This is a genomic window from Variovorax sp. GW460-12-1-14-LB1, assembly GCF_059423605.1.
This window is the reverse complement of record NZ_JBWKYF010000019.1, coordinates 1-96,162: the sequence shown is the minus strand read 5'-3', so window position 1 is coordinate 96,162 and position 96,162 is coordinate 1. Positions and strand designations below refer to the sequence as shown.

Sequence of the window (96,162 nt, the reverse complement as noted above, 5' to 3'; positions counted from 1 at the left end):
CGCTTGCAAGGCTTCAGCCTTGCTGCGCACGGGCGCCTTGCATCCAGCCCCTTGGCCCGCCAACGCGACCCCGGAAATAGGGTGAACAGGCCCTCAGCGCCGACGGCCCGCAAGGGTTATCCCGCAGGCGTGTTTTCTCGGCATTCATTTAACATGTTAAATAATTCTGAGAGGCACAGCTTTTGAGCACCACCTTCACGCACCGCAATTTGCCGCGCCTGCTGCTGCAGGCCCGCGAAGCCGTGATGGCCCACACGCGGCCCAGCCTGCGCGAGCACGCGCTGTCCGACCAGCAATGGCGCGTGCTGCGCGTGCTCGGCGAGCACGGCGCGGTCGACACCGGCCGCGTCGCGCGCGAGGCTTTCATCCTCGGTCCCAGCCTCACCGGCGTGCTGGCGCGCATGGAGCGCGACAACCTCATCACCCGCGCCCGCGACCCGGCCGACCAGCGCCGCACCGTGGTCGAGGCCACGCCGCACGGCATGAAGCTCGTGAAGCGCCTGGGCACCAGCATCGAGGCGCACTACGACTGGATGGAGCAGTCGCTGGGCAAGGCCAAGCTGACGCAGCTCTACGGCCTGCTGGACGAACTGATCGCGCTGGAGCAACCCGAACCATGACCACTTCCTTTCTCCCCACCGGCACCGTGTACGGCACGCTGCTGAACTTCCGCGCCGAGGCCGCGGCGCTCGCGCCGCAGATGACCGAGGCGCCCTACAAGGCACCGCCGAAGGCGCCCGTGCTCTACGTGAAGACGGCCAACACCTGGAGCCCGCACGGCAGCACCGTCACCGTGCCCGCCGCGGTGTCCGACGTGGAAGTCGGCGCCAGCATCGGCATGGTGATCGGCGCCGAGGGCGACATCGAAGGCTTCGTGCTGCTGAACGACCTGTCGATCCCGCATGCGAGCTTTTTCCGCCCGCCGGTGAAGTTCAAGTGCGTCGACGGCTTCCTGGGCATCGGCCCGGCGCTGCGCGACGCGCAGGAGGTGGCCGACCCGGCGCAGTTCCGCGTCGAGGTGCGCATCAACGGCGAGCTGAAGCAATCGATCGACTTCTCGCAGCTCGTGCGCCCCGCGCCGCAACTGCTCGCCGACGTGGGCGAGTTCATGACGCTGGCGCACGGCGACGTGCTGATGCTCGGCTGCGACCTGGGCCGTCCGCTGGCCCGCGCGGGCGACCGCATCGACATTTCTGCGCCGGGGTTCGAAACCCTGACCAACACGCTGGTGAAGGAAGCAGCATGAAGCACGCACGCGTCATCTTCGAAGGCCGCGAGCACACCGGCACCGCGCACGAATTCAACGGCCAGGCCGACGCCGCCGTGCGGCTGCAAGACGGCCGCGTCGTGCCGCAGGAGCAGCTCGTGTGGCTGCCGCCGCTCGCGCCCACGGCGCGCCCGCGCACCATCCTCGCGCTCGGCCTGAACTACGCCGACCACGCGAAAGAACTCGAGTTCAAGGCGCCCGAGGAACCCCTGGTGTTCGTCAAGGGCCAGAGCACGCTCATCGGCCACCGCCAGCTCACGCACCGCCCGACCGACGTGAAGTTCATGCACTACGAGTGCGAGCTCGCCATCGTGGTCGGCAAGACCGCGAAGCACGTGAAGCGCGACGACGCGTACGACTTCATCGGCGGCTACACGGTGGCCAACGACTACGCGATTCGCGACTACCTCGAGAACTGGTACCGCCCCAACCTGCGCGTGAAGAACCGCGACACCTGCACGCCGCTGGGCCCGTGGTTCGTCGATGCGGCCGACGTGGCCGACCCGATGGCGCTCGCGCTGCGCACCACGGTGAACGGCACCGTCACGCAGCAGGGCAACACGCGCGACATGATCTTCGACGCACCCTTCCTCATCGAGTACTTCAGCCGCTTCATGACGCTGTCGCCGGGCGACCTGATCCTCACCGGCACGCCCGACGGCGTGGTCGATTGCCAGCCGGGCGATGTGGTCGTGACCGAGATCGACGGCATCGGCGCGCTGGTCAACACCATCGCCGCGCGCTGACCGCACCCCTTTCAGAAAAACGGAGACACACCGCCATGACGACCGCCAGAACCCGGACCTTCCGCCTTGCTGCCGCCTTCGTGGCGGCCAGCGCCGCCACGCTGCTGCTCGCACCCGCAGCGACCGCACAGACCGCCTCGGCCTACCCGACCAAGCCCGTGCGATGGGTCGTGGGCTACCCGGCCGGCGGCGGCACCGACTACCTCGCGCGCACGGCCGGCGCGCAGCTCTCGCAGCAGCTCGCACAGCCCGTCACGGTGGACAACCGCCCCGGCGCGGGCGCGATCATCGCGTCGGAAAACGTGGCGCGTTCGGCGGGCGACGGCTACACCGTGTTCTCGGCCGACAACGGCGTGCTGGTCTACAACCCCGCGCTCTACAAGAAGCTGCCCTACGACGCCGAGAAAGACTTCGCGCTGCTCGGCATGATGGGCCGCTCGCCACTCATCATCACGGCCGCGCCGGGCGCGGGCTTCAGCGACGCCAAGGCGCTCATCGCCGCGCTCAAGGCCTCGCCGGGCAAGTACAGCATCGCCACGCCGGGCACCGGCAGCCCGCACCACCTGGCCTACGAGCTGTTCCAGCGCGAGGCCGGCGTGTCGCTGCTGCACATCCCCTACAAGGGCGGCGCGCCGGCCCTGCAGGACCTCATGGGCAACCAGGTGCCGCTGATGATGCTCGACCTGCCCAGCGGCATCAGCGCCGTGAAGGCCGGCAAGGTCATTCCGCTGCTGGCCATGTCCACCGAGCGCGTGCCGCAGCTGCCCCAGCTGCCCACGGCCAAGGAACTCGGCTACGCCGTCGAGGCCTACACCTGGCAGGGGCTGGTGGCACCGGCCGCCACGCCCAAGGACATCCAGGCGCGCCTGGGCGCCGACCTGCTGAAGAGCATGAACGACACCGGCGTGAAGCAGAAGCTCTACGACGCCGGCTGGGAAGCCCGCCCCACGGACGCCGCCGAGATGGCCCGCTTCGTGGACACCGAACGCAAGAAGTGGCACGCGCTGATCAAGGCGCGCGACATCAAGCTCGACTGACGACACACCGCCGCAAGGCCGCAACACCTTCACGCCCATGCAACAGATCCATCACCTCATCGACGGCAAGCCGGTCCAAGGCGCCGACTACTTCGAAACCGTCAACCCCGCCACGCAGGAAGTGCTGGCCGAAGTCGCCTCGGGCGGCGAGGCCGAAGTGAACACCGCCGTGGCGGCCGCCAAGGCCGCCTTCCCCAAGTGGGCCGGCCTGCCCGCGCCCGAGCGCGCCAAGCTCATCCGCAAGCTCGGCGACCTCATCGCCAAGCACGTGCCCGAGATCGCGCAGACCGAGACCAACGACTGCGGCCAGGTGATCGCGCAGACCGGCAAGCAGCTCATTCCGCGCGCGGCCGACAACTTCTACTACTTCGCCGAGATGTGCACGCGCGTCGACGGCCACACCTACCCCACGCCCACGCACCTGAACTACACGCTGTTCCATCCGGTGGGCGTGTGCGCGCTCATCAGCCCGTGGAACGTGCCCTTCATGACCGCCACCTGGAAGGTCGCGCCCTGCCTGGCCTTCGGCAACACGGCCGTGCTGAAGATGAGCGAGCTCTCGCCGCTCACGGCCGCGCGCCTGGGCGAGCTGGCGCTCGAAGCGGGCATTCCGGCCGGCGTGCTGAACCTGGTGCACGGCTACGGCAAGGAAGCCGGCGAGCCGCTGGTGGCGCACCCCGACGTGCGCGCGATTTCGTTCACCGGCTCCACCGCCACCGGCAACCGCATCGTGAAGAGCGCGGGCCTGAAGAAGTTCAGCATGGAACTGGGCGGCAAGAGCCCCTTCGTGATCTTCGAAGACGCCGACCTCGACCGCGCACTCGACGCGGCCGTGTTCATGATCTTCAGCAACAACGGCGAGCGTTGCACGGCCGGCTCGCGCATCCTGGTGCAGCAGTCGATCTACGCCGACTTCGCCGCGAAGTTCGCCGAGCGCGCCAAACGCATCACCGTGGGCGACCCGCTGGACGAAAAGACCATCGTCGGCCCGATGATTTCGCAGGCCCACCTGGCCAAGGTGCGCAGCTACATCGAGCTGGGTCCGAAGGAAGGCGCGACGCTGCTGTGCGGCGGCCTCGAGGCACCGTCGAACCTGCCCGACCGCGTGAAGAAGGGCAACTACGTGATGCCCACCGTGTTCGCCGACGTCGACAACCGCATGAAGATCGCGCAGGACGAGATCTTCGGCCCGGTCGCCTGCCTGATCCCGTTCAAGGACGAGGCGCACGCCATCGAACTGGCCAACGACATCGCCTACGGCCTGAGCAGCTACGTGTGGACCGAGAACATCGGCAAGGCGCACCGCGTGGCCGCCGCCGTGGAAGCCGGCATGTGCTTCGTCAACAGCCAGAACGTGCGTGACCTGCGCCAGCCCTTCGGCGGCACCAAGGCCTCGGGCACGGGCCGCGAAGGCGGCACCTGGAGCTACGAAGTGTTCTGCGAGCCGAAGAACATCGCGGTGTCGATGGGCTCGCACCACATTCCGCACTGGGGCGTGGCGTGAACACGCAACGCCGCACGCTGCTGCAGGGCGCCGCCGCATTCGCGGCCCTGCCCTCGCTGGCGCGCGCGCAAGCAGCATGGCCGAACAAACCCGTGCGCATCGTCGTGCCCTTCACGCCCGGCGGCACCACCGACTTCGTCGCGCGTCTCGTCGGCCTCGAACTCGGCAAGGCGCTGGGCCAGCCTGTGATCGTCGAGAACAAGCCCGGCGCCGGCACGGTGATCGGCGTCGACGCGGTCGCCAAGTCGGCGCCCGACGGCTACAGCTTCGTGTGCGTGGCCAACAGCTTCACGGCCAACCAGACCCTGGTGCGCAAGCTGCCCTACGACACACTCAAGGACCTGCGCCCCGTGGCGCTCATGGGCATGTCGGAGCACGTGCTCGCCACGCACCCGGGCAGCGGCCTGAAGACGCTGGCCGACCTGCGCAACCAGGCCAGGGCCAAGCCCGGCACGCTGAGCTTCGCCTCCTTCGGCAACGGCACCTCGGCGCACCTGTCGGGCGAGATGCTCAAGCTGCAGATGGGCCTGGACATCGTGCACGTGCCCTACAAGGGCCAGGGCCCGGCGCTGGCCGACCTGCTCGGCGGCCAGGTCACCGTCATGTTCGGCAACTGGCCCGAGTTCCGCGGCCATGTGCAGGCCGGCAAGCTGGTGGCGCTGGGCATGGCGACCGCGCAGCGCTCGCAGTACGCGCCCGCGATACCCACACTGGCCGAACAGGGCGTGGCCATCGAGTCCAATTCGTGGAACGGCCTGCTGGCCCCGACCGGCACGCCTGACGCCATCGTGCAACGCGTGAACGCCGAAGTGAACCGCGCGCTTGCGTCGCCAGCGGTGACCGAGGCTTTCCACAAGGGCGGCATCGCGTCGCTGTCGGGCACGCCCGAGCGCTTTGCCGAGTTCATCCGCAGCGAGATCGCGAAGTACGGCGACGTGATCCGCAAGGCCAACATCCAGATCGAGGGCTGACCATGAGCCTCTATGCGATGCAGAAATTCCTGTTCGCGCTGAACCGCGACGCCGACGTGCAGCGCCGCTTCGGCGAAGGCGGCGACACGCGCGCCACGCTGCTGGCGGGCTACGACCTGAACGACGAAGAGCGCGAAGCGATCGGCAGCGGCGACATCGGCAAGCTCTACGTGCTCGGGTGCAATGGCCAGCTGCTGATGCACTTCGCGCCCCTGCTCGGCGTGGCATGGGCGGACTACCTCGAAGCCATGCGCGAAGGCGTGCGCAAGTACGGCCCGGTGCGCGCCGGCATCTACGCAATGACAACCGGAACCGACGAGAAAGTGGCAGGCGTATGAGTCTCGTATTCGCAGGCGTGTGCAGCCACGCCCCCGGCATCACCGGCCGCGCGCACCTGGCCGACCCGGCGGTGAAGGACGAGTTTCACGCGCAGTTCCATCGCTTCGGCGAGGCGATGCGGGCCACGAAGCCCGACGCGGTGATCGTCATCGCGGCCGAGCACTTCGCGAACTTCTTCATGAACAACATGCCGGCCTATGCGATCGGCATGGCCGACAGCTACGAGGGCCCGATCGAAGACCCGAAATGGCTGGGCATCGAGAAGCACACCATCCCCGGCGACGCCGCGCTGTCGCAGCGCCTGATCCGCGAAGTGATGCAGACGGTGGACGTGGCCTACGCGGAAGAATGGAAGTTCGACCACGGCATCATGGTGCCGCTGAACTTCCTCACGCCGAACTTCGACACCAAGGTCATTCCCGTGAACATCAACTGCCAGGGCCCGCCGCTCACGCCGCTGCACCGCGCGTGGGCCTTCGGCGAAGCCCTGCGCCGCGCCTGTGACAAGGTGCCCGAGCGCATCGCGCTGGTGGGCACGGGCGGCATCTCGCACTGGCCGGCCACGCCCGACTCGGGCAAGGTCAATGCCGAATGGGACGCCGAGTTCATGCGCCGCTGGTGCGCCAACGACCGCGAGGCGCTGCTGTCGCAGGCCGACTACGGCGACGAGGCCACCTACCGCGAAGCGGGCCAGGGCGGCTTCGAGATCCGCACCTTCCTGAGCGTGGCCGCGGCCGCGCGCGGCAAAGGCGAGATCTTCCACATGAAGGCCATCCCGATCTTCGCGGTGACCTGCACGGCCGCGACGATGTCGGTGGTTTGAACGGAGCACGACCATGCCGCACCTGGTGATCCTGTACACGCCCAACATCGAGGCCGAGACCGACGTGTCGGCGCTGTGCCGCACGCTGGCCGACACCATGCTCGAACAGCGCGACGAGGCCGGCAAGCCGGTGTTCCCCACCGGCGGCACGCGCGTGCTGGCCTACCCCGCCGCGCACTATGCGGTGGCCGACGGCAAGGCGGACTACGCCTTCGTGTACCTGAACCTGCGCATGGCCTCGGGCCGCTCCGAGGCGGTGAAGAAGAAAGCCGGCGACGAGCTGCTGGCCGCCGTGCGCGCGCATTTCGAGCCCGTCTTCACGCAGCGCCACATCGGCATCACGCTGCAGATCGACGAAGCGCCGGGGCAGGTGTACGACGGCAAGCACAGCAACCTGCATCCCCTGTTCAACAAATCATAAAAAAGAAGCGAGCCCCCATGCTCTCCACCGCCACCATCGCCCAACTGGCCGCCGAACTGCACGAGAGCGAGAAGTCGCGCGTGCAGGTCGAGCACTTCTCCAAGCGCTTCCCCGAGATGACCATCGAGGACGGCTATGCCATCTCGCGCGAATGGGTGAAGCACAAGATCGCCGAAGGCCGCATCGTCAAGGGCCACAAGATCGGCCTCACCTCGCGCGCCATGCAGCAGGCCAGCCAGATCACCGAGCCCGACTACGGCACGCTGCTGGACGACATGTTCTTCGAGCAGGGCGGCGACATCCCGTTCACGCGCTTCATCGCGCCGCGCATCGAGGTCGAGCTGGCCTTCGTGCTCGGCAAGAAGCTGCAGGGGCCCAACGTGACCATCTTCGACGTGCTGGCCGCCACCGACTACGTGGTGCCCGCCATCGAGATCATCGACGCACGCATCGAGCAGTTCGACCGCCACACCAAGGCCATGCGCAAGGTGTTCGACACCATCGCCGACAACGCGGCCAATGCGGGCATCGTGCTCGGCGGCCGCCCGGTGAAACCCGACGCGGTCGACCTGCGCTGGGTGAGCGCACTGCTCTACAAGAACGGCGTGATCGAGGAGTCGGGCGTGGCCGCGGCCGTGCTCAACCACCCGGCCACCGGCGTGGCCTGGCTCGCGAACAAGCTCGCGCCGTGGGACGAATGCCTCGAGGCCGGCGAGATCGTGCTGGGCGGCTCGTTCACGCGCCCCACCAACGCGGTGCCGGGCGACACCTTCCACGCCGACTACGGCCCGCTCGGTTCCATCGCCTTCCGTTTCGTCTGACGAGTTTTTTCATGCACACCCCACTCAACACCTTCAAGCAGGCCCTGCAGGCCGGCCAACCCCAGATCGGCCTGTGGGTCGGCCTGGGCGACGGCTACGTGGCCGAGCTTCTGGCCGGCACCGGCTACGACTGGCTGCTGGTCGACGGCGAGCACGCGCCCAACGACGTGCGCTCGGTGCTCGCGCAGCTGCAGGGCATCTCCAGCGCCTGGTCGGCGCAGCCCGACGCGCAGCGCTCGCACCCCGTCGTGCGCATTCCGGTCGGCGACACCACGCTGATCAAGCAGTACCTGGACATCGGCGCGCAAACGCTGCTGGTGCCGATGGTCGACACCGCCGAGCAGGCCGCGCAACTGGTGCAGGGCATGCGCTACCCGCCCGAAGGCATCCGCGGCATGGGCAGTGCGCTGGCGCGCGCCTCGCGCTGGCAGGCCTACCCCAACTACCTGCACGAAGCCAACGCGCAGACCTGCCTGCTGGTGCAGGCCGAGACGGTCGAGGCGATGAAGAACATCGACGCCATCGCGGCCACGCCGGGCGTGGACGGCGTGTTCATCGGCCCGGCCGACCTGTCGGCCTCGATGGGCTTCGTGGGCCAGCCCAACCATCCCGAGGTGCAGGCCGTGATCGCCGACGCCATCGCGCGCATCCGCAAGGCCGGCAAGGCGGCCGGCATCCTGTCGACCACCGAGGAGCAGGCACGCAAGTGGCTCGCGGCCGGCGCGCTGTTCGTGGCCGTGGGCGTCGACACGATCCTGCTCGCGGCGGCGGCCAAGCAGCTGCTCGCGAAGTACAAGGCCGCGCCGGGCGCCACCGCGCCCAACGGCTACTGATCCACCGTCAAGGACATTTCGATGCGACGCACCACCCTCGCGGCTTTCGCCGCAGCTGCCGCCCTGTTCCTCGGCGCCTGCGCCCAGACGGGCCCGGCCTCGACCGCGCAGGCCCGGCAGGAAGCCAACCGCCAGACCGTGCTCGCCTTCTACGAGAAGGGCCTGAACCAGAAGGACGCCGACGCGGCGCTGCAGTACGTGGGCAACCGCTACGTGCAGCACAACCCCACGGCGGCCGATGGGCCCGAGGGCTTTCGCAAGTTCATCGCCTTCCTGCGCGAGAAGTTTCCGAACTCGAAGAGCGAGATCAAGCGCAGCTTCGTCGACGGCGACTACGTGATCCTGCATGTGAACGCGGTGCGCGAGCCGGGCACGCGCGGCAGCGCCATCGTCGACATCTTCAAGCTAGAGAACGGCAAGATCGTCGAGCACTGGGACGTGGTGCAGCCCGTGCCCGAAACCGCCGCGAACAAGAACGGCATGTTCTGACGCCCCGCCCTTCCACGAGCCAGCCTTCGCCAGCCGCATGACCACGCCCACCGACCCCACGAAACGCTTCCGCTCCGCGACCATCCGCGAGGGCACGATCCGCGCGACCACGCGCAGCTTCCTGCACGCGCTGGGCCAGGACGACGAGGACATCGCGCGCCCGCACGTCGGCGTGTTCCACACGGGCGGCGAGATGAGCCCGTGCAACCTCAACCTGCGCGAGCAGGCGCAGCACGCCAAGACCGGCATCTACGCTGGCGGCGGCACGCCGCACGAATGCCCGGTGGTGTCGGTGAGCGACGGCCTGACGATGGCGCACTCGGGCATGCGCTTCTCGCTGATCTCGCGCGAGCTCATCGCCGACAGCGTGGAAGCGTCCACGCGCGGCCACCAGTGGGACGGCATCTTCGCCATCGGCGCCTGCGACAAGAACCTGCCGGGCCTGATGATGGGCATGGTCCGCTGCAACGTGCCCAGCGTGTTCGTGCACGGCGGCTCTGCCCTGCCGGGCCAGATGCCCGGGCCCGACGGGCGCGACCTGAACGTGGTCGACACCTACGAGACCATCGGCAAGGTGCTGGCCGGCACCGCCACGCACGACGAACTCGACGCCATGAGCCGCGCCTGCCTGCCCACGGCCGGTGCCTGCGCAGGGCAGTTCACGGCCAACACCATGGGCATGGTGTCGGAGGCGCTGGGCCTGGCGCCCATCGGTTCGAGCATGGTGCCGGCGGTGTTCAGCGAACGCGCGCCGCTGATGCGCCGCGCCGCCAAACAGCTCATGAAGGCGGTGATGGGCGACGGCCCGCTGCCGCGCGACGTCGTGACGCGCAAGGCGCTCGAAAACGCCTGCGCCGTGGTCTCGGCCACGGGCGGCTCGACCAACGCCGCGCTGCATCTGCCGGCCATTGCGCACGAGGCCGGCATCAAGTTCCATCTGGACGACGTGGCCGAGATCTTCGCGCGCACGCCGCTCATTGCCGACCTGCGCCCCGGCGGCCAGTACCTGGCGCGCGACGTCTACTACATCGGCGGCGCGGGCGTCATCCTGCGCACGCTGCTGGAGCAGGGCTTCCTGCACGGCGACGCCCTCACCTTCACCGGCCGCACGCTGGCCGAGGAAGTGGCCGACGCCGCCGCGCCCGACGGCCGCGTGGTGCGCGCGGCGGGCAACCCGATCACGCGCGACGGCGGGCTGGCGGTGCTCAAGGGCAACCTCTGCCCCGACGGCGCGCTGCTCAAGACGGCGGGCCTGAAGACGCTGGTGCACCGCGGCCCGGCGCGCGTCTTCAATTCGGAAGAAGAAGCGCAGGCGGCGGTGCAGAACCGCCGCTACGAAGCGGGCGACGTGATCGTCATCCGCAATGAAGGCCCCAAGGGCAGCCCCGGCATGCGCGAGATGCTGGGCATCACCGCGCTGCTGTACGGCCAGGGCATGGGCGACAAGGTGGCGCTGCTCACCGACGGGCGTTTTTCGGGTGCCACGCGCGGCCTGTGCATCGGCTACGCGGGGCCCGAGGCGGCCGACGGCGGGCCGATCGCGGTGCTGCGCGACGGCGACATGGTGGCCATCGATGCACGCGCCGCGGCGCGCAGCATTTCGGTCGAACTGAGCGCCGAAGAAATCGCGTCGCGGCTGGCCGGACGTGAGGTAAACGCGGGGGCGGCGCACGGTGGTTTGTTGGAAAAATACGCGCTCACCGTGCGCCCTGCCCACCAGGGCGCCGTGACCCACTCGGGCGCGGTCACCTGGCTGCGCGACGAGTCGTGATCCTGTTGACTCCTCACCATCCCGAAAAGAGACAGACATGACCTTCACCCGCCGCCACATGCTGCAGTCCACCGGCGCTTCGGCGCTGCTCGCCAGCCTCGGCCAGCAGGCCTTTGCGCAGGCTGCCGCGCTCGAGAACGCCACCATCGTCACCGGCTTCGCGGCCGGCGGCACCTCGGACACCACCTGCCGGCGCCTGGCGCTGAAGCTGAGCCCCGACTACGCCAAGACCGCCGTGGTCGAGAACCGCACCGGCGCGGGCGGCCAGATCGCCGTGAGCTACGTGAAGGGCCGCCCGGCCGACGGCACCACCATCCTGCAGACGCCCACGTCGATCCTCACGATCTACCCGCACATCTACAAGAAGCTGCCCTACGACCCGATGGTCGACCTCACGCCCGTGAGCCTGGCCTGCATCTTCGACTTCGGCTTCGCGGTCGGCCCGGCCGTACCGGCCACCATCAAGACGGTGCCCGAGTTCCTCACCTGGGCCAAGGCCAACCCGGCCGGCGCCAACTACGGCTCGCCGGCCGCGGGCTCCACGCCGCACTTCATCGGCGCGCTGCTGGGCAAGCAGGCCGGCGTCGAGCTCAAGCACGCGGCCTACCGCGGCACGCAGCCGGCCATGCTCGACCTCCTGGGCGGCAACATCTCGGCGGTGTCGGGCCCCATCGGCGACATCACGCAGCACCTGCAGTCGGGCAAGGTGCGCATCCTGGGCGTGTCGGGTGCCAAGCGCAGCCGCTTCGCGCCCGATGTGCCGACCTTCGGCGAGCAGGGCATCAAGAACATGGCGCACAGCGAATGGTTCGCCTTCTTCCTGCCGGCCAAGGCCTCGCCCGAGCTGGTGACGAAGCTCAACACGGCGATGAAGAACGCGCTCGCGCAAAAGGACGTGATCGACGGCCTCGGCACCTTCGGCCTGGAAGCCATGTCTTCCACGCCGGCCGAGCTGGCCGATCTGTTGAAGAAGGACACCGCCAAGTGGGCGCCGATCGTGAAAGAGGTCGGCTTCACGGCTGAAGGTTGATCACATGAAGGAACTGCCATGAACACACTCGCCACCGCGCCGTCGGCGCTGGTCCATCCCTCGATCCATCCCGACGAGCGCGCCGCGCGCGAGGAGCTCGCGGCCTGCTACCGCGTGTTCGCGATGCTGGGCTGGACCGAGATGATCTACAACCACATCACGGTGCGGCTGCCCGACAGCGTGACGGGTGGCGAGAAGCAGTTCCTCATCAACCCCTTCGGCCTGCACTACAGCGAGGTGACGGCCAGCAACCTGGTGAAGATCGACCTGCAGGGCAAGGTGCTCGACGGCTCGACCTACCCGGTGAACCCGGCCGGCTTCGTGGTGCATGCGGCCATCCACGACGGCCTGCCCGGCGCGCACTGCGTGATGCACACGCACACCACGGCCGGCGTGGCCGTGGCCTGCCTGCAGGGCGGCCTGCAGCAGACCAATTTCTATACCGCCCAGCTGCACGGCATGGTGGCGTACCACGACTTCGAGGGCATCACGATCCATGCCGACGAGGGCCCGCGCCTCTTGAAGAGCATCGGCGATCGCAACGCGGTGATCCTGCGCAACCACGGCCTGCTGGCCTGGGGCCAGACGCTGCCGCAGACCTTCGCGATCCTGTGGACGCTGCAGCGCGCCTGCGAGATCCAGATGGCGACCTTCTCGATGGGCGCCGCGATTCCGGTGAGCGAAGAGATCGCGCAGCGCTGCACGCGCGACGCGCTGCAGTTCAGCCCCGCGCACGGCGCCGGGCAGGACGTGTTCAATGCGCTGGTGCGGCAGGTGGACCGCATCGACCCGAGCTACCGCAACTGAGGCGCCTGTTCCCATGAAGATTTGCATCTACGGCGCCGGCGCGATCGGCGGATGGATCGGCGTCGGCCTCGCACAAGCAGGCCAGCGCCTGAACGTGGTGGCGCGCGGCGCCACGCTCGACGCGCTGCAGAAGGACGGCCTCTCGCTCATGCGCGGCGACGTGCGCACGCGCGTGCCGGTGAACGCGGTGGCCGACCCCGAGGCACTGGGCGTTCAAGACCTGGTGGTGATCGCCGTGAAGGCGCCCGCGCTGGCCGGCGTGGCCGAACGCATCGGGCCGCTGATCGGGCCCGACACGATCGTGCTGGTGGCCATGAACGGCGTGCCGTGGTGGTTCCTCGAAGGCGGCTTCGGCGGCGAGATCACGGGGCACCGCCTCGCGGCCGTCGACCCCGAAGGCGCCATTGCCAAGGCCATTCCGTCGCGCAACGTGATCGGCTGCGTGGTGCACGCCAGCTGCTCGCTCGACGGGCCGGGCGTGGTGCGTCACCACTTCGGCAACGGGCTGATCGTGGGCGAGCCTTCGGGCCAGGCCACGCCGCGCGTGCAGAAGCTGGTCGAGCTGCTGAAAAGCACGGGCATCGACACCACGCTGTCGCCGCAGATCCAGAAGGACGTGTGGTTCAAGCTGTGGGGCAACATGACGGTGAACCCGATCAGCGCGCTCACCGGTGCCACCACCGACCTGATCATGGGCGACGACTATGTGCGCGGCTTCATCTCGGCGGTGATGCTCGAGGCCAAGGAGATCGGCCGGCGCATCGGCATCGAGATCACGCAAAGCCCCGAAGACCGGCATGCGGTGACGATGAAGCTCGGCGCGTTCAAGACCTCGATGCTGCAGGACGTGGAAGCGGGCCGCTCGGTCGAGCTCGACGCGCTCGTCACCGTGGTGCGCGAGCTGGGCGAGCTGACGGGCGTGGCCACGCCGTTCACGGATGCGCTGCTGGGGTTGGCGCGGCTGCGCACGCGGCAGCTCGGGTTGTACTGAGCGGCCTGCCGCTGACTACCAGCGGTTTTCGGGTGCAGCGCCGATGGCCTCGACGCAACGGGCCACGATCTTCGTGCGCTCCTCGCGCAGCCGCTGCCAGCCGTCGGCCTGCCACTGGGTCCAGGCCAGCGGCTCCGATTCGTAGCTGCAGCCGATCGGCGGACGCATGAAACCCGCGCGCCCCAGCGAGGCGCCGTACTTGAGCCGGAACAGTTCGTCCGAGCCCATCAGGTTTTCGTAGACGAGGTGCCACGACCCCGGGACCAGCGGCGAGTCGGCCTCTTTCGGCGTCTGGCGCGCGGCCTCGATCTCTTCGGGCGTGGAGCCGTCGGTCAGCGCGGTGGCGAGCGCGGTCTCGGTGCGGCGGCGGTAGATGTCGGTGGCGATCTTGCTCAGGGCCTCCTGCAGGTCGCTCATCGCCGGGTTGACGCTCACCGGGTCGTCGCGCAGCGCTTCGAGCGTGGTGCCGCCGAGGCCGTCTTTCGAGAAGCCCTGCACGGCCGCACCGGTGCCGAGCACGGCGAACGCGACGTTCAACGCGACCTGGCCGGCCACGCGGCCCACCGTGTCTTCGCGGCGCACCACGCGCAGGTGATCGGCGCCGCTCTGCTGGGGCATGCGCAGGTAGCGCACGCGGGTTTGGGGCGCGGCTGCGGCAGGTGCGGCTTCGGCGGGTGCCGCGGCCATGGGCTGTGCGGCCGCTTCGGTCTGGGCTTGTGCCGAGAAGCCGGCGATGGCCAGTGCCAGGCCGAGGGCCTGCCGTGTGGCACGCGACGGCGTTCGTTTCTTCGTCGAATGGGTCATTGAACTGTTTTCCTCCGGCGCGGATTGTCTCCGGCGTGGCGGCTCGGTTCTATCGACGATGTTCAGGGCGTGTGCACAGGCCACCGGGTACTTCCCTCCGCGAATGTCCCCCGGCCTGCGGCCTCCTCCTTGATTTCGCTGCGGGAAGCACCCAGTGTCCTGCGCACGGGACACGCTGCGGGTGCTCGCCGATCAACGACCACTGCTGATGACGCTCACGCCGATGCGGCGCCTTGCGCAGCGAAATCAAGGAGGAGGGGCGAAGCCCCGGGGGACATTCGCGGAGCAAGGTACCGCGTCGGCGGGAGCGTCGCCCCCGAACGTCAGGCGTTCAGCTCAACCCGCCAGCCCGACGTACACGTTCTGCACGTCGTCATTCGCATCGATGGCAGCAAGAAACGCCTCGACCTCTTCCAGGTCGGCAGCGCTCAGGCTCGCAGGATCAACGGGGTTCTTGGGCCGGTAGCCCAGCTTGGCCGACAGCACGGTGAAGCCCTGGGCCGGGAGCGCGCGGCTCACCAGGTCGAGGTCGGCGGGCTCGGTCAGGAACAGGGTGGTGCCGTCTTCGGCGCCCGGCTCGAAGTCCTGCGCGCCGGCTTCGATGGCGGCCACTTCGGCGTCGGCGTCCTTGCTGGCGGGCTCGGCTTCGATCATGCCGAGGTGGTCGAAGTCCCACGAGACCGAGCCGGAGGTGCCGAGCTGGCCCTTGCGGAACAGCACACGCATTTCAGGCGCGGTGCGGTTCACGTTGTCGGTCAGGCACTCGACCATCACGGCCACGCGGTGCGGGGCGAAGCCCTCGTACATGACGTGGTCGAAGTGCACCGCCTCGCCCGTGAGGCCGGCGCCCTTCTTGATGGCGCGGTCGAGCGTGTCCTTCGGCATCGAGACCTTGCGGGCCTGCTCGACGACCAGCCGCAGCCGCGCGTTCGAGGCCGGGTCGGGGCCGTTGCGCGCGGCCATCATGATTTCCTTGGCCAGCTTGCCGAACAGCCGGCCCTTGGCATTCGCGGCCACGTCCTTGTGCTTGGCTTTCCATTGCGCGCCCATGTCTGCATTCCTTGGTGTTGTGGGGGGCGGCGAAACGCCGCAGCCCCCGAGGATGCCACGAGCCGGGGGCCGCGCCCAGCCGGCCCCCTTCCGCCGTCAGGGGCGCCCCTGCGGCACGCCCTCCTCCGGCGCCAGGCTCACCCACAGGGCGGCGCCCACGATCAGCAGGCCGCCGGCCCAGCCCCAGGCGCCGATGCGCTCGCCCAGCCCGAGGGCCGCGATGGCCGCGCCGAACACCGGCTCGCTGCCCATGAGCAGCGACACGCGGCTCGGGCTGCTGCGCGAGGCCGCGTGGTTCTGCGCGAAAAAGGCGAACACGGTGCACAGCAGCACGAGGTACGCCATGCCCCACCAGAAGCCGGCCGTGGCGGGCGGCAGGTGCCAAGTGCCGCCGCCGGACACGGCCAGCAGCGACATCGCCGCCGCGCCCAGCGCCATCACGCCGGACTGCACGGCCGTCAGCGTGAGCGCCGGCAGGGTGTGGCGGCCCGCCAGGCGGCGGGTGAGGCACACCATGACGGCGCGCAGGCAGGCAGCGGCCAGCATGAGGGCATCGCCCCACCCCATCGACAGACTGGCGAGCGAGGGCGCCGACAGCAGGGCCGCGCCCACGGCCGAGAGCCCGGCCGCCCAGAACACGCGCCGCGCCGGCCGCCGGCCCAGCAGCCACCATTCGACAAAAGGCGTGATCGCCACGCACAGGCTGATGAGGAAGGCGGCGTTGCTCGCCAGGGTCAGCGAGACGCCGAAGGTCTCGCACAGGAAGATGGCGAGCAGGTTGGCGCCCAGCAGGCCGCCCACGGCGAGCCCCTGGCGCCACTGCGGGTCGCGCCACAGCGGCCGCAGCGCGGGCAGCAGCACGAGAAAGGTGAGGCCGAAGCGCAGCGCGACGAACTCAAGCACGGGCAGCTGCTGCGTCGCCTGCTTGGCCACCGCGTAGCTGCCGCCCCAGACCGCCGCCACGAGCAGCAGCATGAGTTCGGCGGGGCCGAAGCCGGCCGTCCACGACCCGCGCCCCGCCGGGACCGCACCTTGCAACGCCTTTGAATCCATACTGTCTGCCCGCGGCCCGGGGCGCCTGAAAGAAGAAGAGAAGGCGCATTGTTCCGGGCGGCACCAGGGCCGCACAGCCGTCGGCCGGAACAGGACTCTTGCGTGGTCGGAACGAATTCATTTCTCAAGGTGCTGCCCGAGATGGTGACCTTCGTGCGGGTCGCCGAACTGGGCAGCTTCTCGGCCGCCGCCGACCTGCTGGGCATCACGCCCTCGGCCGCGAGCCGACAGGTGAAGCGGCTCGAACAGGAGATCGGCGTGCAGCTGCTGCAGCGCACCACGCGCCAGCTGCGGCTCACGGAGCCCGGTGCCGAGGCTTTTGCGCGCTGTCGCGAGCTGGTGGCGGCGGCGCAGGGCGCGATGGACATCGGCGCGCAGTTCGCGCGCACGCCGGCCGGCCGGGTGCGCCTGAGCGCGCCGAAGGCCTTTGCGCGGCGCGTGCTGCATCCGCACCTGCTCGACTTTCTGCGCGCCTATCCGGAAGTGGACGTGCAGCTGATCGTGGCAGACCGCGACATCGACCCGATCCGCGAAGGCGTCGACCTCGTGGTGCGGCTGACCACGGCGCCGCCCGAGGGGCTGGTGGCGCGGCGGCTGATGGCGGTCGAGCACATCCTGTGCGCCACGCCGGCCTACCTGGCACGCCACGCCGCCATCGCGCACCCGCACGACCTGCGCGCGCACAGCTGCCTGTCGCTGGGCGAGCACGAGCGCGACAACCACTGGCGCTTTCGAAAAGACGGTGAAGACGAGGTCGAGGTGGTGGTGGACGGCCGCTACGTCTGCAACCACAGCGAGATGCGGCTCGACGGCGCGCTCGCGGACCTGGGCGTGGCCTGCGTGCCGGCCTTCACGGCGCGCGAGGCGCTGGACGACGGCCGCGTGGTGCGCGTGCTGCCCGACTGGGCGCTGCAGGGCAGCTACCAGGGGCACGCGTGGCTGATGTACCCGCCCAGCCGCTACCTGCCGCCCAAGTGCCGGGTGCTGGTCGAGCACCTGCTCAGCGCGGTGCCTTCCCCGTGAGCACGCGCACGGCCTCGGGCAGCGAGTGGACCTGCGGCATGAAGTGGTCGATGAGCGCGCCCAGCGCCACCGCGCAGACCACCGCGCCCAGCAGCGGCTTCCAGGTGAGCCGCACCGCCGCCATGAGCCAGCCTTCGCGCGCCACGCGCACCGCGGCGCGGGCCGACACGTAGGAGAAGGCGACCTCGATCGCCACGGCCAGCAGCGCGTCCCAGCTGAAGTACAGCAGCACGAGCGAGCCCGCGCCGAGCACGACGGCCACGCACAGCAGGAAGATGGCGAGCACCGGCACGACGATGATCGCGCCTTCGTCGGCGCTGCCCGCGGCGTCGAGCGCGCCGCTGGCCACGTCGGAGAGTGCGCTGCCGCCGTCGGCGGCGTCGGGCGCGCATCCATGATCGCTGGAGCCGTCGGCACCCAGGTCGACATCGGGCGCCTCGACCTCGGTGCGCCGCTCCACCAGCCGCTGCGCCCACCAGCGCAGCACGCACAGGTAGCCGACGTAGCCCACGCCCAGTGTGACGAGGTAGCGCACGGCCAGCGACTCGACATGCAGCAGGTGCATCTGCAGCGCCGACACGCCCCACATGAGGAGCAAGGTGAAGGTGCCGATCAGCAGACCGTGCGTGCGCAGGCTGTGATCGCGGTGCAGGTCGCGTTCGACCTGGGTTTCCCACAGGCGCACGGAACGCCAGTTGGAAAGAACCTTCACGTCATTCGTCGGCGGGTGCGAAGGGCACCCGCGGCGCAACCGCGCACATGAGTTCGTAGCCGACGGTGCCGGCGGCCTGCGCCACCTCGTCGATGGGCAGCACCGCGCCGGTCAGGGCCGAGCGGCCCCACAGCGTGACCTCGGCGCCGAAGGCGGCATCGGGCACGGGCGTGAGGTCGACGGTGATCATGTCCATGCTCACGCGGCCCACCATGCGGGTGCGCACGCCGTTCACCAGCACCGGGGTGCCGGTGTCGCAGTGGCGCGGGTAGCCGTCGGCATAGCCGACCGCCGCGATGCCGATGGTGAGCGGGCCCTCGGCCGCAAAGCGCGAGCCGTAGCCGATGGTGTCGCCGGCCTTCAGCGTCTGCACCGAGATGAGCCGGGTCGACAGCGTCATGGTCGGCTGCAGCTGCCAGTGCGCCGCGTCGTGTTCGGGGAAGTCGGGGGCGCTGCCGTACAACACGATGCCGGGGCGCACCCAGTCGCCGCGCGTGCGCGGCGCATGGCGCAGCGTGGCCGCGCTGTTGGCGATGGAACGCTCGCCGGGCAGGTCGCGCGTGGCGCGCTCGAACACCTCGAGCTGGTGCTCGATGCCGCGCGGGCCGTCGGCGTCGCTGAAGTGCGTCATGAGCGAGATCTCGTCGACCTGCGGGAGCGCATTGAGGCGCGTCCAGGCCGAGCCGAAACGCTCGGGCGAGAAGCCCAGGCGGTTCATGCCGGAGTTCATCTTCAGGAACACGCGCTGCGGCTTCAGGGTCTTGTGGGCCGCGAGCATGTCGATCTGCTCGTCGCAGTGCACCGAATGCCACAGGTCCAGGCGCGAGCACAGCTCCAGGTCGCGCGCGTCGAACACGCCTTCGAGCAGCAGCACCGGGCCGCGCCAGCCCAGCGCGCGAACGCGCTCGGCCTCGGCCAGGTCGAGCAGCGCGAAGCCGTCGGCGCCGCGCAGGCCTTCGAAGACACGCTCGATGCCGTGCCCGTAGGCGTTGGCCTTGACCACGGCCCAGACACGGGCGTCGACGGCCGAGCGGCGGGCGCGGTCGAGGTTGTGGCGCAGGGCGGCGGTGTGGACGGTGGCGAGAATGGGGCGCGGCATGGCGGGTGTTGGGGTGGTTTCAGACCACGTTTTAGCATCTTCGGGAATGGGGTCGAATCCCGTGGGGATGCCTGAATTCGCGTCGTACCCCCATGCTATAACCGCCCATTCGCGCCTGACGCGACACTTTTTCACTACCGCCAGCAGACCCTCTGGCCAGCCAGCCCATCGATGAAGCGCGGTTTTTACACGATCATGTCGGCCCAGTTCTTTTCGTCGCTGGCCGACCAAGCGCTTTTCGTCGTTGCCGTCGATCTCATGCGAAGTTCGGGCGCCCCCGAATGGCAGCGGGCCGCCCTGGTGCCGATCTTCGCGGTCTTCTATGTGGTGCTGGCCCCGCTGGTGGGCGCCTTTGCCGACGCACTGCCCAAGGGCAAGGTGATGTTCATCAGCAACGCGATCAAGGTCGTGGGCTGCCTGATGATGCTGTTCGGCTCGCACCCGCTGCTGTCGTATTCCATCGTGGGCCTGGGCGCCGCGGCCTACTCGCCGGCCAAGTACGGCATCCTCACCGAGCTGCTGCCGTCGTCGCAGCTGGTCAAGGCCAACGGCTGGATCGAAGGGCTGACCATCGCCTCGATCCTGCTGGGCATCGTGCTCGGCGGCATGCTGGTGGGCCATGCGGTGTCCAGCCAGCTGCTGCTGATCGACCTGCCGTTCATCGACACCGGCATCGACTCGCCGGCCGAAGCCGCCATTGCGGTGCTGATCTTCGTCTACGTGCTCGCGGCCTGGTTCAACACCCGCATCCCGCACACCGGCGTCGAGATGCGCCCGCTGCGCTCCAACCCCGAGCAGAGCATGGTGCGCAACCTGGCCGGCCTGCTGCCCGACTTCTGGCATTGCAACGCCCGCCTGTGGCGCGACCGGCTGGGCCAGATCTCGCTGGCGACCACCACGCTGTTCTGGGGCGCGGGCGGCAACCTCAAGTACATCGTGCTGGCCTGGGCCGCCGTGGCGCTCGAATACAACACCACCCAGGCCTCGGCGCTGACCGGCGTGGTCACCATCGGCACCGCGGTGGGCGCCATCGTGGCCTCGATGTACATGCGGCTGGACATGGCCACGCGCGTGATCCCCATGGGCATCGCGATGGGCCTGATGGTGATCTGCATGAACTTCATCGGCAACGTCTGGCTGGCGGTGCCGTTCCTCATCATCCTGGGCGGCCTGGGCGGCTTCCTGGTGGTGCCGATGAACGCGCTGCTGCAGCACCGCGGCCACAACCTGATGGGCGCGGGCCGCTCCATCGCCGTGCAGAACTTCAACGAGCAGGCCTGCATCCTTCTGCTGGGCGGCTTCTACAGCGTGTGCACGGGCCTGGGCCTGTCGGCCTACGGTGCGATCAGCGCCTTCGGCCTCGTGGTGGCGGGCTGCATGTGGATCATCAAGCGCTGGCACGAGAACAACCTCAAGAAGTATCCTGAGGAAGTCGAGCACCTGCTTGCCATCGCCCGCAGCGACAAGCACCACTGATTTCGCGCGACCGCGTTGGTGCAATGGCCGGCGCGCCGAGCGCCCCCACTCCAACGCCCCATGCCCGCCCTCGCCCTGATGTTCAACGCCTTCGTGTGGGGCGTGTCCTGGATTCCCTTCCGCCAGATCGCCAGTCACGGCCTGCATCCGCTGTGGACCACCTGCCTGATCTACCTCGTCATCGCCACGGCGATGGGCCTCGTGCGCCGGCACGCCTGGAAGGCCTTCGCCGCGTTCCCGATGCTGGTGGCGCTGGGTCTGGCGGCGGGCTTCACCAACGTGGGTTTCAACTGGGCCGTCACGCAGGGCGACGTGGTGCGCGTGGTGCTGTTGTTCTACCTGATGCCGCTGTGGAGCGTGCTGCTGGCCTGGCTGCTGCTGGGCGAGCGGCCCACGGGCGGCGCGCTGATGCGCGTGGCGCTGGCGCTCACCGGCGTGGTGGTGGTGCTGAAGGCGCCGGGCACCGACTGGCCGGTGCCCTCGAGCCTGCCCGACTGGCTGGGCGTGGCGGCGGGCTTCGGCTTTGCCGTGACCAACATCGTGCTGCGCCACCTGCGGCATGCGCCGGGCGAGTCGCGCGCGCTGGCCATGTTCTGGGGCTGCACCGTGGTGGCGGGCGTCGGCGCGGTGAGCGGCACCGCGTTCGGCGGCATCGATTCGCCGCTGCTCGCCTCGCCGGGCTGGCTGGGCTGGGCCGCGCTGCTGGGCACGGGCTTCATCGTCGCCAACGTGTGCCTGCAGTACGGCGCACCGAAGCTGGCGGCCAGCGCGACCTCGGTGATCATGCTGTCGGAAGTGCTGTTCGCCAGCGTCTCGTCGGTGGCGCTGGGCGCGTCCACCATGAACTCGCGCATCCTCGTCGGCGGCGCGCTGATCGTGCTGGGCGCGGTGTGGTCGGCGTTTGCGCGAACCCCGCCCGCGCGCGATGATGGCGTTTCCGCGTCCACCTGAGGAGCTCTCTCCATGACCAGCGTCTACGACTTCCAGGCCACCCGCATCGACGGCAAGCCGGTGAAGCTCTCGACCTTCCGCGGCAAGGTGCTGCTGATCGTCAACACGGCGAGCAATTGCGGCTTCACGCCGCAGTTCGAAGGCCTGGAAGCGCTGCACGAAAAGTACGCCGGCCAGGGCCTCGCGGTGCTGGGTTTTCCCTCCAACCAGTTCGGCGGGCAGGACCCGGGCACCAACGAGGAAATCGGCGCCTTCTGCATGACCAACTACGGCGTGAGCTTCCCGATGATGGAGAAGATCGACGTCAACGGCAGCAACGCGTTGCCGCTGTACCAGTGGCTCACCAAGGAAAAGCCGGGCCTGCTGGGCAGCACGGCGATCAAGTGGAACTTCACCAAGTTCCTGGTCGGGCGCGACGGCGCGGTGCTCAAGCGCTACGCGCCGCTGGACACGCCGGCTTCGCTCACGCGCGACATCGAGGCGGCGCTGGCCGCCAGCTGAGTTCAGAAGCGGAAATCGGCGCTCTTCGGCGCGCCGCCGACCGTCACGGTCTGGCTTTTTGTCTCGCCCGTCGACGTGCTCACGTCGATCACATAGCGCCCCGCCGGCACGTCGATGAGGCACACCGGGCCGGTGGCGGTGAAGGCCATGGCGGCGGACGAGTTCGCGTCGCCGCCCTTGATCGCGACGTTCAGGTTGGCCAGGTAGGCCCCGTCGGCGCGCGCGAACAGCAGCGACAGCGGGTGGTTCTTCATGGCGGCGCGCATGGCGTTCGACTCGTCGGAGCCGATGCCGCCGCACACATAGCGCGTGGTGCCGATGCCCTGCCAGGGCGGCAGGGCCGAGGGCGGCTGCTGCGCCTGCGCGGCGACGGTGCCTGCGATGCAGGCAGCGGCCAGCAACGCACGGCGCAGCGGAAAAGCAGAAACGAAAGACATGGCACGAACTCCTTGCAGCGTCTTCGGTTCGCCATGATGCGCCCCGAACGCGCGGTGCGCACGTCGGACGGCAACGTGCCCTGCCGTGCGCGTGCGCCCTACCCTGCGGGCGGCTGCAGCGCCGCGTCGAGCAGCTCGACCCAGTGCCGCACGGGCGTGTCGCCGCTGCCGCTTTGCAGGTGCGTGATGCAGCCGATGTTGGCCGAGGCGATGGTGGTGGGCTGCAGCTGCTTCAGGTGGCCGAGCTTGCGGTCGCGCAGCGGGTAGGCCAGCTCGGGCTGCAGCACCGAATACGTACCGGCCGAGCCGCAGCACAGGTGCGATTCATTCATCGCCACGCGCACGTCGAAGCCGAGCGCGCGCAGGTGCGTCTCGACGCCGCCGCGCAGCTTCTGGCCGTGCTGCAGCGTGCAAGGCGGGTGGTAGGCGACCACGCCTTCGGGCGCGCGCACGCGGCCCTGCAGCGCGGGCACGAGCTCGGGCAGCAGCTCGCTCAGGTCGCGCGTGAGGGCGCTGATGCGCGCGGCCTTGGCGGCATAGGCCGCGTCGTGCTGCAGCAGGTGGCCGTACTCACGCACGGTGACGCCGCAGCCCGAAGCGTTCATCACGATCGCCTCGACCTCGTTGCCTTCGACGAAGGGCCACCACGCATCGATGTTGGCGCGCATCTGCGCCTTGCCGCCGTCCTGGTCGTTGAGGTGGAACTTCACAGCGCCGCAGCAGCCCGCCTTGGGCGCGATCACGGCCTGGATGCCGGCCGCGTCGAGCACGCGCGCGGTGGCGCTGTTGATGTTGGGCGCCATCGACGGCTGCACGCAGCCTGCGAGCATCAGCACCTTGCGCGCGTGCGTGGCGGTGGGCCAGCGGCCGGCGTCCTGCTTGGCGGGCACCTTGGCCTTCAGTCCTTCGGGCAGCAGGCCGCGCACGGATTGGCCGAGCTTCATCGCGGGGCCGAACAGCGGCGACGGCAGCGCTTCCTTGAGCAGCCAGCGCGTGGCCGACTCCATGGCGGGGCGCGGCACTTTCTCGTCGACGATCTTGCGGCCGATGTCGACCAGGTTCCCGTACTGCACGCCGCTCGGGCAGGTGCTCTCGCAGTTGCGGCAGGTCAGGCAGCGGTCGAGGTGCAGCTGCGTGCTGCGCGTGGGCGCATGGCCTTCGAGCACCTGCTTGATGAGGTAGATGCGCCCGCGCGGCCCGTCGAGCTCGTCGCCGAGCAGCTGGTAGGTCGGGCAGGTGGCGGTGCAGAAGCCGCAGTGCACGCACTTGCGCAGGATGGCTTCGGCTTCGCGGCCCGCGTCGGTGTCGCGGAATTCGGGGGCTAGTTCGGTTTGCATCGCGGGGTGGGTGTTTCTTTTCTTATTGGTCGCCTGCGAAGAGCCGGCCGCGGTCGAAGACCCCGTGCGGATCGAACTCCTGCATCAGCGCGCGATGGATGCGCGCCACTGGCGCACTCAGCGCGTCGAAGCGCCGCACGTCGCAGTCGGCCGCTTGCGCCGCGGGCACACGGAACAGCGTGGCATGGCCACCCGCTGCGTGCGCGGCCTCGCGCAGGCGCGCCGCCTGCGCGGGCGGCGCGAGGTACCAGCGCTGCCCACCGTGCCACTCGACCAGCGGCGCAGCGCAGCCCTCGATGGCGATCACCGGCGCGGTCTGCGGCACCGACAGGCGCCACAGCGCCAGCGAACCGTCGGCATCGACCGCGAACCACGGCATGCGCTGGTCGCGCAGCGCGGCCCAGCCGGCGGCCGCGCGCACCGGGTCCTGGCGTTCGCCGCCGAGCTGCGCGCACGCCGCTTCGACGGCCGCCACGGCACCGCGCAGCCGCAGGCGCAGCACGCCCGCGCCGGGCGCGTGTTCGAACCAGCTGCTCGCGTTCAGCGGCAACGGGCGCCCGCCCCATTCATTGAGCAAGCGCAGCGCATCGGCCTGGCTGCAGGCGAAGGCAAGCGTGGCCTCGGCGGGCGCCACGGGCAGCACCTTGAGGCTCACTTCGGCGATCGCGCCCAGCGTGCCGAGCGAGCCGGCCAGCACGCGCGAGACGTCATAGCCGGCGACGTTCTTCATCACCTGGCCGCCGAAGCTCAGCACCTCGGCGCGGCCATTGATGAGCATGGTGCCGAGCACGTAGTCGCGCACCGCGCCCACGCTGGCACGCGACGGGCCGCTGAGGCCGGCGGCGACCATGCCGCCGACGGTTCCGCCGTCTGCAAAGCACGGTGGCTCGAACGGCAGGCACTGGCCTTGTTCGGCGAGCGCGGCCTCGAGCTCGGCCAGCGGCGTGCCGGCACGCACGGTGACGACCAGCTCACTGGGTTCGTAGCTCGTGATGCCGCTGAGCGCGCGCAGGTCGAGCAGCTCGCCGCGCGGTGGCTGGCCGTAGAAATCCTTGGTGCCGCCGCCGCGCAGGCGCAGCGGTGTGGCATCGGCCGCGGCGGCGCGCACGCGCTCGACGACCTGCTGGAGGGCGGTATCCGTGTTCATGAAGCTCTCAGAATCTCGGCAGGTCGGGATGCGCCAGCCGGCCGCCGCGCACCACTTCCTTGCCGTACTCGGCGCAGCGCTGCAGCGTGGGAATCACCTTGCCAGGGTTGAGCAGCCCGGCGGGGTCGAAGGCGCGCTTGATGCCGAACATCTGCTCGTTCTCGGCCGCGGTGAACTGCACGCACATGCTGTTGAGCTTTTCCACGCCCACGCCATGCTCGCCCGAGACGGTGCCGCCCATGGCGACGCTGGTCTCGAGGATGTCGGCGCCAAACAGCTCGCAGCGGTGCAGCTCGTCGGGGTCGTTGGCGTCGAACAGCACCAGCGGATGCAGGTTGCCGTCGCCCGCGTGGAACACGTTGCAGCAGCGCAGGTTGTACTTCTTCTCCATCTCCTGGATCGCCAGCAGGATGTCGGCGAGCCGCTTGCGCGGGATGGTCGAATCGAGGCACATGTAGTCGGGGCTGATGCGGCCCGACGCCGGGAAGGCGTTCTTGCGGCCGCTCCAGAATTTCATGCGCTCGTCTTCGCTGGTGCTCACGGCGATGGCGGTGGCGCCGCAGCCGCGCAGCACGTCGGTCATGCGGCCGATTTCTTCTTCGACCTCTTCGGGCGTGCCGTCCGACTCGCACAGCAGGATGGCGGCGGCGTCGAGGTCGTAGCCCGCGTGCACGAAGTCTTCGACGGCGGCGGTCATGGGCTTGTCCATCATCTCCAGGCCGGCCGGGATGATGCCCGCCGCGATCACCGCCGCGACCGCGTCGCCGGCTTTGCGCACGTCGTCGAAGCTGGCCATGATGCAGCGCGCCAGCTGCGGCTTGGGCACGAGCTTGACCGTGACCTCGGTGGTCACGGCCAGCATGCCTTCGCTGCCGATGGCCAGCGCGAGCAGGTCGAGCCCCGGCGCATCGAGCGCCTCGCCGCCAAATTCGATGGGTTCACCCTCGGCCGTGAAGCCGCGCACGCGCAGCACGTTGTGCAGCGTGAGGCCGTACTTCAGGCAATGCACGCCGCCCGAGTTCTCGGCCACGTTGCCGCCGATGGTGCAGGCGATCTGGCTCGACGGGTCGGGCGCGTAGTAGAGGTTGAAGGGCGCGGCGGCTTCGCTGATGGCGAGGTTGCGTACGCCGCACTGCACGACGGCCGTGCGGCTCACGGGGTCGACCTTCAGGATGCGGTTGAACTTGGCCAGCGACAGCGTCACGCCCAGCGCGTGCGGCATGGCGCCGCCCGAGAGCCCGGTGCCGGCGCCGCGCGCCACCACCGGCACGGCCAGCGCATGGCAGGCGCGCAGCACGGCAGCCACCTGCGCCTCGGTCTCGGGCAGGGCCACCACCAGCGGGCGCTGGCGGTAGGCCGTGAGGCCGTCGCATTCGTAGGGCGTGGTGTCTTCGGCGTGCCAGATGAGCGCATGCGCGGGCAGGTGCGCCTGCAGCGCCCGCACCACCTGCGCCTGGCGCTCCGCCTTCGACAGCTGCGTGTGCTGGTCGGTCGTGACGGGAGCATTCATGGCGGGAACAACTTTCAGCGGACGACCATCAGGGTGAATGGCCACACATAGGCCTGCAGCGTCACGTACAGGCCGACCAGCGAGGCCAGCGCGATCGAGTGGAAGAACACGTAGCGCAGGATGTCGCCTTCGTGATTGAACCACCGCGTGGCGGTGGAGGCCACCACGATCGACTGGGCGTCGATCATCTTACCCATCACGCCGCCCGAGCTGTTGGCCGCGCCCATGAGGTTGGGCGCCAGGCCGAGCTGCTCGGCCGCGACCTTCTGCATGCCGCCGAACAGCACGTTCGAGGCCGTGTCGGAGCCGGTCATGGCCACGCCGATCCAGCCCATGAGCGTGCCGAAGAAGGGATAGAACACGCCGGTGTTGGCGAAGGCCAGGCCCAGCGTGGTGTCGGTGCCCGAGTAGCGCGTGAGCGTGCCCAGCGCGAGCATCAGCACGATGGTCATGAGCGAGTAGCGCACCATCCAGAGCGTGCGCACGAAGGTGCGCACGATCTCGATCGGGTTGTACTTCATGAACAGCGCGCTCACGATCGCCGACAAGAGAATGCCGGTGCCCGTGGCCGACAGCAGGTTCAGCACGTACACCGCGCCTTCCTTGGTGGGCGCGGTGACCACCGGCGGCATCTTCTCGATCAGGTTGTGCAGCCCGCCCATCGGGAACGAGGGCGCGAAGACGCCATTGAGCGCGGTCTTCACCGAGGGCAGGCCCCAGATGAAGACGAACACCGAGAGGATCACCCAGGGCATCCACGCGCGCACCAGCGCTTCGCGGCTGTGCACGACGATGGCGGCAGGCGGCTTGGCCTCGTGCGCGCTCACGTCCTTGCCGCGCAGCGAGGGCGAGCGCCACACGTTCTTCGGCTGCCACACGCGCAGGAACAGCACCAGGCTGGCCATCGACACGATGGCCGCGATGATGTCGACCAGCTCGGGGCCGATGAAGTTCGACACCAGGTACTGCGGCACCGCGAACGACACGCCCGTGACCAGGATGGCGGGCCACACTTCCATCATCGCCTTGCGTCCGGCGAAGGCCCACACCAGCCAGAACGGCACCAGCAGCGAGAAGAACGGCAGCTGCCGGCCGATCATTGCGGTGACTTCCATCAGGTCGTAGCCGTGCACCTTGGCCAGCGTGATCACCGGCGTGCCGAGCGCACCGAAGGCCACCGGCGCCGTGTTGGCGATCAGCGAGAGGCCCGAGGCGGCCAGCGGCGAGAAGCCCAGCCCGATCAGGATGCCGGCCGTGACCGCCACCGGCGTGCCGAAGCCCGCCGCGCCCTCGAAGAACGCGCCGAAGCAGAAGGCGATCAGCAGCAGCTGGATGCGGCGGTCTTCGGTGATGCCCGAGAGCGAGTCCTGCAGCACCTTGAAGCTGCCGTTCTGTTCGGCCAGCTGCTGCAGGAAGATGATGTTCAGCACGATCCAGCCGATCGGCAGCAGGCCCGTGAAGCCGCCGAAGAGCGCGGCGCGCCCGGCCATCTCGGCCGGCATGCCGTAGGCGAACACGGCGACGGCCAGCGCCGCCAGCAGGCCGAGGCCGGCGGCGATGTGGGCCTTGATGTGGAAGAAGCCGAGGCACGCGAGCATCACCACCACCGGGATCGCGGCGAGCGCGGTGGAAATGATCATGTTGCCGAACGGGTCGTAGATCTGCTGCCAGGTCATGCGTTGTCTCCGGGGAGGCTGTTGTTGTGCCCCGCACTCTAGGGAGAAGCGCGCCGTCCGGATTGAAGGTTTTTTGCCCGGATCTTGATAAAAATTTGTCGGGCAGACCTGTCGGTCAGTGCAGCGTCTGAACGATCCAGTCGACGAAGGCCGCGCACTCCCAGCGCTCCAGCGTGCCCGGCTGCCAGCAGATGTAGTGGCGGTGCGGCGAGGGCACGGGCCGCTCCGACAGCGCCACCAGCCGGCCCGATTCGAACCAGGCGGCGCCCAGTTTCTGTCGCACCAGCGCCACGCCGAAGCCGCTGGCGGCCGCGTCGTAGACCAGGCCCAGGTCGTTGAACTGCGCGCCCAGGTGCGGCTCAGGCTGGTCGATGCCGCAGCTCGCGAACCAGGTGCCCCAGGGCTCGAGCGGGCTGCGGATCAGCCGCGCGCTGGCGATCTCGGCCGCGGTGCGAAAGCCGTCGAAGGGCCCGAACTCGTTGAGGTAGCTCGGGCTGCAGGCGGGCACCACGTCCTCGGCGATGAGCAGGCGGTGCTCGCAGTCGGCGTACGCGCCGATGCCGTAGCGCACCTGCAGGTCGGTCTGCTCGGCCGTGACGTCGAGCAGCGGGATCGACACATGCAGCGCCAGCTCGATGTCGGGGTAGATGTTGCGAAAGAGCTCCAGCCGCGGCATCAAAAACTGGCGGCTGAAGGTGGGCGTGACCGCCACGCTCAAGCGCGGCGCGCGCAGCGCCGCGTCACGGCTGCCGGGCGTGGCCTGCTGCAGCGCGGCCAGGCCGACGCGCACGTTCGCCAGGTAGGCCGCGCCGTCGGCCGTGAGGCTGAAGTCGCTGCGACCGAAGAGCTTGAAGCCCACGTGCGCCTCGAGCTGGCGGATGCGGTGGCTCACGGCGCTGGCCGTCACGCACAGCTCGTCGGCCGCGCGGCCCGCATGCCGCAGGCGCGCGACGGCCTCGAAGGTCAGCAGGCATTGGATCGGGGGGATGTGGTGCAGAGCCATCCTCGGCAGCGGACCGACTCAGTCTTCGAAGAAATTCACCGGCAGGCCCGGCGTGTCAACGCGCATCGAGAGCACGGTGCCCGAGGCCGGGCGCTGCACCAGCTCGTCGGCCGGGCGGCCCTTGCGCCCGCTGGTGACGAACAGCGTGCGCAGGTCGTCGCCGCCGAAGCAGGGCATGGTCGGGCACTGCACGGGCACCGCGATGGCGGCCACGCGCTCGCCCGTGGGCGCAAAGCGCAGCAGCTGCGCGCCTTCGAACATCGCGACCCAGTAGTGGCCGGCGGCGTCGACGGTGGCGCCGTCGGGTCGGCCGTCGTAGTGCGTGGGCGTGCTGGGTACCCAGCCCGCGGGCTTGGGGTCGAACTGCTGGAACACGCGCGCATGCGACAGCGTGTTGGCCTCGGCGTCCCAGTCCCAGGCGCGCACCACGTGCGCGGCTGTGTCGGCCCAGTACAGGGTGCGGTTGTCGGGCGAGAACGCCAGGCCGTTGGCGGTGGTGACGTGCTCCAGCATCGAGGTGATGGTGGGCGAGACGTCGCCCGGGCGTGCGTCGAAGCAGTAGAGCGCGGCGTTGGCGCGGTCCTTGGCTTCGTTGAGCGAACCGGCCCAGAAACGGCCGAGCGCGTCGCACTTGCCGTCGTTGAAGCGCATGGTGCGCACGTCGTGCTCCGCGCGCGCCATCGCGACGAGGCTGCCGCCCCACTCGCGGGCCCGGTAGATGCCGTCGCGCAGCGCGATCACGAGGCCGCCGCTGCGTGCCGGCGCCATGCAGCCGGGCTCGGTGGGCAAGGCCCATCGCTCGACCGTGGCCGTGGGCGAACCGATCTCGCCGCGCGTGCGCAGCACGGCGCGGCCCGGAATGTCGAGCCAGTAGAGCGCGCGTTCGTGCGGATGCCAGAACGGCGATTCACCCAGCTCGCAGAGGCTGTCTTCGATGGAGGTCCACATGGTGGGGCGATTGTGCCCCCGGCCACGCGGGCCGCGGGCAAAAAAAAGCCCGCTGACGCCGAAGCGCTCGCGGGCTGAACATCCAAAGGAGACTCGCCTGAAAAAACCGGGAGTGGTTGTTCTTCTTTGTATCGAAAAGGGGGGGTGGTGGTCTTGGAGGAGCGGGGGCCGGCGCCGTGCCGGACCACCCGCTGTCTGTGTGCGAATCAGCGGTTGTAAGCCGTTTCGCCGTGGGACGAGATGTCGAGGCCTTCGCGCTCTTCTTCTTCCGACACACGCAGGCCCAGGGTCAGATCGGCGATCTTGTAGGCGATGAACGCGACCACGCCGGACCACACGATGGTGAACAGCACGCTCTTGACCTGGATCCAGACCTGCGCGCCCATCGAGAAGGTGTCGGGGGTCAGGCCACCGGTGCCGCCCAGGCCCTTGGCGGCGAACACGCCGGTCAGGATGGCACCCAGGATGCCGCCCACGCCGTGCACGCCGAACACGTCGAACGCGTCGTCCGCGCCGAGCATGCGCTTGAGACCGCCCACGCCCCACAGGCAGACCAGGCCGGCCAGCAGGCCCATCACGATCGAGCCCATCGGGCCGACGAAACCGGCGGCGGGCGTGACGGCCACGAGGCCGGCCACGGCACCGGACGCGGCGCCCAGCATCGAGGCCTTGCCCTTGTGCAGGCTCTCACCCAGGATCCACGACAGGGCCGCGGCGGCGGTGGCGAGCACCGTGTTCACGAAGGCCAGGCCGGCGGCGGCGTTGGCCGCACCTGCCGAGCCGGCGTTGAAGCCGAACCAGCCGACCCACAGCAGCGAGGCGCCGACCATGGTGAGCGTGAGCGAATGCGGCGTGAAGGCTTCCTTGCCGTAGCCCACGCGCTTGCCGACCATGTAGGCACCGACCAGGCCGGCGATACCGGCGTTGATGTGCACCACGGTGCCGCCGGCGAAGTCCAGCGCGCCGTCCTTGCCCAGCAGGCCGCCGCCCCACACGATGTGGGCCATGGGCACGTAGCTGAAGGTGAACCAGATCACCGAGAACAGCAGCACGGCCGAGAACTTGGCGCGTTCCGCGAAGGCGCCGACGATCAGCGCCACGGTGATGGCCGCGAAGGTGCCCTGGAAGGCGAAGAACACGTATTCGGGGATCGTGGTCAGCGCGCCGAAGGTCTCCTGCGTGATGCCCTTCATGAAGATCTTGTCGAAGCTTCCGAAGAAGTTGCCGTCGCCCGTGAAGGCCAGGCTGTAGCCGTAGATGGCCCACAGCAGGCTGATGAGCGAGAAGATCACGAAGACCTGCATCAGCACCGACAGCATGTTCTTGGAACGGCCCAGGCCGCCGTAGAACAGCGCCAGGCCGGGGATGGTCATCAGGATCACGAGCAGGGTCGAGGTGAGCATCCAGGCGGTGTCGCCGGAGTCGACCTTGGGCGCGGGGGCGGCAGCCGGTGCGGCGGGCGCGGCCTCGGCGGCTGCGGGTGCTGCAGCCGCTGCAGGCGCGGGCGCAGCTGCGGCAGGTGCAGCAGGTGCCGATGCAGCCGGTGCCTCAGGGGTGGCGGCGGGTGCCTGGGCCAGCGCCGAAGTACCGGCGGCGAAGACGCTCAAGCCGAGCGCAAGAGAGACAAGAAGTTTTTTCATAGTCGTTGTTCTTTCGGGCCAGGACTCGATCAGAGGGCTTCGCGGCCCGTTTCGCCGGTGCGGATGCGCACGACCTGTTCGAGGTTGTAGACAAAGATCTTGCCGTCGCCGATCTTCCCGGTGCGCGCGGCGCCTTCCACGGCCTCGATCACGCGGTCGACCAGCTCGTCGGAGATGGCCGCCTCGATCTTCACCTTGGGCAGGAAGTCGACCACGTACTCGGCGCCGCGGTACAGCTCGGTGTGGCCCTTCTGGCGACCGAAGCCCTTCACTTCCGTGACGGTGATGCCCTGCACGCCGATGGCCGAGAGTGCTTCGCGCACCTCGTCGAGCTTGAACGGTTTGATGATGGCTGTGACCAGCTTCATGATGAGTTGCTCCTTCTGGATGGATGAAAGGCGGCGCGGCAACGTGGGCCGCGCCTGGTTGTTGTGTCGATTACAGCGTCTTCGTCAGCGTGAGGATGAAGCGTGCCTTGTTGGGCGAGTAGTAGGTGGTACCGAAGGTGCCGAAGTCGGGGATCTCGATGCCCGGGTAGGCCACGACCTGGTAGTTGGCCTTCTTGTTGGCGCCCTGCACCGAGCCCGTGAGCGTCAGGCCGCTGCCGAAGTCGTAGGTGGCGCCGATGTTGTAGTCCACGTAGCTCTTGTAGCCCAGGCTGCGGATGTCGCTGGACATGTTGGTGAAGCCGACGGCGGCCTTGAGCGTGACCTTGGGCACGATCTCCTTGCTGTAGGCCAGGTTCAGGTAGCCGGTGTTGCGGCCCTTCAGGCCCGAGCCCGTCTTGGCGCCGGCGTAGCCGAAGTAGTCCTTGGACACCGTGTGCGAGTACTTGGCCGTGAACGAGCCGAAGCTGTCGTTGGCGTAGGTGGCGCCCACGTACAGCTCGGTGGTGTTGCCCACCGAGTTGCCCGGGTAGATGTAGGTGAGCGCACCGACGTCCATGTCGACCGGGCCGGCCTTGAACTTGTAGCCGCCGTACAGGTCGCTCTCGATGCTGTTGCCCTTGAGCCAGTTGACGCTGGAGTTCCAGTTGCCGACGTAGAAGCCGCTGTCGCCGAAGGCGTAGTCGAAGCCGCCCTGGATGGCGGGCTTGAAGCCCTTGGTCTTGGCGTAGTCGTTCTTGCCGATCATGTCCTGGTCCTGGCCGCGGAACTTGTAGTTCGTGGTCAGCGAGACATTGCCCGTGAGCAGGGGCGCGGGCGCCGGTGCGGCGGCGTCGGCGGCCTGGGCCAGGGCGGCGCCCGAGGCGGTCAGTGCAGTGGCCAGAACGATCAACGCCTGGGCGGCGGTACGGTGCGTCATCAGGGAACTCCTCGCAAGTGTGTTGTTGGACCTGAGCACCCTCAAAGCAGGGAGCGTGCCAAACTGCACGAATACCGCCCCGGCCAGAGGGCGCAGGTGTCCGGCGATGAGCGCCAAATCGTTACAAGCCCTGTTTCCGGCAGTTGCACACGCTTGCACGCTGCACGGTCCTGGGCTTGCACGTCGCAGGCGCACCAACTTGGGGAGAGGGAGAAAAATGAGTCTGTCTTTGGTGCAAAGCCGCGCCTTGCTCGGCCTGGAGGCCGCCGCCGTCACGGTCGAGGTGCATCTGGCGAACGGCCTGCCGAGCTTCACGCTGGTCGGGCTGGCCGAGACCGAGGTCAAGGAAGCGCGCGAGCGCGTGCGCTCGGCGATCCAGAACGCCGGGCTCGAATTTCCGACCAACAAGAAGATCGTGGTCAATCTGGCGCCCGCCGATCTGCCGAAGGATTCGGGCCGCTTCGATCTGCCGATCGCCCTGGGCATCCTCGCGGCCAGCGGGCAGATCGAGAACGCCCGCCTCGCCGGCCACGAGTTCGCGGGGGAGCTGTCGCTGTCGGGCGAACTGCGCCCCGTGCGCGGCGCGCTCGCGATGGCCGTGGCCACCTACACGCAAGGCACGGCCGTGCGGCTGGTGCTGCCCCTGGACAGCGCCCAGGAGGCCGCGCTGGTGCCCGGTGCGCAGGTGTACGGCGCCCGGCACCTGCTCGACGTGGTGCGCCAGTTCGTCGCCAGCGGCGGCGGGCCCGTCGACGCGAGCGACGACGGCTGGACCCGCGTGCGCGCCGCGCCCGGCGACGGCGCCCCGCGCTACGCCGACCTGGCCGACGTCAAGGGCCACACGGGCGCCAAGCGCGCGCTCGAGATCGCCGCGGCCGGCGGCCACAGCCTGCTCATGGTGGGCGAGCCGGGCTCGGGCAAGTCGATGCTGGCGCACCGCTTCGCCGGCCTGCTGCCGCCGATGAACGTGGACGAGGCGCTGGAAAGCGCGGCCATCGCCAGCCTCGACGGCCGGCTGGCGCCCGAGCGCTGGATGAGCCGCCCGACGGCCACGCCGCACCACACGGCGAGCGCGGTGGCGCTGGTGGGCGGCGGCTCGCCGCCACGGCCGGGCGAGATCTCGCGCGCGCACCACGGCGTGCTGTTTCTCGACGAGTTCCCCGAGTTCACGCGCGCCGCGCTCGAAGCGCTGCGCGAGCCGCTGGAGACCGGCACCATCACGATCACCCGCGCCGCCCGTCGCGCGGAGTTCCCGGCCCGCTTCCAGCTCATCGCCGCGATGAACCCCTGCCCCTGCGGCTACCTCGGCTCCACGCTCAAGCCCTGCCGCTGCACGCCCGAGCGCGTCGCGCGCTACCAGGGCAAGCTCAGCGGCCCGCTGCTGGACCGCATCGACCTGCACATCGAGGTGGCGGCCGTGTCGGCGCCGCAGCTGCTCGATGCGCCGGCGGGCGAATCGACCGACAGCATCCGCGCGCGCGTGGTGGGCGCGCGCGACCGCGCGCTGCAACGCCAGGGCCATGCGAACCAGGGGCTGCAGGGCCGCGCGATCGACACGCACGCCGTGCTCGACAACGCCGCGCGCCAGCTGCTGCAGCAGGCGGCCGCGCGGCTGGGCTGGTCGGCGCGCAGCACGCACCGCGCGCTGAAGGTGGCGCGCACCATCGCCGACCTCGCGGGGCAGGACGCCGTGCAGGCCGCGCACGTGGCGGAGGCGGTGCAGTACCGCCGCGCATTGCGCACCGGCACGCCCTGACCTGCGCTCCCGCTACTTGAACTCGTGGCTCACGACCGGTGCGGACTTGCTGTCCTGCACCGTCACGCGCTGGCGGTAGGCCGTGAGGTCGCCGTTGCGCACCTCGATCGTGTAGATGCCCGGACGCAGCGGCAGCGACTTGAGCGGTGGGCTCACGCCGCGGTCGGCGCCGTCGATGAAGACCTGGCCCCAGGGCCGGATGTTGAACTGCACGCGGCCCATGCCGGGTGCCGCGGCCGGCGGCGGTGGCGGGACCGGTGGTGCGCCCGCGATCACGGTCGGCACGGGGTTCGTGCTGCCCGCGGCGGGTGGCGGCGGTGACTGCCGGTTGAGCTGGGCGATGGCGTTGCGCGCCTCGCGCGCATGCAGGCCGCGGCGGTGGCGCCGCAGGTAGGCCTCGTAGCCTTCGCGGGTGTTCTCGGCCTGGGCCAGGTTCCAGTCTTCCACCTCGGCGACCACGGCGGGGTCGGGGGGCGGCGGCGCTTCGGGTGGCGCCGGTTGCACAGGCGGTGCAGGCTGCGCGGGCTGTGCCTCGGGCTCGGCCGGCGGTGTGGCCGGTGGCGTGGGCGCGGCGGCGATGGGCACGTTGTCGAGCGGGCTCAGCGGGGCGCTGGCCGATGCGGCGGGCGCGGACGCAGGCGGGGCCTCTGAGGTCGCGCCGGCCGGCGGCATCGCGGCCGGGGGCGCGCCCGGATCGGACATCGGCGTGCCGGGCGGCGGCGCGGCCGCAATCATCGGATCGGACGGTGCCTTGGCCGTCAGCCGCCAGCCGATCCAGCCGCCGACCGCGAACAGCGCGAGCACCAGCGCGCCGACAAGGAACCACGGCGGGCGCTTCGACGGCTTCTTCGGGCGTGCGACAGGCGGCGGCGCAGGCGGCGGCGGTGCCTGCACGCGCGCGGTCGCCGCTTCCACAGGCACGGGCTGCACCTCGGGCGCGGGCGGTGGCGCTTCCTCCACCGGCTCCGGTGCCGGCGGCTCCTGCGCCACGGGCGCCGCGACGGGCACGGCAGCAGCAACCACCGCCGCCGGCGGCGCCGCCCGGTCCACCACGTACAGGTCACCCAGCTTCACCAGCCCCAACTCCGCCGCAAAGGCTGCCACCGTCTGCGTGCGGTCCTTGCTGTGCACGGCCAGCGTGTGGTCGACCGCGGCGCAGAAGGCCGGGCTCAGGTCGTCGCGGTCCATCGACGACAGCGGCACGTAGGCGTCCTGCACGCTGCGCACCACGGCCGAGGGCGGCGGGTGGCCGGTCACCGCGCGGTACAGCACGGCGCCCAGCGCATAGAGGTCGGTCCACGCGCCCTGCAGCAGCGTGTTGTCGTCGGCGTACTGCTCGATCGGCGAGTAGCCCGACTTCACCATCACCGCGACCTCGTCGACCAGGTCGGCGATCGACTTGCGCGCGGCGCCGAAGTCCAGCAGCACCGGGCGGTCGTCCTGCTGCTGGATGAAGATGTTGTCGGGCGCGATGTCGCGGTGGAAGCACTGGCTGTGGTGCAGCGTGTCGAGCGCGCCCAGCAGCGGCCCCAGCATGCCCAGCAGCCAGGGCTCGGTCAGCGTGGCCGGTTCGCTCTCAGCCAGCTGGCGCAGCGTGCGGCCCTTGTACAGCTGGATCGCCATGTAGGCGGTGGAGTTGGCCTCCCAGAAGCGATGCACCCGCACCAGCGCCGGGTGGCTGAACTGCGCCAGCGTGCGCGCCTCGTTGATGAAGCTGCGCAGGCCGGCCGCGAAGGTGGCGGTGAGGCGCTCGGAGCGCACGTGCACGCTGTTGTCGCCCACGCGGCGCGCGAGCATCGAAGGCATGTATTCCTTGACCGCCACCTCGCGCTGCAGCGAGTGGTCGTAGGCGCGGTAGACGATGCCGAAGCCGCCCTCGCCGATGACTTCGAGCAGCTCGAACTCGTCGAGCCGGTGGCCCGTGCCGAGGGGATGGGGGCGCTCCTCCTGCGGGTCGGGCGTCGCGCTAGGGCTGGCGGGCGTCGTCATGGGGTGTCTCTTCTTCCTGCGGGTGGGTCGGGCGCGTCATGCCCATGGCACGTGGCCTTGCGAAAACAACTGGGAAAACAGCGGCGTGTTGAGCCCGCCGCCGTGCGCCGCGGTGCGCAGCGGCGAGCCGTCGGCCTGGTTGGTCCACCAGTAGCTGGTGCCGCCGAAGGGGTCGAAGCACAGCGGCAGTTCGGGCCAGCCCAGGCGCTGCTGCGCGCTCGCGCCGCGCGCACCGTTGGCCGGGCCGGCGGCCGCGCCGAGGATCGAGAGGATGTCGTCCGAGCCGCCGCTGGCGGTGCGAAAGCCCGTGCGCCCCGCGGCCAGCACCTGGCCGTCGAAGAGGTCGGGCGCCACGCCGTGGCGGATGGCCTGCAGCAGCGCGCTGCCGCACTGCCAGTACCACGCGGCCGAGCCTTCGAGCAGCGCGGGGTGGTAGCGCGCCGCGTCCACCTGCAGCGCCACGCAGGCCGGGTAGTAGCGGCCCACGCGGTCGCAGCTGGGCGCGATGCAGCCCAGCTGCACCGCGTTCACGCCGTGCGTGGCGGGGATGGCGAAGTTCCAGACCGGGGCCACCGCGTAGTGGCGCGTCATGGCGTCGGGCCAGCGCTTGAAGCTGCCCAGGCCGTTCTGCATCCAGCGGTCCCACCAGGCCTGCAGTTCGCGCGGCATGCGGCGGTAGAGAAAGTCGCCGGCCGACGGCAGCTTGCCGTACCAGCCGATCTGCTCGTCGAGCGGCGACCAGGCGTGCGGGGGAGGCGTCATCCTAGGATTTCCCGGGGCAGGAGAAGCTGTTCATCTGCGACAGCCGCAGCGGGTTGTAGACGCTGTTGGCCGTCACCGCGAGCACCACCTTCTTGCCTTGCAGGTCGAAGGTCGCGTTGAACGACTCGGGCGTGCGCCCCGACGAGATCGAGGCCTTGTCGAACAGCCGGTGCAGCGCCCATGGCCCTTCGGTCACGATGCCGCCGGCCGGCGTGCCGTTGGCCACCGTGACCTGCAGCCGCACCTGGTTGCTGTTGCGCGGGCCGGGCCACTTGATGCTGCTGGGCGCCTGCGGGCCGTGCGCGTAGCGCACCGTCTGGCCGTCGATGTCCAGCGTGAACTGCGTGAGCGTGGCGTCCATGTCCTCGGGCCGGATGTCGAGCGTGAACGAGGGCGTGCGCCCGCCCGCCATGCCCGTGAAGAACACGTCGCGGATCGCCTGCGCCTTCTGGAACGCATCGAGGTAGGCCGAGCGCCCCGACGCGCTGCCGTCCACACCGCGCTTGAAGGTCCACGGGTTGACCGAGGTGTCGACCTGCGAGGCGAGGTTCTTTTGAAAGAAGTCGTCCATCATCCCGCCGGGCGCGAACAGCTGCGCGAAGTCGCCCGCCGCCACGTCGCGGTTGGAGCCGCGCGCGAACGGGTAGCGCCCCGCGATCGCCTGGCTGCAGAACTGCCCGATGGTCGCGGCCGCGTTCTGCCCGATGTTCTGCCGCGTCACCGCCGCGGCCTTCGACGACGCGGTGGCCGACAGGTCGTTCAGCATGCCCTGGAACGGCACCGGCAAACGCCCCGCTTCGGCCTGCAGCTTGGTCACGGCGTCGCCCGGTGGCGGGATGTTGCCGCTGCGCAGCGCGGTGTCGGTGGCGGTGAGGAAGGTGTACAGCTCGTTGATGAGCGCGGCCGTCTGGTCCAGCGGCGTCTGGCCGCCGGCCTTGGGCGCGGTCACCATGCGGCGCAGCGGCGCGAAGTGGTTGTCGACCAGCGACTCGGGCCGGTCGGGCGCGGTGTTGCGGCGCTGGCTGCCGTCGGGCTGGCCGATGAGCTGCTCGATGCGCTCGCGCGTGCTGGTCACGCGGTTCTGCGCCTGGTCGAGCAGGCTGCGCGTGGCCTCGTCGTGGTTGCGCAGCAGGTCGGTCTCGCGCGCCGCGCCGCGGATGAGGCGCGACATCGGCGACTCGCCGGTCGACAGCACGCGCGTCATCTGGATGCTCTGCAGCAGCGACTTGCTCTCGGCCAGCCGGATGTCGGCCAGGTACTCGTCCCAGGTGCGGATGTAGTCGCTGAGGTACAGGCGCCGCACTTCGCGCAGCAGCAGCTCGCGCGAAGTGATGTCGGCGATGCCCGGCGCGCGGATCTGCAGCACCCAGCGGTCTTCCTGCTCCAGCGCCAGCGTGGTCTCGGCCATGCGCTTGTCGAAGATGTCCCAGTAGCCGCGGTAGGTGAACAGCGTGGGAATGCCGTCGGTCAGCGGCTTGCCGCTGGCGCGCCGGACCACCAGCGCCGACTCCGCGCCGCCCGCCTCGGCGATGGTGAAGGCATTGGGCGCGCTGGTCTGCAGCAGGATGCGGCGCAGCCGCGCGTACGAGCGCTGCGCCAGCGGCACGCCGGCCAGGCGCTCGCGCGTCTGCGCGATGAGCTTGTCGTCCTTGGTGAAGGGCGAGCTCACGACGCGGTCGGCGAACAGCGTCTTCAGGTGCGCTTCGAGGTTCGTGCGCTGCTCGCGCGTGAGCGAGGCGCCGATCTTGCGGTCGACGTCGGTCAGCAGCCAGGCCTGCAGAAAGTCGGCGTCGTAGCGCTCGGGGTCGTACAGCATCAGGTAGGCCTTGAGCGCCTCGTAGCTGTATTCGGCGTCGGCCTTCGCGGCCTCGCGCAGCGACTGCTCCACGCGTTGCGCGGCCTGCGGCAGCAGCACGGTTTCCAATGCGCGCTGGTACACGCCGTCGGTCGCGGCCTGCAGCTTCTCGCCCTGGTAGAGCCCGAAGCGGTAGCCCACGGGCGGATCGCCGATGTCGAACTCGGCGGACTTCGGCAGGTCGCGCAGCCGGTCGAGGATGAGCAGCGAGCTCGCGATGTCGCCGCTCGAATCGACCACCGTCGGCAGCTCGCCGCGCGCGGCGGCCTTGTTGAAGGCCTTGGCGTTGCCGTCGACCTCGGCCACGTAGGCCTTGTTGTGGCGCCAGCTGTTGGCCCACGCGCCCAGCAGCACCACCGCGAGCACGCCGACCAGCGCGTAGCCCGCGAGGTCGATGGCGCGGCGCCGGCGGTACCAGCGCAGGTTGGTGCCGGCCACGCCCGCATCGCGGAAGATCACCTGCTGCAGCAGCTCTTTCAGGAAGTAGCTCTTGCCCGGGCCCGGCGGCGGCGCGGGCGGCGCGTTCACCTGCAGGTAGCGCTTGATGGCGCCCATCACGCGGTCGAAGGCCGTGCCCTCCTGCGTGCCGCTGGTGAAGTACACGCCGCGCAGCAACGGCGCCACCTCGAACTTCGACGGGTTGAACACGTCGGCCAGGAAGGTGCCCAGGATGTCCTCGAAGCTCGCGAACTGCTGCGGCAGCAGGTAGGCCTGCGCACGCCGCATCGGGTCGGGCTCGGTGGCCATCAGCTCGGGCAGGCGCTCGTCCAGGCGCTGGTGCAGCAGCTTGTATTCCTGGTGGAAGCGCTCGCGCAGGTCGGCCTTGGCCGGGTCGGCGGGGTTGCCCTCGATGGGGAAGGTGAAGCCCCACACCTGCTGGCGCTCGGCGCGGCCCAGCGAGCCGAAGTACTCGTTGAAGCCGGCCAGCAGGTCGGTCTTGGTGACCAGCACGTACACCGGGAAGTTGATGCCCAGGTCGTTGCGCAGCTCGAGCAGCCGCTTGCGCAAGGCCATGGCGTGACGCGCGCGCTGCGCGTCGTCGGCCAGCGGCAGGTCGGCGATGCTGATGGTGAGGATCGCGCCGTTGATCGGCTGGCGCGGCCGGAACTTCTTGAGCAGCTCGATGAAGCCCTTCCACTCGCCCTCGTCGGTCTCGCGGTGGCTCTCGTGCGTGGTGTAGCGCCCGGCCGTGTCGATGAGCACCGCCTCGTTGGTGAACCACCAGTCGCAGTTGCGCGTGCCGCCGATGCCGCGCACCGCGGCCTTGCCGAGCTGGTCGGCGAGCGGAAAGTCGAGGTCGGAGTTGACCAGCGCCGTGGTCTTGCCCGAGCCCGGCGCGCCGATGAAGATGTACCAGGGCAGCTGGTAGAGGTACTGCCGGTCGAACAGCGCGAAGCGCCCCGCCGCCTTGCCGCCGGGGCCCGGGCCGAAGCGCATGTTCTTCAGCACCGCGGTCGCGTCGGCAAAGCCGCTGTGCAGCTCCTTGATCTCGGGCGCCTCTTCGGGCTTGGCCTCCTTCGCCTTGGGCGACGGCGTGCGCAGCTGGTGCAGCAGCTGCGCGTTCAGGCGGCGCTCGCGCCACTTGCGGTAGGCCACGCGCACCAGCCACACGCCGAACATCAGCGCGATGACGACGATGCGCACGAACTCGCCTTCGAGCGGGCGGTAGCGGCCCACGGCGATCACCGGGCCGATGACCCAGATCAGGAACGCGAGCGCGACCAGCCCGAAGAAGACCCAGAGGTCGCGGCTGACGAGAAAACGGAAGAGCGCGCGCAGCATCAGCGGGTTCCTCCTTGTGGTGGTTGCTGCCGGGGTTGCGGCGCAGATCCCGGCACGGGCACGCCCGCCACCGGCGCCACCAGCAGCGTCACCTCGACACGCCGGTTGCGCGCGCGGTTGGCTGCCGAGTCGTTGGGCACCAGCGGATCGGCATCGCCGCGGCCTTCGGCGCGCAGGCGCTCGGGCCGGCTCAGGCGCGTGGCGATCATGGCCTTCACCGCATCGGCGCGCGCCTGCGAGAGCTGCCAGTTGGACGGGAAGCGCACGCTGCGGATCGGCTGGTCGTCGCTGAAGCCGCTGACCAGCACGTTGCCTTCCACCGCGTTGAGCGCGTCGGCCACGCGCGCGAGCACCGGCGCGTAGCGGTCGAGCACGCGGTCGGAGCCCGAGGCGAACAGGCCGTCGCCGCGCAGCACCACCACGCTGCGGTCGGCCTCGTCGCGCACCGTGAGCAGGCCGTCGCGGATCTCGGGCTCGAGAAAGCGCTGCAGGCGCGGCTGCGCCGCGGGCACCGCCACCGCGCGCTGCGTCTGCGGCAGGCGCACCGCGTTCACGGCCGAGAAGGCGCCGTCGGAATGGCCTGCGAGGTTGAAGGTGAGCACCGCGAACACCAGCACCAGCAGCACCGCCGCCACCGCGCCCACGGCCCACACCGGCAGCCAGTGGCGCGTGCGGCGCACGGGCGCGCTCGCGTCCTGCCAGTGCGGCGACAGCGGCGCCGCGATTTCGCCGCGCGCCTGCCGGATGATCTGCAGCAGCCGCTGCTTGAGCGTCTCGAGTTGCGAGCGGCCGTTGTCGATGACGCGAAAGCGCCCCTCGAAGCCCATCGCCAGGCAGAAGTAGATGAGCTCGATGAGGTGCAGGTGCTGCTGCGGGTTCTGCACCAGGCGCGACAGCAGCTGGAAGAACTTCTCGCCGCCCCAGGTCTCGTTGTGGAACATCACGAGCAGGCTCTGCGACGACCAGATGCTGCCGCCCCACGGCGTGAGCGCCGCGGCCTCGTCGACCGCGGTGCACAGGCAGTAGCGCGCGCCGATGATCACTTCGGGCGCGATGCCGGCCTGCTGCGCGCGCGTCTCGAAACGCCGCACCTCGTCGACCAGGTGTTCGCGCAGTTGCGCGGGCGACGGGTGGTGGCCGGTGGCGCGGATCTGCGGGATCAGGTCGAGCAGCGGATTGGCCGCCGCCACCAATGGGTTGTTGCCCGCCAGCGCCGTGTCGCCCGCATGCGGGCGCCGCGCGTCATGCCACGCGGTGAAGGCATCGGGCTGGGGTTGCTGCTGAGGTTGCGGCCCCGGGCCGCTGTGCGTGGTCGCGCCGCCGCCCGGATTGGGCGGCACGAAGCCACCCGGGCCGACGGCCATGTCATTGGCACCGTTCATAGGGTCCCTCACGGACGGATGGCCCAGAACTCCATGGCGAGCCCCGGAAAGTCGCCGGCCAGGTGCATGGCGACGCCGCCCGATTTCTCGAGCTGGCGCCACATGTCGCCGCCCTTGTCGAGTTCGAAGTAGTGGTAGCCCGCGTGGTACGGGATCTGGCGCGGCGCCACCGGCAGCGAGCGCACGACCACGCCGGGCAGCTGCAGCTGCACGAGGTCGCGGATGCGCTCGACCGAGCCGATCTTGACCTGCGTCGGAAAGCGCTGCTGCACGGCATCGGCCGGCAGGTCGGCATGCACCGCGAGCACGAAGGCCGCGTTGCGCACCAGCACCGGGTCGGGCATGCGGCCCACGCGCACGCCGTGGCTGCGCTCTTCGAGTTCGATGGCGATGGCGCTCTGCTCGAGCACCGCCGACAGCGAACGCCGCAGCTCTTCCATCAACGGGCGGATGCTCTCGTTGAGGTTGTCGTGGTCGTACACCGGCCACACCACCGGACGGCGCGTGGGCGAGGTGTGCGTGGCCAGGTCGCAGGCCAGCTTGAGCCAGTCGACGAACAGCGTCTCGGGATGCACCTGCACCGCCTGCTGCGCATGCCAGGTGAGCGCGAGGTAGCGGTTGACCAGCTCCAGCAGCAGGAAGTCGGAGACCTCGCTCACGCCGCCTCGCCCCGGCTGCGACAGCCGCGAGGCCAGTGCCTCGGAGCGCTGCGTGAGCAGGCCGTGCAGCTCGGCCGTCATGCTGCGCAGCATCGGGTGCGCCGAGGCGTCGAGCACCGGCGGGATGTAGTTGGCATCGACCACCAGCTTGTGGTCGGTGCGCCGCTCGATCACGCGCACCGCGCCGATGGCCTGCCATTCGGCCGTGAGCGACGACGCGCGCGCCAGCCGCAGGCGCGGCTTCGCCAGCTGCAGCACCGCGGGGCCGAGCGCCACCGCGTTGCCGTCGGCCACTTCGCGCTCGACCACGCCGAAGCGCGCGGCCGAGCCTTCGTCTTCCGAGAAGATCACCTCTTCGCTGCCGGGCCTGCGCAGCGGCAATGCGAGCACGATGAGTTCGTCGGTGAGGTCGGTGGGCACGTCGAAGGGCATCGGTGCGTCTTCGAGGCCGAACGAGAACGGCGTGCCGTCGGGCAGCACGCCCGCGCCGCCGAGCAGCGACACGCGCCCGAGCGCGAAGGCATCGCGGTCGATGTCCAGGTGCAGCCATCCCCAGTAGGCACCCTGCATGCCCGCGGTGCGGCGAGTGACGTACTGCTCGACATAGCGCTCCATCTGCTGGAAGTGCTGGGGCCGCAGGTACATGCCTTCGGACCACACCACGCGATTCGCCAATGCCTGAGATTGGGCGCCCTGACCGGCTGCGCCCGCGTTGCGAACTGTCACCAAAGAACCTCCTGGAGTGCTCACACGGAGGCGGGAAATGCGCTGTACAGCGGCTCCCCGCTCGATCTTCTTTCGCGTCTGATGCTACACGGCGCCTCTTGCGTTTTGCATGCCTTTTCAGAGGCGAATGCGCCGCACTTTCGTATTAGCGCGCGCTGAAACTTAACGACTTGGTAGCAGTTCGAGGCCGCTCTTGCGCACCGCGATGCGCACGCTCTGCTCGCTCGGCGAAAACTGCCACACCTTGTAAAGATTCGTTTGTTTCGGCTCCTTCAACGGCAACACGATGCGCCACCGCGCCGCTTCCAGCTTGCGATAGCCGGCGATGACGCCGATGGCGCGCGAGTCGAGGCCGGCCTCGCGCTTGAACACGCGTTCCTCGCCGCTGCGCAAGATGGCCTGGTCCGCGTTCACGAGCTCGGTCATGAGCGTCTCGCGGTCGCGGTCCTGCAGCGCGAAGTAGTCTGCCGTTTCAAAGTTGCCGGAAGATTTCAGTTCGAAGACCTTCACGAGAATCGGTGCGGCCTGGCCGCGACCATCGGGATTCACGCCGTCGTCGATGCGCACGGTGATGGCATACGGCGTGGGCATCGACTTCGCGGTCGATGCGCAACCAGCGAGGCCTGCGAGCAACGGCGATGTGGCCAATGCGCCTTGAATCAAGGTCCGTCGATGCATGAGATCTCCCTGAAAGCTTCGCGATCTATATTATCGAAACCATGCACGCGCACGGTGTGCATTGCGTGCTGTTGCATCGTGATGCAACAGCACGCCCTCTCTCACGCATTGCCTCTCGCGAAGTAGGAGAAAAGATTGAAGTCTTGCCTGCCTGTTCTGTCTTTTGCCTTCATGCTTGCGCTGTTGAGCGGCTGCCAGAGCACCCCGGATGCCTCACAGCAGCCCGAACGCCTGAGCCAGCAAGTGGCACGCACCACGCTCGAACGCGCGCAGCAGGCCTACGATGCGGGCGACTACGCCAAGGCCATCTCCACCTTGAAGAGCGGTGGCGTGTCGGTGTTCGACGGGGCCGAGCCCGCGACGCGGCTGGCCGCGCTGAAGCTCGAAGCCTTCAGCTACTGCGTGAACAACCAGATCGCGGAATGCCGCACGCAATTCCGCAAGCTCCTCGATGTGTTCCCGAGCTTCGACCTGAATGTCGCGGAACGCACCCACCCCGTGTGGGGCCCCGCGTTCGAGGCCGCGAAGAAGATGAAGCGCGGATGACACGCGGCCGGCCACGGCCGCGCAGTGCTCATGCCGCGACGAACATGGAGATGCCATGCGCTGGACAGTGATTGAACACGGCGGCATGCCCGTGGCCTCGGGGCCCTCGGCACTGCTCGCCGCCCCGGGCGGCACCATCGGCCGCAGCCCCGACAACCACCTCGTGCTGCCCGACGAACACCGGCAGATCTCGCGCCTGCAGGCCACCGTGCGCTTCGATGACGACGGCGCCGCCGTGGTGCGCAACATGAGCGCGGTGCTGCCCATCAGCGTGAACGGACGCACGCTGCGCCACGAAGAAGAATCGCGCGTCGCGCTGGGCGACCGCGTGACCATCGGCAGCTACGTGCTCGAAGCCGCGAGTGCAACCCAGGCCCCACCGCCGGCGATTGCCGAGGCGCCCATCACCGAGCCGCTCACGGAGCCACCGGCCGCACCGATCACCGAGCCGTCGCTGTCGCAGTTGGTGTCTGCCCCGCCTGCGGCATCGAACCTCGCGTCGGCCCCGTCGATCAGCGCGCTGCTGCCCACTGCAGCACCGGCCTCCGATGTCTTCGCGGACCTGTTCGGCGAAGGCGCGCTGCCTCTTGGCGATGCACCGCCCGAGAAGACGGTCGCGATGCCGACCTTCGCGCCGGCACCGGTGAATGCGCCGGCCCCTGCGCCGCTACCTGCACCACCACCACCGTTGTCTTCCCCTGCGGCAGCGACCTCCACGACCACGCAGGTGTCCGCGCAGATGCCGTCCGCCGCCGACTGGGACGCCATCCTCGCGAACGCACCGCGCCGTGCCGACGATGCCGCGGCGACGCCCATGCCCGACCCGCTGGCGCACGAGCCCTTCGCCCTGCCCTCGCAGGCGCAGCGCAACCCCGTCGATCCGCTCGCCGGTCTGGACCCGCAGGCGACGCAAGGCCTGTCGGACCTCGCGCTCAAGCGCAGCATGGACCCGCTCTCCTTCTTCGCCGAAGACCGCGGTGCGCCCTCGCCGCTGTCCGACCCGCGCCCCACGGCGCTGACGCAGGACAACCCGCTCGACGACGTGCACCCGGCCATGGATCTGATCGCACGGCCGCCGGCCGCGGCGTCGGGCCACAGCCTCGCGAACCATGCGCGCGAGATGACGTCGCAGTTCAATCCGCCGCAGCCGGTGGCGATCACGCCCTCGGTCGCCATGCCAGAGTCTGTGGAAGAGGCTGCACCTGTTGAAGAGGAGCCCGTTGTTGTCGCAGCGCCCGAAATTTCAGCCACGGTGGTGCAGCCCGCCGTGCTTGAAGAAGAAGCACCGCCTGCCTTGCCAATCGCGGCAGTCGCTGCGCCAGCGCCGACTTCACCACCCGCCCCCTCTTCCGGCGACGACCTGTTCAAGGCGTTCCTCGAAGGCGCCGGTGTGCCCGAGATCGCGGGCCAGCAGCCGCTCGATGCCGATGCGATGCGGCACCTCGGCCGGCTGATGCGCGCCTTCACCGACGGCACCATCGAGCTGCTGTCGTCGCGCGCCATGCTCAAGCGCGAGGTGCGCGCCGAGATCACCATGATCGTGGACGAAGAGAACAACCCCTTCAAGATCCTGCCCAACGGCCGTGCCGTGCTGATGCAGATGTTCGGCGCACGCATGCCCGGCTTTCTCACGCCCGAGGCCGCCGTGCACGATGCGCTCGGCGACCTGCAGTCGCACCAGCTCGGCATGGTCGCCGGCATGCGCGCTGCGCTGCTCACGCTGCTGCACCGCTTCGACCCGGGCGGTCTCGACAAGGCCACGCCGCACGACGGTGGGCTCGGCGAGAAGTTTCTGCCCGGCGGGCGCGAAGCTCGGCTGTGGCGCCAGTTGAAACAGCTGCACGCCCACACCACCGCCGCCGTCGAAGACGACTTCCAGGCCGTCTTCGGCCGCGCATTCCAGCAGGCCTACGACCGCGAGATGGAACGCTTGAAGGAGGCGCGCCGTGCTTGAAGCCACCCACGCCTTCGCGGTGCCCATCTCGACCTCGCAGTTCTCGTGCGTGGGCGAACGCAGCGGCAACCAGGACGCCATCGGCTACCACCTGGACGAACGCAACGCCTGCTTCGTCGTGAGCGACGGCGTCGGCGGCCACGCGGGCGGCGAGCTGGCCTCGCGCATCGTGGTCGACACCGCGCTCAACACTTTTGTCGACCACCCGTCCGTCGCGGCCGACGACATCCGCCATGCGGTGAAGGAGGCCAACGACGCCGTGCTCGCCAAGCAGCGCGAGCTGGCCGACCAGAGCCGCATGAGCGCGACCATCGTCTCGCTGTTCGTCGACCGCGCCACCGGCGAGGCCTGCTGGGCCCACGTCGGCGACAGCCGCCTCTACTGGTTCCGCCGCGGCGCGCTGATGCAGCGCACCGAGGACCACAGCCTGTCGGAACGCTCGGGCGAAGCCGCCGCGGGCCAGGGCGCCAACGGCGGCGAGCGCCTGGTGAAGAGCAACCTGCTGTACCGCGCGCTCGGTGCGCGTGCGACGGCGGAGACCTCGGTGTCGACACCGCAGCGGCTGGCCGATGGCGATGCGTTTCTTCTGTGCACCGACGGGCTCTGGCAGCTCATCTCGCAGCAGGTGATGGAACGATCGCTGCAGCTGGCCGACAGCGCGGAAGAGTGGCTCGCGCTGCTGCGCCGCGCGGCCGAGGCCAAGGCCGACAAGTCGCGCGACAACTACTCGGCGCTGGCGGTATGGGTGGGGTCGCCGCAGCAGGTGACGCTGGCGGGAGCGGCGGCCTGACCCTCCGTCAGGCCGCGGCCGAAGCGCTTCAGAACTTGAAGTTGAAGAACTTGAAGTGCAGGCCGGGGATGCACTCGAAGCCGATGATGTTCATGCGGTTCTGAATCGCCAGGCTGGTCAGCCGCGTGGCCGGCCCGCCGCGCAGCAGCAAGGTGAACGAGCCCGTGATGTGCCGCTGCACCTGCATGAACACCTGCGAGATGATGCCGCCCAGCACCCCCGGCTGGTCGAGCAGCGTGATGGGCGTCTTGGCGAAGAGGTTGTGCATCGGACCGCCGTACAGCAGGATGTGCCAGCACGCCGGAATGGTCATCGGCCGCAGGCCGAGGTTGAAGAACGGGAACGGGAACGGCATCTTGCAGACGTCCGGGAACGCCAGTGCGCCGCCCATCCATTGGTGTGTCGCCAACATCGTGTTTTCTCCTTGGGTTTGTTGTGGGGTGGGATGCGTCTGTTTCAGCCCATGTGGATCTGCCCGGCGTCGACCTTCATCAGTTCCTTGCCGGTGATCACCACGTGCTTGCCGTGGACGATGGCGGTCTCCTGCGCGCGCAGGTCGAGGTGGCCGACGCGCACCTGGTCGACGCCGTCGACGAAGCGCAGCGCGTTGCGCGCGATCTGCATCACGCGCTCGGCCACCGACTCGAACACCTGGCCGACCAGGCGCAGCCGGCCGACCGTGGCATCGAGCGCCTGCCCGGTGTAGCGCATCTCGCGCACGTCGCACTGCGCCTGTTGCGCATCGAGCGCCCATTGCGCGCCCTGCATCTGCAGCGTCGCCGCGCTGTGAAGGCGCAGGTCCGCGGCGCTTTCGATCGAGATCGCCCCCGCGGGCGCCGCCAGGCGCAGATCGCCGGGCGCCTCGATGCGGCTCACCGACGCGTCGGCCTGCTCGATGACGGCCAGGAGGTAGACGCGCCGGAAGTCCGGCCCCGACAGCAGCACGGTGTCGCCCGGCTGCGGCTGCAGCAGGCAGCTGGCGGCGCGGCGGCAGTGCCAGTTGGCGCCGTCTTCGGTGTGCACCTCGAACAGCCCGTCGGCATCGACGGACACCAGCTGGCCCAGGTGCTGGACCGGCCCGGACACTTCGACCGGTGTGCGCAGTGGAACGACTGTCATGGTGAATCTCCTTGTCTGATCTGCGGGAAGACCTGCGATGCGGCGCGTTGCTGCATTCGCCGTCACTGAACCTTGGACCACGTCTGCGCCTTGTGCAGCTCGGGATCGCTCTCGATGAGGCCCTTGCGCCTCGAATACCGCGCACCGTCCTCCACCGTGCGATGCACGCGCGTTCGCAGGAACTGCGCGTCGCGCAGGTCGGCATCGACGAGCTCGGCGTAGGAAAAATCGGCGTCGTGCAGGCTGGCCCCCCGAAAGCTGGCGCCCTTGCAGCGCGCCCGATGGAACACGCTCTCGTGGATGTGGGCCTCGCTGAGGTCCGCGCCTTCGAGCAGGGCTTCCACCCAGATGGCGCGATCGAAGCGTCCGCGCTGCAGGGTGGCGCCGCGCAGGTCCGCGGCCGGAAACAGCGCGTTGGGCGCATCCGCCTGCGCGAAGTTGGCCTGGCGCAGCGAGGCGCCCTTGAAGATGCACTGCACCAGGGCGGCGTTGCCGAAATCGACGTGGTCCATCCGGCTGTCGGTGAACACGCAGCGCAAGAACCGTTGCGCGGGAAAGCGCTGCTTCGTCAGGTCGCACTCGATGAACAGCGTGGTGTCGAAGCTCGCGCCCGCGAACACCGCCGTGGTCAGGTCCTGGCGATGGAAGGTGACCGAGTGCAGCGTGGAACCCGAGAAGTCGATCCCCTCCAGGCGGCACTCCGTGAAGGAAACCTGCTTGAAGTGGTCCGACCGCAGGCGGCTTTGCGTCAGCTCGCAGCGAAAGAACAGCGCGTTATCGACATGGGCTTCCAGGAAACTCGTCTGCGGCAGCGTCGATTCTGAGAAACGGGTGCCTTCGCACCGCGCACCGTCCAGCGTCGCCTGCGGCAGCCGGCAGCTGAAGAACTGCACGTTGTCGAGCGTGCTGCGCGACAGGTCCCCGCCGTCCAGGCGGCAGTGCGTCAGCACGCTGCCCTCCAGGTTGGCACCGGTGAAGCGGGCACCGCTGAAGTCGACGTGGTCGAGCATCGCGCCGGACAGGTCCAGCCCGCTCATGTCCCACCCCCGGCAGTCGGCGGTGCGGACCTGGACGCCATGGCGGATGTGGTCGAGCAGTTCATCGCGGGTCATGCGGTCGGCGCCTCGGGTCGACGCGCCGGCCATACCTTGGCATGCTTGGTGTAGGTGCCATCCATGCGCGTCGCGGGGTCGAACAGCACCTGGGACACGTCGGCGCGGAACAGGTTGGCGCGCGTGAGGTCGGCGCCGCGCAGGTCGGCCTTGGCAAGGTTCGCGTCGATCAGGTTGGCCTCGCGCAGCGACGCACCGGAAAAATTGGTGCGGATGAACAGGCTGTCGCCACCCACCATGCGGTCCAGCCGCGCATGGCTCAGGTCGCATTCCGACAGGTCGCTGTTGTCGATGCGCGCATCGCTCAGGTCGGCCTGCCGCATCGGCGTGGTCCGCAGGCCGCACTCCTTGAGAAGGGCCGAGTTGAAACGGGCCTGCGCCAGCGTGCAGCCGTGCGCGAAGCCGCTGCCTTCGAGGTGCGCGTTCGAAAAATCGACGCCGTTCGAACAGTCGGCGGTGACGAAGCCGCAGCGCTCCAGGCGCGCGCCCACGAAAGACACGTTCTGCAGGCGGCATTCGACCCAGGTCACCTGGTCGAAGCTCGCACCGTCGAAGCGCAGGTCTTCCAGCTTCAGGCGCAGCACGACCATCTGCTGCCAGTGCGAGCGGCTGAGGTCGCAGCGCTGCAGCGTCGCTTCGCCCAGTTGCGTCAGCTCGAAGCGCATGCCCACCATGCGGCAACCGTCGAAGCGCGTCTTGTCGCAACTGGCTTCCCGCAGCTCGGCCCCGTCGAAGACGGTCTGCTCGCAGCGGGCACTGCCCAGGTTTGTCTTGACGAGCTTCGCGCGCGCCATCGAGGCCTGGCTCAGGTCGGCCCGCACCAGCACGGCCTGCGAGAAATCGCAGTCGTCGAGCTGCGCGCCGCGCAAGTTCGTGTCCTGCAGCACGGCCTCCACGAAGCGTGCGCCGCGCAGGTCCATGCCGGACAGGTCGACGCCAGTGAGGTTGAGCCGCGAGAAGTCGCGCTGCGCCGGGTCCACGGCTCCGAGCCGCCGGCGCCACTTGGCGGAACGGAACGAGGGCGCCGGTGGCCGGGGACCCGACAGGTGGGCCGAATAAAGACCGGCCTGCTGCCGCAACGCCGACGCGGTGTCGGAAGGCGGCGGCACGGGCAGCACCAGCGCATCGTCTTTCTCGTCGCCGTCATCTTCCTCTGCCAGGGACGGCCCTGCGCCCAGCGCATCGAGGGCGAACACACCGGAGGCGTCCGCCTGCCTGGCGAACGCCTCCATCTTTGCCTTGGCGTCGCGGCCCTGCGCCTCCATCCGCTCCAGGTGCTCGACCAGGTCATCGACGTGCGGCGGAGGTTCCGGCGGGGCCAGCGCGGGCAGGTGTACTTCCGGGTCCAGGCCGCGTGCGCGCAGCTCTTCGCGCCGCCGCTCGTGATCGCGCTGCTGTCCCGCGCGCAGGTTGCGCACGAGCGGTTCGTTGACCGATGCCGGAAAGGTATCGGCCCAGTCGCTCAGCACCTCCGGGGGCGCCAGGTCCTTGTCGCGCATCGCGTGCAGGCCGCCGCGTTCGGGTTCCGAGCGCAGCTTGAGCACCGACTCGTAGTGCGCCAGGGTGGGCGGCGTGTCGTCCATGCGCTCCAGCGCTGCCATGCCCAGCGGCACGTCGGCCGCGTCGTCCTGCGTGACCGGGAACACGCCGTGCCAGATCAGCACCATCCGTTCAAGGTGCGGAAAGAACCAGACCGTGCTCAGGCGCAGCGGCACCTCGCGCAGCGCGGGGCCGCTGGGCGTGTGCTGCACGAAGCAGCGGGCCTGCCAGCGCGGCAGCTGCCCGCGCAGCACCGGAATGTCCGGATGCATGTTCCAGAGTTCGTAGGCCGCGCCGGTGGGCACTTCCTGCAGGCCTTCCCAGCGCTGATCGGCCGGTGCCGCATTGAAGTGGCGCCAGTCGGCGTCCTTGGCGAGACCCGGGTAGTCGTTCTCCAGCCATCCCTGGCCGTACTGCGTGCCCATCAGCGACGCGCGCTGCGGCCAGTCGGGCGGGATCGCGCCGAAGCCGGCAGGCGGCACGGCCTGCTTCGGCGACGTGGGCTGCCGGCCCGGCGTCTCGATGTGCGCGAGCCGCGTGGCGCGCACGCCGTTGACGAGCTCCTCGACCGTCCCCATGCCCAGCGGGTTTTCCGGCACGCCAGGGCCGCCGTAGGCATGCCGCCAATCGAGCGGCATCTTCTCGAAAGGCTGCGGCGCCGTGGCCCGGCGGTCGAGCCAGTAGCGGTCGCCGTGGACCGTGAGGGTTTTCTGCAGCCCGGCGATCTGCAGCTTCACCGCGCAACTGGTCTTGTCCTGCTGGTGGCTCGTGTAGGCGTAGCCGCTGACCAGCACCTCGGGCACCAGCTTGGGCACGCCCAGGTCCAGCACTGCGCCGGGGCCGATGAGTTCGGCCGTGCTTTTCCACAGCTCCTGCTCCAGCACCAGATGCGGGTTGTCGCCCAGGGTGCTCATGGCCATCACCGCGACCCCGAGGTGGTCGCTGCGCTGCCAGCGGTACGGATGCGTGAGCATGCTCAGGTGGATCGGCTTCACGGTCCTCAAGAGGCGGCTCCTTCGTCGATGCGCGGATCGGATTGGCTCACCCAGGCGACTTCCTTGCCGCCACGGCTGCCGCGGTGCAGCAGCACTTCGCGGCCGCGCGCGTAGCCCGCCATGTCGATCATGTCGACGGCCTGCTCCACCTGTGCGCGGCGTCGCTCGCCACCCGGCCCGTCGAACTCGACGACAAGCCGGATGACGTACTGGTTCAGCACCATCGTGTTGTCCGAGCTGGCTTCGACAATGCGCGCCGGCCGCGTGTCATGGGGTTCGGGCTTGCGGGACACCCAGAAGTGCACGCCCACGCACAGCAGTATCGTCAGCACGATCCCGCCGCCGACCACGGCCCCGAGCGTGAGATTCGCCGCCGTGGACGTCCCGGCGATGCGTGGAAAGATCAGGCCGACCAGCAGCAGCACCGCGATCGACGCGACGCACACCAGCAGCGTGATCCGGCGGGCCGTCATCACCAGTACGTGTACAGCGAGGAGGTCTCGTTGCGCCAGACGGCCCCGCCGAAGGCAAGCACGTCGAGCGCGATGTTGACACCCGACATGTTGAGCTTGGCGACCTTGATGTCCACCAGCGCCGTGGCGTAGTTGAAGGCGAGGACATAGGTCGACGAGATGTTGAAAGGCGCGGTGATGTCCAGCACGGTCGTCGCTTCCGTCCGAATCTCCGGCGCCTTCGAATGCACCTTGGTGTCGGACGAGGACTTGATCAGGTCCTTGGCGTGGGTCGTGACGTATTCGCCAGCCTCCGTGTTCACGCCTTTCTTGTACCTCACCTCGTTCTGGTTGGAGCTGTGGGTGATCTTGTCGGCTTCGACCAGCCAGTTCTTCCCCGGCGCCCTGAAGGTGATGTCCCCGCCTTCGGTTTCCACGGTGTAGTTGCCCTTGATGTTCGCCTTGTAGAAGCCGCCCGTCTTCAGGGTCGCGAACATGGCGACGTCCACCTCCCACCGGCCTTTGGTGGTCTTGAGAATCTTGCGGCCCACGGTCTCGGTGTGCGTTTCGGTGACCGTGAGGTCCTTCGTCCCGGTGACCGTTTCATTCAGGTGGGGTTTGATGAACCGGTCTTCGCCCGTGTCCACCGTGTCGTGCCGCTTGCCGGTCACGTGGATGGTCTGGTTGCCGATGACATCGACCTGCTGGTTGCCGCCATCCACCTTGATGAACTGGTCACCCCCGTTGACGGTGATCTTCTGCGGCCCGCCCTTGTTCACCGTCAGGGTGTGCGGGCCGTTGATGGTCTCGTCCAGCGAAGTGTCGCCCGTGTACTTGTCGGCCCCGTCGATGAAGGTGGTGCGCTCGCCCTCCACCGTGTGCGTCTCGTTGTTCTCCACCTCGATCGTCAGATCCTTCTGCGCATGGATCTTGATCGACTCGCACCCCGGGTCATCGTCGATGATGAAGTGGTTGGCCAGCTCGCCGTCGCCCTTGATGGTGCGGCTGATGAACCCGCTGACCGTCGCCTTGGCCGGCAATTCCAGCGGCGGCATCTGGTCCGCGTTGTAGACGCGCCCGATGATGATCGGCCGGTCGGGGCAGCCCGCGATGAAATCGACGATCACCTCCTGCCCCACGCGCGGATGGTTCACGGCGCCGAAATTGGAGCCGGCCCACGCGCTCGACACGCGCACCCAGCACGAGCTGTCTTCGTTGCGCTGGCCGTAGCGGTCCCAGCGGAACTGCACCTTCACGCGGCCGTACTTGTCGATCCAGATGTCTTCGCCGGGCGGCCCGACCACGGTGGCGGTCTGCGGGCCCTGGGTGCTCGGCACGCGCGTGATGCGGCGCGCGCGGAACGGGAACGAGGTGGGCTGCACGCCGAAGTGAAAGCTGTACTCGCCCGGCATGCCGCCGCTGGCGTAGCCGCCTTCGCGCAGGCTGTACATCACCGAGACGACGAGGTACTCGCGGTTGTCCTCGTTGCGCGGTGCGTTCTGCATGGTGAAGCGGTAGCCGGGCGCCATGCCGCGCACGTTGGTGTGGCCGGTGTCGACCTCGGCCTGGGCCTGCGCTTCCTCGAGGCGGATGCGCGCGTAGTGCTCGCCCTGCCCCGCGTCGCTGTAGCCGCCCATCCACTCGTACATCTCGTAGCGGCCGTGGTCGTTGCCGCGCGGCTGGCTGCGCGTGTTGAGCAGGTCGGCCCTGGGCTTCTTGAAGTCGAAGTCGTCGACCACGTAGGTGCCGGGGCGGATCTCCTCGGTCACCTCCCACTGGTCGATCACTTCGCGGCCGGGGTCGGTGGCGCGGTCGCTCGCGAGGTAGCCGATCTTCGAATAGCCGGGCAGCGTCTCGTGCGCGCTCATGTCGTCGGCGAGTACCAGCGTGTGCTGGTTCCTGTCGTGCTTGAAGTAGTAGTAGATGCCCTCGTGCTCCATGAGGCGGCTCACGAAGGCGAAGTCGGTCTCCTGGTACTGCACGCAGTACTCCCACTGGCGGTACGAGGCGCTGAGCTTCTTCTCGAAGGCGAAGCCGTACTCGCCCAGCACGTCTTCGAGGATCTCGACCACCGACTTGTTCTGGAAGATCTTGCAGTCGCTGGTGCGCGTGAGGTACCAGAGCCACGGCCGCACCGAAGCGCGGTACACGGTGTAGCGCGAGGAGCCGCCCTCGCGCCCGATCATGGTGAAGCGCGTGATCTGGCCGTTGAGGTAGCGCGGCGTGCCGCTCAGCGTTTGTATCTCCAGCGCGAGCGGCTTGCCGAGCAGGCCCTTCATGTCGACCGAGGTGTTCGGGCTCAGCAGGTCGACCTCGAACTCGAACAGCTGCGACAGCCCTTCGCTGCCGTGCATCGAGCGGAACAGCAGCTGTTCTTCTCCGAGCGGGGTGTGGGCTTTGACGACTCTGTCCATGCGGCTCTCCCTTGTGTCTACGCGGGGCGTTCTGAAAATTCGTACTGGAAGTCGTCGCCCGCTGCGCCCAGCTGCACGCCGGCGAGCTTGCGCGCACTGACGGTGGCGCCGATGACTTCCTCGCTCAGCCGGGGCAGGATGGTGTGCGTGAGGATCGCATCGATCATCCGGCCACCCGACTCTATGGCCGTGCAGCGGCGTGCGACAAGCGCGACGGCGCTGTCGTTGTAAGCCAATGCAATGCCGTGGTTGGCCTGCAGGCGCGCCGCGATGCGGTCCAGCTGCAGGCGAATGATCCGGTGCAGCGCATCGGCCTGCAGCGGGTAGTAAGGCACGACGACCAGGCGCCCGAGCAGCGCGGGCGCGAACACCTTCAGCAGCGGCTCGCGCAACGCGGCCGCCAGCGGCTCGGGGTCGGGACGCAACGTCGGGTCTTCGCACAGCTGCATGACGAGGTCGGTGCCGACGTTCGACGTCATGATGATCACGGTGTTGCGAAAGTCGATGTGGCGGCCTTCGCCGTCTTCCATCCAGCCCTTGTCGAAGACCTGGAAGAAGATCTCGTGCACGTCGGGGTGCGCCTTCTCGATCTCGTCGAGCAGCACCACGCTGTAGGGCCGGCGGCGCACGGCTTCGGTGAGCACGCCGCCTTCGCCATAGCCCACGTAGCCGGGCGGTGCGCCCTTGAGCGTGGAGACGGTGTGCGACTCCTGGAACTCGCTCATGTTGATGGTGACGAGGTTCTGCTCGCCGCCGTACAGCGCCTCCGACAGCGCGAGCGCGGTCTCGGTCTTGCCCACGCCCGAAGGGCCGCACAGCAGGAACACGCCGACGGGCTTGTTGGGGTTGTCCAGCCGCGCACGCGCGGTGCGGATGCGCCGCGAGATGGTCTCCAGCGCATCGGGCTGCGCGACCACGCGGGCCGACAGGATCTCGCCCAGGCGCAGCACCGACTGCGCGTCGTCGCGCACCATGCGGCCGATGGGAATGCCGGTCCAGTCGGCGACCACCGTGGCGACGGCCTGCGCATCGACGGCCGCGAGGATGAGCGGTGTCTCGCCTTGCAGCTTCACGAGCTGGTCTTGCGCTTCGTTGAGTTCGGCGCGGATGGCTTTGGGTGTTCGCTCGGGCTCGGCCGGCGCTTCCTCTTCGCGGTCATCTTCCGCTTCAGATTGCACCGGCACCGCCGCAGGCGACAGCAGCTTGCGCAGCGCGACGATGCGCTCGACCAGCGCCGCCTCTTCCACGCGACGCTGCTCCAGCAGTTCGAGCTCGGCCTGCGCGGCAGCCACCTGCGCCGCGATGTCTTCCACGCGCTGGTGCTCGCCGACCCCGATCGCCGCCTCGCGCCCCGCGATGCCGGACTCGATGCCCAGCACCTCGATGCGCCGCTTCAAATCTTCGAGCGCTGCAGGCAGCGCATGCTGGCTCAGCGCCACGCGCGCGCACGCGGTGTCGAGCAGGCTCACGGCCTTGTCGGGCAACTGGCGCGCGGGAATGTAGCGGTGCGACAGGCTCACGGCCGCTTCGAGCGCGGCGTCGAGGATGAGCACGCCGTGGTGTTTTTCCAGCTCGGCCGAGATGCCGCGCAGCATGACCACGGCCTTGGGCTCGGTGGGCTCATGCACCTGGATGGTCTGGAAGCGCCGCGTGAGCGCCGGGTCTTTCTCGATGTACTTCTTGTACTCCGACCACGTCGTGGCACCGATGGTGCGCAGCCGGCCGCGCGCGAGCGCGGGCTTGAGCAGGTTGGCCGCATCGCCAGTGCCGGCGGTGCCGCCCGCACCGACCAGCGTGTGCACTTCGTCGACGAACAGCACGATGGGCTTGGGGCTTTTCTCGACCTCGTCGATCACCTGGCGCAGCCGCTGTTCGAACTCGCCCTTCACGCCCGCGCCGGCCTGCAGCAGCGTGGGGTCGAGCACCCACAGCGACACGTCCTTCAGCGAAGGCGGCACGTCGCCGGCCGCGAGGCGCGAGGCCAGGCCTTCGACCACGGCCGTCTTGCCGACGCCGGCCTCGCCGGTGAGCAGCGGGTTGTTCTGGCGCCGGCGCATGAGGATGTCGACGATCTGGCGGATCTCGTCGTCGCGGCCGTACACGGGGTCGAGCTCGCCCGCGCGCGCCTTGGCCGTGAGGTCGCTCGCGTACTTGGCCAGGGCCGAGCCGCCGACTGCGGGCGCATCGCCCTGGTGCTGCGCCACCGGTGCGCCACCGCCCGCGTCCGACGCGGCGTCGTAGTCGTCTTCCGGCGAGCCTTCGGTCCACGCCGCAAGCTGCGCGACCAGCACGTCGGGCACGAGCTTGTCGAACTCGCGCGAGATGCCCGAGAGCACCTGGCGCAGGCCCGGCGTCTTCACGATGCCCGCGAGCAGGTAGGCGCCGCGGATCGACGTCGCCTCGAAGCGAAGGCTGGCATAGACCCACGCACGCTCCACCGCATGGTCGACGTGCTCGGAGATGTCGCTGATCGACGTGGCGCCATGCGGCAGGCGGTCGAGCGCACGCACGAGGTCCTGCTCGACCGCATCGAGGTTGAGCCCGGCGCGCTTGATGATGCGCAGCAGGTCGCTGTCCTGCAGCTGCAGGATCTGGTGCAGCCAGTGCACGAGCTCCACGTAGGCATTGCCGCGCAGCTTGGCGAAGGCGGTGGCGGTTTCCAATGCCTTGTAGAGCATCGGGTTCAGTTTCGAGAACAGAGAGACGCGGCGGATGTCGGTCATGAGGAAGCCGGTGCGTTGCGGGAAAAGAGCGCCTCGGGCTGGAACACCATGTCGCCGGCGTCGGTGTCGGACAGGCGGGTGCCGAGCCAGCTGCCCCAGCCCAGGCGCTGGTCGCTGCTCAGCCGCATGCCGCGCGCCTCGGGCTTGCTGAGCACCAGCCGCAGCTCCCAGGCGAATTCGATGCCGACGTACTGGCGCACCCAGTCGACCACCTGCTGCAGCCGCGGGCTGCCGGGCAGGAACTCGCGGAACTGCTGCTGCGACAGCGGGCCGAGTTCGAGCCTGAACTTGCCCTGCGCATCGCGCACCGCCAGGCCGATGGTGGCGCCGCTGCCCAGCCGGTGGTTGCGCCCGAGCAGGCCGATGCGGCTGACCTGGCGCTCGTCGATGTGCACCCAGTCGCTCACGAACTCGACCACGCGCACGGGCACGTCGAAGTACAGGCGAAGAATCTGAATCAGCCCTTCGGGGTTGCGCGTCTGGCGCACCAGGTGCCCCGCCATGTGGGTGCGCGCATGGTCGGCGATGCGATCGCGCGCCTTCAGGCCGGGCTGCCCCATGTTCATGAGGCTGGCCACGTAGTCGACAAAGCGGTGGCCGTCGGTGCGGTCCAGGCTGTTGACCGATTGCGCGTCGGCCCAGGCGCGGTAGAACAGCAGGATCAGCCGGTGATGGAACAGGTCGGCGAATGCGCTGAGCGTGTTGTCGGCATGGTGGCGCTTGCGCTCGCGCGCGTACTCGGTCAGGTGCAGCGGCAGCGGGCCGTTGGGGCCGAACAGGCCGAAGCCGTAGATCGAGATGCGCGGCGCGCCGTCTTGGTCGACCTCGACGCCCGACACGTTCGACGGCGCGAAGGCCATCGAGGGTTCCTGCCCCAGCCGCAGCGGCTCGTCGCGCGGGCGCGGCGCGCGGCCCAGCAGCGGGTGATCGCCCTGCGCGTCGAGCCGGCGCAGCAGCATGAACAGGTCGTGCTCGAAGGGCTGCTCGACGAGCCGGGCCCACAGCGCGGGGTCGGCCTCGGGCACGCCGCGACGCGGCGGGGCTTTCGCCTTCGCTTGCGCCGGGCTTCGCGCCTCGACGGCCGCTTCTTCGCGCGCCTCGGCCTCTGCCGGCAGCATCTGCAGCATGGCGTCGTCGGTGAGGCCGGTCGTGCTCATACGGTCGGGCGGCGTCCCACGCGCGGGGTCCAGCGCGCAATTTCGCCGCGCTGCAGGCTGGACAGCGCGAACTCGGTGAAGGCGTTGAGCGACACGTGCCGGCTGAAGAACTGCTCCAGCACGGCGCCGAACAGGTACGGGCTCGTGCCCGAGAAGGCGACCTCGTCGATCTGCAGCGCGATCTCCACGCCGCGCCCGAACACGATCGGCCCCGGCTCGGGCAGGCGACGGAACACGGGCGCCAGCGCCATCGAGCGCACGCCCTGGATCTGCCGGCGCACGGCCGGGTCGGCGAGGTTGCCGTACAGGTCGAGCATCTCGCGCAGCGCGGCGGCGCCCTGCGTGGCATCGACGTCGGTCAGGCTCAGGTAGTTCAGGCCCAGGTGGCTGATGAGGCGCCAGGTGAGCGCGCCTTCGGCCAGCGCCGGGTACGGCCGCGACGGCCCGCGCAGGATGCGCACGCCGCGCACCGGCGCCGACACGCGCAGCGTGAAGTCCGATTCGAGCCCGGTGGGCAGCAGCAGCGGCAGGTCGCGGTTGGTGCACAGCGCGTCGATGGTGATGTGGCGCAGGCTGTGCGGGAACGGCGCGTCGTGCTGGTCGACCAGCGACACGTACACCTCGCTGCCGGTGTAGCTGGTGCGCGTGCCCTGCGCGCGTGCGCGGTCGGACACCAGGCGCGGCTCGCGGCGCAGCGAGAAGTAGGCGCCGAAGTCGCCGTCGTCGGACGCGAACGAACCGAGGAAGGGCCGGAACTCGCGCTCTTCGGAGCCGTTGGCCATGTGGCCCGTGACGCGCTCGACGGTGAAGATCTCGAAATCGCGCGGGCGCGTGCGGTCGATCACCGCATGGTGCTCATGCTGGCCGGGCCCGACCGGGATGCGGTCGCTGCGGCGCGGCACGAGGTTGATGATGGGCGTGCAGAACAGCGAGAAGTGCCTGGCATCGACCAGCCGCTCCAGGTCGGCGTCGGCGCGGTCGAGCAGGATCACGATCTCCATCGTGGTGCCGCCGATGGCCGAGGCCGCCGCGCGCAGGTGCTTCACGCTGAAGAACAGGTAGCGCTCGGGAAAGGCGAAGTACTCGTGCAGCAGGCGGTAGCCCTGGAACGAGCGTGCGTCGTAGGGCAGCAGCGACTGCTCGGGGTCGAAGCCCTCGTGGCGGATCGCCTCGTCGCCCAGCGGCACGATGCGCGCCGTGCTGCCGGGGCCGGCGCGGCACACGGTGGCCACGCTGTGGTGAGCGACCAGTTCGAGCACGCGCAGCGCGTGCAGCTCCGCGCCCGAGAGAAAGAACTCGAGCCGATCGAGCGGCATCTCCGAAAAGCGCGCGCCGCCCACCGCCTCGAGCTTGATGGTGATGGCACTCTTCGCCTGACGCGCCGCCATCGGCAGCGCATGCGCGATCTCGGCCGGCACGGGCCCCAGGCTGGCCTCCGCGATCTTGATGGGCCACAGCGTGACGGCATGGCCCGTGCGGAACTCGCAGGCCGTCTGCTCGCCCTTGATCATGCGACCGCGCAGGAGCGTGTGGCGCGGCAGCTCGTAGCCCGCCTTCAGCGAGCCCTCGTTGAGGTTGCCGTCGATCTGCACCACGGCCATCGCGGGCAGCGGCGCGAGGAAGTTGGGGTACACCACCTCGAGCAGACGCTGCGAGAAGCGCGGAAACTCCGCGTCCATCTTGAGCTGGATGCGCGCCGTGAGAAAGCTGAAGCCTTCGAGCAGGCGCTCCACGTACGGGTCGCTGACCTCGATGCCGCGCATGCCCAGGCGGCCCGCGATCTTGGGGTAGCGCTGCGCGAACTCGGCCCCGAGCTCGTGCATGTAGGTGAGTTCGCGGTTGTAGTAGTCGAGGAGCTTGGCGTCCATCACAGCCCTCCCGTCGGCCGCAGCACCATGTGCCCGCTCTCGAGGTCGAGCTCGGAGCGCAGGATGAACTCGATGGGATACGGCACCGACCACAGCGTGCCGCGGATCTCCAGCGCGAGCAGGTTGTGGTGCTCCAGGTCGGTCGCATCGGTCACGCAGCGCACGTCGATGCTGTCCTTCATGATGCGCGGCTCGAAGTCGATGATGGCCGCGCGGATGGCCGCTTCGACATCGGCGAAGTCGACCTCCGACATGCGCCCGCCGGCCCAGCCGCGCACGCCGTAGTTCACCACCGAGCCGCGTGCGCGCGGCATGCCGTTGATGCGGTGGTCGGCGCCGAAGTTGGTGGTGTTGAGCAGCCACTGCAGGTCGCGCAGCACCGAGTCGCGCAGCAGCTTGCCGCTCATGAGGAAGGCGCCTGCGCGCTCCTGACCGTTCTGCGGCGCCTTGTCGGTGAGGCGATCGAGCAGCACCGGCTGCAGGCGGTCGCGTGCGACGCTTTCCTGGTGGGTGTCGCCGTCGATGTCGGTGGTGACGGCGGGTGTCATGCGGCCGCGCCTTCCGTCGCTGCGGCTTCGAACTCGATGCGCCGCAGGTCGAGCAGCGAGTGATCGCCGGCCTCGCTGATCAGCGTGCGCTGGCCGATGCCCGCGAACTGGTCGTCGCCCACGAGCGGTTGCCAGTCGGTGCGGCGGCCCAGCGCGGTCTCGTCGTCCAGGCTGTCGAGCGCGCCCGGGTAGCGCACCGGCACGAGGCCGTTGAGGCCGCGCCCGTCGTGCAGTTCGATCTCGGCCGGCGCCCACAGCAGGTCGACCAGGTGCTGCGGGCGCGAGAACTTGATGCGGCGCACCGCCGGCAGCGGCAGCCACGCATAGCCCGAGGGCGTGAACAGTTCGAGCACGGCGCCGATGCGCGCGTCGCCGTCGCACAGCCAGGCGAAGTCGCTGTGCGCCGCGGGCTCGCCGTCGAGCGCCTGCACGGCCCGCGCATCGGAGCGGTCGACGGTGGTCAGCGTGCCCTGCAGCGCCGGCGCCGCATCGCGCGCGGCCTCGCGCAGCGCGGCGGCCTCGTCGGCACGTTCGGCGGGCAACACGGCGGCGCCGAGCAGCTGCTCGACCCAGTCGGCATTGCCCGAGACGATGGCCGGCGTGCGTCCGCCGCCGGCCCAGAAGTCGGAGCGCTCGCGCTCGCCCCGCAGGGCCATCGCGCAGGTGACGCTGGCCGGCGTGAACGTGGGGTCGAGCTTCGTGGCGAGCTTGAGCTGGTCTTCGGCCCGCTGCCATTCGCCGCGCAGCGCGAGGAAGTGGCACAGGGCAAGGCGCAGGCCGGCATTCTGGGGACTGGCGCGGATCTGCCGCTGTACCCATTCGGTGTGCTCGGCCACGGAGCGCTCGCCCAGCACTGCAAACCCATCGCCCATGAAACTTCCCCGTTGACTGGCTGAAAGGTGAAAGGCGGCGCGCCGCGAAGGGGCGCCGCAGGAGACAGACAAACGGCTGTGGACCGCCGGCGGGGGCTGCATGGCCCTGAAGGCCACGGCCCCGCCGCGCAACAAGGAAATCAGGCTTCCTTGTTTTCCTTGATGTTCCAGCCCAGCACCGTCTCGGCGCCCTTGCCGCCCTTGTCGGTCTGTTCCCAGTACTGCTGTTTCACCTTCGCGGCCTGGAAGGCGTACTGCACGAGCACCGCGTCACCGCCCTGCTCGGCCGTGTACTGCACCGAGGTGACGAGCACCTCTTCGAGCGTGACGCGCGTGTACTCGATCTGCGAGCCGCCGGCCTTGCACACGGCCACTTCGACCTTGCTCAAGTGCTTGCCGCTCGCGCAGTTCTTCAGCACCGAAGGCGCCGCCTTGTCGATGCGCGCGAGCACCTGCAGGTCGTTGAAGCTGGCCTTGCCCACGCCGCCGCCACCGCCGCTGACCATGTTGCCAGGCTGCGTCGCTCCCCATGCAAACGACTTGATGTCGGTCCAGTCCTTGTGGTTGGAGTCCTTGGACTCGCCGTTTGCACCCTCGACGCGCATGAACATGTCTACTGCCATGATTGACCCCCAAAAGTTATCGATGAATTGCCCGGTAGCGGGACAGTGGAATTAGCTGCTGTCCTTCTTGTTGGACGGCAGCTTCGAAACCAGCCGCAACGACACCGTCAGCCCCTCGAGCTGGTAGTGCGGCCGGAGAAAAAACTTGGCGGCGTAGTAGCCGGGGTTGTCCTCGATGGCTTCCACCTGGACCTCGGCCGCCGCCAGCGGCTTCATCGCCTTCGTGTCCTGCGACGAGGTGCCGGGGCTGCCGTCGACGTAGTTCATGATCCAGTCGTTGAGCCAGCGCTCCATGTCCTCGCGCTCGCGGAACGAACCGATCTTGTCGCGCACGATGCACTTCAGGTAGTGCGCGAAACGGCAGCATGCGAACAGGTACGGCAGGCGCGCCGCCAGGTTGGCGTTGGCCGTGGCATCGGCGTCGTAGTACTCGGCCGGCTGCTGCAGCGACTGCGCGCCGATGAAGGCCGCGAAGTCGGAGTTCTTGCGGTGCACCAGCGGCATGAAGCCGTTCTTGGCGAGCTCGGCCTCGCGCCGGTCGCTGATGGCGATCTCGGTCGGGCACTTCATGTCCACGCCGCCGTCGTCGGTCGGGAAGGTGTGGGTGGGCAGGTTCTCGACCGCGCCGCCCGACTCCACGCCGCGGATCGAGGTGCACCAGCCGAACTGCTTGAACGAGCGGTTGATGTTCACGCCCATCGCATAGGCCGAGTTGGCCCAGGTGTAGCGCGTGTGCAGCGCCGAATCGGTTTCTTCCTCGAACTCGAACTCGTCGACCGGATTGGTGCGCGCGCCATACGGCAGGCGCGCCAGGAAGCGCGGCATGGCCAGGCCGATGTAGCGCGCGTCTTCCGAATCGCGCAGCGAGCGCCACGCGGTGTGCTCGGTGTTCTGGAAGATCTTGGTCAGGTCGCGCGGGTTCGACAGCTCCTGCCACGAGTCCATCTGCATCACGGTGGGCGAGGCGCCGGCGATGAAGGGGCAGTGCGCGGCGGCGGCGATCTTGGCCATCTCGCCGAGCATCTCGACGTCGGGCGGGCTGTGGTCGAAGTGAAAGTCGCCGATCAGCGCGCCGAAGGGCTCGCCGCCGAACTGGCCGTACTCGGCCTCGTAGATCTTCTTGAACATCGGGCTCTGGTCCCAGCCGATGCCCTTGTGGCGCTTGAGCGAGCGCGCCACTTCGCGCTTCGACGCGCACATGACGCGGATCTTCAGTTGCTCGTCGGTCTCGGTGTTGTTCACGAGGTAGTGCAGGCCGCGCCATGCACCTTCGAGCTGCTGGAAGTCTTCGTGGTGCAGGATCTGGTTGATCTGCTCCGACAGCTTGCGGTCGATCTCCGTGATGATGGCCTGCACGCTGCGGTAGGCGTCGTTCGAGATGGTGACGGTGTTCTCGAGCGCCTGCACGGCCAGCGTCTTGACGGCGTTCTCCACCGCCTCGCGCGCCTGCTCGGTCTTGGGCTTGAACTCGCGCTGCAGGAGGTCGGAGAACTCGTTGGGCTCGAGCGCTTCGACGGTGGCGATGCGGGCGCGTGCGCCTTGCTGGGATGCGGTGCTCATGGTGCGGTCCTGTCGTCGGCTTGCTTGGCTGCTGCATCGGCGGCCGCCTGCGCGACCGCGGGGTTGGGCGCGGACGCCAGCGACTTGAGCAGCGCCGGGTTCTGCAGCGCCTGCGCGATGAGTTGCTCGGCGCCGTTCTTGCCGTCCATGTACGAGAGCAGGTTCGACAGCTCGGTGCGCGCCTCGAGCAGCTGCTGCAGCGCGTCGACCTGGCGCGCGATGCGCGCGGGCGAGAAGTCGTCCATGCTGTCGAAGGTGATGTCCACGTTCATCTGGCCTTCGCCGGTGAGCGTGTTGGGCACCTGGAACGCGACGCGCGGCTTGATGGACTTCATGCGCTCGTCGAAGTTGTCGATGTCCACCGCCATGAACTCGCGCTCCGCGAGGTCGGGCATGGGGTCGGTCTGCTTGCCTGCGAGGTCGGCGATGACGCCCATCACGAACGGCAGCTGGATCTTGCGTTCGCTGCCGTAGATCTCGACGTCGTACTCGATCTGCACGCGCGGCGCCCGGTTGCGCGCGATGAACTTCTGACCACTGTTCCTGACACGGTTGTCTGCCATAAGCGTCCTCTTGAAACTGAATGCATGGGTCGTACCGGTCGACCGGTGCCGGCGCGTTGTTCCTGCTCGCCGGCAGCAACGGCCGCTAGGGCAATGCGGCGTCGCCGTTCAACGGGCGGCCGGCAAGGCTTTCTATCTTTTGCAATCCCTCGGGCACGAGCTCTTCGATGATCTGGAAGAAGTTGAGGTCCATCAGCCGCTGGGCCCTGCGGATCAGCATGGGTGCCGGATGGCTCGGTTCCGTTCGTTCCAGGAACTCGCATGCTTTTTCCAACAACACTTGCACATCTTCACGAGCCGATATTTCAATCTCTTGAATACGCAGCGGACGCACTGCAGCCTGCGTGGCCGCTGCAACGTGCGCTGCGGGTGCGTGCACGTGCGCCGCACCGCTTGTGTCTTCTGCACTGCCCATTGCCAAAGCCTGCGGCACCTCGCTGTGCGGCTGCTCCGGCAGCAACTGGCCCACGGTGCGCAGCGACCGTTCGAGCCGTGAAAAATCGGGCGCCCAGCTCTGGCCCAGCGCTCGCTCGCAGGTCTCGCGGATGCGCTGCAGCAGTGCCAAAGCCTCACGCAGGGCCACGACCGGCGCCGCGGCCTTGTCGTGTGCGCGGCGTGCGGCCTCGCGCAGGCGGCCCACGCCGCCGGGGTAGTCCACCTGGTCGCTCTTGCTCGAATCGAGCAGCGCCTCGACCTGCCGCAGGCTCATCGCCGTGCCACCGTCTTCGAGCAGCCGCGCATCGCGCACGCTGCGTCCGAGCCCTTCGGCTTCGGCCAGTGCGGCCAGCGCATTCATGCGCGGCAGCGGGTCTTCGTTCGTGCCATCGACGACGCGCGGATGCACGTCGTTCCAGAAAGTCTGCAGCACCGCATCGACCTGGCGCAGCCCGTCGACATAGCCGGGCAGGCCGCGGCTTTCGGTCCATGCGAGCGTGAGCGGCACCAGCACGCGCAGGTCACGCGTGCGCACACACAACTGTCGTGCGATGCGGTCTACACGCGCCCAGTCGGGCGGCTCGGCGGGAATGATCGTGTCGCCGAACTGCTGCTCGCGCTTGCCCGTGGCCGCCTGTTGGAGCGCCATGAAATCGGCGTCGTATTCCAGATCTTCACCACAGGGAAGCGGGCCCTCGACGGGCGTCTGCAACAGATCGATCTCATTCGGCAGCAACCACGACTCCCTTGATTTATCCACTCGCGATGGTAGTCATCTTGAGGGTAAGAAGAGGCATGGTCAACCGCAACAGAATGCAAAGTGCAGCCTCTGAATTCCAAAGGAGTACATCTGCTTTTAAAGTGCAGAAGTACGGGCTACAGCAGCTGGCGAGTGGCCAAGTTGCGCATCAGGGCACTGAGGCCGAAAGACCACCGAGGCGCTTGATCTGCATGCACCACGCGGTTGTTCAGTGCGCCCAATTCAGGCGCGGCAATGCGCACGTGATCGCCCACGACATGCGTGAATCCTTGCCCCGGTCCGTGACGGTCTTGTGTCGGCGCGAACATCGTGCCCAGAAACAACATGAAACCGTCTGGGTAGGCGTGGTGGCGGTTGAGTGTCTGCGCCACGAGGTCGAGCGGATCGCGGCTGATCTTTGCGAGCGAGCTCGAACCTTCGAGCGTGAAGCCCTCGGGGCCGGTCACGTTCAACGCGACCGTGATGCGCCGCACCTCGGCGATGCCGAAGTGCGCATCGAACAGACGGATGAACGGGCCGATGGCGCACGAGGCGTTGTTGTCCTTGGCCTTGCCCAGCAGCAGTGCGCTGCGGCCTTCGAAGTCGCGCAGGTTGACGTCGTTGCCGAGCGCGGCGCCGAGCGTCTCGCCGCGGCTGTTCACTGCGAGCACGACTTCGGGCTCGGGGTTGTTCCAGGCCGAGTCCGCGTGGATGCCCACGTCGGCGCCCGTGCCCACGGCCGCGAGCACCGGTGCCTTGGTGAAGACCTCGGCGTCGGGGCCGATGCCGACCTCGAGGTACTGCGACCACATGCCTTGCGCGATGAGCACGTCCTTCACCTTCATCGCTTCGGGCGAGCCCGGCACGATGTCGGCGAGGTTGTCGCCCAGCACATCGCCGATGGCCGCGCGCGTGGCCTCGGCGCGCGAGGCATCGCCGCGCGCCTGCTCTTCGATCACGCGTTCGAGCAGGCTCGCGACGAAGGTCACGCCGCTGGCCTTCACGACCTGCAGGTCGCAAGGGGCGAGCAGCCAGGCCTGGTTGTTGTCGCGCGTGCTTTCGTCGCTGTTGGCGAGCACGGCATCGAGTGCGGCGATGCGTGGCGCGGTGCCACTTTGCAATGCAGCGCGCACGGCTTCGGCCGGCGAGCCCTGGCCTTCGAGCAGGTCGCTCATGGTGGGCGCGAGCTTTGACAGATCGTGCAGGCCATCGCCTTGCACGGCCACCAGCACCGGGCCCACGCCGGGTTGCCAGAGACGGCCGACAAGGGTGGCGCGCTCGGCGTCGCGGGGCAGGCTGGAAGCGGTCGAAAGGTCCAAAGGCATGGCGTTGTGTCTCCGTGAATAAGGTCTGCGCGCCATCGTAGCCGCGCCCCGGGAACCGCTGTGTGTCAGTGGCCCGGCGTGGCCCGCACGCGCGCCACGTCGGCGGGCAGGTTCGGCCACGGCGCTTCCTGCGGCGCGAAGCGTGCGCGCATGTAGCCGGCGAGGTCGGCGATCTGGCGGTCGTCGAGCGCCTCGCGGAACGCGGGCATGAAGCCGATGTCGCGGTGCGCGGGCGCGCGCACGCCGTCGAGGATGGTGCGCAGCAGGTTGTCGGGCCGTGTGCTCGTGAGGCTGCTGTTGAGTGCGAGCGGCGTGTTCACGCCCAGCAGCGTGGGACCGTCGCCGTCGTGGTGGCACGACGCACACGCGCTGTCGAACATGCGCTGCGCGGGGCCGAGCAACTGGCCTTGCGTGCGCGCTGCGTTGTCGATGGCCTGCTGCGCGAGCGCTTGCGGTTGCGCGACCGGCGCGGGGTTGAACGAGCCGAGGTAGACGGCCATCGCGCGCACGTCGGCGTCGGGCACCTGCGCAAGCTCGCGCACCACCTCGGCCATCGGCCCGCCCGCGATGCCGTGGCGCGGCGAGTGGCCGTTGCGCAGGTAGCGGTACAGCGCGTCGGTGTCCCACGGCACGGCGGCCTTCGACAGCTGCGTGAGCGCGGGCGCTTCCCAGCCATCGACCATCGCGCCCGAGAGGAACGCGCTGCCACCCTGCTCCGCGCCGAGCGCGTTGCGCGGTGTGTGACAGGCGCCGCAATGGCCCAGACCGTTGACGAGGTAGGCACCGCGGTTCCACTCGGCGCTCTGCGTGGGCACGGGCGGAAGCGGCGCGGGGTCGTGGAACAGCGCGTTCCAGCCGGCCATCAGCGGGCGCAGGTTGAACGGGAACTTGAGTTCGGACTTGGGCGTTGGCGCGCGCACCGCGGGCATCGCCATGAAGTACGCATAGAGCGCCTGCAGGTCGTCGTCGCTGGCCTTCGCGAAGGCGGTGTAGGGGAACGCGGGGTACAGGTGGTGGCCGTCGCGCGAGACGCCTTCGCGCATCGCGCGCTGGAAGGCGCTGAAGGACCAGCGGCCCAGGCCCGTCTCGGCATCGGGCGTGAGGTTGGTGGTGTAGAGCGTGCCGAAGGGCGTGTCCATCGCGCGGCCACCGGCATTGGGTGCGCCGCCCGGCGCGGTGTGGCACACGGCGCAATCGCCGAGCGCGGCGAGCACGCGGCCGCGTTCGATGGTGGACTCGCTGTAGACCGGTGCGCTGAGCGACACGGGCGCGATGGCCGCGCGCCAGCCGAGCAGGCCAGCGATGACGCCGAGGCCGCCGATGAAGAGCGCAGCGCCGGTGGCCCACAGGCCCTTGCGACGCGGCCACAGGGCGTTGCTCACGCCTGCGCTCGAGGCCGGTGGCGAAGAGGGTCCGGCGGCATCGCCCTGCCCCGGTGGCGGTGGCAGCGAACCCCGGTTCAATTCCGCCAGCACCGTCTCCGGCGTGAACGGCGGCGAGCGGAAGCGCACGCCCGTCGCATCGAAGATCGCATTGGCGATCGCTGCCGTGCCCGGCACCGACGACGACTCGCCCGCGCCCAGCGAGGGCTCGCCGGGACGCGGCATGTGCATCACCTCGATCACCGGCACGTCGCGGAAATTGAGGATCGGGTAGCTGCCCCACTCGCGGCTCGCGACCACGCCCGAAGGCAGCACGCCCGGCAACTGCGCACCACCCGTTGCGGCGCCCTGCTGCGGCGCGAACTGCACCTGCTCCTTGAGCGCGCGGCTCGTGGTCTGGATCACGTTGCCGTGCACCTGGTGCTCGACGCCCGCCGGGTTGACCAGCAGCCCCGCGTCGTGCCCCACCACCACGCGGCGCACATGCACCTCGCCGGTCTTCTGGTTGACCTCGACGTCGGCCACCCACGCGGCCCACGCCGCGCCGAAGCCCGGCCACTTGCTGTGGATGTAGCGCGCGTACGCAAAGCCCTGGCCGAAGAGGATGTCGCCGCCTTCGCCGAGCCCGCCGTCGGCGTTCTCCTGCGGTCCGGTGCGCATGCGCCAGCCGGCCTTCTGCGCGGTGGCCTGCACGAGCTCGATGGCGCGCGGGTCGTCCAGGTGCCGCAGGCGGAACTGCACGGGGTCGACACCCGCGGCCGTGGCCAGCTCGTCGATGTACGACTCGTGCGCGAACGAACTCGGCAGCGCCGACACGCCGCGCAGCCACGAGGCGCGCACGATCGGCGCCATGTCGTTGACCTTCACGCGCAGGTTGTCGTAGCTGTACGGTGGGCGCGCGGTGCGGTCGCCCATTTCGTAGGCCTGCGCCACGGGCTCGACCGTGCGCGTGAGCAGCAGCGCCAGCGTGGGCGCGCCGTTCGAGGGGTACGAGGTCTCGAAGTCGTAGGCCGCGACGCGGCCGTCGGCCATCAGGCCGCCGTCGATCTCCATGAGCTGCGCGGCGCCCTTGGGCTCCCACGCATGCTCCTGCTCGCGCGAGAGCTGCACGCGCACCGGAGTGCCCACGGCGCGCGCGAGCAGCGCGGCATCGGCCGCCACGTCGTCGGCGCCGTTGCGGCCGTAGCAGCCCGCGGCCTCCATGCGCACCACGTCGACCTGCACGTCGTCCACGCCCATCAACTTCGCAAGATCGGCGCGCAGCACGTGCGGGTTCTGCGAGCCGGCCCAGCAGCGCAGCTGCATGCCGCTGCCGTCGGCGGGTTGCCACTCGGCCAGCGCGCACGACGGGCCGATGGACGCATGCATCTGGTAGGGCCACACATACGTGCGCTGCATCGGCTGCGCGGCGGCGGCCATGGCGCCGTCGACATCGCCTTCGTCGACCAGCAGGCGCTGCGTCGAGGGGTTGTCGCGCAGGGCCTGTGCCACGTCGCGCAGGTCGGGCATGCCGGGCCAGGGCTTCCAGGTCACGCGCAGCTCGCGCATCGCCTGCTCGGCGTGCTCTTCGCGCTCGGCGACGATGCCGACGAAGTCGCGCACCACGACCACGGCGCGGATGCCGGGGATGTGCGCGATCGACGACTCGTCGACCGCTTCGAGCGTGTTGCCGATGAACTCGCCGTGGTCCGCGCCCGCATACGGCGGGCGCACCACGCGGCCGTGCAGCATGCCGGGCACGCGCATGTCGTGCACGAACACGAGGTCGCCCGCGAGCTTGGCCGGGATGTCGACGCGCGCCTGGCGCGTGCCGACGAGGCGATAGTCGGCCGGGCTCTTGGGTGTCGTGTCGAAGTCGAGGCGCAGCACCGTGCGCTGGTGCGCCACGAGGTCCGCGTAGTTGATGTGGCGGTCCGGTGCCTCGGTCACGCGCACCACGCCGTTGCGCACCTGCAGCGCATCGACGGCCACGCCCAGCCTTTCGGCCGCGCGCGCGAGCAGCCACGCACGCGCCTGCGCGGCGGCGAGGCGCAGCGGCTGCGCGTGGATCTGGATCGACGCGCTCGCGATGGTCGCGCCCTGGTTGGGCGCGCGCGCGGTGTCGCCGAGCATCATGCGCACGCAGGGCATGCCGAGGTCGAGCTCCTCGGCCACGATCTGCGCCAGCGCGGTCTGGATGCCGGTGCCCAGGTCGACGTGGCCGTTGAGCGCGGAGACGCTGCCGTCGTCCCACAGCGCGAGCAGCACCTCGTCGCCTTCGCTGGGGTGGCTGGCGATGAAGGCGGGCTGGCCCTTGGCGGGCGGCGGCGGGGGCGGCGCCTCGCGCACCACCAGCAGCACGCCGTCGGCGGCGAGGAATTCCGCGCGCGTCTGCGGCAGGTCGGCGCGGCGCGTCATGCGGCGGGGGCGTCCGGCGGGGCCGCACGCAGGCGCACGGCGGCACGCTGCACGGCGTCGAGGATCTCGATGTGCGTGCCGCAGCGGCACAGGTTGCCCGAGAGCTCGCTGCGGATGCGCGCCTCGCTCGCGTCGGGGTCGCGTGCCAGCAGCGCCGCGGCCTGCATCACCATGCCGTTGAGGCAGTAGCCGCATTGCGCGGCCTGCGCGTCTTCGAAGGCGGCCTGCACCGGGTGCCAGCGCCCGCGCATGCCCAGGCCTTCGAGCGTGGTGATGCTGCGCCCCGCCACGCCATGCGCGGGAATCACGCAGGACCGCGCGGCCACGCCGTCGACATGCACCGTGCAGGCGCCGCACTGCCCGAGCCCGCAGCCGTATTTGGGCCCGTTGAGCCCGAGGTCGTTGCGCAGCAGGTGCAGCAGCGTGGCTTCGCGCGGCACGCCGGCGAGCGCGTGGGCTCGGCCGTTGACCTGCAGGTGCAGCGGCTCAGCGCCGCAACTGGCCGTCACGGGTGTACATCTCCAGGTCCACGAAGGTCGAGCCGTTGTGGTTCTTCGCGCTGTAGTCGACGGGGAAGTCGCCGAAGCGCGTGCTGCCGATGCTCTCGAGCCCGGCGATGAAGCTGTCGCGCGTGAGCGCCTTGCCCGCGCGGCGCAGGCCCTCGGCCATCACGCGCGCGACGATGTAGCCCTCGAGCGCGGTGTAGCTGTCGATCTTCTGGCCGAACTCGGCGCGGTCGCGCTGGTAGTCGGCCACGATGGGCACGCGCTGCGCGCCGGGCGGCGGCACGATGCTGGCCGTGACCAGCCCGGCGAGCTTGCCTTCGAGCCGCTTGGCGGAACCCGCCGCGTCGGTGATGCCGACCGACAGCGTGTACAGCGGCGCGGCCGCGCCGCTCGCGCGGTAGTCGCGGATGAAGACCTCGGTCATGCGCCCGGCCATGATCATCACGACGGCGCCGGGGCGGCCTTCGGCGAGCCCGCCGATCACCTGCTTGGCGTCTTCGGCCGCGATGGCCATGGGCAGCGTCTGCACCACCTTCACCTTGTACTCGGCGGCCAGCTGCTCGCAGGTGGCGAGGTTCGACTTGCCGAAGGCGCTGTCCTGGTAGACCACGGCGATCGACTGGATGCCCAGCGTCGAGAGGTGGCTGATGATCTTGCGCAGCTCCAGGTCGTAGCCCGCGCGCACGTGGAACAGGTAGCGGTTGGTCTTGGTGCGAAACGACGTGGTGCCCACCAGCGGCGCGAACATCGGCACGCCGGCCTTCTCGGCCAGCGGCATGGCGGCCGCGAGGTTGCCCGTGGCGACGTAGCCGGTGAGCGCGAAGACCTTGTCCTCGTCGATCAGCTTGGCCGTGTTGGCAGCCGTCTTCGCGGGCTCGTAGGCGTCGTCGTAGGTGACGAGTTCGATCTTGCGGCCGTGGATGCCGCCCGACTTGTTGACGCGGTCGAAGTACAGCTGGATGCCCGCGCGGTAGTCGACGCCGAAGTCTTTCGCCGGGCCGCTGAACACGGCCGACTGGCCGATGCGGATGGTCGTGTCGGTCACGCCGTTGTCCGCGCGCGCCGGCCGCAGCAGGCCGGGGCCGAGCGCCAGGGCCGCGCCGCCCGCCACCAGGGTGCGCCTTGAAATCGAAAGCTTCATGCGTCGTCTGTCTCTTTGTTGTTGTCGTCGGAGGGGTGTTGCCGCGGCGGCGCCGCGGACTTCGTCGTCGTCAGCCGGCCTGGATGTCGCCGGACTGGATGCGCTTGACGCCCTTGGCCGTCATCTGCTTCCAGGCGGCGGCCAGCGAGCCGTTGAGGTCGATGCCGCGCGTGGCGTCTTCGATCACGTAGGCCTCGAAGCCGGCCTTGCGCGCGTCCATCGCGGTCCAGGCCACGCAGAAGTCGGTGGCCAGGCCCGTGACGAACACGGTCTTGATGCCGCGCGCCTTGAGGTAGCCGGCCAGGCCGGTGGCCGTCTTGTGGTCGGCCTCCTCGAAGGCGGAGTAGCTGTCCATGTCCTTGTGGAAGCCCTTGCGGATGATGAGCTGCGCGGCCGGCACTTTCAGCTCCTTGCCGAGCGCCGCATCGTCGGTGCCCTGCACGCAGTGGTCGGGCCACAGCACCTGCGTGCCGTAGTTGAGCTTGGTCGTCTCGAAGGGCTTCTTGCCGCTGTAGGTGCTGGCGAAGGAGGCATGGCCCGCCGTGTGCCAGTCCTGCGTGACGACGATGTTCTGGAACGCGGGCGCCAGCGCGTTGATGACCGGGATCACCTCGTTGCCGCCCTTCACCGCGAGCGTGCCGCCATCGAGGAAGCAGTTCTGCACGTCGACCACGATCAGCGCGGCCTTGCCACCGGGCTTGATCTTGCCGGCCGCGAAAGCGGAGAGGCCGAAACTGCCGAGGCTGCCGGCGAGCCCCAGGGCAGCGGCGGACTTCAGGACGGTTCTGCGATGCATGGTGTGGACTCCGGTGGTTGAGGAAAGGAAACGGTCAGACGCTGAGGTAGGCCCTGCGCACTTCTTCGTTCGCGGCCAACTCGGCCATCGTGGCGTGATAGCGGATCTGCCCCTTCTCGAGCACATAGGCCCGGTCGGAGACCAGCTCGGCGAAGTGCATGTTCTGCTCCGACAGCAGGATGCTCACGCCCTGCGCCTTGAGCTCGAGGATCATGTTGGCCATCTGCTCGACGATGACCGGGGCCACGCCCTCGGAGGGTTCGTCGAGCAGCACGAGATACGGGTTGCCCATCAGCGTGCGCGCCACGGTGAGCATCTGCTGCTCGCCGCCGCTCATGCGACCACCCGGGCGGTTGGGCATTTCGCCGAGGTTGGGGAACAACTGGAACAGGCGCTCGGGCGTCCACAGCGGCGCGGCCGTGCCGTCGGCCCACTGGCGCGCGGGCTGCTTGCCGACCTCGAGGTTCTCCATCACCGTGAGGTCGGTGAACACGCGCCGGTCTTCGGGCACGAAGCCCAGGCCCAGGCGTGCCGCGTGGTGCGGCTCGCTTTTCGAAATGTCGTGGCCCAGGAAGCGCACGGCGCCGCGGCGCTTGGTGAGCATGCCGATGAGCGTCTTGAGCGTGGTCGACTTGCCGGCGCCGTTGCGGCCCATGAGCGCGACGACTTCGCCGCGCCGCACTTCGAGGTCGACGTCGTAAAGGATCTGCGCGGCGCCGTACCAGGCGCACAGGGCCTTGGCTTCCAGAAGAGGTTCGTGCGTGCTCATGCGGTGACTCCCAGCGCTGCGGCTTTCTCTGCAATCTTCTCGAAGGTCTTGCCGCTGCCGAAGTACACCTCCTGCACCTTCGGGTGGTCGCGGATTTCCAGCGGCTTGCCCTGCGCGATGAGGCGCCCGCGCGCCAGCACGATCATGCGGTCGGCATACGCGAACACCACGTCCATGCTGTGCTCGGTGAAGAGCACGGCCATGCCGCGCTGGATGACGAGGTCCTTGGTGAGCGCCATGAGCGAGTTGCGCTCCTGGGGCGCCATGCCGGCGGTGGGCTCGTCCATGAGCAGCAGCTTGGGCGAGTTGGCCATGGCGATGGCGAGTTCGACGCGCTTCACGTCGCCGTAGGCCAGCACGCTGCAAGGCCGGTCGGCCTGCGCCTTCATGCCGACCTGGTCGAGCAGCGCCAGCGCCTCGTCGCGCTTGTGGTCGGCCGCGCGGCGCCACATCGAGAACAGCTTGTGGTCGTGCGAGAGCAGCGCCATCTGCACGTTCTCGACCACGGTGAGCGAGGCAAAAGTTTCGGCGATCTGGAAGGTGCGGCCCACGCCCTTGCGCCAGATTTCGCGCGGCTTGCGGCCCACGAGTTCGTGGCCGTCGAGCGTGATCGAGCCCTGGTCGGCCTTGAGCTGGCCGTTCACCATGTTGAAGGTGGTCGATTTTCCGGCGCCGTTGGGGCCGATGAGCGCGAGCAGTTCGCCAGGCGGCAGCTCGAAGCTGATGCCGTCCACGGCCTTCACGCCGCCGAAAGACTTGCCGAGGTTTTCTACTTTGAGGAGGCTCATGCCTTCACCTCCTTGAGCTTGGCGTCTGCTTCATCATGCTTCGGTGCGCGCCACCGGTCGACGAGCTGCTTGATCGAGCCTGCAATGCCCTGCGGGAACAGCAGCACCAGGATCAGGATGATGGCGCCGAGCATGGCGCGCCAGTAGTCGGTGTTGCGCGCCACGGTGTCGTGCAGCCAGGTGAAGGTGACGGCGCCGACCACCGGCCCCGCCAGGGTCTGGATGCCGCCCAGCAGCACCATCACGAGGCCGTCGACCGACTTGCCGACCGACAGGCTCTCGGGCGAGATGCTGCCCTTGGAGAACGCATAGAGCGCACCGGCCAGGCCGGCCACGGTGCCCGCGATGACGAAGGCCGCCCACTGCATGCGCTTGACGTCGATGCCGATGGCATCGGCGCGCAGCACCGAGTCGCGGCCCGCGCGCAGCGCATAGCCGAAGGGCGAGAACAGCACGCGGCGCAGCCACCACACGCCCGCGCCCACGAGCACCAGCGTGAGCCAGTAGTACACCTGCTTGTTCGACAGCCACTCCGAGGGCCACACGCCGGTCAGGCCGTTGCTGCCGCCCGTGAAGCTGTCCCACTGGTAGGTGACGGCCCAGGTGATCTGCGCGAAGGCCAGCGTGAGCATCGCCAGGTACACGCCCGACAGCCGCACCGCGAACCAGCCGTAGACGAAGGCACCGAGCGCGGCCACCAGCGGCGCGACCACGAGGGCCAGCTCCATCGGCAGGTGCAGCGCGCGCACCAGCAGCGCCGCGCCGTAGGCCCCGAGGCCGAAGTAGGCCGCGTGGCCGAAGGAGTGCATGCCGGCCGGCCCCATGATGAAGTGCAGGCTGGTGGCGAACAGCGCGGCGATCAGCAGGTCGATCATCAGCACCGTGGTGTAGGGCGAGCCGGCCGTCAGCAGCGGCAGCGCGGCCAGCACCAGCGCCAGCCCCGCGGCGGCCACGATGTAGGCGGTGCTCGGGCGGCGCAGCGGCTCTTCCTGCATGCCGACGTAGCGGCTCGGCGCCTGCGGCCGGCCGAACAGGCCCCAGGGGCGCCACACCAGCACGATGGCCATCACGAGGAAGTCGACCATCAGCGTGAGCTTGGAGAACGACACGTCGATGCCGAAGATCTGCACCACGCCCAGCCAGATGCACACGGCCTTGATCTCGGCGATGAGCAGCGCGGCCACGTAGGCGCCGGGCAGCGAGCCCATGCCGCCGACCACCACGACGACGAAGGCGGCGCCGATGGTGTTCAGGTCCATCTCGAGCGTGGCGGGTTCGCGCGGCAGCTGCAGCGCGCCGCCCAGGCCCGCGAGCAGCGCGCCGAGCGCGAACACGGCGGTGAAGAGCCAGGCCTGGTTGACGCCCAGCGCGCTGACCATCTCGCGGTCTTGCGTGGCGGCGCGCACCAGTGTGCCGAAGCGCGTGCGCGTGAGCAGCAGCCACACGAGGCCGAGCACCAGCGGGCCGACGACGATCAGGAACAGGTCGTAGGAAGGAAACTGGCGCCCGAGGATTTCGACCGAACCCTTCAGGCCCGGCGCGCGCGGGCCGAGCAGTTCGTCAGGCCCCCAGAGCCACAGCACCGCGTCCTTGATGACCAGCACCAGCGCGAAGGTGGCCAGCAGCTGGAACAGCTCGGGCGCCTTGTAGATGCGACGCAAGAGCAGCACCTCGATGAGCGCGCCCAGCACGCCCACCGCGAGCGCGGCGATCAGCAGCGCAGGCCAGAAGCCCACGCTCGGGCCGAGCTTCTCGACCAGCGTGTACGCGACGTAGATGCCCACCATGAAAAAAGATCCATGGGCGAAGTTGACGATGCGCGTCACGCCGAAGATCAACGAGAGGCCGGCCGCCACCAGAAACAGCGAAGACGCGCCGGCCAACCCGTTGAGCAACTGAACAACGAAGCCTGAAAAGCTCATGAGGGACCCTGAGGAAACTGGAGACACCGCGCCCCGCCGCGCTCAAGAAGCGGCGGCGGACGCGTTGCAGGAGCCGTGCGGTCAGTCCGCAGGGCGCATCTTTTTCACTTCGTCGTCGGTGGGTTGGAACTTGGCACCGTCGAGGTACACGTAGTCGACCATCACGCCCTTGCCGCCGTCGTTCTTGGTCTTGCCGACGTACGCGCCCATGGTGGACTGGTTGTCCTGCGCGCGGTAGCTGATCTTGCCGAAGGGCGTGTCGACCTGCAGGCCCTTGAAGGCGGCGACGAGCTTCTCGGTGTCGGTGCTGCCGGCCTTCTTCACGCCGGCGGCGATCGAGTAGATGGCGCTGTAGCCCACCACCGAGCCCAGGCGCGGGTAGTCCTTGAACTTGGCCTGGTAGGCGTCGTTGAAGGCCTTGTGCTCGGCGGTCTTCACGCCGTACCAGGGGTAGCCGGTGACGACCCAGCCGTTGGGCGCCTCGTCCTTCAGCGGGTCGAGGTACTCGGGCTCACCGGTCAGCACGCTCACGACCTCGCGGTCCTTGAACAGGCCGCGCGTGTTGCCTTCGCGCACGAACTTGGACAGGTCGGCGCCGAACAGCACGTTGAAGATGGCGTCGGGCTTGGCATCGGCCAGGGCCTGCACCACGCTGCCCGCATCGACCTTGCCCAGCGGCGGCGCCTGCTCGGCGACGAACTCGACGTCGGGCTGGATCGCCTTGAGCAGCGTCTTGAAGGTGGCGACCGACGACTGGCCGTACTCGTAGTTGGGGTACACGATGGCCCAGCGCTTCTTCTTGAGCTTGGCGGCCTCGGGCACCAGCATCGCGACCTGCATGTAGGTCGAGGGGCGCAGGCGGTAGGTGTACTTGTTGCCGTTGCTCCAGACGATCTTGTCGGTGAGCGGCTCGGCGGCGAGGTAGAAGAATTTTTTCTGCTTGGCGAAGTCGGTCAGCGCCAGGCCGGTGTTCGACAGGAAGGCGCCGGCCAGCACGTCGACCTTCTCGCGCGAGATGAGTTCTTCGGCCACGCGCACGGCGTCGCCGGGGTTGGCGTTGTCGTCGCGGCTGATGAGCTCCAGCTTCTTGCCGTTGACGCCGCCCTTGGCGTTGATCTCGTCGACCGCCAGTTCCATGCCCTTCTTGTAGGGCTCGAGGAAGGCGGGCTGCGCCTTGTAGCTGTTGATTTCGCCGATCTTGATCACGCCCTGCGCATGCGCGGGGACGAGGGCGGTGGCCAGCGTGACGACGGAAGCGGCGCAGAAGGCAAGGCGCAATGGATTCATCGGGAAGCTCCTAGAAGTTCGAACAGAAAACACGATGCGGGTGACGATGCAATGACAGGTCAGCGAAGGCCGTCTTCGCCTTTGATCTCGCTGGCTTGCAGGCCGCCGATGCGCGGCAGCGGGCGGCCGCTGTCGGTGACGGCCACGGCCACGACGATCTCGTTGGCACGCGGCGCGTCGCTCACGCGGGCCTCGACGGCGTCGAAATGGCTGCGCACGAAGGCGGCGTCCTTGTGGCCCAGCGGCACGTCGATGGCGGTGCCCAGCGTGCCCTGCTTCTTGGCCGAGGGCACGAGCGCGGCGCCCTTCTCGACCGCCACGCGCAGCGGTGCGCCCAGCTTGGGATGCAGGATGGCGGCGGCATGCTCCAGCTCGCCGCGCTCGCCGACGATGGCGGCCTTGCCGTAGCTCTGCGCCTGGCCGGGCTCGATGCCCAGCGCCTTCACGGCCTTCTGGCCCAGCAGCGCGCCGAGCTCTTCGCCGATGGCGATGAGTTCGTCGAGGTTCTCGCTGTAGCGGCCGGCGTAGGGGTTCTCGATGACGGCGATGGCGACGGCGCGGCGCGTGGGCGGCGTCACGTCCTGGCCCATTTCCTTGCGGGTTTCATCGACCTGGATGACGAGCTTGCGGATGTTGGCGGTCATGTCTGTGTGTTCCTTGTCTTGTCTCTTGTCTTGTGCGGTCAGCGCAAGCCGTCCCACTTGCTGATGTCCTTGGCGAGCAGGCCGCCGACGCGCGCATGCACGCGGTAGCCGGTGCTCATCGCGAGGATGAAGACGATCTCGTCGGCCATCGGCGCGCCGGGCACGCGCACCTCGATGGCGTCGAACTGGCCGCGCACGTAGCTGGCGTTGATGTTGGTGAGCGGCACGTCGAGCGCGGCGCCGGGCGGGCCGACCTTCTTGGTCGAGGGCACGATCGACAGCGCGTTGCCGGGCTGGCCGGTTTTCTCTTCGGCCTTGCCTGCGGTGTAGGCGGCGCGGCTGCCCTTCCAGCCGAGCAGCTCGCGCATCGCGTAGCCGCCGGGCACGTGCCACAGCGCGCCGTGCTCCAGCTCGCCGCCGGCGCCGACGATGGCGCCCTTGCCGTAGGTGGCGATCTGCTCGAGCGGCACTTCCATGGCGGCGTGCAGCTGGTGCGCCATGTCGACGCCCACGGGGTCGAGCAGCGCCATCATCGGCAGGATGTCGGGCTCGTAGCGGCCCGCGAAAGGATTGGTCAGCACCGCGCCGATGGCACCGCGCACCAGCGGGGTTTCGGCACGCGGTCCGAACTCGTGGTGGATGTGCTCGACATGGGTGAAGACGCGACGGATTTCGATCATGAAAAAGAACCTTGCTTTTCGTTAAGCAAATACTGAACCAACTGCTTCGGGCAGCGCAATGTCCAGCGACTTCGAGCATAAGGGTTCCACCCGCCGCCACTGCCCCTGGCAAACGAGCAGAACGGCCCACACGAGCCCCCTTTTCTGCAGCGCGCGGGCGCACGCCGCGCCCGCATCGAGTGCATGGTGCACCTGCGCGGGCGCCAGCGGCGGCACGTCGACGGTGACGAGGGTGTCGCCGAGGTCGCTGTCGTCCTTGCATTCGCTGGCGGGCAGGCGCTGGATGGCGGCGTCGGCCACGTCGACGGCATTGGCGATCACGGTGGCGGCGGCGTCGGCCTGCGCCGCGGTGGCGGCCAACACCGTCACGCTGTCGGCGATGCCCAGCGAGAAACTGCGCCCGCGCCAGCCGCTGGTGGCGACGCCGCGCACGGGCTGGTCAGCGTGCAGCTCGAACTGGCCATCGGTCGTGAGCATGCCGCTGTCGCGCCAGTCGAAGCGCGCGAGGTCGGCGAACAAGCCCACGCGCGCCGTGTGGCCGGGCGCGAGGTGCAGCGCGATGTCGCCGCCGTTGTTGATCCAGGCGCGCTCGATGCCGGGCCGGTCGTAGAAGGCGATGAGTTCCTGCGCCACGCTGCCGGCCACGGCCGCCATGGGCGTGAGGAACAGCGGCGAGAAGGCATCGCAGGCGTCCCACATGCGGCGCGCGACCACGCCACGCGGGCGTTGGCGTGCGGCCACGGGCAGGCGCAGCTGCGGCAGCTCGCGCACGAGTTCGTCGAGCACATGGCCGAAGCGCGCCCAGGCCGCATCGTGCGCGGCGGCGACGGCGTACGGGTCGCCGTGCGCTTCGGCCACGATGTCGATCGGGCCGTGGTTGAAATGCCAGCGGCCCGCGTCGAGCGCCGTGCGTTGGGCGGACATGGTTTCAGCCCAGCATGGGGGCGTGGCCGAGCGGCCACGGATTGGCATCGTCGATGACGAGCCATTGGCGCGCCAGCGGTGCGCCGTCTTCCTGCCACGCACCGCGCGCGAGCGCCTGTTCGAGCGGGAAGATGTGTTCGACGTGGCCGCCGAGCGCCTCGTAGTCGTCGCGCCGCATGCTGAACTCGATGGGCGCGACGATGGCCGGCGTGGGCACGGTGCCGAAGCTGTTGTCGGGCATGCGCATGACGTCGGCCATCACGGTGATGCCGCCGCCGGGCCACACATAGGCCGGCGCGCCGCCGCAGGTGACGTTGACCAGCGCACGCTTGATGGCCCGCGTGAGCAGCACCGGGTTCTCGGTGACGCCCGCGCGCAGGCTGCCGCCGGCGCCGCCGAGGAACAGCACGGTGCACAGCGAAGGCTCGCAGTTCTCGCCGATGCGGTCGACGATGCGGCGCACCTCGGGCGGCATGGGCTGCTCGATGGGCTTCAGCGCCTCGTCGAGCACGTACCACTGCGCGTGCTCGCCGGTGGTGGAGGTCATGAGCAGGCGCAGGCCGGGGCGGGCCACGCCCTCTTCCCAGCCTTCGATGATCGCCAGCGGGTCGGCGATGTCGGTGCCGCCCCAGCCGTTGCCGGGGTTCGCGACCTGGAAGTAGCGCCCCGGCGTCGACTTGCGCCCCAGCATCTGGATGCCCGAGGGCGTCATGTCGAGGCAGCGGCCGGCCTGGTGTTCGGTGAGCACGCCGGTGATGTGGTCGTCGACCACCACCACCTCGTCGGCCACGCCAGCGAACTGGCGCGCGAAGATGCCCACGGCGGCCGAGCCGCAGCCCACGCGCATGCGCTGTTCTTCCACCCCGTTGACGATGGGCGCCTTGCCGGCCTGGATGACGAGGCTGGCGCCGCCGTCGATGGTGCATTCGACCGCCTGCTTGTTGCCCAGCAGCTGCATGAGCTCGGCCGTCATGCGGCCTTCCTTCTTGCTGCCGCCCGTGAGGTGGTGCACGCCGCCCAGCGACAGCATCTGCGAACCGTACTCGGCCGTGGTGACATGGCCCACGACCTCGCCCTTGTAGCGCACGTTGGCCTGCTCGGCGCCCAGGAAGCGGTCGGTGTCGATCTTCACCTTGAAGCTGCAGTAGCTGAAGATGCCTTCGGTGACGACGGTGACCATGTCGACGCCCTGGGCTTTCGAAGCCACGATGAAGGGCGCAGGCTTGTAGTCGGGATACGTGGTGGACGAGCCCACGCCGGTGACGAAGACCTCGTCGGCGTGCAGCAGGTCGCCGTTCCAGTCGGGCGTGGCATCGGCCTCGGCCGCCTCGGCGCCGGGCCGGTCGAAGGGCACGAGCGCCGGCTGTTCGCTGGCGAGCGTGCGGCGCAGCAGCACCACCGGATCGACGCGCACCAGCACGCCCTGGCGGTTGGCGTAGCGGTCGCAGGCGCCGGTGCGGCCGTCGGAGATCTGGCACAGCACCGGGCAGGCGTTGCACTCGACCTTGGCGGTGCTCATCTTCTCGTTGCGCGGCGGCGCCTTGCCGAAGGCGGCGCCGCCGGCCTGCGCGACCAGGGGCATGTCGATGCCGGGCAATCCGTCTGTCTTGGTGTGTTCAGTCATCGGGGCGATCTCGTGGTGTGGTGCTGTCGGAGCGGGTCTTCAGGCCCCGGAGGTTTGCAACAAACGTGCCGTGCAGGTGCTTGTGCGGCGGCTTTCGTTTGTGTAGCATCCCCTACACTTTCATGTTGCGTTCACTACATCAAAGGTCAATGTAGCAAACAGGCCCGATGCTTGCAATGGTGTTTTCTCGCGGTGTTCATCGGGGTTTTTCCGACCAACGACAATGCAGGGTTGCTAGCCGGCCGATGGCGGACGCCCCAAAGGCGTGCATTTCGGCTCAGCCACCCTTTTCTGTCTTCAACCAACACTTGAGTTCTGTATGAGTGCATTCAGCGAAGAACGCGTCCTGAGCGTCCACCACTGGACCGACCGCCTGTTCACCTTCACCACCACGCGCGACCCGGCGCTTCGCTTCTCGAACGGTCATTTCACGATGATCGGCCTGAAGGTCAACAACAAGCCCCTGCTGCGCGCCTACAGCATCGTGAGCCCGAACTACGAGGAGCACCTGGAGTTCCTGAGCATCAAGGTGGAAGACGGCCCGCTCACCTCGAAGCTGCAGCACATCCAGGTGGGCGACACCGTGATCGTGGGCCGCAAGCCCACCGGCACGCTGCTCATCGACTACACGCTGCCGGCCAAGCGCCTGTACCTGTTCGGCACGGGCACCGGCCTGGCGCCGTTCATGAGCATCATCCGTGACCCCGACACGTACGAGAAGTTCGAGCAGGTCATCCTGGTGCACGGCGTGCGCCAGGTCGACGAGCTGGCGTACCACGACCTCGTGACCGACCACCTGCCCAAGCACGAGATCCTGGGCGAGATGATCGCCAAGCAGCTGCTGTACTACCCCACGGTCACGCGCGAGGAGTTCCGCAACCAGGGCCGCGTCACCGACCTGATCGAGAGCAACAAGCTCACCGACGACCTGGGCCTGCCCCCGCTGAACGTCGAGGAAGACCGCGTGATGCTGTGCGGCAGCCCCGGCCTGCTGGTCGACCTGAAGCACATCCTGGAAAAGCGCGGCTTCAAGGAAGGCAACACCTCGACGCCGGGCGACTTCGTGGTCGAACGCGCTTTCGCCGAGAAGTAAGCAATAGAAGAGGCGCTGCGCGCACGATGGCCGACTCCCGCTCCGTCAGCAAGCCCAAGCCCCAGCGCCGCACCGGCGTGCGCGAGGCCGCGGCCCAGGCCACGCGCGACAGCATCCTCAAGGCAGCGACCAAGGTGTTCGCCAAGTACGGCTACGACGGCGGCAGCGTGGAGAAGATCTCCAAGGCCGCCAAGTCGTACGACCGGATGATCTACTACTACTTCGGCAGCAAAGAGGGCCTGTTCATCGCGGTGCTCGAAGGCATCTACCAGCGCATGGACGACGCCGAGGCCGCCATTGCGCTCGACGCCTCGCGGCCCGTGGAAGCGCTCACCGAAGTCATCCGCTTCGTGCTCGGCTACTACCGCAAGAACCCCGAGTTCGTCACCCTGCTGAACACCGAGAACCTGCACAAGGGCCGGCACATCTCGAAGTCGCTGCGGGCGCGCGAGTACTCGTCGCGGGCGGTGGCCATCATTTCGGAAATCCTTGCCAGCGGCGCGGCCCAGGGCCTCTTCCGCACCGACCTCGTGGCGCGCGACATCTACCTGCTGATCGCGTCCACCGGCTATTTCTACACCTCGAACCGGCACACGCTCACGGCCTTCCTCGGCGAGCCGCTGGAGTCGCCGGAAGCCGTCGCGCACTGGGAAGATTTCGTCATCGAGACCCTGCTGCGCACCGTGCGCGCGGACGACATCCAGGAACAAGACAACCACTCCCCACCCCACGACGAGGACACCACGAAATGGCAGAAATCGCAGCCGGCGCAAAGTCGGGCAAGGTCGTCATAAAGAACATCGGGCTGCTGCTCTCGGGCGACATCGACAAGCCCATCCTCGACGCCGACACCCTGGTGGTGAACGACGGCCTGATCGTGGCGGTCGGCAAGGAGAAAGACTGCGACCTCGAAGGCGCCGTCACCGTCATCGACGCGAAGAAGACCTGCGTCGCACCCGGCCTCATCGACAGCCACGTGCACCCGGTGTTCGGCGACTGGACGCCGCGCCAGGGCCAGATCGGCTGGATCGACTCCACGATGCACGGCGGCGTGACCACCATGATCTCGGCCGGCGAGGTGCACCTGCCCGGCCGCCCGAAAGACATCGTCGGCCTGAAGGCGCTGGCCATCACCGCGCAGCGCGCCTTCGACAACTTCCGCCCCGGCGGCGTGAAGGTGCTGGCCGGCGCGCCGGTCATCGAAAAGGGCATGGTCGAGAGCGACTTCAAGGAACTCGCCGAAGCCGGCGTGGGCCTGCTGGGCGAAGTGGGCCTGGGCTCGGTGAAGGCCGGCTACGAGGCCAAGGAGATGGTGGCCTGGGCGCGCAAGTACGGCATCCAGAGCACGATCCACACGGGCGGCCCGTCGATCCCCGGCTCGGGCCTGATCGACAAGGACGTGGTGCTCGAGGCCGACGCCGACATCATCGGCCACATCAACGGCGGCCACACCTCGCTGCCTGAGGCGCACGTGTGCGAGCTGTGCGAGAAGAGCACGCGCGCCATCGAGATCGTGCACAACGGCAACGAGAAGGTCGCCATCGCGGCGGCCAAGGCCGCGCTCGAACTGAAGTGCCCGCACCGCGTGATCCTGGGCACCGACGGGCCCGCGGGCTCGGGCGTGCAGCCGCTGGGCATCCTGCGCATGGTGGCGATGCTGTCGTCGATCGCGAACATCCCGGCCGAGCTGGTGTTCTGCTTCGCGACCGGCAACACGGCGAAGATCCGCAAGCTCAACTGCGGCCTGATCGAGGTGGGCCGCGCGGCCGACTTCGTGTTCATGGACCGCGCCCAGCATTCGCCCGCGCCGGGCCTGCTCGAAAGCGTGCAGCTGGGCGACATCCCGGGCGTGGGCATGGTGATGATCGACGGCCTCGTGCGCTGTGGCCGCAGCCGCAACACGCCGCCGGCCACCGAGATCCCGGTGGTGGTGTCGGGCGGGCACTGAGCGCGCTTGAACGCGCCCGGCGGCGGCCTCAGCCGCCGCTGCGGTGCGAGCGGAAGACCAGGTAGCGCGCCGACAGAAAGTTCGCGCCCATGCCCGCGATGCTGCCCAGCGCCACGCCGAGCGCGGCGGCCCAGCGGCCTTCCACCCAGTGCAGCGTGAGCACGTAGGTGCCGTAGTTCAGCACGGCGCCCGCCAGCATGGTCGTGAGGTAGCCCAGGTATTCGCGCCAGACCGAACGCCCCGTGGCGGCGCCGGCCGCGCTTGCCGCGAAGGTGTAGCGGCGGTTGTAGAGCCAGGTGGTGGTGGCGGCGGCCAGGAACGACACGACGCGCGCGCCGTACCACCCCAAGAGCGGCGCCAGCAGGTAGAGCACCGTCACGTCCACCACGAAGCCGATCACGCCGGCCACGGCGAACGAGAGGAACTCGCGCCCGATCTTCATCGCGCCGCCGTCAGTGCGCGCGCAGGCTCTTGCGCAAGCTCTCGCGCACGCAGGGCTGCGCCAGGTAGCGCAGCCGCTTGGCCTCCTGCCGGCCGAGCGTGACGGTGTGCATCACCACGCCGCAGACGAAGGACAGCAGCGCCGCCAGCATCGCGCCAGTGGCGAGCACCGCCGTGGGCAGCCGCGGCACCAGGCCGGTGTGGGCGTAGGTCATGAACAGCGGCAGGGCCAGCGCAAGCGCAGCGATCGCGAGCACGGCCGCGACGATCGAGAAGAACTGCAGCGGCCGCTCGCTCACGAACAGCTTGCCGATGGTCTTCAGGATGCGCCAGCCGTCGCGGTAGGTCGAGAGCTTGCTGTGCGAGCCTTCGGGGCGCGTGCTGTAGGCGGTGGCTTCCTCGGCGTAGGGCATGCGCAGCTCGAGCGCGTGCACGGTCAGCTCGGTCTCGATCTCGAAGCCCTGCGACAGGGCCGGGAACGACTTGGCGTAGCGGCGCGAGAACACGCGGTAGCCCGAGAGCATGTCGGTGAGGCCGCCGCCGAAGAGCTGCGCCACGGTGCCCGTGAGCAGCCAGTTGCCGAAGCGGTGGCCGGCGCGGTAGGTGAGCGCGTCCTGGCCGTCGTCCACGCGGCTGCCGACCACCATGTCGAGATTGCCCTCGACCAGCCGCGCGATGAGGCGCGGCGCGGCGGTGGTGTCGTAGGTGGCGTCGCCGTCGACCATCACGTAGATGTCGGCCTCGACGTCGGCGAACATGCGCCGCACCACGTTACCCTTGCCGCGCGCGGCCACGTGCGTGACGATCGCGCCGGCCGCGCGGGCCACGGCGGCCGTGTCGTCGGTGGAGTTGTTGTCGAAGACGTGGATCTCGGCGCCCGGCAGGGCCGCGCGGAAGCCCTCGATCACCTGGGTGATGGCCAGGGCCTCGTTGAAGCAGGGAATGACGGCGGCAATGCGCGGCATGGCGGACACGGGGGCGGGTCGGTGGTCGGTCGTCATGGAGCGGTCGTCGGAAGGAGTCGGTAGGCGCGGCTGCCGTCTTGGTCGTGCAGCAGGCCATAGTACTGGTCGAAGCCGGGCCGCACGCTGAGCACTTTCACCATCTCGGGCGACATGACGACGGTGGTGAAGCCCTCGGCCGCCAGCTTGCGCGCCGTGTCGCCGGGCGACATCAGCAGGTAGTCGCGGTAGCGCCAGCGCCCCAGCGTGTCGCCCCAGATCGGGTTGGGGCCGTAGTAGATCGCCTCGTTCAGCGCGATCTGGTAGACGCGGCCGGTCACGTTGCGGCGCACATAGTCCATCACGCCGTAGCCCGGCACGTGCTTGCGCAGGAAGGCCTCGCGCGCCTCGGGCGTGAGCGAGATCATCGACACCTTGGTGGCCGTCTGGCCCACCGACACGGCGGCCAGCACGGCCAGCAGCAGCACCACGACCCAGTCGCCGACGCCGGCGCCGCTCCGCGGGCCGTCGGGAGCGACCGCAGCGGGCGCTGCGCGCAGGCGGCGCACGCCCGCCGCGATCCAGCCGAACAGCACCTGCCAGCCCACGGCCGCCGTCATCGCGAGCAGCGGGAACGAGGCCATGAGGTAGCGCGGGTAGCGCGAGGTCACGACCCACACGGCCACCGAGTACAGGCAGAACCAGCCCGCCGCGCGCACGGCGGCGGAGCGCTTCCACCACACGCTGAAGGGCGCGAGGAACACCGACCAGATCAGCGCGTTGGGCATCTCGGCGTGGTCGCGCACGTCGGCCACCTGCTGCACGTAGTCGGCCGGCACCCATTCGGTGAAGCCGAACACGCGCGCGCCGATCGGGTTGAAGGGGTCGCCCGTCATGATCGCGTTGCGCGCGTACCAGTAGATGCACGGGATCAGGAAGCACAGCAGCGCCGGCGCCCAGGCCCGCCACACGCGGCGCTCGTGGCGCACCACGAACAGCGCCACCAGCGGCAGGAAGATCAGCGCCTGGTACTTGGAGCCCGCCGCCACGCCGAGGCAGAACGCCGCCAGGCAGAGCCAGCGCGTGCCGTCGCGCAGCGGTTCGGATTCGCGCCACCACCACAGCGCCACGAAGGCCGACAGCACGAACAGCGCCACGCCCATGTCGATCAGCGCGTTGGCGTAGTCGCCCATGCCCAGCCAGATGGCCGCGCCGATGCAGGCGGTGAGCCGGTTGGCGTGCAGGATGCCCAGGCGGAAGATCATCAGCACCGACAGCGCGCCCGCCAGGGCGTTGAGGAAGTGCGGCAGCACGTCGTCGCCCACCTGCAGCGCGGCGGCGTACAGCAGGTTGTAGTTGTACGGGAACCAGGGGTAGCGCAGCCAGTCGTGGATGCCCAGCGTGCCCTGCTGCGCCACGAGGCGCGCATACGGCAGGTGGTACATCAGCTCGTCGAAGGCGGCCGGCGGCGCGAGCGGCGCCACCAGCGCGGGCAGCGCGACCAGCGCCAGTGCGATGGCGGCGATGCGTTCGAAGCGGGTCCACGGCGGCGTGGCGGGTGCGGCCGCACGCAACGCGCGCACCTCGGCGCGCCAGCCGCGCCACTGCCACGCGGCGGCCACGACGCCCGCGCCGATCAACCCCAGCGTGGCCTCGCGGCGGAAGAGCCCGAAGATGGCCAGCGCCTGGAAGGCACAGATGTAAAGGCCGACACCGAGTGCTGCCGACATGGCCGCCTCGAGCCAGGCGTCGCGGCGCGACGGTGGGCGCAGGCGCGCGAGCACCGCGCGGCCGGCACCCCAGCAGGCAATCACGAAGATCGCGAACTGGGCGTAGTGCGCGGCGGCAAAGATCAGCTTCTGAATATCAACTCCCGTGGCCGGTCACTCCGGTCGCGCCGACCGGCCGGCAGGTTCAAAGGTTCGGCGCCAGCAGGCGCTCGAGCTCCGCTTCGCTCGTGTGGCGCCGCGCGGCCTGGTCCTGCAACTGGTCGTGCCCGATCTTGCCGACGTTGAAGTACGTCGCATCGGGGTGCCCGAGGTAGAAGCCGCTCACGCTGGCGGCGGGCATCATAGCGAGGCTCTCCGTCAGGGTCATGCCAATGTCCGCGCAGTTCAGAAGGTCGAACATCGGGCCCTTCACGCTGTGGTCGGGGCAGGCCGGGTAGCCGGGCGCGGGGCGGATGCCGCGGTACTTCTCGGCAATCATGTCGTCGTTGCTCAGGCCCTCGTGGGGCGCGTAGCCCCACAGGTCGGTGCGCACGCGGTGGTGCATCGCCTCGGCAAAGGCCTCGGCCAGCCGGTCGGCCAGGGCCTTGAGCATGATGGCCGAGTAGTCGTCGAGGTCGTCGATGAAGAACTTCTCTTTCTTCTCGACGCCCAGGCCGGCCGTGACGGCGAACACGCCGACGTAGTCCTTCACGCCGCTGTCCTTGGGGGCGACGAAGTCGGCCAGGCAGCGGCTGGGGCGCATCACGCCGTCGATCATCTGCTTCTCGGTCTGCTGGCGCATGCCGTACCAGGTGAGCGCGACTTCGCTGCGCGTCTCGTCGGTATAGAGCTCGATGTCGTCGTCGTTCACGGTGTTGGCGGGCCAGAAGCCGACCACGCCGCTGGCGCTGAGCCAGCGCCCTTCGATGAGGCGCTTGAGCATGCGCTGGCCGTCGGCGTACACGCGCACGGCCTCGGTGCCGACGATCTCGTCCTTCAGGATGGCGGGGAACGGGCCGGCCAGGTCCCAGGTCTGGAAGAACGGGCCCCAGTCGATGTACTTGGCCAGCTCGGTGAGGTCGAAGTTCTTGAACACACGACGACCGATGAACTTGGGCACGGTGGGCACGAAGTTGGCGAAATCGACCGGCGTCTTGTTGGCGCGCGCCTTGGCCAGGGGCCACATCGGCACCTGCTTCTTGTTGGCGTGCTGCGTGCGCACCTTCTCGTAGTCGGCGTTGATCTCGTCGATGTACGCGGTGGCCTGGTCCGAGAGCAGCGACTGCGCCACGCTCACGCTGCGCGAGGCGTCGGGTACGTAGACCACGGGGCCTTCGTAGTGCGGCGCGATCTTCACGGCCGTGTGCACGCGGCTGGTGGTGGCGCCGCCGATGAGCAGCGGGATCTTCTTGATGCGGAAGTGGTCGTCGCGCTGCATCTCGCCGGCCACGTACTGCATTTCTTCGAGGCTGGGCGTGATGAGGCCCGACAGGCCCACGATGTCCGCGCCCTCGACCTTGGCCTTGGCCAGGATTTCGTGGCACGGGACCATCACGCCCATGTTCACCACTTCGAAGTTGTTGCACTGGAGCACGACGGTGACGATGTTCTTGCCGATGTCGTGCACGTCGCCCTTCACCGTGGCGATGATGATCTTGCCCTTGGTGCGCACGTCGCGGCCGGCGGCCTCGTCGCGCAGCTTTTCGGCTTCGATGTAGGGCAGCAGGTGGGCCACGGCCGACTTCATGACGCGTGCCGACTTGACCACCTGCGGCAGGAACATCTTGCCGGCGCCGAACAGGTCGCCCACGATGTTCATGCCGTCCATGAGCGGGCCTTCGATCACGTGCAGCGGGCGGCCGCCCTTGGCCAGGATTTGCTGGTAGGCCTCTTCGGTGTCTTCGACGATGAAGTCGGTGATGCCGTGCACCATGGCGTGCGACAGGCGCTGGTTGACGTGCACCGGGTGCTCCGGCGTGCCGCGCCATTCGAGGCGCTTGCTTTCGTCCTTGGCACCGCTCTTGGCGGTTTCGGCGACTTCGACCAGGCGCTCGCCGGCGTCGGGGCGGCGGTTGAGCACCACGTCTTCCACGCGCTCGCGCAGCGTGGGCTCCAGGTCGTCGTACACGCCGACCATGCCGGCATTGACGATGCCCATGTCCATGCCCGCCTGGATCGCGTGGTACAGGAACACGGTGTGGATGGCCTCGCGCATCGGGTCGTTGCCGCGGAAGCTGAAGCTCACGTTGCTCACGCCGCCCGACACCTTGGCGCCCGGCAGGTTCTGCTTGATCCAGCGCACGGCATTGATGAAGTCGACCGCGTAGTTGTCGTGCTCCTCGATGCCGGTGGCGATGGCGAAGATGTTCGGGTCGAAGATGATGTCTTCGGGCGGAAAGCCCACCTCGTCGACCAGCACACGGTAGGCGCGCTCGCAGATCTCGATCTTGCGTGCGTAGGTGTCGGCCTGGCCTTTTTCATCGAAGGCCATGACCACGGCGGCGGCGCCGTAGCGCTTGACCAGCTTGGCCTCGTGCTTGAACTTGTCCACGCCCTCCTTCATGGAGATCGAGTTGACGATGCCCTTGCCCTGGATGCAGCGCAGGCCGGCCTCGATGACCTCCCACTTGGAGCTGTCGACCATCACCGGCACGCGCGCGATGTCGGGCTCGCTGGCAATGAGGTTCAGGAAACGCACCATGGCGGCCTTGCTGTCGAGCATGGCCTCGTCCATGTTGATGTCGATCACCTGCGCGCCGTTCTCCACCTGCTGGCGCGCGACGGCCAGGGCGTCCTCGAACTGGCCGTTGAGGATCATGCGCGCGAAGGCCTTGGAGCCGGTGACGTTGGTGCGCTCGCCGATGTTGACGAACAGCGAGCCTTCGCCGATGGCGACCGGCTCGAGGCCGGACAGCTTCATGGGAGGGGGAGCGACGGGAGCGGAAACGGATGCGGGAATCTGGGACATGGCCTCACCTGCGGAAGAGTCGGACAGGCGAGCGTCGTTGTCGCCCCAAGCCTGACGATTCGCCTCTGTGGCGAACCGCTGCAACGCTCCTTGGGAAGTCGCGCATTTTAGGTCGATTCGATTGCGCCCTGGGAAAACCCCAGTTTTCATTCCTGCACGTGTCAACAGAATGCGCCCACCGTTTCTGAACGAACGTTCGTGTTTTTAACCAAACGTAAGGGAGTTCGCCGATGGCCAGGAAGTGGAATGTCCGGTTGCAGCATGCAGCCACCCCGATGCGCGCCGTGGCCTTGAGCTGCGGCCTCCTGGCCGCCGCGGCCCTCGCGGTTCATGCGCCGCCGGCGCGTGCCACCGCCGGCGACAGTGCCACCCGCGTCGAGGCCCGCGTCACCTCCGACACAGCGAAGACGAAGTACCCGATCGTGCTGGTCCACGGCCTGCTGGGCTTCGACAACCTGCTGGGCGTCGACTACTTCTACGACATCCCCGGCAGGCTGGCCGCGGCGGGCGCCAAGGTGTACGTGGCGCAGGTGTCGGGCACCAACACCTCCGAGATCCGCGGCGAGCAGCTGCTGCAGGAGCTCAAGACCATCCGCGCGCTGGAGCAGAACCCCACGCTCAAGTTCAACCTCATCGGCCATTCGCAGGGCTCGCCCACGGTGCGCTACGTGGCGGCGGTGGCGCCCGACATGGTGGCCTCGGTCACCTCGGTGGGCGGCGCCAACGGCGGCTCGAAGGTGGCCGACCTGCTGGCCAAGCTGCCCGAAGGCGGCATCGGCCAGACCCTGGTGGTGAAGGCCGTCGGCCTGCTGACGGGGCTGATCGGCTTTCTCTCGGGCAAGGACCCGAGCCAGCTGCCCGAGGTGCCGCTGAACGCGCTGGCCTCGCTGACCACGGCGGGCGGCGCGGCCTTCGACGCCAAGTTCCCGCAGGGGCGCCCCGCGCCGGGCTCGTCGTGCGACGTGAAGAGCGGTGCGGCCGTGGCCAACGGCGTGCGCTACTACTCGTGGTCGGGCGTGTCGACCAGCTTCAACCTGTTCGACCCGAGCGACACGGCGCTGTCGACGCTGGGCAGCCTGTTCTTCTTCGGCGAGGCCAACGACGGCCTGCTCGCGGTCTGCACCACGCGCCTGGGCACCCACCTGGGCGACTACCGCCAGAACCACCTGGACGAGGTGAACCAGGCCTTCGGCAACACCTACGGCAGCCAGTTCCCGTACTACGAGAAGAAGCCGCCGGAGCTGTTCAGGGAACAGGCCGCGCGACTCAAGAGCGCGGGGCTCTGAGGACGCTGCGCATGCGCGGTGTGGCCTTGACCATCGGCGCCGTCGCGCTGGTGGCCGCGGGGACCGGCTGGCTGGCGCTCGGCCCCGGGGCGGTCGATGCGCCGCAGGCCGCCGCGCCCCGTGCCACGGCGGCGGTCGCGGTGCCCGGCGTGCCCCCGCCGGTGCCGCAAGCTGCCGCGGCCCCCGACGCCCTGCTCACCAGCGACCTCATCACCCTCTTCGACCAGGTGCTCGCCGAAGCGCAGGCCGACAGCAAGGCCACGCTGATGGCCCGCGCGCCCGCCCTGCTCGCCCAGCGCCTGCGCGAGGACTGGCGCGTGCGCGCGCTGGGCCTGCTCGAGCGCTACGTCGACATGCAGGAAGCCCTGCGCACCTTGCAGCCGCCCGCGCCCGGCGACCCGGCCTTTTTGCGGCGCAGCCTGGAGGCACGCGAAGCGGTGCGCCGTCAGTTCTTCGCGCCCGAGGAAATCGAAGGCCTGTTCGGCGACCAGATCCGGCAGGACCGGTTCATGGCCGAGAAGATGGAGTTGCTGTCCAACCCCGACCTCACGCCCGAGCAACGGGCCGCGGCGCTGGCGCAAAGCGAGCAGGCCTGGCTGTCGCCGGCGCAGCGCGAGGTGCGCAAGGAGGCGGTGGCCCATCTGGACGTGATGCGCCAGACCGAGGCGCTGCAGGCGCGCGGCGCCAGCCCCCAGGAGCGCTTTGCCGCGCGCAGCGAGGCCTACGGCTACGAGGTGGCGCGCGGCCTGGCCACGCTCGACCAGGAAACCCAGGAATGGAACGCCCGGCTCGACCGCTACGCCAGCGCGCCCGAGGCCGAGCGGACCCAGCTGCGCGAGACGCTCTTCACCGAGAACGAGCGCCTGCGCCTGAGCGGTGCCCTGGCGATGCGCTCGGCCGCCGCGTCCAAGCCGGCGAAGTGAATCGGCCAAGTAAGCGCAGGCTTACGCGGGCTGCGCTTCGCCCATGGCCGAGGCCGGCAGGCCGAACACGCGGTCGAAGGCCCAGTTGAAAACGAAGGTGTAGACCAGGAAGAACACCACCAGGCCCAGGTCCATCACCAGCGCCTGCCAGAGCGACACGCCCAGGCCCCAGGCCAGCATCGGCACCAGGAAGGCGATCAGGCCGCCCTCGAAGCCGATGGCGTGGGCGATGCGGCGCTTCAGGCTGCGCCCGCGCACCGCCTGGCGCGACTCCCAGCGCTCGAACAGGGCGTTGAAGGTCAGGTTCCAGATCACCGCGATCACCGAGGCGCCCACGGCCAGCAGGCCCGAGTGGCCGAGCCCCGCGTCCGACATCAGGGCCAGGCCGGCGCTGGCCGCCACGATGGCGATGCCCTCGTAGAGGGAGATGTAAACGATCCGACGCTGAAGGCCCTGCATGACTGTTTCTCTGTGTGTTTGACTGCGATGGAGGGACTTTATTTGCTTTTTGTTGATATAAAAAGTTAACTTATTTCAGTTTTATTGATAGATCGGGCGCCATGGCTTTCTCCAGCGACAACGTCGAGGTCTTCCTGGCCGTGATCGACCACGGCTCGTTCTCGGCCGCCGCGCGGGCGCTGCGCAAAGTGCCGTCGGCCGTCAGCATGGCCATCGCCAATCTCGAGGCCGAGCTGGCGCTGCCGCTGTTCGACCGCAGCGGCCGCGAGCCCCAGCCCACGTCCGCCGCGCGCTCGCTCGAACCGCAGGCGCGGCTGCTCGCGGCCCAGCTGCGGCAGTTGCAGGTGCAGGCGCTGGCGCTCACGCAGGGGCTGGAAGACCGGCTCACGCTGGCCATCGCGCCCGAGCTGCTGGCCGCGCCCTGGAGCGGACCGCTGGCCGCGCTGGCCGACGACTACCCGCTGCTGCAGGTCGAGGTGCTGGCCGCGCCGCAGGCCGATGCGCTGGCGCTGCTGCACAGCGGCCGGGCGCAGCTGGCGCTGGTGTTCGAGCGCCCCAGCCTCGACGGCCGCGAGGGCTTCCAGGAGGTGGGCAGCGACACCATGGTGGCCGTGATGGCGCCCGAGCACCCCGTGCTGCGCGCCGCGGCCGGCGGGCGCCTGCGCGAGGAGCACCTGACGAACACGCGCCAGATCGTGGTCGCGGGGCGCGACCTGGCCACCAGCGACCCGCGCTTCGTGTTCGCGCGGCATGTCTGGCGCACCGACAACGCGCTGGCCGCGCTGAGCCTGATCACCGCCGGGCTGGGCTGGGGCTGGCTGCCGCGCAACTTCGCGCGCCCGCACGTGGCGGCGGGCGCGCTGGTCGAGATCCCGTTCGAGAACCTCAGCAACGGGCTGGACCTGTGGGTGGACGTGGTGTGGTCGCGCGAACGGCCGCTGGGCCTGGGCGCGCAGCGCTTCGTGGCACTGATCGCGCGCGACCGGCAGGCGGCGGCCGGCATCGAAACGCCGGCCGTGTGAGCCGGGTCAATTCTTTCCGTGGCCGTGGCCGTGCCCGCCTCCACCGCCGTGCCCACCGCCCCCGCCG

84 protein-coding genes and 1 riboswitch are annotated in these 96,162 nt (G+C 69.2%); of the genes, 30 read left to right on the top strand and 54 right to left on the bottom strand.

Annotation, left to right across the window (positions count from 1 at the left end):
• Positions 1 to 182 precede the first annotated feature (182 nt).
• Genes hpaR through AC07Y4_RS12580 form a run of 16 tightly spaced genes read left to right on the top strand, consistent with a single transcriptional unit; the run spans position 183 to position 13,850 of the window.
• Positions 183 to 620 (top strand): homoprotocatechuate degradation operon regulator HpaR, encoded by a 438-nt coding sequence (gene hpaR, locus AC07Y4_RS12655; protein WP_056583837.1) that lies wholly within the window; start codon positions 183 to 185, stop codon positions 618 to 620.
• Positions 617 to 1,246, top strand: coding sequence for a fumarylacetoacetate hydrolase family protein (locus tag AC07Y4_RS12650; protein ID WP_487848856.1), 630 nt, complete (start codon positions 617 to 619; stop codon positions 1,244 to 1,246). Before hpaR ends, AC07Y4_RS12650 begins: the two co-directional genes overlap by 4 nt.
• Positions 1,243 to 2,013, top strand: a complete 771-nt coding sequence (locus tag AC07Y4_RS12645) for a fumarylacetoacetate hydrolase family protein (protein WP_487848857.1) — start codon at positions 1,243 to 1,245, stop codon at positions 2,011 to 2,013. The genes AC07Y4_RS12650 and AC07Y4_RS12645 overlap by 4 nt, the downstream gene beginning before the upstream one ends.
• 35 nt (positions 2,014 to 2,048) lie before the next feature.
• Positions 2,049 to 3,050 carry a Bug family tripartite tricarboxylate transporter substrate binding protein gene (locus AC07Y4_RS12640; protein WP_487848858.1) on the top strand — a complete coding sequence of 334 codons (1,002 nt, stop codon included), beginning with the start codon at positions 2,049 to 2,051 and terminating at the stop codon, positions 3,048 to 3,050.
• A 37-nt stretch (positions 3,051 to 3,087) separates the two neighbouring features.
• Positions 3,088 to 4,554 carry a 5-carboxymethyl-2-hydroxymuconate semialdehyde dehydrogenase gene (hpaE, locus tag AC07Y4_RS12635; RefSeq protein WP_487848859.1) on the top strand — a complete coding sequence of 489 codons (1,467 nt, stop codon included), beginning with the start codon at positions 3,088 to 3,090 and terminating at the stop codon, positions 4,552 to 4,554.
• Positions 4,551 to 5,525 (top strand): Bug family tripartite tricarboxylate transporter substrate binding protein, encoded by a 975-nt coding sequence (locus AC07Y4_RS12630; protein ID WP_487848860.1) that lies wholly within the window; start codon positions 4,551 to 4,553, stop codon positions 5,523 to 5,525. The genes hpaE and AC07Y4_RS12630 overlap by 4 nt, the downstream gene beginning before the upstream one ends.
• A gap of 2 nt (positions 5,526 to 5,527) precedes the next feature.
• On the top strand, positions 5,528 to 5,863 hold the full coding sequence (locus AC07Y4_RS12625) for an aromatic ring-opening dioxygenase subunit LigA (protein ID WP_159273489.1): 336 nt from the start codon (positions 5,528 to 5,530) through the stop codon (positions 5,861 to 5,863).
• A complete protein-coding gene (locus AC07Y4_RS12620; protein WP_062476853.1) occupies positions 5,860 to 6,687 on the top strand; it encodes a DODA-type extradiol aromatic ring-opening family dioxygenase in 828 nt (275 codons plus the stop codon). The genes AC07Y4_RS12625 and AC07Y4_RS12620 overlap by 4 nt, the downstream gene beginning before the upstream one ends.
• A 13-nt stretch (positions 6,688 to 6,700) precedes the next feature.
• Positions 6,701 to 7,108, top strand: a complete 408-nt coding sequence (locus tag AC07Y4_RS12615; protein ID WP_487848861.1) for a 5-carboxymethyl-2-hydroxymuconate Delta-isomerase — start codon at positions 6,701 to 6,703, stop codon at positions 7,106 to 7,108.
• Between the two features lie 17 nt (positions 7,109 to 7,125).
• Positions 7,126 to 7,929 (top strand): 2-oxo-hept-4-ene-1,7-dioate hydratase, encoded by an 804-nt coding sequence (hpaH, locus tag AC07Y4_RS12610; protein WP_062476860.1) that lies wholly within the window; start codon positions 7,126 to 7,128, stop codon positions 7,927 to 7,929.
• Positions 7,930 to 7,940: 11 nt separating this feature from the next.
• A complete protein-coding gene (hpaI, locus tag AC07Y4_RS12605) occupies positions 7,941 to 8,762 on the top strand; it encodes a 4-hydroxy-2-oxoheptanedioate aldolase (protein WP_487848862.1) in 822 nt (273 codons plus the stop codon).
• Between the two features lie 21 nt (positions 8,763 to 8,783).
• Complete coding sequence (locus AC07Y4_RS12600) at positions 8,784 to 9,251, top strand: nuclear transport factor 2 family protein (RefSeq protein WP_139704058.1); 468 nt, start codon at positions 8,784 to 8,786, stop codon at positions 9,249 to 9,251.
• A gap of 37 nt (positions 9,252 to 9,288) precedes the next feature.
• Entirely contained in the window at positions 9,289 to 11,022 is a 1,734-nt protein-coding gene (gene ilvD / locus AC07Y4_RS12595) for a dihydroxy-acid dehydratase (protein WP_062476869.1), read from the top strand.
• 37 nt (positions 11,023 to 11,059) lie between these two features.
• Positions 11,060 to 12,052: a Bug family tripartite tricarboxylate transporter substrate binding protein gene (locus AC07Y4_RS12590; RefSeq protein ID WP_095743196.1), complete on the top strand. Its 993-nt coding sequence runs from the start codon at positions 11,060 to 11,062 to the stop codon at positions 12,050 to 12,052.
• Between the two features lie 18 nt (positions 12,053 to 12,070).
• The gene (locus tag AC07Y4_RS12585) at positions 12,071 to 12,859 is read left to right on the top strand and encodes a class II aldolase/adducin family protein (RefSeq protein ID WP_070063516.1); all 789 of its coding nucleotides are present in this window, start codon (positions 12,071 to 12,073) and stop codon (positions 12,857 to 12,859) included.
• Between the two features lie 13 nt (positions 12,860 to 12,872).
• Positions 12,873 to 13,850 carry a 2-dehydropantoate 2-reductase gene (locus AC07Y4_RS12580; protein ID WP_095949818.1) on the top strand — a complete coding sequence of 326 codons (978 nt, stop codon included), beginning with the start codon at positions 12,873 to 12,875 and terminating at the stop codon, positions 13,848 to 13,850.
• A 15-nt stretch (positions 13,851 to 13,865) separates the two neighbouring features.
• On the opposite strand, the gene AC07Y4_RS12575 is transcribed toward AC07Y4_RS12580, so the two are convergent.
• The 3 genes from AC07Y4_RS12575 to AC07Y4_RS12565 all read right to left on the bottom strand — a co-directional run bounded on the left by AC07Y4_RS12575 (position 13,866) and on the right by AC07Y4_RS12565 (position 16,757).
• Positions 13,866 to 14,654 carry a hypothetical protein gene (locus AC07Y4_RS12575; protein WP_487848863.1) on the bottom strand — a complete coding sequence of 263 codons (789 nt, stop codon included), beginning with the start codon at positions 14,652 to 14,654 and terminating at the stop codon, positions 13,866 to 13,868.
• A 336-nt stretch (positions 14,655 to 14,990) separates the two neighbouring features.
• Complete coding sequence (locus AC07Y4_RS12570; RefSeq protein ID WP_062476883.1) at positions 14,991 to 15,704, bottom strand: YebC/PmpR family DNA-binding transcriptional regulator; 714 nt, start codon at positions 15,702 to 15,704, stop codon at positions 14,991 to 14,993.
• A gap of 96 nt (positions 15,705 to 15,800) precedes the next feature.
• Positions 15,801 to 16,757, bottom strand: a complete 957-nt coding sequence (locus AC07Y4_RS12565) for a DMT family transporter (protein ID WP_487848864.1) — start codon at positions 16,755 to 16,757, stop codon at positions 15,801 to 15,803.
• Positions 16,758 to 16,898: 141 nt separating this feature from the next.
• Between AC07Y4_RS12565 and AC07Y4_RS12560 the strand changes: the two genes are divergently transcribed.
• Positions 16,899 to 17,780: a LysR family transcriptional regulator gene (locus tag AC07Y4_RS12560; protein WP_487848913.1), complete on the top strand. Its 882-nt coding sequence runs from the start codon at positions 16,899 to 16,901 to the stop codon at positions 17,778 to 17,780.
• On the opposite strand, the gene AC07Y4_RS12555 is transcribed toward AC07Y4_RS12560, so the two are convergent.
• The gene (locus AC07Y4_RS12555; protein ID WP_495274581.1) at positions 17,758 to 18,492 is read right to left on the bottom strand and encodes a hypothetical protein; all 735 of its coding nucleotides are present in this window, start codon (positions 18,490 to 18,492) and stop codon (positions 17,758 to 17,760) included. The genes AC07Y4_RS12560 and AC07Y4_RS12555 overlap by 23 nt on opposite strands.
• Position 18,493: 1 nt before the next feature.
• On the bottom strand, positions 18,494 to 19,591 hold the full coding sequence (alr, locus tag AC07Y4_RS12550; RefSeq protein WP_070063521.1) for an alanine racemase: 1,098 nt from the start codon (positions 19,589 to 19,591) through the stop codon (positions 18,494 to 18,496).
• 171 nt (positions 19,592 to 19,762) lie between these two features.
• Between alr and lplT the strand changes: the two genes are divergently transcribed.
• From lplT to AC07Y4_RS12535, 3 genes are read left to right on the top strand one after another with little or no spacing between them, the layout of a single operon-like run.
• Entirely contained in the window at positions 19,763 to 21,067 is a 1,305-nt protein-coding gene (gene lplT / locus AC07Y4_RS12545) for a lysophospholipid transporter LplT (protein ID WP_062476894.1), read from the top strand.
• 60 nt (positions 21,068 to 21,127) lie between these two features.
• The gene (locus tag AC07Y4_RS12540; protein ID WP_062476897.1) at positions 21,128 to 22,018 is read left to right on the top strand and encodes a DMT family transporter; all 891 of its coding nucleotides are present in this window, start codon (positions 21,128 to 21,130) and stop codon (positions 22,016 to 22,018) included.
• A 12-nt stretch (positions 22,019 to 22,030) separates the two neighbouring features.
• On the top strand, positions 22,031 to 22,519 hold the full coding sequence (locus AC07Y4_RS12535) for a glutathione peroxidase (RefSeq protein ID WP_369630890.1): 489 nt from the start codon (positions 22,031 to 22,033) through the stop codon (positions 22,517 to 22,519).
• Between the two features lie 2 nt (positions 22,520 to 22,521).
• Here AC07Y4_RS12535 and AC07Y4_RS12530 read toward each other — a convergent pair whose 3' ends face one another.
• The 10 genes from AC07Y4_RS12530 to AC07Y4_RS12485 all read right to left on the bottom strand — a co-directional run bounded on the left by AC07Y4_RS12530 (position 22,522) and on the right by AC07Y4_RS12485 (position 33,522).
• Complete coding sequence (locus AC07Y4_RS12530) at positions 22,522 to 22,956, bottom strand: carboxypeptidase regulatory-like domain-containing protein (protein WP_307589536.1); 435 nt, start codon at positions 22,954 to 22,956, stop codon at positions 22,522 to 22,524.
• A 98-nt stretch (positions 22,957 to 23,054) separates the two neighbouring features.
• The gene (gene glcF, locus AC07Y4_RS12525) at positions 23,055 to 24,293 is read right to left on the bottom strand and encodes a glycolate oxidase subunit GlcF (RefSeq protein WP_487848866.1); all 1,239 of its coding nucleotides are present in this window, start codon (positions 24,291 to 24,293) and stop codon (positions 23,055 to 23,057) included.
• Between the two features lie 22 nt (positions 24,294 to 24,315).
• Positions 24,316 to 25,440, bottom strand: a complete 1,125-nt coding sequence (gene glcE / locus AC07Y4_RS12520; protein ID WP_487848867.1) for a glycolate oxidase subunit GlcE — start codon at positions 25,438 to 25,440, stop codon at positions 24,316 to 24,318.
• 7 nt (positions 25,441 to 25,447) lie between these two features.
• On the bottom strand, positions 25,448 to 26,950 hold the full coding sequence (locus AC07Y4_RS12515; protein ID WP_369630886.1) for an FAD-linked oxidase C-terminal domain-containing protein: 1,503 nt from the start codon (positions 26,948 to 26,950) through the stop codon (positions 25,448 to 25,450).
• A 14-nt stretch (positions 26,951 to 26,964) separates the two neighbouring features.
• Positions 26,965 to 28,626, bottom strand: a complete 1,662-nt coding sequence (locus AC07Y4_RS12510; protein ID WP_139703424.1) for an L-lactate permease — start codon at positions 28,624 to 28,626, stop codon at positions 26,965 to 26,967.
• A gap of 115 nt (positions 28,627 to 28,741) precedes the next feature.
• The gene (locus AC07Y4_RS12505; protein WP_062482020.1) at positions 28,742 to 29,629 is read right to left on the bottom strand and encodes a LysR substrate-binding domain-containing protein; all 888 of its coding nucleotides are present in this window, start codon (positions 29,627 to 29,629) and stop codon (positions 28,742 to 28,744) included.
• Positions 29,630 to 29,647: 18 nt separating this feature from the next.
• Positions 29,648 to 30,577, bottom strand: coding sequence for an SMP-30/gluconolactonase/LRE family protein (locus tag AC07Y4_RS12500; RefSeq protein WP_307589546.1), 930 nt, complete (start codon positions 30,575 to 30,577; stop codon positions 29,648 to 29,650).
• 206 nt (positions 30,578 to 30,783) lie between these two features.
• Positions 30,784 to 32,217: an ammonium transporter gene (locus tag AC07Y4_RS12495; RefSeq protein ID WP_062482026.1), complete on the bottom strand. Its 1,434-nt coding sequence runs from the start codon at positions 32,215 to 32,217 to the stop codon at positions 30,784 to 30,786.
• 29 nt (positions 32,218 to 32,246) lie between these two features.
• The gene (gene glnK, locus AC07Y4_RS12490) at positions 32,247 to 32,585 is read right to left on the bottom strand and encodes a P-II family nitrogen regulator (RefSeq protein WP_056583732.1); all 339 of its coding nucleotides are present in this window, start codon (positions 32,583 to 32,585) and stop codon (positions 32,247 to 32,249) included.
• Between the two features lie 70 nt (positions 32,586 to 32,655).
• Positions 32,656 to 33,522, bottom strand: a complete 867-nt coding sequence (locus AC07Y4_RS12485) for a TorF family putative porin (protein ID WP_447740158.1) — start codon at positions 33,520 to 33,522, stop codon at positions 32,656 to 32,658.
• Between the two features lie 217 nt (positions 33,523 to 33,739).
• Between AC07Y4_RS12485 and AC07Y4_RS12480 the strand changes: the two genes are divergently transcribed.
• Positions 33,740 to 35,278 carry a YifB family Mg chelatase-like AAA ATPase gene (locus AC07Y4_RS12480; protein ID WP_487848868.1) on the top strand — a complete coding sequence of 513 codons (1,539 nt, stop codon included), beginning with the start codon at positions 33,740 to 33,742 and terminating at the stop codon, positions 35,276 to 35,278.
• A 12-nt stretch (positions 35,279 to 35,290) separates the two neighbouring features.
• On the opposite strand, the gene AC07Y4_RS12475 is transcribed toward AC07Y4_RS12480, so the two are convergent.
• The 6 genes from AC07Y4_RS12475 to tssJ form a co-directional block, all read right to left on the bottom strand.
• Positions 35,291 to 37,267: a serine/threonine-protein kinase gene (locus tag AC07Y4_RS12475; protein ID WP_487848869.1), complete on the bottom strand. Its 1,977-nt coding sequence runs from the start codon at positions 37,265 to 37,267 to the stop codon at positions 35,291 to 35,293.
• 36 nt (positions 37,268 to 37,303) lie between these two features.
• Positions 37,304 to 38,029: a type VI secretion system-associated protein TagF gene (tagF, locus tag AC07Y4_RS12470; protein WP_062473933.1), complete on the bottom strand. Its 726-nt coding sequence runs from the start codon at positions 38,027 to 38,029 to the stop codon at positions 37,304 to 37,306.
• Position 38,030: 1 nt separating this feature from the next.
• Positions 38,031 to 41,666, bottom strand: a complete 3,636-nt coding sequence (gene tssM, locus AC07Y4_RS12465; protein ID WP_159273468.1) for a type VI secretion system membrane subunit TssM — start codon at positions 41,664 to 41,666, stop codon at positions 38,031 to 38,033.
• On the bottom strand, positions 41,666 to 43,048 hold the full coding sequence (locus tag AC07Y4_RS12460; protein WP_369645871.1) for a DotU family type VI secretion system protein: 1,383 nt from the start codon (positions 43,046 to 43,048) through the stop codon (positions 41,666 to 41,668). The genes tssM and AC07Y4_RS12460 overlap by 1 nt, the downstream gene beginning before the upstream one ends.
• A gap of 8 nt (positions 43,049 to 43,056) precedes the next feature.
• Complete coding sequence (gene tssK / locus AC07Y4_RS12455) at positions 43,057 to 44,352, bottom strand: type VI secretion system baseplate subunit TssK (RefSeq protein WP_235926916.1); 1,296 nt, start codon at positions 44,350 to 44,352, stop codon at positions 43,057 to 43,059.
• Positions 44,353 to 44,595: 243 nt separating this feature from the next.
• On the bottom strand, positions 44,596 to 45,111 hold the full coding sequence (tssJ, locus tag AC07Y4_RS12450; protein WP_062473939.1) for a type VI secretion system lipoprotein TssJ: 516 nt from the start codon (positions 45,109 to 45,111) through the stop codon (positions 44,596 to 44,598).
• A gap of 171 nt (positions 45,112 to 45,282) precedes the next feature.
• Between tssJ and AC07Y4_RS12445 the strand changes: the two genes are divergently transcribed.
• Genes AC07Y4_RS12445 through AC07Y4_RS12435 form a run of 3 tightly spaced genes read left to right on the top strand, consistent with a single transcriptional unit; the run spans position 45,283 to position 48,401 of the window.
• A complete protein-coding gene (locus AC07Y4_RS12445) occupies positions 45,283 to 45,657 on the top strand; it encodes a TssQ family T6SS-associated lipoprotein (protein WP_223301458.1) in 375 nt (124 codons plus the stop codon).
• A 55-nt stretch (positions 45,658 to 45,712) separates the two neighbouring features.
• Positions 45,713 to 47,611: a type VI secretion system-associated FHA domain protein TagH gene (gene tagH / locus AC07Y4_RS12440; protein ID WP_487848870.1), complete on the top strand. Its 1,899-nt coding sequence runs from the start codon at positions 45,713 to 45,715 to the stop codon at positions 47,609 to 47,611.
• Entirely contained in the window at positions 47,604 to 48,401 is a 798-nt protein-coding gene (locus AC07Y4_RS12435) for a PP2C family protein-serine/threonine phosphatase (protein WP_487848871.1), read from the top strand. Before tagH ends, AC07Y4_RS12435 begins: the two co-directional genes overlap by 8 nt.
• Before the next feature lie 28 nt (positions 48,402 to 48,429).
• On the opposite strand, the gene AC07Y4_RS12430 is transcribed toward AC07Y4_RS12435, so the two are convergent.
• The 28 genes from AC07Y4_RS12430 to AC07Y4_RS12295 all read right to left on the bottom strand — a co-directional run bounded on the left by AC07Y4_RS12430 (position 48,430) and on the right by AC07Y4_RS12295 (position 83,305).
• Positions 48,430 to 48,813, bottom strand: a complete 384-nt coding sequence (locus AC07Y4_RS12430) for a DUF4150 domain-containing protein (RefSeq protein ID WP_354345219.1) — start codon at positions 48,811 to 48,813, stop codon at positions 48,430 to 48,432.
• A gap of 44 nt (positions 48,814 to 48,857) precedes the next feature.
• Positions 48,858 to 49,520 carry a DUF3540 domain-containing protein gene (locus AC07Y4_RS12425; RefSeq protein ID WP_487848872.1) on the bottom strand — a complete coding sequence of 221 codons (663 nt, stop codon included), beginning with the start codon at positions 49,518 to 49,520 and terminating at the stop codon, positions 48,858 to 48,860.
• Between the two features lie 62 nt (positions 49,521 to 49,582).
• Positions 49,583 to 50,632 carry a pentapeptide repeat-containing protein gene (locus tag AC07Y4_RS12420; RefSeq protein WP_487848873.1) on the bottom strand — a complete coding sequence of 350 codons (1,050 nt, stop codon included), beginning with the start codon at positions 50,630 to 50,632 and terminating at the stop codon, positions 49,583 to 49,585.
• Positions 50,629 to 53,166, bottom strand: coding sequence for a DUF2169 family type VI secretion system accessory protein (locus tag AC07Y4_RS12415; protein WP_495274582.1), 2,538 nt, complete (start codon positions 53,164 to 53,166; stop codon positions 50,629 to 50,631). Before AC07Y4_RS12415 ends, AC07Y4_RS12420 begins: the two co-directional genes overlap by 4 nt.
• A 5-nt stretch (positions 53,167 to 53,171) precedes the next feature.
• Complete coding sequence (locus AC07Y4_RS12410) at positions 53,172 to 53,639, bottom strand: hypothetical protein (RefSeq protein WP_095743171.1); 468 nt, start codon at positions 53,637 to 53,639, stop codon at positions 53,172 to 53,174.
• A complete protein-coding gene (locus AC07Y4_RS12405; RefSeq protein ID WP_487848874.1) occupies positions 53,639 to 56,032 on the bottom strand; it encodes a type VI secretion system Vgr family protein in 2,394 nt (797 codons plus the stop codon). Before AC07Y4_RS12405 ends, AC07Y4_RS12410 begins: the two co-directional genes overlap by 1 nt.
• A 17-nt stretch (positions 56,033 to 56,049) precedes the next feature.
• Positions 56,050 to 58,755 (bottom strand): type VI secretion system ATPase TssH, encoded by a 2,706-nt coding sequence (gene tssH / locus AC07Y4_RS12400; protein ID WP_487848875.1) that lies wholly within the window; start codon positions 58,753 to 58,755, stop codon positions 56,050 to 56,052.
• Positions 58,752 to 59,912, bottom strand: a complete 1,161-nt coding sequence (gene tssG, locus AC07Y4_RS12395; RefSeq protein WP_487848876.1) for a type VI secretion system baseplate subunit TssG — start codon at positions 59,910 to 59,912, stop codon at positions 58,752 to 58,754. The genes tssH and tssG overlap by 4 nt, the downstream gene beginning before the upstream one ends.
• Positions 59,909 to 61,780, bottom strand: a complete 1,872-nt coding sequence (gene tssF / locus AC07Y4_RS12390; protein ID WP_062473958.1) for a type VI secretion system baseplate subunit TssF — start codon at positions 61,778 to 61,780, stop codon at positions 59,909 to 59,911. The genes tssG and tssF overlap by 4 nt, the downstream gene beginning before the upstream one ends.
• Positions 61,780 to 62,328 (bottom strand): type VI secretion system baseplate subunit TssE, encoded by a 549-nt coding sequence (gene tssE, locus AC07Y4_RS12385; protein WP_487848877.1) that lies wholly within the window; start codon positions 62,326 to 62,328, stop codon positions 61,780 to 61,782. Before tssE ends, tssF begins: the two co-directional genes overlap by 1 nt.
• Positions 62,325 to 63,200: a type VI secretion system accessory protein TagJ gene (locus AC07Y4_RS12380; RefSeq protein WP_487848878.1), complete on the bottom strand. Its 876-nt coding sequence runs from the start codon at positions 63,198 to 63,200 to the stop codon at positions 62,325 to 62,327. The genes tssE and AC07Y4_RS12380 overlap by 4 nt, the downstream gene beginning before the upstream one ends.
• A gap of 140 nt (positions 63,201 to 63,340) precedes the next feature.
• Positions 63,341 to 63,823, bottom strand: coding sequence for an Hcp family type VI secretion system effector (locus tag AC07Y4_RS12375; RefSeq protein WP_062473964.1), 483 nt, complete (start codon positions 63,821 to 63,823; stop codon positions 63,341 to 63,343).
• Between the two features lie 51 nt (positions 63,824 to 63,874).
• The gene (gene tssC / locus AC07Y4_RS12370) at positions 63,875 to 65,383 is read right to left on the bottom strand and encodes a type VI secretion system contractile sheath large subunit (protein ID WP_487848879.1); all 1,509 of its coding nucleotides are present in this window, start codon (positions 65,381 to 65,383) and stop codon (positions 63,875 to 63,877) included.
• Entirely contained in the window at positions 65,380 to 65,946 is a 567-nt protein-coding gene (gene tssB, locus AC07Y4_RS12365) for a type VI secretion system contractile sheath small subunit (RefSeq protein ID WP_447740098.1), read from the bottom strand. Before tssB ends, tssC begins: the two co-directional genes overlap by 4 nt.
• Positions 65,947 to 66,031: 85 nt before the next feature.
• Entirely contained in the window at positions 66,032 to 67,117 is a 1,086-nt protein-coding gene (gene tssA, locus AC07Y4_RS12360; RefSeq protein ID WP_487848880.1) for a type VI secretion system protein TssA, read from the bottom strand.
• Positions 67,118 to 67,257: 140 nt separating this feature from the next.
• Positions 67,258 to 68,445, bottom strand: a complete 1,188-nt coding sequence (locus tag AC07Y4_RS12355; RefSeq protein ID WP_487848881.1) for a fumarylacetoacetate hydrolase family protein — start codon at positions 68,443 to 68,445, stop codon at positions 67,258 to 67,260.
• Between the two features lie 65 nt (positions 68,446 to 68,510).
• On the bottom strand, positions 68,511 to 72,224 hold the full coding sequence (locus AC07Y4_RS12350) for a molybdopterin cofactor-binding domain-containing protein (RefSeq protein WP_487848882.1): 3,714 nt from the start codon (positions 72,222 to 72,224) through the stop codon (positions 68,511 to 68,513).
• The gene (locus AC07Y4_RS12345) at positions 72,221 to 72,733 is read right to left on the bottom strand and encodes a (2Fe-2S)-binding protein (RefSeq protein WP_139703391.1); all 513 of its coding nucleotides are present in this window, start codon (positions 72,731 to 72,733) and stop codon (positions 72,221 to 72,223) included. The genes AC07Y4_RS12350 and AC07Y4_RS12345 overlap by 4 nt, the downstream gene beginning before the upstream one ends.
• Positions 72,711 to 73,871: an ABC transporter substrate-binding protein gene (locus tag AC07Y4_RS12340; RefSeq protein WP_487848883.1), complete on the bottom strand. Its 1,161-nt coding sequence runs from the start codon at positions 73,869 to 73,871 to the stop codon at positions 72,711 to 72,713. Before AC07Y4_RS12340 ends, AC07Y4_RS12345 begins: the two co-directional genes overlap by 23 nt.
• 70 nt (positions 73,872 to 73,941) lie before the next feature.
• Positions 73,942 to 74,667 (bottom strand): bifunctional nicotinamidase/pyrazinamidase, encoded by a 726-nt coding sequence (gene pncA, locus AC07Y4_RS12335; protein WP_487848884.1) that lies wholly within the window; start codon positions 74,665 to 74,667, stop codon positions 73,942 to 73,944.
• 34 nt (positions 74,668 to 74,701) lie between these two features.
• Positions 74,702 to 75,436 carry an ABC transporter ATP-binding protein gene (locus AC07Y4_RS12330; protein ID WP_139703387.1) on the bottom strand — a complete coding sequence of 245 codons (735 nt, stop codon included), beginning with the start codon at positions 75,434 to 75,436 and terminating at the stop codon, positions 74,702 to 74,704.
• Positions 75,433 to 76,224, bottom strand: coding sequence for an ABC transporter ATP-binding protein (locus tag AC07Y4_RS12325; protein ID WP_062473973.1), 792 nt, complete (start codon positions 76,222 to 76,224; stop codon positions 75,433 to 75,435). Before AC07Y4_RS12325 ends, AC07Y4_RS12330 begins: the two co-directional genes overlap by 4 nt.
• Positions 76,221 to 78,146: an ABC transporter permease gene (locus AC07Y4_RS12320; protein WP_070063549.1), complete on the bottom strand. Its 1,926-nt coding sequence runs from the start codon at positions 78,144 to 78,146 to the stop codon at positions 76,221 to 76,223. Before AC07Y4_RS12320 ends, AC07Y4_RS12325 begins: the two co-directional genes overlap by 4 nt.
• An 81-nt stretch (positions 78,147 to 78,227) precedes the next feature.
• Positions 78,228 to 79,433, bottom strand: coding sequence for an ABC transporter substrate-binding protein (locus tag AC07Y4_RS12315; RefSeq protein WP_062473975.1), 1,206 nt, complete (start codon positions 79,431 to 79,433; stop codon positions 78,228 to 78,230).
• A 59-nt stretch (positions 79,434 to 79,492) separates the two neighbouring features.
• Positions 79,493 to 80,077: an amino acid synthesis family protein gene (locus tag AC07Y4_RS12310; protein WP_394485083.1), complete on the bottom strand. Its 585-nt coding sequence runs from the start codon at positions 80,075 to 80,077 to the stop codon at positions 79,493 to 79,495.
• 38 nt (positions 80,078 to 80,115) lie between these two features.
• Positions 80,116 to 80,757: an amino acid synthesis family protein gene (locus AC07Y4_RS12305; protein ID WP_487848885.1), complete on the bottom strand. Its 642-nt coding sequence runs from the start codon at positions 80,755 to 80,757 to the stop codon at positions 80,116 to 80,118.
• A gap of 21 nt (positions 80,758 to 80,778) precedes the next feature.
• Positions 80,779 to 81,681: a UPF0280 family protein gene (locus AC07Y4_RS12300; protein ID WP_095743157.1), complete on the bottom strand. Its 903-nt coding sequence runs from the start codon at positions 81,679 to 81,681 to the stop codon at positions 80,779 to 80,781.
• Positions 81,682 to 81,685: 4 nt separating this feature from the next.
• Positions 81,686 to 83,305 carry a 6-hydroxynicotinate reductase gene (locus AC07Y4_RS12295; protein ID WP_487848886.1) on the bottom strand — a complete coding sequence of 540 codons (1,620 nt, stop codon included), beginning with the start codon at positions 83,303 to 83,305 and terminating at the stop codon, positions 81,686 to 81,688.
• Positions 83,306 to 83,624: 319 nt separating this feature from the next.
• Here AC07Y4_RS12295 and AC07Y4_RS12290 point away from each other — a divergent pair, with 319 nt between their 5' ends.
• From AC07Y4_RS12290 to AC07Y4_RS12280, 3 genes are read left to right on the top strand one after another with little or no spacing between them, the layout of a single operon-like run.
• On the top strand, positions 83,625 to 84,398 hold the full coding sequence (locus AC07Y4_RS12290; RefSeq protein ID WP_062473986.1) for a ferredoxin--NADP reductase: 774 nt from the start codon (positions 83,625 to 83,627) through the stop codon (positions 84,396 to 84,398).
• A 26-nt stretch (positions 84,399 to 84,424) separates the two neighbouring features.
• Positions 84,425 to 85,192 carry a TetR/AcrR family transcriptional regulator gene (locus tag AC07Y4_RS12285; protein ID WP_487848887.1) on the top strand — a complete coding sequence of 256 codons (768 nt, stop codon included), beginning with the start codon at positions 84,425 to 84,427 and terminating at the stop codon, positions 85,190 to 85,192.
• Positions 85,147 to 86,346, top strand: a complete 1,200-nt coding sequence (locus AC07Y4_RS12280; RefSeq protein ID WP_487848888.1) for an amidohydrolase family protein — start codon at positions 85,147 to 85,149, stop codon at positions 86,344 to 86,346. Before AC07Y4_RS12285 ends, AC07Y4_RS12280 begins: the two co-directional genes overlap by 46 nt.
• 28 nt (positions 86,347 to 86,374) lie before the next feature.
• Here AC07Y4_RS12280 and AC07Y4_RS12275 read toward each other — a convergent pair whose 3' ends face one another.
• The 4 genes from AC07Y4_RS12275 to metH all read right to left on the bottom strand — a co-directional run bounded on the left by AC07Y4_RS12275 (position 86,375) and on the right by metH (position 92,405).
• Entirely contained in the window at positions 86,375 to 86,788 is a 414-nt protein-coding gene (locus AC07Y4_RS12275) for a GtrA family protein (RefSeq protein ID WP_159273447.1), read from the bottom strand.
• 10 nt (positions 86,789 to 86,798) lie between these two features.
• On the bottom strand, positions 86,799 to 87,788 hold the full coding sequence (locus AC07Y4_RS12270; protein ID WP_062473993.1) for a glycosyltransferase family 2 protein: 990 nt from the start codon (positions 87,786 to 87,788) through the stop codon (positions 86,799 to 86,801).
• Complete coding sequence (locus tag AC07Y4_RS12265; protein WP_487848889.1) at positions 87,785 to 89,542, bottom strand: ArnT family glycosyltransferase; 1,758 nt, start codon at positions 89,540 to 89,542, stop codon at positions 87,785 to 87,787. Before AC07Y4_RS12265 ends, AC07Y4_RS12270 begins: the two co-directional genes overlap by 4 nt.
• 100 nt (positions 89,543 to 89,642) lie before the next feature.
• The gene (gene metH / locus AC07Y4_RS12260) at positions 89,643 to 92,405 is read right to left on the bottom strand and encodes a methionine synthase (protein WP_487848890.1); all 2,763 of its coding nucleotides are present in this window, start codon (positions 92,403 to 92,405) and stop codon (positions 89,643 to 89,645) included.
• 22 nt (positions 92,406 to 92,427) lie between these two features.
• Positions 92,428 to 92,503, bottom strand: a riboswitch (S-adenosyl-L-homocysteine riboswitch).
• Positions 92,504 to 92,635: 132 nt separating this feature from the next.
• Between metH and AC07Y4_RS12255 the strand changes: the two genes are divergently transcribed.
• Together AC07Y4_RS12255 and AC07Y4_RS12250 are read left to right on the top strand one after the other, a co-directional pair.
• Positions 92,636 to 93,691 carry an esterase/lipase family protein gene (locus tag AC07Y4_RS12255; protein ID WP_253252528.1) on the top strand — a complete coding sequence of 352 codons (1,056 nt, stop codon included), beginning with the start codon at positions 92,636 to 92,638 and terminating at the stop codon, positions 93,689 to 93,691.
• 11 nt (positions 93,692 to 93,702) lie between these two features.
• Entirely contained in the window at positions 93,703 to 94,614 is a 912-nt protein-coding gene (locus tag AC07Y4_RS12250) for a lipase secretion chaperone (protein ID WP_487848891.1), read from the top strand.
• A gap of 21 nt (positions 94,615 to 94,635) precedes the next feature.
• Here the strand turns inward: AC07Y4_RS12250 and AC07Y4_RS12245 are convergent, their stop codons facing one another.
• Positions 94,636 to 95,073 (bottom strand): PACE efflux transporter, encoded by a 438-nt coding sequence (locus AC07Y4_RS12245; RefSeq protein WP_062473998.1) that lies wholly within the window; start codon positions 95,071 to 95,073, stop codon positions 94,636 to 94,638.
• Between the two features lie 101 nt (positions 95,074 to 95,174).
• On the opposite strand from AC07Y4_RS12245, the gene AC07Y4_RS12240 reads away from it, so the two are divergent.
• Positions 95,175 to 96,095: a LysR family transcriptional regulator gene (locus AC07Y4_RS12240; protein WP_369630862.1), complete on the top strand. Its 921-nt coding sequence runs from the start codon at positions 95,175 to 95,177 to the stop codon at positions 96,093 to 96,095.
• Positions 96,096 to 96,162: the final 67 nt, after the last annotated feature.

What these genes read in the sequence shown, in the direction of transcription:
- AC07Y4_RS12650 (WP_487848856.1), top strand. Translation starts at nt 617, where the DNA reads ATGACCACTTCCTTTCTCCCCACCGGCACCGTGTACGGCACGCTGCTG.
- AC07Y4_RS12645 (WP_487848857.1), top strand. Translation starts at nt 1,243, where the DNA reads ATGAAGCACGCACGCGTCATCTTCGAAGGCCGCGAGCACACCGGCACC.
- AC07Y4_RS12640 (WP_487848858.1), top strand. Translation starts at nt 2,049, where the DNA reads ATGACGACCGCCAGAACCCGGACCTTCCGCCTTGCTGCCGCCTTCGTG.
- hpaE (WP_487848859.1), top strand. Translation starts at nt 3,088, where the DNA reads ATGCAACAGATCCATCACCTCATCGACGGCAAGCCGGTCCAAGGCGCC.
- AC07Y4_RS12625 (WP_159273489.1), top strand. Translation starts at nt 5,528, where the DNA reads ATGAGCCTCTATGCGATGCAGAAATTCCTGTTCGCGCTGAACCGCGAC.
- AC07Y4_RS12620 (WP_062476853.1), top strand. Translation starts at nt 5,860, where the DNA reads ATGAGTCTCGTATTCGCAGGCGTGTGCAGCCACGCCCCCGGCATCACC.
- AC07Y4_RS12615 (WP_487848861.1), top strand. Translation starts at nt 6,701, where the DNA reads ATGCCGCACCTGGTGATCCTGTACACGCCCAACATCGAGGCCGAGACC.
- hpaH (WP_062476860.1), top strand. Translation starts at nt 7,126, where the DNA reads ATGCTCTCCACCGCCACCATCGCCCAACTGGCCGCCGAACTGCACGAG.
- hpaI (WP_487848862.1), top strand. Translation starts at nt 7,941, where the DNA reads ATGCACACCCCACTCAACACCTTCAAGCAGGCCCTGCAGGCCGGCCAA.
- AC07Y4_RS12600 (WP_139704058.1), top strand. Translation starts at nt 8,784, where the DNA reads ATGCGACGCACCACCCTCGCGGCTTTCGCCGCAGCTGCCGCCCTGTTC.
- ilvD (WP_062476869.1), top strand. Translation starts at nt 9,289, where the DNA reads ATGACCACGCCCACCGACCCCACGAAACGCTTCCGCTCCGCGACCATC.
- AC07Y4_RS12590 (WP_095743196.1), top strand. Translation starts at nt 11,060, where the DNA reads ATGACCTTCACCCGCCGCCACATGCTGCAGTCCACCGGCGCTTCGGCG.
- AC07Y4_RS12585 (WP_070063516.1), top strand. Translation starts at nt 12,071, where the DNA reads ATGAACACACTCGCCACCGCGCCGTCGGCGCTGGTCCATCCCTCGATC.
- AC07Y4_RS12580 (WP_095949818.1), top strand. Translation starts at nt 12,873, where the DNA reads ATGAAGATTTGCATCTACGGCGCCGGCGCGATCGGCGGATGGATCGGC.
- AC07Y4_RS12575 (WP_487848863.1), bottom strand. Translation starts at nt 14,654, where the DNA reads ATGACCCATTCGACGAAGAAACGAACGCCGTCGCGTGCCACACGGCAG.
- AC07Y4_RS12570 (WP_062476883.1), bottom strand. Translation starts at nt 15,704, where the DNA reads ATGGGCGCGCAATGGAAAGCCAAGCACAAGGACGTGGCCGCGAATGCC.
- AC07Y4_RS12565 (WP_487848864.1), bottom strand. Translation starts at nt 16,757, where the DNA reads ATGGATTCAAAGGCGTTGCAAGGTGCGGTCCCGGCGGGGCGCGGGTCG.
- AC07Y4_RS12560 (WP_487848913.1), top strand. Translation starts at nt 16,899, where the DNA reads ATGGTGACCTTCGTGCGGGTCGCCGAACTGGGCAGCTTCTCGGCCGCC.
- alr (WP_070063521.1), bottom strand. Translation starts at nt 19,591, where the DNA reads ATGCCGCGCCCCATTCTCGCCACCGTCCACACCGCCGCCCTGCGCCAC.
- lplT (WP_062476894.1), top strand. Translation starts at nt 19,763, where the DNA reads ATGAAGCGCGGTTTTTACACGATCATGTCGGCCCAGTTCTTTTCGTCG.
- AC07Y4_RS12540 (WP_062476897.1), top strand. Translation starts at nt 21,128, where the DNA reads ATGCCCGCCCTCGCCCTGATGTTCAACGCCTTCGTGTGGGGCGTGTCC.
- AC07Y4_RS12535 (WP_369630890.1), top strand. Translation starts at nt 22,031, where the DNA reads ATGACCAGCGTCTACGACTTCCAGGCCACCCGCATCGACGGCAAGCCG.
- AC07Y4_RS12530 (WP_307589536.1), bottom strand. Translation starts at nt 22,956, where the DNA reads ATGTCTTTCGTTTCTGCTTTTCCGCTGCGCCGTGCGTTGCTGGCCGCT.
- glcF (WP_487848866.1), bottom strand. Translation starts at nt 24,293, where the DNA reads ATGCAAACCGAACTAGCCCCCGAATTCCGCGACACCGACGCGGGCCGC.
- glcE (WP_487848867.1), bottom strand. Translation starts at nt 25,440, where the DNA reads ATGAACACGGATACCGCCCTCCAGCAGGTCGTCGAGCGCGTGCGCGCC.
- AC07Y4_RS12515 (WP_369630886.1), bottom strand. Translation starts at nt 26,950, where the DNA reads ATGAATGCTCCCGTCACGACCGACCAGCACACGCAGCTGTCGAAGGCG.
- AC07Y4_RS12510 (WP_139703424.1), bottom strand. Translation starts at nt 28,626, where the DNA reads ATGACCTGGCAGCAGATCTACGACCCGTTCGGCAACATGATCATTTCC.
- AC07Y4_RS12505 (WP_062482020.1), bottom strand. Translation starts at nt 29,629, where the DNA reads ATGGCTCTGCACCACATCCCCCCGATCCAATGCCTGCTGACCTTCGAG.
- AC07Y4_RS12500 (WP_307589546.1), bottom strand. Translation starts at nt 30,577, where the DNA reads ATGTGGACCTCCATCGAAGACAGCCTCTGCGAGCTGGGTGAATCGCCG.
- AC07Y4_RS12495 (WP_062482026.1), bottom strand. Translation starts at nt 32,217, where the DNA reads ATGAAAAAACTTCTTGTCTCTCTTGCGCTCGGCTTGAGCGTCTTCGCC.
- glnK (WP_056583732.1), bottom strand. Translation starts at nt 32,585, where the DNA reads ATGAAGCTGGTCACAGCCATCATCAAACCGTTCAAGCTCGACGAGGTG.
- AC07Y4_RS12485 (WP_447740158.1), bottom strand. Translation starts at nt 33,522, where the DNA reads ATGACGCACCGTACCGCCGCCCAGGCGTTGATCGTTCTGGCCACTGCA.
- AC07Y4_RS12480 (WP_487848868.1), top strand. Translation starts at nt 33,740, where the DNA reads ATGAGTCTGTCTTTGGTGCAAAGCCGCGCCTTGCTCGGCCTGGAGGCC.
- AC07Y4_RS12475 (WP_487848869.1), bottom strand. Translation starts at nt 37,267, where the DNA reads ATGACGACGCCCGCCAGCCCTAGCGCGACGCCCGACCCGCAGGAGGAG.
- tagF (WP_062473933.1), bottom strand. Translation starts at nt 38,029, where the DNA reads ATGACGCCTCCCCCGCACGCCTGGTCGCCGCTCGACGAGCAGATCGGC.
- tssM (WP_159273468.1), bottom strand. Translation starts at nt 41,666, where the DNA reads ATGCTGCGCGCGCTCTTCCGTTTTCTCGTCAGCCGCGACCTCTGGGTC.
- AC07Y4_RS12460 (WP_369645871.1), bottom strand. Translation starts at nt 43,048, where the DNA reads ATGAACGGTGCCAATGACATGGCCGTCGGCCCGGGTGGCTTCGTGCCG.
- tssK (WP_235926916.1), bottom strand. Translation starts at nt 44,352, where the DNA reads ATGTACCTGCGGCCCCAGCACTTCCAGCAGATGGAGCGCTATGTCGAG.
- tssJ (WP_062473939.1), bottom strand. Translation starts at nt 45,111, where the DNA reads ATGCATCGACGGACCTTGATTCAAGGCGCATTGGCCACATCGCCGTTG.
- AC07Y4_RS12445 (WP_223301458.1), top strand. Translation starts at nt 45,283, where the DNA reads ATGCTTGCGCTGTTGAGCGGCTGCCAGAGCACCCCGGATGCCTCACAG.
- tagH (WP_487848870.1), top strand. Translation starts at nt 45,713, where the DNA reads ATGCGCTGGACAGTGATTGAACACGGCGGCATGCCCGTGGCCTCGGGG.
- AC07Y4_RS12430 (WP_354345219.1), bottom strand. Translation starts at nt 48,813, where the DNA reads ATGTTGGCGACACACCAATGGATGGGCGGCGCACTGGCGTTCCCGGAC.
- AC07Y4_RS12425 (WP_487848872.1), bottom strand. Translation starts at nt 49,520, where the DNA reads ATGACAGTCGTTCCACTGCGCACACCGGTCGAAGTGTCCGGGCCGGTC.
- AC07Y4_RS12420 (WP_487848873.1), bottom strand. Translation starts at nt 50,632, where the DNA reads ATGACCCGCGATGAACTGCTCGACCACATCCGCCATGGCGTCCAGGTC.
- AC07Y4_RS12410 (WP_095743171.1), bottom strand. Translation starts at nt 53,639, where the DNA reads ATGACGGCCCGCCGGATCACGCTGCTGGTGTGCGTCGCGTCGATCGCG.
- AC07Y4_RS12405 (WP_487848874.1), bottom strand. Translation starts at nt 56,032, where the DNA reads ATGGACAGAGTCGTCAAAGCCCACACCCCGCTCGGAGAAGAACAGCTG.
- tssH (WP_487848875.1), bottom strand. Translation starts at nt 58,755, where the DNA reads ATGACCGACATCCGCCGCGTCTCTCTGTTCTCGAAACTGAACCCGATG.
- tssG (WP_487848876.1), bottom strand. Translation starts at nt 59,912, where the DNA reads ATGAGCACGACCGGCCTCACCGACGACGCCATGCTGCAGATGCTGCCG.
- tssF (WP_062473958.1), bottom strand. Translation starts at nt 61,780, where the DNA reads ATGGACGCCAAGCTCCTCGACTACTACAACCGCGAACTCACCTACATG.
- tssE (WP_487848877.1), bottom strand. Translation starts at nt 62,328, where the DNA reads ATGACACCCGCCGTCACCACCGACATCGACGGCGACACCCACCAGGAA.
- AC07Y4_RS12380 (WP_487848878.1), bottom strand. Translation starts at nt 63,200, where the DNA reads ATGGGCGATGGGTTTGCAGTGCTGGGCGAGCGCTCCGTGGCCGAGCAC.
- AC07Y4_RS12375 (WP_062473964.1), bottom strand. Translation starts at nt 63,823, where the DNA reads ATGGCAGTAGACATGTTCATGCGCGTCGAGGGTGCAAACGGCGAGTCC.
- tssC (WP_487848879.1), bottom strand. Translation starts at nt 65,383, where the DNA reads ATGAGCACCGCATCCCAGCAAGGCGCACGCGCCCGCATCGCCACCGTC.
- tssB (WP_447740098.1), bottom strand. Translation starts at nt 65,946, where the DNA reads ATGGCAGACAACCGTGTCAGGAACAGTGGTCAGAAGTTCATCGCGCGC.
- AC07Y4_RS12355 (WP_487848881.1), bottom strand. Translation starts at nt 68,445, where the DNA reads ATGCCTTTGGACCTTTCGACCGCTTCCAGCCTGCCCCGCGACGCCGAG.
- AC07Y4_RS12350 (WP_487848882.1), bottom strand. Translation starts at nt 72,224, where the DNA reads ATGACGCGCCGCGCCGACCTGCCGCAGACGCGCGCGGAATTCCTCGCC.
- AC07Y4_RS12340 (WP_487848883.1), bottom strand. Translation starts at nt 73,871, where the DNA reads ATGAAGCTTTCGATTTCAAGGCGCACCCTGGTGGCGGGCGGCGCGGCC.
- pncA (WP_487848884.1), bottom strand. Translation starts at nt 74,667, where the DNA reads ATGCATCGCAGAACCGTCCTGAAGTCCGCCGCTGCCCTGGGGCTCGCC.
- AC07Y4_RS12330 (WP_139703387.1), bottom strand. Translation starts at nt 75,436, where the DNA reads ATGAGCACGCACGAACCTCTTCTGGAAGCCAAGGCCCTGTGCGCCTGG.
- AC07Y4_RS12325 (WP_062473973.1), bottom strand. Translation starts at nt 76,224, where the DNA reads ATGAGCCTCCTCAAAGTAGAAAACCTCGGCAAGTCTTTCGGCGGCGTG.
- AC07Y4_RS12320 (WP_070063549.1), bottom strand. Translation starts at nt 78,146, where the DNA reads ATGAGCTTTTCAGGCTTCGTTGTTCAGTTGCTCAACGGGTTGGCCGGC.
- AC07Y4_RS12315 (WP_062473975.1), bottom strand. Translation starts at nt 79,433, where the DNA reads ATGAATCCATTGCGCCTTGCCTTCTGCGCCGCTTCCGTCGTCACGCTG.
- AC07Y4_RS12310 (WP_394485083.1), bottom strand. Translation starts at nt 80,077, where the DNA reads ATGACCGCCAACATCCGCAAGCTCGTCATCCAGGTCGATGAAACCCGC.
- AC07Y4_RS12305 (WP_487848885.1), bottom strand. Translation starts at nt 80,757, where the DNA reads ATGATCGAAATCCGTCGCGTCTTCACCCATGTCGAGCACATCCACCAC.
- AC07Y4_RS12300 (WP_095743157.1), bottom strand. Translation starts at nt 81,681, where the DNA reads ATGTCCGCCCAACGCACGGCGCTCGACGCGGGCCGCTGGCATTTCAAC.
- AC07Y4_RS12295 (WP_487848886.1), bottom strand. Translation starts at nt 83,305, where the DNA reads ATGACTGAACACACCAAGACAGACGGATTGCCCGGCATCGACATGCCC.
- AC07Y4_RS12290 (WP_062473986.1), top strand. Translation starts at nt 83,625, where the DNA reads ATGAGTGCATTCAGCGAAGAACGCGTCCTGAGCGTCCACCACTGGACC.
- AC07Y4_RS12285 (WP_487848887.1), top strand. Translation starts at nt 84,425, where the DNA reads ATGGCCGACTCCCGCTCCGTCAGCAAGCCCAAGCCCCAGCGCCGCACC.
- AC07Y4_RS12280 (WP_487848888.1), top strand. Translation starts at nt 85,147, where the DNA reads ATGGCAGAAATCGCAGCCGGCGCAAAGTCGGGCAAGGTCGTCATAAAG.
- AC07Y4_RS12275 (WP_159273447.1), bottom strand. Translation starts at nt 86,788, where the DNA reads ATGAAGATCGGGCGCGAGTTCCTCTCGTTCGCCGTGGCCGGCGTGATC.
- AC07Y4_RS12270 (WP_062473993.1), bottom strand. Translation starts at nt 87,788, where the DNA reads ATGACGACCGACCACCGACCCGCCCCCGTGTCCGCCATGCCGCGCATT.
- metH (WP_487848890.1), bottom strand. Translation starts at nt 92,405, where the DNA reads ATGTCCCAGATTCCCGCATCCGTTTCCGCTCCCGTCGCTCCCCCTCCC.
- AC07Y4_RS12255 (WP_253252528.1), top strand. Translation starts at nt 92,636, where the DNA reads ATGGCCAGGAAGTGGAATGTCCGGTTGCAGCATGCAGCCACCCCGATG.
- AC07Y4_RS12250 (WP_487848891.1), top strand. Translation starts at nt 93,703, where the DNA reads ATGCGCGGTGTGGCCTTGACCATCGGCGCCGTCGCGCTGGTGGCCGCG.
- AC07Y4_RS12245 (WP_062473998.1), bottom strand. Translation starts at nt 95,073, where the DNA reads ATGCAGGGCCTTCAGCGTCGGATCGTTTACATCTCCCTCTACGAGGGC.
- AC07Y4_RS12240 (WP_369630862.1), top strand. Translation starts at nt 95,175, where the DNA reads ATGGCTTTCTCCAGCGACAACGTCGAGGTCTTCCTGGCCGTGATCGAC.